The sequence below is a fragment of the Nocardia sp. NBC_01009 genome (genome assembly GCF_045208035.1).
Classification (GTDB): domain Bacteria; phylum Actinomycetota; class Actinomycetes; order Mycobacteriales; family Mycobacteriaceae; genus Nocardia.
In genome coordinates this window covers 1,947,075-2,062,417 of sequence record NZ_CP108695.1, presented here as the reverse complement: position 1 = coordinate 2,062,417, position 115,343 = coordinate 1,947,075, and the positions used below count along the sequence as shown (strand labels likewise).

Genomic DNA, 115,343 nt, shown 5'->3' with positions numbered 1-115,343 from the left:
GAGCGACGTCAGCGCATGCATTCACCGCGCATTGCGCTGCGGCCATGCGCCCGGAGGCGTACGCTGATCGGCGCCCGGTTTCCTACAGCGGTATGGAAGGTGGAGCCATGTCGACGACCGAACATAGCTGGAGCAAACCGGCGGCTATGGCCATACCGGCCGAAGGCTATTTCGAGCTGGAGCGGGGCCGATATGGCCCAACCTATCCACGCACGCCCGCCGCCTATGGTTTCTCGATCATCGCGAAGGTGAAGCCGGGCCGAGAAGAGGCCGTTCGCGCACATGGCAAGCAGATCGAGGAGGCGGTCGCAGGTAGTCCGGATGTGCTGGCACCACTGCGGCTGCATTATCTGCGATGGGTGCTGTTCGATGTCGGCTTCGGATTATATTTCCAATACCAAGGCATCTTCGACACCGATTTCGACAAATACACCGAGGATGCGGTGACGCTCTTCTCCCAGACCGGCATCACCACCGTTTTCACCAACCTCGAAGGATTCCCCGAAGACTGGAAGGAAAATCCGGACGCATTCGTCAAATTCGTCCGAGAACACCAATTTCCGAGTTTCCTCGAATACGGAGAATACCCCTACGTCACCGCTGACGAAATCAAAAAGGCGCTGCGACTCAAGGCGGCGTTCTCCGACATGCTCGACCAGATGCAGTGACCACTACGTCGGCGCTCGAATTCGACGATATCCAACACATCCTGCTGACGCGCACCCCGGCGATGACAGGCCGCTACGAGTTCCTGTCCTTCGACGATCCCGCCGGGGGCCGGGCCTGGTTGGCCGAGCTGCTGGACCGGGTCGACTCGGCGGCAGACGCACGCGCCTCGATGGACAGCTCCCAGCGTTGGATCACCCTGGCCTTCACCTGGCGAGGGCTGCGTGCGCTCGGGGTGTCGGAGGAATCGCTCGCCACTTTTCCCGACGAGTTCCGCGAAGGCATGGCCGCCCGCGCCGACATCCTGGGCGACACGGGCGCCAATCACCCGGACAACTGGGAGGGCGGGCTGGCCGGTGACGACCTGCACGCCATCGCGATCTTGTTCGCCCGCAGCGATGCTGAGCACCAACGGTGCACCGCCGAGCACAACAAGCTCGTCGCCCGCTGTCCGGGTGTGCGGGTGTTGTCGTTCTTGGATTTGAACGCGACGCCGCCGTTCGACCACGCCCATGACCATTTCGGGTTCCGGGACCGGTTGTCCCAACCGGTGATCGAGGGATCCGGTGAAGAACCGACTCCGGGCTCGGGTGCAGCGCTGAAACCCGGTGAATTCATCCTGGGCTACCCCGATGAGGAGGGGCCGGTTCACGGGCTGCCGCAACCGGAAGTATTGTCCCGCAACGGCAGCTACATGGCCTACCGGCGGCTGCAAGAACACGTCGGTGCGTTTCGGGATCATCTGCGTGCGCATGCCGACACCCCGGATGAGCAGGAACTGCTCGCTGCGAAGTTCATGGGCCGCTGGCGAAGCGGCGCCCCGTTGGTGTTGGCACCCGACCGGGACGATCCACAGCTGGGTGCAGATCCCATGCGGAACAATGACTTCAACTACAAAGAGATGGACCCACACGGCTACGCGGTACCGCTCGGTTCGCACGCGCGGCGACTCAATCCACGCGACACCGCGGTGAATATGAACCGCCGCAGGATGATTCGCCGCGGAGCCACCTACGGGCCTGCGTTACCCGAGGGCGCACCCGATGACGGGGTGGACCGAGGCATTGCCGCATTCATCATCTGCGCCAGCCTGGTTCGTCAGTTCGAGTTCGCCCAAAACGTCTGGATCAACGACAAGACATTCCACGAACTCGGTAATGAGCACGACCCCATCTGCGGCGCCCAGGACGGCACCTTGGAGTTCACCATTCCCAAACGGCCTATCCGCACAGTAATCGAGGGGCTGCCCGCCTTCACCACACTCAGGGGCGGTGCGTACTTCTTCCTGCCCGGTATCGGCGCCCTGCGCTACCTGGCCGCCCTCGACAGTCGAGAGGTGAAATCATGAACACCCGTCCGGGGGCACGCACCTATAACCAGGACCACATCCCCCGCCCGCACAATGGGCGCAGACGGATCAGCATCTACTGGACGTGGAGCTACCCGTGGGAGGCCCAACGCGATCCCGCCGAAATGTACAACCGTTTTTCCACGATGACCGAGGTCCGCAACGCACTGTGGCCGGGCTACGAGACCCCCGAATACGACGCAGCGCACTTCCTGCAAGGCATCGCAGGCACACTCGAGCTCTTCCACCGCTCGACGCTCGCGTTTCAACGGCTGGCCGGTGCGGCGACCGGCCACCCCGTGGCGGTGTTCCAGCGCATCGACCAGGCCGGCTACACCTTGCCGATCGACGAACGAATCCTCGACGACACCGACACACTGATGATATTCGGGCTCGATCACCTCCTCTCCGAACAGGAAGCCGCGCCCGAAGAGGTCGCCGCGATCCGCGAATGGCTGCAGCGCGAAGGCACCTGCCTGTTATTGGCACCGCACCACGACGTCGGCTTCACCGACGACTACGTCCAGCGACAAACCGAATACCAGCATCACGGCGACCCGCTGGTGCCCCGTCAGCAGCGATTCGGCCAATACACGCGCTCGCTGATGAAGGCGCTCGAGGTGCCGGTGCACAACAAGTGGGGCCTACGCCCCGCGGTCGTCGACGGCACCGCCGAGATCGCCCCCCTCACCGGGTTCCGCGATCTGGACACGCCCCAATTGCTCCACAACGTCACCACATTCAACTTCCACCCTCACTTGCCGCACTACGAGCTCACGATGCCCGAAAGCGACTCGCTACGAGTCCTGGGACGCCAGCGCGTCGACCCCACTCGGCCCCATCCCTTCACCGCCGCCGGGAACGCGGAATTCAACGCGCTGATCTGGATGCCACCCACCGGCCCGCGTGCAGGCGACATCGTGCTCCTCGACTCCACCAACTTCACCACACTGTTCGGCGGCACCGACAGCCTCGAAAACCTGTGGCACAACCTCGCCACCATGAAATGACCGCAAGCATTCAGCCGTGCCGTACATAGTGTGCCGATCCATCTCGGAAAAGTCGCAGACCCCAAAAACCTTCACCTCCCATTCGCGGACCCGCACCCGGCCGATCATGTCCGGGTTGCGCCGAGCCGGTGCAATCGCCGCACGGTCGCACCGGCACTCGGTACTCCCGCTCGAACCTTGGATTTCGGAGGTTTCTTAGCGATATCTCGACGGCCGCACCCGCTATCCGGGGCCTACGCTCGAAATATCGGAAAGGGGCAGTGATGAATAGCCAACGCATGGTGCTGCTCGCCGCCGAATCGGGAGATCTCCCCAACTACAGCACAAGCGCGGTCATGATCGGCACCACGATCCTGCTGATGATCATCGTCGTGCTCGCCGCGTACGTAATCCACAGTGGACGGCGAGGCTGACACACGGCGACTAGGTGAGCATTGCTCCCCAACGAGAGCAATGCTCTTCAATTGATCGTCATATGTCAAGAGCAGTGCCCACAGAGGCGATCGGCACCGATATTTGTGGAACATTGATCCTGTTCAGACGACGAAGCCGGATCAGTCGATTAGCCGATCAGTCGAGGACCTTCGCCGAGTGACATAGCACCTGCACCCGGAAGCTACGACCGCCGAACACCAGCTCAGCCCGGGTCAGTAGCGAAGACTCTCCGGTGGTGCGGTGTGGCGAACGCTGATCCAGACCACCGTAGGGACTGCCGAGTACGAACATCGCCCGCCGGACTCGGCCAACCGAACTACGGTCGCCGGGCTGCCGTCGACTTGGCCTTCAACTTGGCCTTCGACTTCGACCAGCGAGCCGCACACACGACGAAGCCCGGCATAGTCGGTTCAAACCGTCGCGCCGGTCTTTGCGGTTCAGCGCCTCGGACGCTCGAACTCGCCGTCGACCACACCGGCCGCGAAGGCTTCCCGCTCGCCGGGCATGCCGAATAGCGCCGGGCTGGACGCCTGTAAACCCCATGCCCCCACAGTGTTTCACCGCTCCCCCACGAACCGGACGTGCACCTCAGCGTGTTCGTGCCCAGTCTGCGACTCGACTGCGCCGCGTGCCCGATCGCGAGCCTGATCGTATCCAGGAGCATCAGCGCGAGCACTACTCCAACGCCGTCACCGTAGCGCTCGGCGACACAGCGGGGCTTCAGCGACTCCCGAACGAGCGGCTACACCTCGAACGCAATAATCAAAGCGCGAGCACCGCCGGACTCGTATCATCAAACAGCGCAAAGTATTTGGCTGCATCCAGTATCGAAAACTCTAGGAAATTCCCAACCGGCACCTCAGGTCCGACGATGCGAACCGGGGTCGATCAGACCTGGCCGTCTCCGGCCGGAAACCATGACCGAAATCAAGATACCCAGTGCCCTATGTTCCACTGCGGCAGCATCACTGGTCACTCGAGGACCCGGCGAGTGCGCGCAATGGGATGCAGCTTTCACTTCGCACCGATCTGGCCGTCCAATACCACGCCGTGCTGGGCGGCGGGTTCGCAGACTGCGAGCCTGCTGGTTCCTCGACGACCGGCTACGAGTGTGCTCGGGGCATCGAACGCCGCATCCAGGGCAGTCGACTGTTCGAACGATCCGTACGAGTCGGTCCTCGATGGACCGAATACCGCGCCGACGAACTCGACTTTGCCGCGGTCTGCCCGATCGGGCTGGATGCCGGCGGGTAGAGCGCAAGCGCGGCGGTCGTACGCGCAGGGAGAGGGAGGAGTGTCCGCGAGAGCCATGTGGTCCATCAGAGCCTCGACTCACAATTCGGGCGGATTCGGGTGCGGCACATATGGACGGTGGGCCGGTGGGCGCATTGACAGGCGGCGGTCACAACCGGCGAGCACCCGCCAGCGGCATCGACGAGACCGGCGACGTGATCACTCCGGTGCCGTAGGTCGATGCGTGGATGACTTCGCCGTCACCGGCGTAGAGGGCAGAGTGGTTGCCGCCGTAGTACGACACCAGATCGCCCGGCTGCAGGTCGTCCAGCGACACCGGCGTACCGGCGGCGAGCTGCCCGTAGCTGGTGCGCGGCACATCCACGCCGGCCTGCCCGTAGGACCACTGCACCAGACCCGAGCAGTCGAAGGCGCCGGGGCCGACCGCGCCGTAGGAGTAGGCGGAGCCGAGCTTGGTCCGGGCGGCGTCGACGGCGACCTCGCCGGTGGTTTTCGGCGGCTTCACCACAGCGGGAGCGGTCTGCGCCGGAGGAGCCATTCCGAGAAGGCCGGTAAGGAATGGGACGTCGATTCGAGGAAAGCCGTTGGGGAATAGGAGTTCCATTCCCGGAATGGACGCAGGCACCGGAATCGTCGCAGGCACCGGAATGGTCGCAGGCGCCGGAAGCTGCGCGCCCGGAACAGCCAAGGGCGCCGAAAGCTCGAACGCTGGGGCACCGGCGGGTGTCGCAAGCTCAATTCCCGGAGCGGCGGCGAGTGCAGCAAGCTCGATTTCAGAAAATGCGGCGGGGGCAAGAAACTCTATTCCGGCAAAATCGGATCCGATCGGAGCTTCCGATTCCGGCAATATGGCGTTATGCCGGAAACCGGCTCCGGCAGTATCGGAGCCCATCGGGGCTTCCAATTTCTGCAGTATGGCGTTATGCCGGACGTCGATTCCGACAATATCCGCGAGGGTCGAAATATCGTCGGGAACCTCGAACGTTCCCACACTTGGAATCGTCAGCGGCTGAGCCGATGCCTGAGCGGAATTCAGCAACGTTGCAAGGAAAGCGATAACCCCCGCAGCAAGCGCCAAGAAAACAACGCGCCGCAGGGAGCGAAGATATCGGACGTCTGTCGTTGATGCCATGATACGGTCCTCCGATTTTCATATCGACTGCCGATGGTGGGCCTTACGACGCCGTATTCCATGGCGTGCAGGACTTCACCAAGACCTCGAACTGATTCGAATACCATCACGGTGATCTGTTAATCCAGCGGATCCGATCCGAGCGTCTACCTTTCGGCACACTATGCATCACGTAAAGTGCGACACACTTGAATTTCGATAACGAAACAATAACTAATTCCGAAGGTCGCAGCGCACTAATTCGAAGTCCATATGTCGCACAGCATTTTCCCCCGTTACACAGAGTGCCCCGCAGCGGAAATCCATTCCGCTGCGGGGCACCATCGACGGTAGATCTCAGGCGGTGATCTGCTCCTCGATCTGTTCCGCGATCGTGCGGAGCTTCGCCGCGAATTCGCGCGCCGCGACCGGATCACCACTCGAGCCCTTGACGACTCGCCGGGTCAGCGCGACGAGCCGCGATTCCATCGCGGTGAAGATGTCCGCCGCCCGGTCGTGCGAGTCATACGGCAATTCACCACGCAGCCACGCCTGGAGTCGCTCGACCACCACGGCTTCGTCGTAACGCTCGGGAAGGAGCGCGACCGCTTCCCGGAGCTTGCCCGCAGTGACCTTCACATCGGCGCCACCAGCGACCGTGGTGTAAATGGTGATCGCCGCGTCTTCGCCGTATTCGGCAGCCACCGGCAGCAATTCGCGGACCTGGCCCTCGTTGATGGTCGGCGCCAGTGGGTGCAGCCGGGCCGCAAGTGGCCAAGCTCGAATGAGCTTGTGGGCGTAGGACCGCTGCATATCCCAGCGCTGTTCCACGTACTCGTCGAATGTTTCGTGATCGTCGCGGTACAGCCGCCCGTCGCGCACAATCTGCAGAGCTCGCCCGGCGGCCCAGAATGCGATGCGCAGCGTGTCGATCGACGACTCGCACAATGTCAGCTGCGACCGCTCCCGCTCGCTCAGCGGGCCATCACCGGCGACGGGTACCGGCATGGTCAGGACATTCAGACCCGGGGCCTGCTCCGGGGCCCGCTCCGGGGCCGGCTCCGGGGGCGCGTCGGAAGCGGCGCCCACCGAGGCGACGGTCTCGATAGCACCCCGACGCCGCCATTCGGCGTCGCGCAGCGGCGAAACCGGTGGAGTGTGCTCAGCACCGTCGGCCAGCGGATTGAGGCCGCCTATCGAACCCTTCCTACGTTGGGGAGGCATCAGGCCGGCACCTCCACTGCGACCCGATATGAGCTCACCAGCTCGTCGCCCACCTGCCGATACTCTCCCAAATCTTCGATCGGGTTCTCGGCGCCTTCGCCGACCTCACCGTCGGCTGCCTCTCGATACCATTTCCAAGAGCTCAAATAGGTTTGGAATACGTCGTATCCAGCGCTCTCCAGATTCCCCCGTTGCGTCCGGTATTCGGTCGAGACATTCACGCCATTCTTCATCGTCACCGGAACCTTGGTCATCAGGACTCGCACCCGAATCTCCCGACTGCTTTCGGACGCCGCCTCCTCGGCAGCCCTATATGTACTCGGCACTCGTTTGACTTCAGAGGGGCTCACACTTGTCAGCAGCAAGAGCTCATCGCTTGCCGGGATAGCGGCTTTGAAGATCTCGGCCGACTCACCCCCGGCATCCACGATGATGACATCGAAATTCGAGGCATTGTCGGTAATGCAATCGTTGACGTGCCTGGACGGGAAGGCGATCAACTCGAACGGGACCTCGATTTCCCCCCTGATCAGCCGTCGATGCCACGAGTACCCGGTTTGACTGAGCGGGTCGGCATCGATTACCAGCACCCGCAGTCCGTGAATCGAAGCGAAGTAACTTGCCAAGAAAAACGCTGATGTCGTCTTGCCGACACCGCCCTTGAGATTCCCCAGCGTAATAACCAGAGGTTCGGGCAGATCGAGTGCCGCAACAGAATTCGTCATGGACGGTCCTCCGAGGGTGAGGAGTAAATTACTGTGCGGGGCAAGTTTCGCACAGCGTCAGCGAATTACAGCTGATTGCGGCGTCCTATTTCCCGGGCGTGGCGCAATCCGAATGTGTCCAATTGGACACACTGCGTCCGACGGACACAATTACTCGCCACCCCACAGACGCCTGCCCCGATGACGGCTACGGGTCCCAGGGGTCGAGTCCGCCGTGGGGTTCCAGGTGGTCGAGGTTGGAGACTCTCCTGACCGACGCCATCAGCCGGGCACGGTTGAGATCGGAGGGTTGGGCGTAGTACTGCTGCGCCGCCTCCTGATGCAGCGTCGCCACCTTGTGCCCGATTGCCCAGCGGGTGTCACGGCCGACCTTGTTCCATTCGTCGGGCGTGATCGCAGCGCGCAGCGCTTTGTCCGAATCCCAATGTTGTTCAACGGTTCTGACAAATTTCGTGTCGATCACAGCGCCGGGCGCCGGCTCGTTGGCGTGCCTGGCGAAGCTGTCGGCCGACACCAAAGCTTGGGCGGCAAAGGACATGTGCGCCTCGTCGCCGACATGATTCTGCACCGCTCGCGCGGCGGCGACGGCCTTTTGCAGGGGCGCGAACCCGTAGGGGTTCTGCGACATACTCGATTTCTGGGTGCTCGATGCGCGCATCGCGTTGGTGACCATGCTGTGACTCGCTCCAGCAGACAGCAGCGCAGCAGGCACCTGGCTGCCGGAAATCTTGGCGTCCTCCAGGCTCTTCAATGCTTTGGCGACCGCCAACTCGTTCTTGATGCCCCCCGACTTGGTGGATCCTGCGACTATCGACTTCCAGTTGTCCCGAGCCAACTGGTTCCAGGTGTGCGACTCCTGACGTTTGGGCGCGACGTTGATGCTGGTGCGGTCAACCGCTTTACGCCCGCGCGCGAGGGGGTTCAATGGACCCGCCACGCCGCCCGCGAGCCACGCGGTGATCGGCGAACTGTTGATGGTGTTGAGGGCGGAGAGGCCGGCTACCGTTCCACCCTTCGCGCGCCCACTGCTGCTTCCCATGCCGAGGGCAGTGCCGCCGCTGCCGCCGCTGCCGCCGCCGGATCTGGTCTGGCCGTTTTGTATCGCCAGGGCAAATCGGTTGGCGATCCACTCATTGCCGCCGTCGAGGCTGCGGCTGAGTCGCTTCAACTGGGAAATGGCGACGATCTCGGCCACGCCCGCGATGACGATCACCGCCATGACCTGGCCCTGCGCCTGCCGGAACAGGTTGCCGAGAAACAGGACATACACACCGAGGAAGACAGTAAAAGCGGTCATCCTGGCCGCCGCGACAAAACTGTCCACGATATTGCGGACCAGGAACGTCTGAGTCGGCCCGTAGACGAAACCACCTGCGGCGAAGCCGAATATCGACATGAACCCGTGGTAGAGCGCATCCAGCGCGGCCTTGACCACTTTGATCGACAGGTACACCGCGAAAATCAACAGGATCCCGGCGCAGACCAACAGCATCAGTCCGGTGCCGACCTGGCCCATGGTCGGGTTGTCGGCCTTGGCATAAGCCGCGGAATCCCCGCATGCCTTCATGCCGTTCTTGATCCGCTCGTCGTCGCCGGAAATGACACCGGCCGACCACGCCGAACGACACGACGGCCGCTCGTCGACCACGTGCCCGAAATTCCACACCTGTAGCGGGCGCCGAGCAAAGTTATCTGCCAGATCCCCCTGCATCGTGGTCACCAGGTGCGTCGGGTTCGGATGATTGTCACCGTTCAGACCCGCAGCAACAGAGATCCCCACATCACGTCCCTGCGCGAGCAACCCGTCGGAGGACAGCACATCCCCGAGCGGATCAGCGAGGAACACCGGGCCGATGATCGCGACGCCGATCATCGTGACAACCTGCATAGTGGCCTTGGCCGGATTGCCACGGACAATGAACCACGCGACGAAAAATGCGCCGACCGTCGCCGCTGTCACCAACATCAACGGTGTCGCGATCTGGCCGGTCAACGCATCGGCGACGCCGTGCAACGCCGACCCGAACATATTCAGCCATCGAAAACTCAACGCGAACCCGATCACCCAGATCGCCGTCGTCACGATGGCCATGTAGCCGATGAACTCCAGGCCGAGAATGGCCCACAGAATCGTGGCACCCGCGTTCAACGGGCCACCATGGTTGGTACTGAACTGGTAGCCGGCCAACGGAACACCGGACGAGTCACGGATTTTCATCCAGCTCAGTCCGTCGATCTCGGAGACCCCCGGCGACGCGCTCGCCGCCTCGTACTGTGCGGTGGCCACGGCGCCCACGGCGGCCGGAAATACAATAAACACACAAAACATCAGCCCGAACCACGCCAACCTTCGCCGCCAAACTCCGCGATCGTAGGTAAATAGCAAGCGCCGAAGTCCGGCAAGCGCACGGCGAAAAATGTCGTTGAGAGATCGTGTCTGCTGTCCGACTCCCGAGCGAGGCACAGGTAAACCCTAAACCGGGGTCCACGATTGTAATAGGCAATGTTGCAAGACATTCATGTGAACAAACGGTGATGCTCGGAGAGCATCGCGGTAAAGTCGCTGGTGGTGCCGCGTGGGCTGGGTCACATCGATGAAATCGCCTCTGCTGCTGGATGTTCCGTTGCAGCAATGGGCGTCGCATCGCTGGTACGAAATCGCCGGCGCACCAGCGTCATCGAGGGGGCGGCCGTTGAGGTTCCGACAGCCGAGAGGGCCGGGCCCGGTTGCCGTCGACGTTGCTCCGATGGCGGATTATGGTGCGGGCGTTGATGAATGGAGCTGACGCCGGCTGGCCGGCCGCGCCGGGGCATCGAAGACGCGGAGACCACCCGCGCGTTGGAACTCGCGAGGTGCCCATAATTGGTATCAATAAGATTCGGCGCCAGAAATAGCCTATTTGCCAGTGCAATCCAGTAATGTCCGAAACCGTTCCCGCGCCACCCTTCCCACGCAGGAATAGTCGATCATTATCGAGCCCATCAGAACCGATACACACGACATCGAAATGGCCGTGGAATTCGGCAATATGAAAGGCACGGTCGTGCGAATCAATCCATGCCAAGGCTTCATCGACGTGAAAGACATCATGACTGCCGAGCTCGGGAAGACGTGCGATGTTGTCGGCGGCCGCTACGAGGGAATCCTCGACGATCGACTCGATCCACCATCTGCCTGACACCGGCGGTGGCGGCAGCATCCATCTCTCGACCAACCCCGGGGGACCCTGCACCAGGCCACCCGGGGTTTACGCCTATCGGTCCGGACCATGCCGACACCGTCTCGGCTGCCGGACGACACGCCGTCGGACCAGCAGACGGAAGTGTATTGCGGCACAACATCATCACCGGCGATCGTGGCTCCCATCGGTGGGAATTGGGAGCTCCCGAGCCAGGGCAGCCGTCACACTTTCCCACCGGCCGGGGCTTGCCCGAATACGGCGTTCAGCATCGCCGCGCCGGCCAGTGCACCGCCGACCCACATCGTGGCGGTGATGCCGATGCCATCGGCAGCGAGCCCGCCGACCAGCGCACCCACGGCGATTGCTGCGTTGAAAACGCTGCTGAGCAAGGCGGATACGCCTTCGCGGAAACCAGGGGCAGAGGCGACGACCCAGGTGAGGCTGCTGACGGAGACCCCACCGTAGGTCAGGCCCCACACCACCATCAGCAGTCCGGCAACCAGCATCGATCCACCCAGGGCCGGGAGCACGATCACGGTGATCGCCAGCACCGTGCTGATCGCGACGAGTGTCGCTCTCGGCGCGCGCACCACGTAGCTGCCCGCGACGAAATTGCCTACGACACCGGCGATTCCATATACCAGCAGCAGGCCGATTATCCCGGAGCGTGCTCCCGAGACCTCCTCCAGCACCGGGCGGACATAGGTGTATGCCGCGAAATGGCCCGTCACGAGGAACGTGACGATGAGCAGACCGGTCCGCACCCGCGGGTTCCCGGCCAGCCGGAGCACTCCGCCCAGCGAAACAACCCGATCCGCGGGCAGACGCGGCAGTAGCACCGCCGCCGCCACCAGTACCAACAGCGCCAGGCCGGCGGCGGCCGCGAACGCCATCCGCCAGCCTGCGAGCGCCCCGATGAAGGCGCCTGCCGGGATGCCGAGCACCGACGCCACCGCGACGCCGCTGAACACCAGGGAGGTCGCCGATCCCGCAGACTCGGGTGGAACAAGGCGAACGGCCACCGCCGCCGCCATCGCCCACACGCCGCCCATCCCGATGCCGACGAGCACCCGCGCGAGGACCAGCACTCCGAAATTCGGGGACCACGCGGCCCTCAGATTGCCCAGCACCAACACCGCCAACAAACCACAGAACACCCACCGCCGGTCGAACCGCCCGAGCCCGGAGGTCAGCAGCGGCGCGGACACGGCCGCGACTACTCCCGTCACCGTCAGCGAGAGCCCAGCGGTACCCTCGCTGACCTGCAATACGTCGCTCATCGGAGTGAGCAGCCCGACCGGAAGCATCTCCGAGGTGACGACCGTGAAGGTCGCCGCGGCCACCGCCACGACGCCCAGCCGTCCGCGCGGCGTCGAGTCCTGTTCTGCGGGTGACTCGCTGGCGGATTCATCGACCTGTGTCATGTCTTTCACTCAAGAGATCGACCGCGAAGGAAACAATGGCGAAGTCCTCGTAGTTCTATGAGCTGGGCTCATCGACCGTCGTCAGCGGTGGAGCCCGGTACTGCGGCGGCGAGAGGAATTCGGATGGGCAGCCTGGAAGTGCGCGAGATGGAGGCGTTTCTCGCGCTGGCCGAGGAACTCCACTTCGGCCGCGCAGGCGAGCGGCTCTACCTGTCGCAGAGTCGGGTGAGCCAGCTGTTGCGCACACTGGAGCAGCGGGTCGGTGCGCGGCTTGTCGAACGCAGCAGCCGCCGAGTTCGGCTGACACCGCTAGGCGAGGACTTTCTCGCCGAACTGCGCCCCGCGTATTCCGCGCTCCAGGCAACAGTAGACGGGGCCCGCGCCGCCGCCCGCGGTGTGCAAGGACTGTTGCGCATCGGTTTTCAGGGCTCCTCGAGCAATGAGCTGATGGCTGCGATCGAACTGTTCCACCGCAGGCATCCCGACTGCTCCACCGAATTGGTGGAGATTTCGCTGTCGGACCCCTTCGGCCCGGTGTATCGCAACGAGGTCGACACGGCCCTGGTTCTCATGCCGATGCAAGAGCCGGATCTTGTTCTTGCACAGGTATTTCCGGCACAACCGCAGACCCTTGCGGTCGCGAGCAGGCATCCGTTCGCGACACGGACAAGCCTCTCGGCCGAAGAGCTCACCGAGTGCCCGCTGATCGGTCCGCGCGGTCCGGCGCCGCACTACTGGCGCAGCGCCATCGCGCTGGAGCTCACCCCGACCGGTCGCGCCATTCCCACCGGACCCGCTGTCGGCACGCTGGAAGAGGGACTCGCCCTAGTGGCGGCGGGCCGCGGCGCGATGCTGCTGTGCCAGGCTGCCGCCGAGGAACACCGCCGCAGATCCGTCACGTTCGTGCCCGTCAGCGGGCTGGAAGATTCACGCCTAGGCCTCGTCTGGCATCGCAACCACGAGACGGCCAGGGTGCGCGCCTTCGGACAGGCCGTCGCCGCGGTGGGGTGAGTCAGCGCGTCAGATCGGATGCGATACCGGCACCGGACGCGCCCTCCAACACGATCTCGACGACTGTCTCGAACACCGCGGCGAAGCACGCTTCTGTCGAATCGAACAGTGCTCAGCAGGTGCGCCGCGAGATCGTGGCACGGGCCATCAGATCGGCGACCGTGCCCGGGTGAAGGCCGTGTTCGGCGACGGCGTCGAGCCTGACAACCCGACGCGAAGTGCCCCGACCCCGATGGGTTCGGGGTTGGGGCACTCGACTTTTCAGGCCGGCGTGTTGGCCGGGTCGGCGACGGTCGGGGTGCGGTTTTCGCGGCGGGCGCGGCGGGCGTCTTCGAAGAACTCGCGGGAGAACATGGCCGAGAGAACGGCGACGCCCGCGCGGTGGACGCGGAATTCGCTGCGCGCGCTGGTGCCGGTGAGGCGAATGACACGGCCTGCGGCGTCCTTCGGGCGGGCGAAGTCCTTGACCCGGCCGCGGCCGGTCCACTGCACACCGGTCTGGTCGATGACGGCGTCGTCGGGGACCAGCAGCTTGACCATCGCGTGGTCGAGGTCGGCATGCACCTCAATATCGCCGGTGATCTGCGGGGAGCGCAGGTCGATGACGAGGCTGCCGTAGCGGGCGGCGACCTCGAAGGTGTTGGCATCGGTCCAGTTGCCGAGCCGCTTGGCAGTCTCGTGATCGACGTGGATTCGCGTGGCGCCTGCGGTGGGCTTGGTGGTCATTTCGGTGTCCTTTCGAGCGGCTTCGCTGATGAACTAATAGTGACATAAGAACTAGTTTCTTGGCAACTAGTTTCTAGGAATCTAGTTGTCCGAGTACCACTAGAATGGGTGTCATGACGGCATCGATGCAGTTCAAACGGTCTCCACTGGCGATGGCGCTACTGGGCATCCTGCATCTGGAGCCGATGCACCCCTACGCCATCCAGCGACGGATCAAGGAGTGGGGCAAGGACAAGGTGGTCAACGTCAGCCAGCGCGCCGCGCTCTACAAGACGATCGGCAGATTGCAGGACGCCGGACTGGTCACCGTTCGCGAGACCGGACGCGACCAGCAGTACCCCGAGCGAACCGTCTACGCGATCACCGAAGCGGGGCGCGCGGCCTGTGCCGCCTGGCTGGCCGACATGATCGGCGACCCACGCAACGAATATCCCGAATTCCCTGCGGCACTGTCATTTCTGATGCTGCTCGGCCCGGACGGCGCCCGCATCGAACTGGAACGACGCGCAAAATCCCTGCGCGCCAAGCTCGCCGAGATGACGGCCGACGCCGAACAAGCCGCCGCCATGGCACTGCCACGCGTGGTGATGCTGGAGGACGAATACCTGCGCGCCGTCACCGAGGCCGAATCACGCTGGATCGAAGGTGTTATCGCCGACCTGACCGCGGGCACTCTCACATGGTCCTGGGAATCGCTCGCCCCGCATCACGACACCCATCCGGAAACGCCTTAGCACCATCCACTTTCGCAGCAATACTGCCGCCAACGACGCCAGCTCGATCAGACCCGCGAAGCCACCGGCTCGGTACCTGGGAGAACGCGGCTTCGTCGGGTTGGACAGAACAGTCGGAAGCGCAACCAGCCCAACGGATTCCGTACCCGGCCCGCTCAGCATCGACGCCGCAACATTGTCGCCGGTCGGCTCTTGCGGCAAATCGGACAAAAGATCGCACCGGACGCGCGGTGACCGACCACCATGGATCCCGTGGTAGGACAATTTGTTCCGGTTCCGGACTGGGCAGCATGGGAAAACCAGGACTGTGGAGTCGCGATCGCGGACGTCAGCGGTGACGGCACGTCGGATGTCGTCGTTCTCATGGTGGACGACCCGCAAGGACAGAACATCGGGCGCTACCGGGTCGGCACCGGGTTCGCGACCGATGGGTCGGTGCAGGGCTGGGGGCCGTGGCAGGAGGTGCCCGACTGGTTCGGCTGGGAGAACCAGGGCGCCGGAGTCGCCGTCGCGGATCTGAACGGCAACGGCCGAGCCGATCTGGTGGTGTTCGTGGTCGACAATCCGCCGGGCCAGAATCAGGGGTACTACCGCATCGGGCGCGACCTGGCCGCCGACGGTACGGTGACCGGCGGCTGGACACCGTGGCTCGCGGTGAAGGACTGGTACGGCTGGGAGAACCAGGGCGCCGACATCTGCCTCACCAGCATCGACGGGCAGCCGACACTCGTGGTGCTGACAGTCGACAATCCGCCCGGCCAGAATGCTGGGCAGTTCCGGCTGGCCAAGGGGCTGACCGTGGATGGCGCAGTGGACGAGTGGACGCCATGGGTCGCGGTGCCCGATTGGTATGGCTGGGAAAATCAGGGCGCCGGTGTCGCGGCCGTGGACCTGGACGGTGACGGCAGGCCGGAGTTGATCGTCTTCGCGGTGGACAACCCCGACGGCGTCAACGCGGGCCGCTACACCGTCGGCTGGGGCCTGGACGGCACCGGGCATGCCATCGACGGATGGAGCGGCTGGGCGGCGGTGCCGCAGTGGGGACTGTACGAAAACCAAGGTGCGGCAATCACTGTGCTGCATGCCGAGGATGCGGCGCCGGAGTTGGTGGTTTTCACCATCGATGCGCCGCCCGGCATCAATACGGGCCTGCTGCGGGTCCTCGAACTCGACACCGATCTGCGGCATGCCGCGCATCTGGGGGTGTGGCGGATCCTCGATTTCGACACCGAGGTCAACCCGGTGCACGCCGCGCTCCTGCACACCGGAGACGTGCTGTTCTTCGCCGGTTCCGGCAACGACCCGGATCGCCACAACGCGCACGAATTCCGCACGCGCGTCTGGCATTACCCCAACCCCGGCCTGAGCGCGCCGGACACCCCGATCGATCTGTTCTGCGTCGGGCAGGCATTCCTACCGGACGGCAGACTGCTCGCGGCAGGCGGCACCGAGCGATACGACCCGTTCTACGGACTGCCGGACGCGCTCATCTTCGATCCCATCGCACTGACCTGGACCGCGGCGCCGGACATGGGCTTCGGGCGTTGGTACCCCACGCTCGCGCCGCTGCCGAATGGCGATGTGCTCGCGGTCTCGGGCCTCGGCGCCGACAACTTCCTTTCGGTGGTTCCGGAACTCTTCGACCACACCACCGAAACCTGGTCCCCACTGCCGACACCCGGCCCGATCCCGATGTACGGCCATCTGCAGCTGCTCGCCGACGGCAGGTTCTTCTATAGCGGCGGCCAGTACGGCGCGAACAACGGTATGCGCCCGTCGATCTGGGATCCGACGACCGGCGCCACGGTCGAGGTGCCGGGGCTCGCCGACCCCGGTTCCCGCAATCAGGCCGCAAGCGTGCTGCTGCCGCCCGCCCAACTCCAACAGGTGATGATCCTCGGCGGCGGCGGGTTCGATATGCACAGTCCGGCACCGGCTTTGGCGGACACCAGGGTCGTCGACTGCACCGCTGCGACACCCGCCTATCAGCCCGCACCACCGATGGATCACGCCAGAATGCATCTCAGCGCGGTGCTCCTGCCGGACCGGACGGTGCTGGCGACCGGCGGCTCCGGTATGGAGGAAATGGCGCACGACGCGCCGCCGCATGCCGAGATCTTCGATCCCGCGATGGGCGCTTGGATGCACACCGGGCCATCACGGGTGCCCCGGCTCTACCACTCGATCGCGCTGCTCACCCCGGACGGCAAGGTGGTCACCGCGGGCTCGAACCCAGCCCGCAAGACCGAAGAACTTCGGATCGAAATCTTCTGGCCGCCCTATCTCTTCCGCGGACTGCGGCCGCAGCTCGAACTAGCCACCGCCGCAGCGAGTTACGGCGCGACAGTCGCCGCAACGACCACAGCCGATATTCGCGAAGCCGCCCTCATGCGTCCCAGCGCATGCACCCATTCCTGCGACAATGAGCAACGCCTCGTCGACCTCGAATTCATCACCACCGCAACGGGTTCGGTCACGTTCACCCTGCCGACCAACCCAGCGCTCGCACCGCCGGGTTGGTATCTGCTCAGCGTCGTGGACCAGCAGGGCATCCCCTCCTCCGGACAGTGGCTGCACCTGAGCTGACCACCGCTGCGATGCCGACCTTGTGATCGGCCACGATCAGCTCTCGCCCGGACAGTGGCCTGACGCTGATACGGCCCTCCCCTGCTCGGTTGGCACCCTGCGCCGGCTCCGTGGCCGTAAGGTACCGGCCATGGTTCCCACCGAGAATTCCGAGCTGGTGCAGTCGGTCGTGGAGTCGTATCTGCTCGACGGACCACGCCGCTACAGCAGGAACGAGGTTGCCGCGCAGGCCGGGGCGTCGACGCGGCTCACCGGGCGGCTGTGGGGGGCGCTCGGCTTTCCTGCTGTCGCCGACGACGCCGTCGACTACACCGACGCCGATGTCGCCGCGGTCCGTAATTTCCGCGCGCTGAATGTACTGTCCGCGGCCGACGCCAGGCAGCAGGCCGCGACGGTGCGCACCCTCGGCCAGGGCGTGGCCCGGCTCGCGGAATGGCAGGTCGACCTGGTGCTCGCGGAGATCAACGCCCGCATTGCCGAGGCCGAGCCGGGCGCCGACCAGGCCGATACGGTCCGCACCGCCACCGAAGCGGCGATTTCGACGCTCGAACATCTCAACGTTTACGCCTGGCGCCGCCACCTCGCTGCCGCGCTCGCCCGGTCACTCGACCCGGGGACAACGGCGGGTGAATCCGTCCGCGAGTTGGCGGTCGGCTTCGCCGATATGGTCGGCTATACCCGGCTGACCAGGCATCTGCACCCCGATGAACTCGCGATGCTGCTCGAAGCGTTCGAATCGACCACGACCGCGGCGATCACCGAGAACGGCGGCTGGGTGATCAAGAACGTCGGCGACGAGGTCATGTTCGCCGCTGAGGATCCGGCCGATGCCGCACGGATCGCACTGGCGATCCAGGAAAGCACCATGATGGTCGGCGGTACCCCCGAGCTGCGCGTCGCCGTCGCCTACGGGCCCGTCCTACAGCGCTTCGGCGACCTGTACGGCTCCGTGGTGAACATCGCATCCCGCCTCACCGGCGTCGCCCGCCCCGGCACCGTGCTCGTCGACGACGAAGCCGCCACTGCCCTGGCCGACAACCCCCAGTTCGACATCCGTAATCTCCGCAGTGTCCGCGTCCGCGGCTTCAACCGGTTGCGCCCGCACACCCTGCGCCGCAACGGCAAGAACAGGTAACCAACCACAACCTCGCCGCAGCCGGGCACCACTCGTCGCCGGGCGTGGAAATGCGGCCCCTAAGCTCGTCGGGTGGATGTGGACTGGGCGCAGGTGCGGCGGCAGTGTGTCGTGTTCGAGGACGCGGCGGTGGTGGCGTTGAACAAGCCCGCCGGGATTTCCGTGACCGGGGAACGTCACGACAGCGATCTCGTCGAGGCCGCCGCGGCGGCGGGCGAGACGCTGTATCCGGTGCATCGGATCGATAAAGTGACCTCCGGGTTGGTGTTGCTCGCCAAAGAGCTCGGCGCGCACGGACAGTTGACCAGGCAGTTCAACAAACAGACCGCAGAGAAGGCGTATCTGGCCATCGTCGAGTCGACGGGGCTGCCCGACCGCGGGATCATCGAGCTGCCGCTGAGCGTCGGACGGAAGAACCGGGTCCGCATCGCAGCGCCGCGCGAGAGCATCCGCACCGCGGCGGATCGCTGGTTCGTCGACCCGGCAGACCTGTTGGACACCAAGAACTATCCGTCGATCACCCGGTTCCTGACAGTTCACCGCGACGAGGACCACACCGTGCTCGCACTGCGCCCGATTACCGGCCGCCGCCACCAGATCCGCGTGCACCTGGCCTGGATCGGGCATCCGATCGTCGGCGACCCATTGTTCGACAAGTCCGGCCGCCACGAGCGCACGCACCTGCACTCATGGCAGCTCGGCTTGGCCGCACCGTGGCGCACTCCCCCGGAGCTCGCGCTGACGGCGACGCCGGGCCCGGATTTCTGGCTGCCCGTGCGCGCCGAGCAGCACGACGCCGAGGCGATCCTCGACCGAGCCGACCAACTGCTGCGCGACAGGTAGTTCCGCGGCGCGACCAGAGCCGGGGTCTGCGCAGTCGCAGCACTGACTTAGATGCCTCAGCTGCAACCGCTGCGCAACAAGCGATTTCACGGCATTCGTCGAGCCCGGCGACACTGACATAATTTTCAGCTCAGCCGACAAACGTGGCACAACAAGCGATTCCACAGCAGTCGTCGACCCGGCAACCGAGCGGACCCAGCGACACTGACATCGGATCCCAGCACCGACAAACGGCGCGCGACGGGCGATACCAGCGCAGTAGCCGCGAACCGATTCAGTGCGGCCAGTTCGGCGAACGGCCGAGGATGGCGACGATTTCGTCGAGGGTGGAGTCACCGGACCAGGCGATTTCCGGGGCGAAGGCCGCGCCGGGAGCTAAGCGGGCTTTGCCGTCGGGGACGGCTTCTGCGACGACGAGTGCCGCGGCCAGCAGGCGGTCCTCGAAACTTACTGTCCGGCCGAGAGTTCGGGCGACATCCCAGGAGTGCACGACATAGTCGATGAAGTGGAAGCCGATGGCTTGGGCGCCGGAGAATTCGAAGGCCGTGGTGAATTCCGGCAGCGGGAACTTCCGTTCGGGCACACCGTCTTCGGCGAAGGCCGCGATGACGTGCTCCGCGGCCGCCCGGTAGCTCTCGGCGGGGTCCTCGCCGAGCCGGCGCGGCTTCCACAGCGCCGGATCGCCCTCGCCTCGCGAAGCGGCCGCGAAGCCGTAGTGCTGGGCGATCATGTGCGTCAGCAGGCCGTGCAGCGTCCAGTCGGCGCAGGGCGTCGGCTTGGTGAGATCGGCCGTGGTGACGTGCGATACCAGTTCTATGCTGGCCCGCACCGCCAGTGCGTCGAGCGCGACCAGATCGGCATCGGCGCCGATGGCATCCAGGGTGCGCTGTTCGGCGCGGTCGTCCGAATCGGTGGTCATGTCGTGATCCTCCTCCAATAATAAGCTCACGCATATCGTATGTATGCACTTACTATTTGTATAGCAGTATTTTCTATCTATGCCCGAAGCCAAGCGCCCAGATCTCGCCGCGATGATCGTGCCGCTCGGCCGCGCGCTCGCCGCGGCAGAGCTGCCCGTGCTCGAGCGCCACAACCTGACCATGTGGGGCTACGTGGTGCTGCTCGGACTCGGCGACGAACCCGTCTATACCCAATCCGCGCTGGCCAAGGCGATCCGTGCGGACAAAACCCGCATCATCGGCGTGCTCGACGAACTACAACAGCGCGGGCTCATCCACCGCGCACCCGATCCCGCCGACCGGCGCGCCCACCTGGTGTCGCTGACGGCCGCCGGCCGCAGCACCCGCGAACGCGCGCAACGCGAGATCCAAGAGCAGGAAGACCGACTGCTCGCCCAGCTGAGTCCAGCAGATCGGCGCGCGTTCCTGCGCGCCTTGCAGACGCTCGCCGCAGCGACCGCGCAGCAATGACGCGGCGCGGCCCGATCGCGACAGCAGGCGTGAGTGCCGACACAGACCGCCGATATGGTTTCGGCCGGTGGCGAGCCTCACGGCGACGCGTAATGCGCAGGTCATCTAGCCTGATGGCGTGCCGTCGACACGACGCGGGCACACTCTGACGCAACGGAGCGATCCCCCAGAGAAAGCGAACGCCGATGATCCTGGTGGCTCAGGTCAGCGATACCCATTTCGATCTCGGCGCCCGCAACGCCGAACGCGTCGAACGGGCGCTGGCGTTCCTCACCGACCTGCGACGCAAGCCCGACGCCATCCTGCTGACCGGCGACATCACCGATTCCGGCAAGCCCGATCAGTACGCCGAAGCGCGCGCGGCGCTGCGCGTCGATATCCCGGTGTACGCCATCCCGGGCAATCACGATGATCGCGCCGCCTTCCGCACCGAACTGCTCGGCGAACCGGCTTCGACCGCACCGATCAACCACGCGCACCGCGTCGGCGAATTGACCGTCGCGCTGCTGGATTCGACCATCCCCGGCCAGGCGGGTGGCCGCCTGAGCGACGAGACCTACGACTGGCTGCGTGGCGTGCTGGCCACGACTCCCGCCGACGCACCCGTGCTGCTCGCGCTGCATCACCCGCCCGCCCAGCTCTTCAGTCCTGTCGTCGATGACATCTCACTGACCGAGCCCGATCGCCTCGCCGAACTGGTCGCCGGCGACCAGCGCATCGTCGGCGTCGTCACCGGCCACGCCCACTCCGCGGTGGCGACGACCTTCGCCGGGCGACCGCTGCTCGTGGCCCCGAGCACTGCGTCCGTGCTCGGCGGCGAATGGGAACTCGACCTCCCCGACCACGTGATGGACTACGCTCCGGATCCCGCCCTCGCCCTGCACGTCATCGACGAAAACCACCGCATGACAACGCATTTCCGCAGCGTTCCGATGGGCGGCTGGATCGGAGTCCAACCGAACTGACCGCTATCGCCGCAGCGCGCGCTCGCGCCGGTAGGCGGCGGGGGTTGCACCGGTCCAGCGTTTGAACGCGAAAATGAAGGTCGAAGACTCGGCGTAACCGAGGCGGATGGCGACGTCACTCACCGAAAGCGGTGTGGCGGTGAGCATTTCCTCCGCGAGGGCGCGGCGCACCTCGTCGAGCAGGGCACGATAGCTGGTGCCTGCGGCGTCCAGGTGGCGACGCAGCGTGCGGGTGCTCACATTGAGATTGCGTGCGACGGTGTCGATTCCGGCCGGTGCGGCGAATCCGTCGGCACCGCCGGGCACCAGCAGCTCGCGCACCTCTGCCGCGATGCCGGTGCGGGCACGGCGGCGGTCGACCAGATCACGGCATTGTGCGAGACAAATCGCCCAGGTGTGCTCGTTCGCCTGCGGCAGTGGCTGTTCCAGCATCGCGGGCTCGATGGCGAACAGGTTGTGCATACGCCCGAACTCCGCTCGCACCCCCAAGACCTGCGTGAGCCGGTCGGCGTATGCCGGTTCGGCGAAACGGAATTCGGCGCGCACGAGCGGGGCAGGCGTGCCGAGCAGGTCGCTCATGACCTGATGCATGGCGGTCACGTCGCGTTCCACCAGGAACTGGCGCACGTCGGCGGGGATCGACTCGTCGTGCACCCAGGCGACGAATTCGCCTGCCCGCCATTGCGCGACGGGCAGGCAGAAGGTGAAACTCAGCTCGAGATAGCGCAGCGCGAACAGGATCGCCTCGCCGAGAGTGGGGCTGCTGACGCAGGCGAAGCCGAAGATCCCGAAGGTGGTGATCCGGTAGCGGCGGCCGACCTCGACGCCGAGGGCGGGACGGTCGGCCAGCTCGCGCACCAGGTTGCGCACCACGGCGAGCTCGATGTGCGCGTCGATCTGCGCGTCCGGGTCCCGCAGCGTCGCCTCGGTCAGCCCGGTGCCCGCGAGCATCCGCGTCGTGGACACGCCCTGCTCACCCGCATAGCCGACCATGAGCACCACGCTGGCGATCCCACGCGGGAAGTTCCAGTCGCGGATTCCCGGATCCTGCACCCGTTCCACAGGAGCCATTATGGCCGAAAATCTCGATCCCCGATGCCGGGCGGTCCTAGAGTGGTAGGGAAAGCACTGCTGTGAGGGGTGTCACATGGACGCGGACAATCGGCCGTCGGTCATCATCATCGGATCCGGCTTCGGCGGCATCGGGATGGCCATAGAACTGCGCCGTAACGGTTTCGACGACATCACCATCCTGGAGCGGGCCGCCGACATCGGCGGCGTCTGGCGGGAGAACACCTATCCCGGCGCCGCCTGTGACGTGCCGTCGCCGCTGTATTCGTTCTCCTACGAGCCCAAGCCGGACTGGCCGCAGCGCTACTCCGGCCGGGCCGCCATCCACGACTACCTGCGCGGTGTCGCCGACCGGCACCACCTGCTCGAGCGCATCCACTTCGGCGCCGAGGTGACCGACGCCGAGTTCGACGACAGCACGGGCCGCTGGACAGTGCGGACCACCGACGGGATCGCGAGAACCGCCGATGTGCTGATCCCCGCCGTCGGTCAGCTCTCACGCCCCGCCATGCCCGATATCCCCGGCATCGACACCTTCGCAGGCCAGGCCTTCCACTCCGCCGAATGGGACCACAGCGTCGAACTCGCCGGGAAACAGGTGGCCTGCATCGGCACCGGTGCCAGCGCCATCCAATACATCCCGGAGATCCAGCCGTCGGTCGCCCACCTCACGCTGTTCCAGCGCACGCCGGCCTGGGTGCTGCCCAAGTTCGACACCGACTACAAGCCGATCCAGCACAAACTATTCGCACGGGTGCCCGGCGCACTGCTGGCCGAACGATTCGGGTGGTGGGCCATCGCCGAATTCGTGGCGCTCGGACTCGTCGAGTTCCCGCGGATCGCCGGGCTGGTCGGCGGCATCGCGACACGGCATCTGGAAGAGCAGATCGCCGATCCGGAACTGCGCGCCAAGCTCAGCCCGGACTATCCGATCGGCTGTAAGCGCGGGCTGTTCTCCAACGACTATTTCCCCGCGCTGACCCAGCCGAACGTGCAGGTGGAGACCGCGGCGATCACCGAGATCACCCCCGACGGCCTGCGCACCGCCGACGGCAAGGCACACCGAGCGGATGTGATCATCTACGGGACCGGCTTCAAGGGCACCGAATTCCTGTGGCCCATCAGCATCTACGGCCGCGCGGGCCGCAAACTCTCCGATGCCTGGCAGGGCGGCGCGCACGCCTACTACGGCATCACGGTGCCGGATTTCCCGAATCTGTTCCTCGTCTACGGGCCGAACACCAATCTCGGCGTCGGCTCGATCATCTACATGATCGAATCCCAGGCCCGCTACATCCGCAAAGCGATCGAACTGCTCGCCACCAGCCCCGGCCACTACCTCGAGGTACGCGCCGAGCCGGAACAGCAGTTCAACACCGCCCTGCAACAGCGCCTGGCCAAAACCCCGTGGAACTTCTGCTCCAGCTGGTACCGCAATGCATCGGGTCGCATCACCAACAACTGGCCGGGCACCCAGATCAGCTACCGCCGCAAACTCCGCAGGGTGAACGCCGCCGACTACACCCTGACTCCTGCTGCCTGACCCCGCGGTCGCAGGGCAGCCATGTGCTGGCGCCGCCCCCGGCCCGCACCACAACGGGGCCCTATCGAGGCGACGGGCGACCCCCATCCTCGGCGGGCCCGAGCACGGCGAGGTTCGAACGGGCAGACTTGTTGCGTGAATGATCTGCCCTCGGCCGTAGGCCCCATCGAGCGCGGACCGCTGCGCCCGATCGAATTGGCCACCGGTGCGGTGCTGGGCGGTGTCACGGTAGGGCTGGTCACGATCGGATCGGTGATCCCGTTCGCCGCCGGACTACAACTGGTCGCCGCAGTGCCGCTCGGCCTGCTGGCCTACCGCTATCGCCTGCGTGCCCTGCTTACCGCCACCATCGCCGCGGCACTGGTCACCTTCGTCGCCGCGGGCATCGCGCCGGCCATCGGCCTGGTGAGCTCCGCCACTCTCGCGGGCATTATCGGCACGGTCAAGCGACGTGGCGGCGGGCTGTTCGCGGTGCTCGGACTCGCGGTGCTCGCCGGGCTGGCGTGGGCCGCCTTCGCCGTCGGAAACCTGCTGATTTTCTCCCGGTCCCGCAACCTGCTGTTCGACAGCATCCGCAATCTCGCCCACGGCTTCGAGAACCTCGCGGCGCGGCAGCCACAGCTGGAGCCGCTCGGCCGGCTGGCCGCCGACCTCACCGATTCCGTGATCGCATCGTGGTGGGTCTGGTTCGCCGCGGCGGTGACCGTCGGGATCGTGCTGAGCGCGGTGTTCTCCTGGTTCGTCCTCGGCTCGGTATTGGACCGGCTTGCCGATCTGCCCGGCCGCGATCGGCTCGATGCGCCGCCCGACGACCGCCCCATCGCACCGCTGCCGGTGACACTGCGCGATGTCACCTTCCGCTACCCGGGGGCGGCGGTGGACGCCTTGCACGGCATCGACCTCACCGTCTCCATCGATGAGTTCGTGGCGATCGTGGGCCACAACGGCTCCGGCAAATCGACGCTGACCCGGTTGCTTGCCGGCCACCCACCGACTTCGGGCACCGTGCTCCGTCCGGGATCCGCAGGTCTGGGCCACCTCGGCGGGACCGCGCTGGTGCTGCAGCGGCCCGAGAGCCAGACCCTCGGCGTACTCGTGGCCGACGACGTGGTGTGGGGCCTGTCCGAGGAGCTGGCCGCCGCGGTCGACATCGACGCGCTGCTGCGCGAGGTCGGCCTCGACGGCATGGGCGACAAGGAGACCGCCACCCTCTCCGGCGGCCAGCAGCAGCGGCTCGCGGTCGCCGCGGCGCTGGCGCGACGTCCGGCGCTGCTCATCGCCGACGAGGCCACCTCGATGATCGATCCCGAAGGCCGTCGGGACCTGGTCACGCTGCTGGCCGGACTGCCGAAACGACACCACATGGCGGTGGTGCTGGTGACCCACCACGAAGCCGATGCCGCGGCCGCCGATCGGGTGGTGCACCTATCGAGCGGGCGCACGGTCGAACACTTGCCCGCCTGGCCACTGCCGGTTCGTGACGCGCGCCGCAGACCCATGGGCGAGCCGGTGCTCGAGCTACGCGATGTCCGGCACACCTACAACCGTGGAACACCTTGGGAGACACCGGCATTGCACTCGGTGGACCTCTCGGTCCGGCGCGGTGAAGCGCTGCTGATCGTCGGCGGCAATGGATCGGGCAAATCCACCCTCGCCTGGATCATGGCCGGACTGATCGAACCGAGCTCGGGCTGCTGCGAACTCGCGGGCAAGCCGATCGCCAAACGAATCGGCCGAGTCGCGCTGGCGTTCCAACATTCTCGGTTGCAGATGCAGAAGCAGACGGTCGGCGCGGAGATCGCCGACTGGGGCGGGCGGGCCACCGGCTCCGGCGCGGTCGGGCGCGCCTTGGATGCCGTCGGCCTGGATCGGCGGCTGGCCGCGCGATCTATCGAGGAACTCAGCGGTGGGCAGGCGAAGCGGGTGGTGCTCGCGGCCATCGTGGCCAGCCACCCGCAGGTCGTCGTACTCGACGAACCGCTCGCAGGCCTGGACCCCGAGGGTCGCGCCGATGTCGTCGAGCTCCTTGCCCGCCTGCGCGATTCCGGTCTCACCCTGATCGTCATCTCGCACGACGTCAACGATCTGGCCGGCGTGTGCGACCGGACCGTGCACTTACAGTCTGGACGCATCCTCGGGGCCGCGCCGGTGCCCAACCTCGCGAATGTGTCCGAGATATCCGCACAACACCTCGATCCACGTGCCGCGACAGCGTGGCGCCTCGAGCACGGAGGGCGATGATGAGCGCAGTCCTCTTCCGCGAAGTCCCGGTGTCCAGCCCGGTGCACAGCCTCTGGGCGGGCACCAAAATGATTGCGGCGTTTCTGATCAGCCTGCTGCTGATGTTCCAGCCGTCGTGGCCGGTGCTCGGCGTTGTCGTGGTATTTCTGCTGCTGATCGGCGTGATCGCCCGGCTGCCACTCGGCACGCTGCCGCGACTGCCCTGGTGGTTCTGGGCGTTGCTCGGCGGCGGCGCGCTGATGAATATCCCGGTCGGCGGCGCGGCCGTGCTGCGCTATACGCAGATCGCGACGTTCGGTCTGGTCCTGCTCGCCGCCTCGCTCATGATCGCCTGGACCACACCGCTCGGCGATGTCGCCCCCGCCCTCGCCAGGATGGGGGCGCCACTGCGCAGACTTCGGTTGCCCGTGGATGAATGGGCCGTTGTCGTAGCCCTCACGCTGCGCGGTCTGCCGCTGCTCATGGACGAGATGCGGGTCCTACGCGCGGCCCGCAAGCTGCGGCCGAAGGATGGCATGTTGCAACGTGCTGCCGATAATCCGCTGATCGACATCCTCACCGCCGCGATGGCCGTGTCCACCCGCCGCGCAGGCGAATTGGGTGAGGCGATCACGGCCCGCGGCGGCACCGGCCAACTCACCGCGCACCCCAGCGCTCCCGGTCGCCGCGATGCGATGGCGTTGGCCATCGTCGTCGCCGTCTGCGCCGGCGCGATCGGGCTCGATCTGCTGCTCTGACTCGCCGCCGTGGATGCCCGTCCACACCAGCGGACGGGCATCGTCGCCAGGCGGCACTGCTGGTCGCGACCAATGCGTGGCAGATGTCGGATTCGCCCGCGGCAGGGCGATACTGGCCGGTGTGACCGACAGCGACGACGACGTTCCGGCCTGGCAGCGCAGGACAGCGGGTGAGTCACGGATTGCGGCCACCGCAGCGGTGCTGGCGATCGTGGTGTTGCAAGTGCTGCTGCCGAATCAGTTCATGCCGGAGCCCGCTTGGCTGTTGCCCGCGCTGGAGGTGGTGGTGCTCGGGTTCCTCGTGGTGGCGAATCCGGTGCGGATCGACCGCGAGGAGACCTGGCTGCGGTGGGGCGGGCTGGCTCTCATCGTGCTGTTAGCGCTGGCCACTGCGTGGTCGGCGGATCGGCTGGTGGTCGGGCTGATCGATAGGACGCTCAGCGATGACCCGGCGAAATTGCTCGGCTCCGGCGGCGCCATCTGGTTGACCAATGTGGTCGTGTTCGGGTTGGGCTACTGGGAGTTCGACCGCGGTGGCCCCGCCGCGCGAGCGCACGCGCGCAAGACGCTGCCGGACTTCCTGTTCGTGCAGATGCAGAACCCGGAACTGGCCGAGCCCGAATGGGAGCCGCAATTCGTGGACTACCTGTACCTGGCGTTCACCAACGCGACCGCCTTCAGCCCGACCGATGTGATGCCCATGTCACGATGGGCGAAGACGATGATGCTGGCGCAGTCGGCGATATCACTTGTCCTGGCGGCGCTGGTGATCGCGCGCGCGATCAATGTGCTGAACTGACCACAGTCGGCCACGCCTGGCCGTATAGCTAAGCGCTATAGCGGGTTTCGTAACCTGAAACAGAAACGATTACCCCTCAAATCGTGGTCCAAACACCCGTCCGCGCGGTACGGTGACCTTCGCAGTACCTGTTCTCTGGATCACATCAAGTCTCTGCACACACGTTCGGGGGAAGGAATTTCGGCGTGTGTGGTGTTGGGTAGGGCTTGAAACCTGATGAAGATTGGAACACCCCAATGATTCTCCGCAAGATCACCGCGGCCGCAGTCCCGATCGTCGCCGCGGTGGCGGTCGGCGCGGGCACCTCCCATGCGCAACCGGCGCCCGCACCCGGAATCGGGTACGAGACAAAGCTGGTCGGCGGCAAGGTCGTCACCACGCTGACCGGCGGGGTGTTCGAGGTGGCCGGCAATTCAGTCGACATCAAGGACCCGACGGGCAACACGGTGCTCACGCTGCCGCTGTCGTTGCGCCAGGACGGACTCGAGTTCCCGCTGCCGCACGCGGTGCACAACGCGGGCCGGGTGCTCGAGCTGACCCCGGTCAAGGACTACGCGCAGGCCCACCCGACGCCGCTGACCGCAATCGCCTCGCCCGACGAGAACCAGCAAGCACAGGATACGTTCCTGTCGCAGTTCGGAATCGCCACGGCGATAGGCGGTTTCATCGGCACGGTGATCGGCGCCCTGGTCGGACTGACCGGTATCGTCGGTGGTCCGACCGTAGTTGCCAGCGTCGTCGCGGGCGCCGCGATCGGTGGTGTCATCGGCACCATCGTGGTGGGCGGACCCGCGCTGCTGATCGCGGGCATCGACCTGGTCAGCACCCTGGCCGCCCCGCCGGGAACCACGAAGTTCGCGACCCCGACGGTACCGGTTCGCTAGGTCGACAAGTCTTGATACAGGCGTGCATCGAACTCATTCGAGTTCGGTGCGCGGCCTGATCGTTGCCGCCATCGTCCTTTGGCTCCGATGACTTACAGGTCTGGGACGCGTCGACGTCGGAGAACCAGAGGAATCTCGGGCGCTGTCGGGTTCGGTTGCTCGAAGCAGAGCGCGACAAGCGTCCGCGGCCCGGGACTGTCTGATCTTCGGCGGATCTGATCTCATCCGCCGTGGCAGCCGGGGGCGACCGGCACGCCTGCGAACCGGTCGGCGAGATAGCCCATCGCACCAACGGCCTCACCGGCGGCGGTCGGGTTATGGCTCGGCAGCAGCGAATACACGAAGCTGATGTCGGCGCCCTGCGCACAGTATCGGTCGAGTAGTTCGGTGAAGCCCGCGACGGGGATCACGTCGTCGGTCGTGCTGTGGTAGAGGTATGTGGGCGCCTGCGGCGCGCCCGCACCGAGCTCCTGCGGATCGGTGGCCGCCCGGAAGCTCGGGTGCGACAGCAGATTCGGCTCGATCGTGTAATCGTCGACCCGAGCATTGAGGTATTTGACGACCAGGTCCAAACCGCAGGCTGTCGCGTCCTCGGCCAGCATCCTGCGACCCCGGTCATTGAGCATCTCTACGATGCCTGCATCCGGGTTGTTCTGCGCGACCGCGAGCACGACCAACATCGTAAGACCGGCCTGGACAGTGCCGTCCACACCTTGCGCGATGGCGGGCCAGTTCGCGGGCACACCACCGGAGGTAATGCCCGCGAAACGGACGTCGGGTGCATAGTCCGGTTGCAGCTGCGCCGCCCACAGCGTGGCGAACGCGCCACCCGAGTAGCCCCAAGCCCCAAGCGGACTCGTCGGCCCGATCCCGCCCGGCGCGAGGGCGCGGGCAGCGCGAATGCCGTCGAGCACGCCGCGCCCCGAGTTCACCCCGTCCAGGAATCGGGACTGCGGGCCCTCGTAGTCGCTGGTCACCACCGCCCAGCCGCGGAGAAGCGCCGCGGCCATGAACGGGGTGTCGATCCAGGTGCTGATGCCGCCGATCTCCCATCCGCCGCGCAGGGCGTAGGACGGCGCGCACTGGCTGCCGAGGCCGTCTTCGGCGATCTGGTAGGACAGCAGCGGCCTTTCGCCCGGCCCGAACCAGGGCAGGTTCGGCACCATCACGGTGGCAATCCCCGGCACCGGGCGGTCGCTCGCGTCATTGGTCCGGTACTGCACCTGCCACGCCGAAACCGGGAGGGGCAGACCGTAGAGCGGGATCTGCCGCGAGCGCGTGATCGCACCGTCCGGATAGTCGGCCAGGTCGGCGGGCGCGGCGTAGAACGGATCGGCGTCCGGTCGCGGCACATACGCTCCTGCGGCGGGCGCCATCATCACCGAGGCCGAGATCACCATCGCAACAGCAGCGAGAACCCAGGCCGGTGCTGCGGCACGCCACCTTCCACGGAGGATTTTCATCGGGCCTCCAATGTTCCGGACACGGCGCGACACAGTCGCGCCGGGTGCGTCGGCGCCGACTCTGCTCTGCCTCGGGACACCCACGGTACTGCCGAATATCAGACCCGGCAACGGTCACTCGCGGGCAAGCCCACCGCCGCACTCGTCCTGGTCATCCATGGTTACAGTGGGTTCGAAAGTGCCCACCGCACAATCGAATAGCAAGCGCAACCGAATCGCCGCCGGAACGGGTCCGGACGGTGTTCGGAGTATCGAGGATGGAGTTGAGCTGACCTTGCGACACGGCAACGGACTGGACATACCCGAAGAACTCGCCGACGTGTGTGCCCCGCACCGCATGGCCGTCATCGTCTACGACATGCAGGTCGGTGTGCTCAGCCAACTACCGGACAGCGAGGAGATCATCGAGCGGGTCGCGCGCGTAGTCGAGGCGGCCCGCCGCGGCGGCTATCCCGTGATCTTCCTGCGGCATTTCTTCCTGCCGCGCAGGCTGAGCGGAACGTTCGCGCTGCGGATGGCGATGAGCTGGCAGCAGGCGGATTCGGTCGACGACGTGAAGTTCATCCTCCAGCGCGACACCCCGGCCTTCGAACTGGTCCCCGAGCTCCGGCCGACCGCCGACGAGGTGGTGTTCGACAAGACATCGATGTCGGCGTTCGAGGGCACGCCCCTGGCCGCGGTGCTGCGCGACCTCGGCATCGGTGCGTACGCCATCGTCGGGGTTGCGCTGGAGATCGGCATCGCGCCGACGGTCACCCACTCGACCGATCTCGGCTTCGTGCCGATTGTCATCAGCGACGCCTGCGGCGGCCGCGACAAGGAAGCAATGACCCGGGCCTACGACGAATTCGAGTTCCAGGGCCACGCCATGGTGACCGACACCGCGACCATTCTTCCGCTGCTCGCCGGCGAGCCCGCCTGAACTTCGCCTGCGAGGCATTCGTCGACCGGGGAACCGAATGTCCCCGGTCGACTACCGCAATCCGGCGCGCTCAGCCCTCCTTGCGCACTGCCTTCTTGGCAGCTTCCTGAGCGCTGTCGACCTGACCCGCGAACTTGCCGTCGGTCTTCTTGTCGACCAGATCGCCCGCCTTCTCGATGACCGTATCCACCTTGTCGGCGTTCTTCTGGGCCAGGTCCATCGCCTTGTTCGCCAGGTTCTTGAAATCCACAGGGCACTCCTTGTTCGCGAGCCGACACAGTGTCGAGCCGATACATCAGCGAATCAACCGTACCCAAGCGCCACTTACGTTTCGTCGACCAGCGCGAGACCGCAGGCGAACGGGCGCAACGAAGTCGAGTATCTCGAGCCCAGCGCAACGGCCATCCGCGCGGTCGGCGGGATCAGTCCAAGAGTCCCAGCCAGGCCGGGTGCCAGAGTCGGCCGGTTTCGGTCCAGTTCATGAAGCGCACGGTTCCGGTCAGTTCGGGAGTCACCCAGACTGCTTCCTTGCGTTCCTCGGTGGTCAGGTCGTTGTCGAACGGGCTGGTTTTGCGCGCCAATTTCGATAGGCGGGTGGCCAACTCCTTCATGTCGGGCTCGTTGAAGCCGGTGCCGACCCGGCCCACGTAGTACAGCCTGCCCTCGTGCGGGATGCCGACCAGCAGTGATTTGAAATCCCGCGCCGCGCTGCGCCGCCAGCCGCCGATCACCACCTGCTGGGTGCGCCAGTTGCGCTCTTTCACCCAGGAGTGCCCGCGCTTGCCGGGCAGGTAGACCGAGTCCTTGCGCTTGGCGACCACACCTTCCAACCGCTGCTGCCTGCTGTAGTGCAGCGCGTCGGCGCCCGAACCGTCCAACCGCGGCGGCACCAGCATCGAGGGCGCCTGCGCGGCGAGCTCCTCCAGCACCCGCCGACGATCCGAATACCGTTTGCGCACAAGAGAAGTACCGTCGAGGTACAGCACGTCGAAGGCGACGAAGGCGGCCCGCGCGGCATCGGCCTGCAGCAGACCGAGATTGGCGACGCCGTGGTCGTCGAACACCACGGCCTCACCGTCGAGCACGACGTTGTGGCCCGCCAGTTCCGTGGCCAGCGTGCGCATCCCCGAGTATCGACTGGTCACCACATTGCCCGCACGGCTGCGCAAGGTGAGTGTGCCGGACTCGATTTCGGCGATCAGCCGGAAGCCGTCCCACTTGGTCTCGAAGCACCAGTCGGCGGCATCGAGGTCGGCGACCTCGCCGTGGGTTGCCAGCATCGGCTCGAGACCACGCGGAAACGGCGCGGGGCCGCGCGGCCGCGGCGGCGGGGTGAGCGCCTGGGCACCTCCGTTCGGCCTGTCACGTTCGGTGTCATCGGCTGGTGGTGACTGCTCGCGCATCAGATGCATCAGCCACTGATTACCGTTGGTCCGGATCAGGGCGTAGCGCCCCTGCAACCGAGTGCCGTGGAACGTGACGATCACCTCGTCGTCGTGCCATTTCTCGGTCTCGTAGGTGCCCGAATCCCAGATCGTCATTTCGCCGGCACCGTACTGGCCCTTCGGGATCGCACCGTGGAAGTCCAGGTATTCCAGCGGATGGTCCTCGGTGTGCACGGCGAGCCGATTCTGCTCCGACGAGGTCGGCGGGCCCTTCGGCACGGCCCACGACACCAGCACTCCGTCGCGTTCGAGCCGGACGTCCCAATGCAGCCGCCGCGCATGATGTTCCTGAACGACGAACCGATCACCGGTACCCGAAGTCGACACAGCGGCAGGCACCGGCTCGGGTGTCCGCGCCGGATCGCGCATCGACCGGTATTTCGTCAGCGCGTCGGTGTTCGACAGCGGTGGATCGAGCCCGGCGAGCAGATCGCCGTCGTCCTGCCAGCGCGCAAGCACCTCGTCGAAACGCAAGTGCCGCAGCTTTTTCCGATTCTCGATCTCCGACCAACTGCGCGGCGCCGCCGCGTTGGGATGGGCCCGGCCGCGTAGCGAGTACGGCGCGATCGTGGTCTTGGCGGGGTTGTTCTGGCTCCAGTCCAAGAAGACCTTGCCGGTGCGCACCGCTTTCGCCATGGTCGCGGTCACCAGATCCGGGTGCAGCTGTTGGAGATTCGTGGCCACCTGTTTGGCCACCGTGGATGCGCCGCCAGGACTCAACTCGCGGTCCAGTGGCACATAGATGTGAATTCCCTTGCTACCACTGGTAACCGGGAACGCGTGTAGCCCGATGCCCTCGACCATGTCACGCACCGCGAGCGCGACCTTTGCGCATTCGGCCAGGCCCGCACCCGGCCCCGGGTCGAGGTCGAACACCAGCCTGGTTGCGGGACCGATCTCGTCGCCGTCGAAACGCCATTGCGGCACATGGACTTCCAGCGCGGCCTGCTGCCCTAGCCAGGCCAGGCCCGCCTCGGAATCGATCACCGGATAAACCACGCGGCGATCGGAATGCTCGACGGTGTGCCGCTCCAGCCACGACGGAGCGTGTGCGGCAAGGTTTTTCTCGAAGAACGACGGCTCGTCGACGCCGTTGGGCCAGCGTTTCCTGGTCACAGGGCGGCCGGCAATATGCGGAAGCATGGCCGGGGCGATCGCCGAATAATAGGCGATGACCTCGCCTTTTGTTGTTCCGGTCGCGGGATACAGCACCTTGTCGAGGTTGCTCAATTCAACCTCGATGCCCGGCAGGCCCGAGCTGCCACCGAAACTACGGCGGGTCACCATAGCCGAATTTTACTGGCGGGGACCGACACGAACAGGCCCCCGCCGCACATCAAGCCTGCGGACCGGGCTGCTCCGGCGGGACCACCTTCTTGGCGGCCTCCTTGCCCTTCTCGATCTTGTCCGAGTACTTGCCCTTGGTCTTCTCGTCGATGAAGTCACCGGCCTTGTCGACCGCTTCGTTGATCTTGCCGGCGTTCTTGGCCGCCGCGTCCTTACCCTTGCCGACCAGGCCCTTCAGACTGTCCACGAGACTCATGCCATCGTTCCTTCCTGTTGCCTAAGGGAAACTGTTGGACGTAGTCCACCCGCAGCCCGCGCATGGCCGGAGCGAAGGCGGAGGTACGCCTAACAGACACTGTTGGACGTAGTCCACCCGCAGCCCGCGCATGGCCGGAGCGAAGGCGGAGGTACGCCTAACAGAGGTGTTCAACCCACATCTTCCCACCACGCATCCCGTGCCGGGAGGCCATCGGGATGCACGCGCTCCCCCGGCATCGGCACCGCGATCGAGGTGCCCACCGCCCGCGCCGCCTCGGCCATCCTGCGCACCGGCTCCGACCATCCGTGGAAGGCCAGATTGAAGGTCGCCCAGTGAATGGGCACCAGCATGCCGTGGCCCGGGTCGTCGACGCACAGATCGGCGTGGGCGCGCACCGCTTCCTCCGGGTTCATGTGCACATCGGGCCAGCGTTCGTCATAGGCGCCGATCGGCAGCAACGTCAGATCGAACGGACCGAGCGCCGCACCGGCCTCGGCAAAGGCCTTGGTATAGCCGGTGTCTCCGCCGAAATACACCCGACGGGTCGGACCGACGAGGGACCAGGAGGCCCACAGCGTGGTGTTGCGCACCAGACCCCGGCCGGAGAAATGCCGAGCCTCCGTACAGGTGATCACCAGGTCGGTACCGTCCCGCTCGCGACCGAGTGCCGCCAGCGAAATCGAACCGCCCCAATCCAATTCGATGATCCGATGCTCTGGAACACCCCAGTGCCGCAGGTGCGCGCCGATGCCGATGGGTACCAGGAACGGCGCCGCCTGACCGAGCACGAGCTGCCGGACGGTGGCCTTGTCCAGATGGTCGTAGTGATCGTGGGAGATGATCACCGCGTCCACCGGCGGCAGCTCCGACAACGGCGTCGGGACCGGATGCATCCGCGTCGGGCCGACTACCGCCGACGGCGAAACCCGTTCGCTCCATACGGGATCGGTGAGAATCCGGTACCCGTCCACCTCGACGAGCGCAGAAGCGTGCCCGTACCAGGTGACCGCGAGATCGGCGGCCGCCAACGGCACCTCGGGGGTCTCCAGCGGAATCACCCCGCGCGGACGACCAGCATTGCGCCGGGTCAACGCCGAATACAGCAGCGAAAGCGCCGAGCCCGCGACGATCTGGCTACTGGCCTCGGTGTTGTGGAACTGGCGATTGCGGTAGCTCGCGGCACCGGAGGCGTATGGCTGAATGGCCGACATCGAAGCGCCGATCGCGGAGGGGATATCCCACACCGCGCGCGCCACCCATGCGACGCCCAGCACGCCCGCAGCGGCGCCGATGATCGTCTTCAGGTTCATGTCATCGCCCCACGAACTTCGCGGCGCGCTTCTCTTGTCTGGCCAAGCGGCCCTCTCGGGCATCCGCGCTGTTCCACGCGGCATGCAGCGCCGCACGCTGCAGCTGGTTCTCCGGATCGCGGGTGCCGTCGTCGTTGAATACCAGTTTCATGTGGCGCAGCGACAGGGGCGCAAGTCCGGCGATCGACTTCGCCCACGCCTGCGCGTCGGCAAGCGTGCCGAGCTTGTTGGCAAAGCCGAAGGCGTAGGCGTCGGCGGCCGAGATCGGTTCCGCACCCAGCAAGACGGTGCGGGCGGGACCGCCGCCGATCAGCGACGCCAGCCGCCGGACGGTCCAGCGGTCGACCGTGATGCCGAGCTTGGCCGCGGGAATCGCGATGTAGGCATCGGGCTCGAGCACTCGAAGGTCGGAGGCCAAGGCGATCTGCACGCCCGCGCCGAGCGCACCGCCGTTGATCGCGGAGATCACCGGCACCGGAACCGACTCGATGGTGTGCAGCATGTCGAGCAGGCCACTGAGGAACTCGTCGGAGTAGACGCCGGACAGATCCGCGCCCGCGCTGAAGATCGGGCCCCGCCCGGTCAGCACGATCACTCGCGCATCCTGGGCCGCCGTGCGCACCGCTTCGCTCAGCTGTGTCACTAATTCGTTGTTGAGCGCGTTGCGACGCTCCTCACGCTGCAATTCGATGGTGACTACGTCGCCATCGCGGCTGACACCGAGCATTGCGTCCTCCCCAACTGACCGGTTCGAGTGGTTACAGTCAACTCTGCCACAGTCGACGGCACCGACCGGTCAGGCACTAGGAGAAGAGATACGATCGGCGGCTGTGCCGACTGATTTCGACATCCTGGTGATCGGTGCCGGTCAGGCCGGGCTGTCGGCCGGCTACCACTTGCAGCGCCTCGGATTGCGTGCGGAACGCGACTTCCTGATCGTGGACCACGCACCGGGTCCCGGCGGTGCCTGGCAGTTTCGCTGGCCGTCGCTGACGCTGACCACGGTGAACCGGGTACACGATCTGCCCGGTATGTCGTTCGCCGAGACATTGCCAGAGGGATCCGAGTCCGCGCCCGCGGCCACCGCGGTGCCGCGCTATTACGAGCTGTACGAAAAACGGTTCGACCTCAGAGTTCGACGACAGGTGTCGGTCAAGGTCGTCTGTGATCGCCGCGCTGACGGCGATCCGGAGGGCGCTCGAATTCTCAACGTCGAGACCGACTCCGCCGGGACGATCCGGGTGCGTGGGCTGATCAACGGCACCGGAACCTGGGAACATCCGTTCATCCCGCGGTACCCGGGTACGGAGACCTTCGCGGGACGGCAACTGCATACCCGCGACTACCGCACTGCCGACGAATTCACCGGCAAGCATGTCGTCGTGGTCGGCGGCGGTGTCTCGGCCGTACAGCTGCTCGACGAGATCTCCCAGGTCACGACGACCACCTGGGTCACCAGGTCCGAACCGTTATTCCGGGATACCTTCGCCGAGGAAGACGGCCGCACCGCCGTCGCCGTGGTCGAGGACCGCGTGCGGCGGGGACTGCCACCAGGTTCAGTGGTCTCGGTGACGGGACTTCGTCTCGACGACCGGCTGCGGGCCGCGCAGGCCAGGGGTGCGCTGGACCGGCATCCGATATTCCGCAGCATCGAACCGGACGGCGTGCGCTGGGCCGACGGTTCGTTCCAGCACGCGGATGTCATCCTCTGGGCCACCGGATTCCGCAGCGCCCTCGACCACCTCGCGCCACTGCGCCTGCGCGGCCCCGGCGGTGGCATCACTATGACCGGCCGCCTCGCCACCCAGGTCGCGAACGACCCGCGCATTCACCTCATCGGCTACGGCCCGTCAGCGAGCACCATCGGCGCGAACCGAGCGGGTCGCGCCGCCGCGGTGGAGCTCAGCAAGTATCTGGCTATACCAAGCCGGCCGTGAACATCGCCGGGTCGGGGCCGATCCGTGCGCCCTTGTCCAAGGCGTTGATCGCATCCATCTGCTCGGGGGTGAGTTCGAAACCGAAAACGTCGAAGTTGCCGGCGATGCGCGCGGGGGTGACGGACTTCGGGATGACGATGATGCCCAGCTGTAAGTGCCAGCGGATGATCACCTGTGCGGGAGTGCGGTCCACCTCGTTGGCAATGGAGACGATGGTGTGGTCGTCGAGCAGGGTGCCCTGGCCGAGCGGGCTCCACGCCTCGGTGGCGATGGCGTTGTTGTCGTGGAAGGCGCGCAGCTCGCGCTGAGCCAGCCTCGGATGCAACTCGATCTGGTTGACCACCGGGATCTCGCCGGTCTCGCCGATGAGCCGCTCGAGATCGGGGAGGGTGAAGTTCGAGACGCCGATCGACCGGATTCGGCCCTGCGACTTCAATGCCTTGAAGGCGCGGAAGGTGTCGATGTAGCGATCGGCCTGCGCGACCGGCCAGTGGATCAGAAAGAGGTCGAGATATTCCAGGCCGAGTCGCTGCATGCTCGCGTCGAAGGCGCGCAGCGTGGAGTCGTAGCCCTGCTCGGAGTTCCACAGCTTCGTTGTCACGTAGACCTCGTCGCGCGGCAGCCCGAACTCACGGATGGCCCGGCCCGTGCCCTCCTCGTTGCCGTAGATGGCGGCGGTGTCGATGCTGCGGTAGCCGACCTCCAATGCAGCCGTGACCACCGGCAAAACATCATCGGGTGGCACTTGGAATACACCGAAGCCGAGCTGCGGGATTACGTTCCCGTCGTTCAGCACAATCGAGGGGATGGCGCATGTCTCGCTTCTGAAGGTCACCTATCGACGGTAGAAGTGCTACCGCGAGTCGTCAACGACACCACTTGGCGTGTTGGCTCACAATTCGCTGGTGGGGCCTAGATTTACTTCCGGCGATTCGGCTCGGATCGACCTGTCACCGCCCGGGAGACCCAGTCTGCGGTAGCGGTTGTGACGCGCTGCGCGAAGCTCCGCGAGCGGTCGGTCCCGCAGCTCGGTGAGCTCCGCCGCGATGGCGGCGACCATGCGACGGGCGAAATCGACCGGCTCGTCGGCCGCGTCCGGGAGCTCCGGCACGATGCGGTCCACGATGCCGTCCGCGCACAGGTCGGCGGCGCGGATGCGTTGCGCATCGGCCAGCTCCGGCGCATGGTCGATGTCGCGGTAGACGATCGCGCTCGCGCCCTCCGGTGGCAGCGGCGCCAGCCAGCCGTGCGTGGCGGCGAGCACCCGGTCCGCAGGCAGCAGCGCCAGCGCTCCGCCGCCGGTGCCCTGACCGAGCAGCACCGAAATGGTGGGGGTGTCCAGGGTCACCAAATCGGCTATGCAGCGGGCGATTTCGGGAGCGAGTCCGCGCTCTTCCGCCTCCTTCGACAACGCCGCGCCGACCGTGTCGATCACCAGCACCAGCGGCAGCCGCAACTCTTGGGCAAGTGCCATGCTGCGCCTGGCCTCCCGGAGTGCGGCCGGGCCCATGGTGTGCTCGCCCTGCTGGCCCGAGCGGTCGTGCCCGAACACCACGCAGGGCCTGCCTCGAAACCTGGCCAGCGCATGCACGATGGTGCGATCGGATTCGCCCTGACCGGTGCCGCTGAGCGGAACCCGTTGCGTCACATGACGTAAAAGGTCGCGCAGGCCGGGCCGACCCGGGCGGCGCGAGATGGTCACCGACTCCCAAGCCGAGCCTTCGGAGGCTCGGCTCGCGAGATCCGCGCCCTCGAGATCCCCACCATCGTGGTGCCTGGGCGCGGCCCAACCTGGTTCCGCCGCAACAGGATCCGGCACACCGCTGAGTACACTCAAGGCGCGATGCGCGATGCGGCGGAACACCGGCACCGAGACAACGCCGTCGATGACACCACTGTGATAGAGGTTCTCGGCGGTTTGTACACCCTCGGGAAAGTCCTTGCCGTACAACGCTTTGTAGACCCGAGGGCCGAGAAACCCGATCAACGCGCCGGGTTCGGCAAAGGTCATATGCCCCAGCGAACCCCACGAAGCGAACACCCCACCCATGGTCGGATCGCGCAGATACACCAGATAGGGATGGCCCGCGGCCTTATGGGTGGCGACGGCGCCTGCGATCTTCACCATCTGCACGAAGGCAACCGTGCCCTCCTGCATTCTGGTGCCGCCGGACGTCGGCGAAGCAAGCAGCGGCAGGCCGGACGCGGTGGCACGCTCGACCGCCGAGACTATCCGCTCGGCGGCGGCCACCCCGACGGAGCCCGCCAGAAATCCGAACTCACAAGCGATTACGGCCACGCTGCGGCCACGCAAAAGCCCCTCGCCGGTGAGCACCGACTCATCGGTGCCCGCCGCAACCGCGGCCTTACGCAGATCCTCGTGATACCGCCGGGTGGCGGCCACCGCGACGGGTGGCCGATCCCAACTGACAAATGAGTCCGGGTCGAGCAGTTGCCCGAGCAGGTCGCGCGCCGAAATCCTCACCGAGGGAGAATAACTACCCGGTCTTGATTCGACGCGCGCCGCGCGAGCAACTCAGTAGCCCTGCATCACCTTGCGCAGGGCGTACTCGGTCAACGAGACCAGCGCATGCTTGGCGGGCTCACGCCGCCGCGCATCGATCGACAGAATCGGCACATCCGCAGGCACCGCGAGCGCCTGACGGATGTCTTCGATCGGGTAGCGCGGTGCGTCGTCGAACTCGTTGAGCGCAACCAGGAACGGTAGGTTGCGCGCTTCGAAGTAGTCGACGGCCGCGAAGCTGTCCTCGAGCCTGCGGGTGTCGACCAGCACCACGGCGCCGATGGCGCCGCGGATCAGGTCGTCCCACATGAACCAGAACCGATACTGGCCCGGCGTACCGAACAGGTACAGGACCAGATCGTCGGCAAGGCTGATCCGACCGAAGTCCATGGCCACCGTGGTGGTGGACTTCATCGGAACACCTGTCAGGTTGTCGATTCCGGTGCTGGCATTGGTCACCAACGCCTCGGTGCGCAGCGGAACAATCTCCGAAACAGCACCGACCAACGTGGTCTTGCCGACACCGAAGCCGCCGGCGACGACGATCTTCGCCGAGGTTGGCTTGCTGGTTCGGGTATCGACCTGTGCCGTCGAATCAAATACGCCGGAGTCCACTGAGAACCCTTTCGATCAGCTCGCGACGTTCATCGTCGCTGGAATCGTCTTTCAAAGTCGCCGAAACTCGGACGTGCCCGGCCTCGATGAGGTCGGCCACCAGCACCCTGGCCACCCCGATCGGGATACCCAAACGCGCCGCTACCTCGGCAACGGACGGCGATTCTCTGCACAACTCCACGATGGACGTCTCGATGTTGGTCAGTTCGAACTGCCGCTCCAGGGCGACCGGATGCGAGGCGACGAGGGCTTCCAATGCCAACTCGACTGCGGGCCTGGTGCGGCCCGCAGTCAATGAGTATGGGCGTACGAGGCTCGGCTCGGCGCTCCCCATGCGGTGATCGTCTATGTCCATCCCACCATCAGGAACCCATCGTGACGCGTGGCGTGGCCTGCACTGTCTGGCCAACACGCTCGACCAACAAGGCCATCTCGTATCCGACCTGACCGATGTCGCAGGACGTGTTGGTCAGCACCGCAAGGTAAGAGCCGTCGCCGACTGCCATGAGTAGCAGGTAGCCGTGCTCCATCTCGACCACCGACTGCAAAACGGTGCCGCCCTCGAACAGGTTCGAGACGCCGACCGAGAGGCTGGCGAGTCCCGCCGTGACAGCCGAGAGCTGTTCGGCGCGATCGACGGGCAGCTGGGCGCTCGCGGCCATGAGTAGGCCGTCAGCCGAGACCAGGACGGCATGAGCTACGCCAGGAACCTCGTTGGCGAAGTTCGAAACCAGCCAATCCAGCTGACGATTCGTACCACCTAGATCGGGGTTCATCGGTCTCCTTTATCTCCGGTTAGGTTCGTTGCCTTCATTGCGCGGCCATCCCGGACGCCCTGCTGGTGACGACTCAAGCTGGACCTGATCGTTTCTGGATCGCGACGTGCCGCCCGATCCGCGACGCCGCTTACGGCGCCGGGGACCAGCCTTCCGCCCGGATTGCGTTGGGGCAACCCGGCGGCTGTCTTTGTTTCGGCCTGGGCTTCGCTCGCTGCGCGAGCCGCCTGCCATCCTTCGTCGCCCGGCGATTCGAAGGACGCGGCCACCTGGGACCGGTCCGGGTTCGGATCCGTCAGCCACGCCGACATCATTTCGGCGAAGATCGGGCTGTCCATGGGTGAGTTGGTTTCCGCCGCAGGCTGCAGCCTGGTCTGGAAGAACGACGCGGCCTTGCCCGTATCGGCCTTGAAGCTGTGGCGGCCGGGGTCGCGGCCTGCCAACGGCGCTCCGGAATCGGAGAGCGCGGGCTGTTCGCCGCTCGGTGGCTGCGGGTTGCCGCGCTCGCGCCGCGGCAGACCGAGGCCGGATGTCGATTCTCGTTGTGGCAGACCACCGGTGTTCGCGTCACGCTGCGGCAGACCGGGCGGCACCTGCGAGCCGGGCTGACGCTGCGGTAGATCGCCCAGCGCGTCCCGCTGCGGCAAGTTCGTCGCCGCAGGCTGACGCTGCGGCAAACCGCCAGTGTTCGAATCACGCTGCGGCAAACCACCCGTGTTCGAATCACGCTGCGGCAGACCACCCGCGCTCGGCTCACGCTGCGGCAAACCACCAGTGCCCGAATCACGCTGCGGCAAACCACCCAGACCCGAATCACGCTGCGGCAAACCACCAGTGCTCGGCTCACGCTGCGGCAAACCACCAGTGCCCGAATCACGCTGCGGCAAACCACCCAGACCCGAATCACGCTGCGGCAAACCACCCGTGTTCGAATCACGCTGCGGGAGGCCACTCGCCCCGGACTCCCGTTGCGGCAGACCGTTGGCACCGGGTTCCCGCTGCGGCAGACCGTTCAGGCCCGACGAACGTTGCGGCAGACCACCCGAAGCGGGATCGCGCGGCGGCAGACCGTTCGGACCGGAATCACGCTGCGGCAAACCACCCGAAGCAGGGTCGCGGGGTGACAGACCGTTCAGACCCGACTGACGCTGCGGCAGACCGCCCGTGCCCGAGTCACGCTGCGGCAGACCACCCGCGCTCGGCTCACGCTGCGGCAAACCACCGGTGCCCGAGTCACGCTGCGGCAGACCACCCGCGCTCGGCTCACGCTGCGGCAAACCACCGGTGCCCGAGTCACGCTGCGGCAGACCACCGGAACTCGGCTCACGCTGCGGCAAACCACCCGTGTTCGACTCACGCTGGGGCAGACCACTCGCACCTGGTTCGCGCGGCGGCACACCGTTCAGACCCGACTGACGCTGCGGCAGGCCAGTCGTGGTGCCCGGCTGACGCTGCGGCAAACCTCCGCTTGCGGAAGACCGTGGCACACCATTGGCGCCCGGCTGCCGCAGTGGCAGCTCACCGGAGTTCGCATCACGCGGCGGCAGACCCGTCACGATCGGTTCGCCGCCATCCGGCTGACGCGGCGGCGGACCACCCGGCGACACGCTGCGCTTGGGCAAGCTCGCCGCGGCGAGCTTGCCGCGCTGCGGACCGCTCGGCGCCTGTCCGGTTGTGGGGCGCAGAGACGGACCGCCCTGAGTCGAATTGGGGCTCAGGCCAGCGGACATCGTCGATCCAGGCGACCGCTGCGGCAAGCCACCGCCTGCCGCGACCGGACCACCGTCTGCGGGGGCCGGGCTGCTGACCGGAATCGGGCCGCTCACCCCGGGATCGACGGTGACCATCACATTGCCCCCAGGAGTCCTGGTAATTCCCCGCATCTGCATCGATGACGAACTCGCCTGCCGTTGTGGAGCACCGGCCGACACCTGGGGCGCGGCCTGCGTCGGCAGTGCGGATTGCTGTCCCTGTCCGATGACGATCAGGCCGACCGGCACATGCACGGTCACGGTGACACCCGGGTCGCGCGCGGTATCGAAGGTCGGCCGCAATCGGACCGTGAGTCCGTGCCGCTCGGCCAACCTGCCGACCACGAAAAGACCCATGTGCCGTGCGGTGTCGGGGCCCGGCTCGGCGGTTTGCTCCAGCCTGCGGTTGATATCGGCCATCTCCGAGGGCGGCATACCGATACCCCGGTCGGCCACTTCGATGAGCATGCCCTGGTCATGGGCCTGCGCGAAGGTGAATTTCACGTCTGTTTCGGGCGGTGAAGCACGCAGCGCATTATCGAGCAACTCGGCGAACAGGTGCGCCATATCCGAGGCAGCGGGTTCTTTCAGCGAACCGCGCGGTGTCGCACCGAGCTTGACGCGTTCGTAGTCCTCGACCTCGGAGATCGCGGCGCGCAGCACGTCGGCGATCTCGACCGGAGCGGACTTGGCGCGGCGCTGCTTGGTACCGGCAAGAATCAGCAGGTTGTCACCGTTACGACGCATACGAGCGGCAAGGTGGTCCAGCCGGAAGAGGTTCTCCAGCAGTCGCGGATCCTTCTCGTCGTACTCCATCGCCTCGATCAGCGTGAGCTGATGGTCGACGAGCGACTTGGACCGGCGCGCCAGGGTCTCGAACATGTCGTTGACCTGAGAACGCATCTGCGCCTGATCGCTGGCCAGACGCAGTGCCTGTCCATGGATGTCGTCGACGGCGCGGGCCAGCTGACCGATCTCCTCGGTGCTGCGCACCGGCATCGGCTCCAGCGGCACGTCCTCCGGGGAAGCGCCGTTTCGCAGCTGGGCGACCTCGTGTGGCAGATCGCTCTCGGCCACCCGCAGCGCAGCGAGGCGCAGCCGGTGCAGCGGCACGATCATCGAGCGCGCCACGAAGACGGCGAGCAGCAGCGCGGCGAGGATAGTGGCGATGACGACCGCGGTGTAGGTCCACGCGTCGGTGTTGGCCGTCGACACCAGCTCATTCATCGAGGAGTCGATGTCCTTGGTCGCCTTGCCGACGACGCGCTCGTAGACATCGAGGCTGGCGGTGAGCGAGTTCTTCAGGTCACCGACCGGGAGCTGACCGGATTGCGACTGCGGGGTGCTCAGCAGCCCGATTCGGGTATCGATGCCGGCCCGAACGTCGGCGATCGAGGTATCACCGTCGGCGAACCGGTGCGCGAGGACATTGAGCAGCGAGCGCTCGGTGTTCGCCGCGGTGAGGAAGGCCTGCACGCCGACCTGCGCATTGCGCAGGATTTCGGGGAACGCGGCGATCTCACCGACGAGCGAGGCGCGGGTGTTGAGCGAGTCGACAAGACGTAGCTTCGCCGTATCGATGGCGGGGTCGCTGACCTGGCCGACCGTGGACTCGACGATGCGCACGCTGTCGTTGCGGACCCGGTCGATCATCGCGATGATCTCGGTGCCCGACTGGGTTGAGGTGGCCTTACCCTGCGCACGAACGGCTTTTGCCTGGGTGAGCATGTTGTCCAGCGACGCGCGAGCGCCCGACACACCGTTCAGCTGGGGGCCAACTGCTTCCGCATTGCCGATGGCGGCATCGAGGTCGGCGAGGTTCTTGTCCGACACGATCGACGGTGCACCGGGGAACAGCGCGATCATCTGCGAGGCGGCGGTCGTCGCCGTCTGCGCACTGAGCGCGGTTACGGCCGGGATGGCGCCGATGTTCTCGGCGGCACCGGCGAGCCGGTTCGCCTCGGCGAACTCGGAAGCAATCCTGGACACGCCGAGGCCGACCGCGACTGCGAGCGGCACGGCCAAAACCGCCGTAACCTTCCAACGCAGGTCCCAGTTGCCGAGCGCCCAGCGTTTGCTGCCGGACCTAGCGGCGTCACGCATCTCCCACTCACTTTCCAAACTGGCCCCAACCACGCGCCATCAGCGAACCTCCACACTCGCATGCTGGCTCGACGGGCAGAGCTGGCCGAGGAACTGCGGCTGGCCGAGAAATTGCGTCTACGACTGCCCAAATAAGTGACATCAGATTCTAACGGATCAATAACTTCTTGGTTGACTCCGAGTAGGGCTACGAGCCTTGACCAGCCTGTTCCAGGCATAACCAGAGGTCGCGGCACCCACCCGGGCGTCGCGTGAAGTCTGCCACAATCGTCCTGATCTATCGAGGCGGGCATCGAGGCGAGGCTAGGGAGTCACCGGGTTGAACGCGAAGCACGAGTACCGACCGGTCTATCAGACCAGCTTGGTCGATCCGGCCGAGTTCTGGAGCAGTGCGGCGGAGGCGATCGACTGGGAGGTCGCGCCAACCCAGATCGTCGACACCGTGGCCCGCCCTGTGACCAGATGGTTCCCTGATGCTCGCCTGAATACCTCCTTCAACGCCCTCGATCGACATGTGCACGGAGACACCGCAATCGAGGAAGGCAGGGCCAACCAGCCCGCCCTAATATACGACTCCGCTATGACGGGCGCCAGAGGCGTTTTCACCTATGCCGAACTCCTCGAAGAGGTTTCCCGCTTTGCCGGCGCGATGGTCCGGCTCGGTGTCACCAAGGGCGACCGCGTCATCATCTACCTGCCGATGATCCCCGAAGCGGTCATCGCGATGCTCGCCTGCGCCCGTATCGGTGCGGTGCATTCCGTAGTCTTCGGCGGCTTCGCGGCGCCCGAGCTCGCGGCACGCATCGATGACGCGGCGCCTGTGTTGATCATCACTGCTTCCGGCGGTCTGGAGCCGGGCCGCCGGATCGACTACCCGCCGATCGTCTTGCACGCGTTGGATCTTGCCGAGACCAGCGCGCCGCGCAATGTCATCGTGAAGCAGCGCGCGCAGTTCCCGACGATCCATTTCCCCGCGCCCCAGCCCGCGACCGAATCACTACCCAGCTCCGCCCAGACCGTCGCCGCGCAGTGGCTGGATTGGGACGACGCGGTGCGCGATGCACCGCTCGCCGATCCGGTGCCGGTGGACGCCACCGATCCGCTCTACATCCTGTACACCTCGGGCACCACCGGTAAGCCGAAGGGCGTGGTCCGGGACAACGGCGGACATGCGGTTGCCCTGGCCTGGTCCATGCGCAATATCTACGACGTCGGGCCGGGACAGGTGATGTGGGCCGCCTCCGACGTCGGCTGGGTCGTCGGGCACTCCTACATCGTGTACGCGCCATTGCTGGTCGGCGCGACAACCCTCCTATACGAAGGCAAGCCGGTCGGCACCCCGGACGCGGGCGCCTACTGGCGCGTGGTGGCCGAACATCAGGTCCGCGTGCTGTTCACCGCGCCGACCGCGCTGCGCGCCATTCGCAAGGCCGATGCCGACGCCTCGCTGGCGCGCGGCCACGACCTGTCCTCGCTGCGCGCGCTGTTCTGCGCGGGCGAGCGGCTGGATCCGGCGACCTACGAATGGGCCACCGAGACCCTGCTCGCCGACCGGCCCGACTGCCCGGTCGTCGACCACTGGTGGCAGACCGAGACGGGCTGGCCGATCTGCGCGAACCTACTCGGCCTGCAACAGCTTCCGATCAAGGCAGGCTCGGCGTCGGTGCCGGTGCCCGGATTCCGGCTGCGCGTCCTCGACGCCGAGGGTAATCCGGTCGCACCCGGTACCGAGGGCAATATTGTCATCGGCCTACCCATGCCGCCAGGCACCCTCACCGGCCTGTGGCGCGATGAAACCCGCTTCGTCCGGTCCTATATGTCGGCCTTCCCTGGGCACTATCTCACCGGCGACTCCGGATATTTCGACGACGACGGCTACCTCTTCGTCCTCGGCCGCAGCGACGATGTCATCAATATGGCCGGGCACCGACTATCGGCGGGCAGCATCGAGGCCGCCATCGCGGGTCATTCGGCGATCGCCGAATGCGCGGTGATCGGATTGCCCGACGAACTCAAGGGCCAGCGGCCGATCGCGTATGTGGTGCTCAAGTCCGGCGTCGAGATCGACCCGGCGCAGTTGCGCGACGAACTGATCGAGCGGGTGCGCGAGCAGATCGGCGCCATCGCCACCCTGCACGATGCCGTGGTGGTTTCCGCGCTGCCCAAGACCAGGTCGGGCAAGATCCTGCGCAAGACGATCCGGCAGATCACCGCGGGCGACGCCTATGAGATCCCCTCGACCATCGAGGACTCCTCGGTGCTCGCCGCTCTGGAGCAGCAGATCGCCACTGCCCAACCGCCGTCGGCAGATACCGGCACGCCACTCGCGCCGAACGCGGATCCGGTTGTGCCGTCATAGATTTGCGTTCACCCGGCGTTAACATCCCTCAGAGGTTTCTCAGGGATAGCTCACCGATGTGCCAGCCCATGGCAATAGCCTCGAGACAGCGTCGAGACCACCGCTGACGTACCCCTCGAAGATCTGGAGCCACACTATGAAGGCCTTGCGCAGTCGACCCGCCTACACCGCATTCGCCGCGGGCGGACTCGCCACCGTCGCGATGTTCCTCGCGCCGACCATCGCCTCCGCCGACGCCATGACCGATATGGCCGCGCCGCTGCTGACCTCCGATTGCTCCTTCGCCCAGGTCGACGCTGCCCTGCATGCCAAGGCCCCGCAGCTGGCCTCGATTCTCGACTCGAACCCGAGCCAGAAGGCCGAGCTGCAGCGCAAGTTCGATCAGCCGGTCGAGCAGCGCCGCGCGGAATTCCAGCGCATCATCGACGAGAACCCGAGTGCGGCGCAGGACGCGCAGAACGATCCGCGCGCCTCCGGTCTGAGCGCAACGATCCGCACGGTCGCCGACTCCTGCCACAACTACTAGCCGGCACTCGCGGTTCGCCTTTTCGGATCCCGACAGGCTGCTCTCGTAAGTACATGGGTAACTCACCGGGCACGCCCCGAAACTCCGGCGGCACCCAACGCAGGACCTGACCACAAAACGTCGCAGCACCTGCTGGAATGGCCTGAATACCCGGAGAGGCGGAAGCGCACAATGAACGACGTGACGAGCGAGCGTACGACCCCGACCGTCCTTGTTGTCGACGACGACGAGGACGTGCTCGCCTCGGTCGAGCGCGGGCTGCGGCTGTCCGGCTTCCAGGTGCTTGTCGCCAGGGACGGCGCCGCAGCGCTGCGCAGCGTCGCCGAGCACGCACCGGACGCGATCGTGCTGGACATGAACATGCCGGTGCTGGACGGCGCCGGGGTGGTGACTGCACTGCGGGCCCTCGGCAACGAGGTGCCCATCTGCGTGCTGAGTGCGCGCGCCTCGGTCGACGACCGGATCTCGGGGCTGGAATCCGGCGCCGATGACTACCTGGTCAAGCCGTTCGTGCTCGCAGAGTTGGTGGCACGGATCCGGGCGCTGCTGCGCCGTCGCGCGGACGTGACCGCAACGGCCACGCCCGGTGCGGTCACGGTCGGGCCGCTGGAGGTGGACATCGCCGGGTATCGCGCCCTGCTGCACGGGAACGAAATCGAGCTCACCAAAAGGGAATTCGAGCTGTTGTCCACGCTCGCGCGGAATGCGGGCGTGGTGCTCAGCCGCGAGCGATTGCTGGAGTTGGTGTGGGGCTACGACTTCGCGGCCGACACCAATGTGGTCGACGTCTTCGTCGGCTATCTGCGACGCAAGCTCGAGGTAGGCGACACACCCCGGCTGCTGCACACGATCCGCGGTGTCGGGTTCGTGCTGCGAGCGCCCAAATGAACTCGAGCACAAGGTGACCGACTCTTCGCCCGCAGCGCCGGAGACCTCGTGGTCGCCGATTGCACCGCCTGCGCCGACGAAAAGGCGTCGCCGCCGGTCATTTTCGCTGCGCACCAGGGTCGCCGGGGCCGCGGCGGCGGGCGCAGTAATCATTGTGTCCATACTGAGCCTCATCAGCGTGCGCGCGATCGAACGCAACAATGTGGCACAGATAGATCAGCAGATCACCATCGTCTCGCGCATCGTCCTGCTCAAGCCCGAGCTGGCCGCCGGGTTCGTCACTATTTCCGGGCTGGACACCAACCTGGCGGTCACCGTCCGCGACAACGGCGTCGTCACAGCCAGTGGCCCGACCCAATTACCTGATCTGACACCAGGTTTCCACACTGCCACCGTGAACGGCATCCGCTATCGGATGCTCACCACCACCGAGAACCAACCGCCGGGCCGCACGGTCGCACTCGGCATCCCCGCCGCCGAAGCGGCCCGGGCAACCGCCGAGCAAAAGCGCTGGGTCCTTGCGGGCGCGTTGCTTGCCATCGCCGCCGCCGCCGCGCTCGGCTGGTTGCTCGCCGGACGCGCGGTACGACCGATCACCGACCTCACCCGCCAGGTCGGCGCCCGCAGCGGCAGGCCGGATCCCGATAATCCGCAATCACCGGTCGATGGCTCGGGTGTGCGTGAAGCAGAGGAGCTCGCCGAGGCGGTGAACACCATGCTGCACCGCGTGGACCAGGCGCAGGACGAAACCGCCGCCGCGCTGGAGACGGCACGTGATTTCGCCGCCGTGTCCGCCCACGAACTGCGTACCCCCCTCACCGCGATGCGTACCGATCTCGAGGTGCTGCGCACCCTCGACCTCGATGAAGCCCAGCGCACCGAGATCCTCACCGACCTTGCGCGCAGCCAAGGCCGGGTGGAAACCACCCTTGCCGCGCTCGAGCGCCTGGCCACCGGCGATCTCACCAACGAACGCGACCACATCGCCACCGATGTCGGCGACCTGTGCGACCAGGCCGCACACGACGCCATGCGGCATTTCCCCGGACTGACCGTGCGCATCGACACCGACGCCGAACTGGTGACCCTCGGCCTGCCCGCCGGGCTGCGCCTCGCGGTCGACAACGCGCTGAAGAACTCGGTGACACACGGCGGCGCCACCGAGGCGCTGGTGTCCGCGCATCGCGCACCCGACGGGCACATCGTGATCTCCGTTGACGACAATGGCAGCGGCATCCCGCTGGACGAGCGCGCCGCGGTGTTCGACCGTTTCTTCCGAGGAAGCCAAGCCAGCAAAGGCGGATCCGGACTCGGCCTCGCCCTGGTCGCCCAGCAAGCCCAATTACACGGCGGGCAAACCTATTTCGACAACGGCACGCTCGGCGGCATCCGCCTGGTCCTGCACCTGCCCAACCGCACCGCGCACTGAGCCGTTCCGATCACCGTCGCACCGGCACCTGCTGTGCGATTTCCAAATGACCAGTCGTGTGCGGCGCGGCGCACAATACGATTGTGTGATATGCCGCACACCGAATGCCAGGGGTGCGACAAGCGTTGTTCGAGTGAGTCATTGGCGCTGGACCGGTTGTCCTTACCGAATCCTCAGAGAAGTGCTATCCGTTGCGCCAATCGGCCGTCATAGCGTCTGCTGGTGTGATCGGAAAACGCGCCCGCTGGGCACTCCTCGCCGTCGGGATTGTCGCTGCGGGCGCGATCGGGGGCACCATCACGGCCTGCTCGCGCTCCGCTGCCGCACCGACCGGTATCGCCTTGGTCAACGCCGACACCGGGCCGACCGGCGCGCGCGTCGTGCAGGCGCTGGAGCAGGCGGGCGGCTACGAATGGACCGCAGCCAAGCCCGGGGAAGCGGATCTCGACGACTACGCCGCAGTGATCACACTGCCCGCCGATCTCACCGCGGCAATAGGCACGCTGGCCGGCGACCAACCCCAGCGCGCCAAGGTGACCGTGGCGACGCATAAAGATGCGGACTCGCAGTTGGTGAACGGCGCGGTGAACGAGGTGACGCATCGGATCGGTGCGGCGGGCGTCGATGCCGCACTGTCGGCCGTCGCCCAAGCACGCACCCAGCTCTCATCGGTGCAATTGACCACCCAGCTGCTCAATGCCGGGGTGAATGCGGCAGCCTCGGGTGCCGACCAGTTCAGCTCGGGGGCCGATCAGCTACTCGGCTTCCTGAGCTTCGCCAAAGAAGGCTCCGCACAATTGACTTCGGCGATCGCCATGCTGAATTCAACGGTCGACGGTGCGGCGGCGCAAGCAGATCAGCTTGCCTCGGCATTGGGTTCGACTGGGCTCACCATCGCCCAAGTCGAGCAAACCGCGAACACCGTGAGCGGCGGCCTCGATCAGGTCCTCCCACTCCTGCGCGCGCTGCCCTTCGCGGGCGATCCCCGACTTGCCGACATCATCGGGAAACTCGAAGCCCTGCGCAGCGTTTCGAGCCAGGCAGGATCTCAGTTGACCGGTCTCGGCAGCCTGGTAGGCGGCGCGGTGGACCCGAACACGGATCTGGGCACCCTGCTGCGCACCGTCGTCGCCCGATTGCAAAGCGCGAGCGCCCAATTGAACGAAGGCGCGAAACTGGCCGAGGGCCTCCCACAGCTCGCCGACCAGGGCGGCGCCCAATTGACCAGCGCCATCAGCCAAATGACCGCAGGCGTCACCGGCCTCCAGCAGATCGTCACCAACCTCGGCACCCAAACCGACAAGGCCATGGCCGCCCTCCCCCAGCGCAGCACCAGCCAGCAGGCCGCGCTCGCACTCGCACTCACCGATCCAGTCGAAATCGTCCACGAGTAACCCAGGATCCTCGACAGATCTTCGGCCCGGAATCAGTATGTTCACCGCGGCCGCCAGGCGGCCGCCACCGACGTCGTGCGCAGACTCTTTCCCCGCCCAACCTGGCGACGCAGGGTCGAATCTCCGAGGCGCTACGAGCGGGGTACGGCGGGCACGCACAACCGGCTCCGGCGAACTACCGCACCTTCGGTATCTCGACAGCAAGCGCAGGTCACACTACGAGGATGAGTGTTGTGGTGGCGATCGCCAGAATCGCAAGAACCTGTGCTGCTGCCGCGGCCAGCAGAAGATGAGCCTTGAGGGTTGTGCCTGCCCGGAGCGACGCGATCGTCTGTAGGTTGCAGAATGCCGTGATGTACCGGGCGTCCACTTCGCTGTCTGTCCAATGGTCGGCCAGCATCGATCGCATCGAACCGGTGGATGTCACCCGGTACCGCCAGCTGACTCCGGCGAGAACAGCGAGGACGGCAGACCCGAGCAGGGCGAGCATCGCCACACACAAGGCGACGAGTGCTCCGCCGGTCAGCGTGAAGTCCTTGCCCTTGATTACGGCGACTACTGCCAGCACGATAGTGACGAGCCCGGTCGCGCTCGTGACGGCTACCGCCGCACGGGTGTTGAGGACGTCGCGGCGGGAGTACTCGCGATCGAGCTGGTCATGGATGAAATCCGCCCACCCTGTGCCCTGCTCGGACACCGCCACTGCCTGCTACCTGGTCCTGAACAGTCTGTTGATGATTCGCTTCAAGACACCCGGGTTACCGGACGGCGGCGAACCATATGGCTGTTGGACCTGCTGCTGCGCCGCAGGCCCGTACGCGTTCTGGAACGTTATCCACCCCGTCGGGGGCGGACCACCCTCCTGCTGAGACTCAGCCGACTGCTCCTCGCTCGGGTCATATGGACCGCTCATCAGTTGATCGTCGCAATATTCGGTACACCGCACACGGTATTGCCAGCAACAATCTCGCAACGCAGTGATCTGCCGCGTCGGACTCGCCCGTAGCGGCGCTTATCGGTGGAGTACCCCGTACCCGCCCTCGTCGTCGTGGATCTGCACATGGTGGTGTGCTGTGTGCCGTGCCCTGTCACCTGTGCGCGATGCTGGGCTGCCATGTGAGGAAGGGAGTTGAACCCTCGCACTGCCCATCGTGCACCAGGAGGTGAGCCGAATACCCGTCGGCTCAGCGGGTTGCGCACGCCTCCGCGACAACTACCTGCTCCACCTCGCTGCGTCAGTCCAACAGCTCGACCTCCCAGTTGGCGCGCTGAATTCGCACGTCGAGTTCGCGAAGCTCCTTGGCAAGCTCATCGGCCTGCCCACGCAGCTCAGCAACAGGCAAGGCGGACAACATCTTCAGCTCGGACCGCAACTGACGCGCATAACCCGGCTGCCCCTTGCCCGAAGCCGCATCCGCCGCAGCGGTGACCACGGAATGCCGCAGCCGCAACGCATCCCGCCGCGCCAGCGCATCCGTCACCGTGCCGTCCGAGTCGATCCGCGCGGCGGCATTGGTGCGATTGATGCGCCGGATCAATGTTTCGTACTCACCGAGCACCTCGCCGACCTCGGCAAGCAGCCCCGCCGCATCCTCGGCAGGCTCCTCCCCCTCCTGATAGCGGGCGCTGCTCACGATGCGAGCGCGCAGCTGCTCGATCCGCCGCGCCGAATCCGCCCGCAACGACAATGCCTCTGCCAGCTTCACGACCCCTCCCTTCGATGTCGACCGCAAAGTGTGAAATATAGATCCCACTCCAGAACGAGTCACGCCAATTTCGTTGCGTGCGAAACAGGCCCAGCTCGAGGGGACCCCGAGCTGGGCCGGTTTGATGGTCGAACTCGCCAGAGCGTGCCGAGCAGAGGTGGCTATGGGCGATCGAACTTGCCGTCTTGGACACCGGCAGTGAAGGCAGACCATTCGCCGGGCGTGAAGACCAACGCAGCACCCGTCGGATTCTTGGAGTCCTGCACGCCAACCAGGCCCGCATCGAGGAACGCGACCTCCACACACTGACCATTGGACTCGCTGCGGCTGCTCTTGAACCACTCCGCCCCGGACAGGTCAATCCTCACGGCAAACCTCCTCGCGATCCACCTCAGCAAGTCCTTGCTCGGCACAGTCAACGCTACTCGCTTGACGGCCTCGAACACCTCACAAAACCCGCGCACCTGCTCCAAAGGGTCCTTGAAATCCGATTACCTGACAATTCGACATGCGCATGAAATAGGCCCGGCCCGAAGAAGATTCGGGGCCGGGCCTAGTCATCAGTCACACGGAGCGTAGTTACGGGGCGAACTCGCCGTCTTGCACGCCAGCAGCGAAAGCAGTCCACTCGCTGGGAGTGAAAACCAACGCGGGGCCGGCTGGGTTCTTGCTGTCACGCACTCCAATCAAGCCGCCATCGAGAAACGCGACCTCCACGCAGTCTTTGCTACCCGAGCTGCGCGTGCTCTTGCGCCACACCGCGCCAGAAAGGTCAACGTCGTATTTGTCGGTCACGCGACATACTCCCTTGCTACCTGTCGAATCAGGTTCCTACTTGCGGTTTCATCCAGCGATGCTTGCCGGACGGCCTCATGTGCCTCATGGTAGCGCTCAACATCGTCGTGCTTCTCCAAGTACATGTCCCCTGTGAAGCTCTCCAGATAGACGACGGACGGTTCTATCGGCTTGCCCGCATTGCGGGTACCGAAGTCAACAATGGTGAACGGGCCGAGCGGATCACCCAGCGGGATACCAGCCGCGAACGGAAGAACCCGGAGGGTGACGTTCGACAAGGTGGACGCATCCGCCAAGCGACGCAGCTGTGCGGCCATGGTCTTCGGACCGCCGACCAGCCGACGCAATGCGCATTCGAGGAGAACCACGTCCAGATGTGCTGGCTGACTCTTTCGGGTGATCAGCCCTTGCCGCTTCAGTTTCAGCTGTACACGCTGGTCTATCTCGGCATCGGTGTCATCGGGGTTGTTACTACGTGCAAGTACGCGAGCGTAGTCCGGAGTTTGCAGCAATCCCAGCACTACATCGGGAACGTACGAGGTCAGTCGGTACGCGGCGGCTTCCAGTCCCATGTAGACATCGAAGTTCGCGGGTATGAGATTTCCGTATTCATGCCACCAGGACTTGACGGCCGCCTGCTGCGCCAGTCCCATCAGGGCGGCCGTTTGAGTTTCGTCCGCACTGTAGATGCTGCACAGCTCTCGAACATCAAGCAGCCGAATCCTTTCCGCCTGCCCAGTCTCGAGCCGCTGCAAGGTGCTCGAGCCGCGTTCGATTCGTCGCGCCGCCTCCGGGATCGTCATCCCGGTTTGCGTCCTGAGATCGCGTAGGTATCGCCCGAGTTGCCGGCGCGGCAGAGTGCTCCCCGTTTCTTGCATGTCGTGTGCCCCCATCCTGGTTTTCGAATGCCCAGTTCATTGCATGAACCATCGCATGTCGAAGGGTTCGATCCTGCCGTTTTGGTCCAACTGCTGTGGGAAAACCAAAACTACGCAAGGCAGGCGGTTCACCGTGGTGTTCTGGGTTCGCGCTCCGAACGAACGGTCTTACCCCACCGGAAGTTTCGAGGCGCGCGCACTCACCCACCACCGAGGTCCTGGAGGTCGGCAGATGCCGAGCCAAGAGCTTCCCCAGCGAGAACCGTTCACCGGTCCACCAACCACCTACACAGGCGCACCAGCCGAGGTGCTCGAGCACTTCGCCGCCGCCATACGTCAATGGGCAGCCACGCCCACACCACCTCGGTGCCAGAGTATGCGTCCCTCCGGCACCGGACGCACCACTCACAGGGGGCGATGATGCGCCGAGATCGCTTGCGTACCACCGAATCAGCGGACGGCCGGAAGGTTGTCACCTGGCGGCTGGTCGGACACGATTGTCGGATTCTGCGTATCCAGAATCGGGCCGACGCCTCGGCGGCTTACCGGTGGCCGGGTGGCGAATCGCTGCCCCTCGCCGGGCCCGGCTTGGTGTTGTTCGATGAGTCGGCCGCCCCGGATCTCGCGACAGTCCGTGACGCATTCCCCGGTCACCACGACCTGTGGGACGCGCTGCGCGATGCCTATTGGGTGGCTCTGCTGAACATCGCTGATCTTCCCGCGTCGGCAACAGAAACCTAGGCCGATGTCCGAGACGGATTCGACACGGCGCGACATCGCCCCCTCGGTACAAGCGCTGCTCACGATCTTCCACGAAGACACGGCCCTGAAACTCGAACTGGCCCCGGCGGATAGCAAGCCGACCCTCTATCGGTCGGATGGTTCGTCTTGCGCTGTAGACGAATACGGATGGCCCGCGAACTCCGGCGAACCGGCCGAAGACGAATTGGCAGACCTCGAGCCGACCGCACCGGCCCTCGACCAACCGCCGCCGCAACGACCCAGCGGCAGTCCTCCCGAGTCAGCAACTCGGTGAGTGGCACATGGCTGCGGCGAACGTCCAGTAGCGCTCGCGGGGGTGTGCCCACTCGTTGCCTAGCGGTCGAGATTCGGTGCGAAACGACTGCGGCCCGTGTCCACCGAAGTGGAACACGGGCCGCAGTAAGGGTTTTCGCTCAGTTGGCGTTGAGCAGGTCGATCACGAAGACCAGCGTCTTGCCCGAGAGCTTGTGGCCCGCACCAGCCGGGCCGTAGGCCAGCTCCGGCGGGATGGTGAGTTGGCGACGGCCGCCGACCTTCATGCCGGGGATGCCGTCCTGCCAGCCCTGGATCAGGCCGCGCAGCGGGAAGGTGATGGACTCGCCGCGGTTCCAGGACGAGTCGAACTCCTCGCCGGATTCGAATTCGACGCCGACGTAGTGCACCTCGACGTTGCCGCCGGGCACAGCTTCGGTGCCCTCGCCCTCGATGATGTCCTTGACAACCAGCTCGGTGGGCGCGGGGCCCGCCTGGAACTCGATCTCCGGCTTGGTCATTCAGCTATCCCCTTCGATAGGTGGTGGGTGGGAAAATGTGATCAGCGGTTCGTGATCTCGTGGTAATCGCGGGCACCGTAACCGGTGTAGATCTGACGCGGGCGCCCGATCTTCAGTGGCTCGCTGTGCATTTCGCGCCAGTGCGCGATCCAGCCCGGCAGCCGGCCCATGGCGAACAGCACCGTGAACATCCGGGTCGGGAAGCCCATGGCCTTGTAGATGACGCCGGTGTAGAAGTCGACGTTCGGGTACAGCTGGCGCGAGATGAAGTACTCGTCGGTCAGCGCGGCCTCTTCGAGCGCCTTCGCGATGTCGAACAGTTCGTCGTCGCCGTTGAGCTTGCTCAGGATCGAGTCGGCGTGCTTCTTGGCGATCGAGGCGCGTGGGTCATAGTTGCGGTAGACGCGGTGTCCGAAGCCCATGAGCTTCACGCCGTCTTCCTTGTTCTTGACCTTGCGGATGAACTCCTTGACGTCGCCGCCCTGCTCCTTGATGCCGTCGAGCATCTCCAGCACGGCCTGGTTGGCGCCGCCGTGCAGCGGGCCCCACAGCGCGTTGATGCCACCGGACACCGAGGTGAACAGGTTCGCGTCGGACGAGCCGACCAGACGCACGGTCGAGGTGGAGCAGTTCTGCTCGTGGTCGGCGTGCAGGATCAGCAGCATGTCGAGCGCGGCGGCGATCTCGGGGTCGACCTCGTAGGGCTCGGCCGGGAAGCCGAAGGTCATGCGCAGGAAGTTCTCGACCAGGGACAGCGAGTTGTCCGGGTAGAGAAACGGCTGACCGACCGACTTCTTGTACGAGTAGGCCGCGATGGTCGGCAACTTCGCCAGTAGTCGAATGGTGGATAGCTCGACCTGCTCCGGATCGCGCGGGTCCAGCGAATCCTGGTAGTAGGCCGACAGCGCGTTCACCGCGGAGGACAGCACCGGCATCGGGTGCGCGTTGCGCGGGAAGCCGTCGAAGAACCGCTTGAGGTCCTCGTGCAGCAGGGTGTGACGGCGGATGCGATCGGTGAAATCGTCCAGCTGTGCCTGCGTCGGCAGCTCGCCGTAGATCAGCAGGTAGCTGACCTCGATGAAGGTCGAGGTGCCCGCGAGCTGTTCGATCGGGTAGCCGCGGTAGCGCAGGATGCCCGCTTCGCCGTCGATGTAGGTGATCGCCGACTTGGTCGGCGCGGTGTTCATGAAACCGGGGTCGTAGGTGACGTATCCCGTGCTCGCCAGCATTTTGCCGAGGTCGATGCCGTCATTGCCTTCTTTGGCTTCGGCAACGGTCATGGCATATTCGCCACCGGGGTAGCTCAACACCGGCTTGGCGTCGTTGATGTGGTCTTTTTCGGGCACAGAAGGATCCCTCTCAGGCTAGGACCGTCGGCATCGGGGTGCGTCGGCACGGCGGTGCTCTCACCTAGACGCTAGTCGTTGCTCGCACTGCCCGAGAACGAGGGTGCCCACCGGGCGAGCTCACAAACGTGATCTCCACGCGTGAGGTTTCGACACCCGTACCGATGAGTAGGTCGGGCGCACCCGCGCTGCGCGCAGCGTTCACTCGTTGCGCTCACTCACCGCAGGTACCGGCTCGGAGTGCGACCTGCTCACGGAAAAGCGAACGAAGGCAGGGAAGGCGAGCGCGGCGAGCACTACGCCGACGACGACCAGCACGCCACCACCCGCCGCTGCCACGGCGGTACCCAGGCTCGCCGCAGCAAAACCGTGGGCAACATCACCGATACGCGGACCGCCCGCGACGATGACGATGAACACGCCCTGCAACCTGCCGCGCATCTCGTCGGTGGCCACGGTTTGCAGCATCGTCACCCGCAGCGCGGCGGAGATCATGTCGACCGCACCACCGAAGGCCGAGCAGCCCAGCGCGATCCACAGGCCGAGCCCGAGACCGAGGCCGTGCCCGGTAAAGCCGACGGCCAGACCGAACCCGACCATCGCGAGTCCCCACAGTGCGATGCAGATCACTACCGCGAGGCCCTGCCGCCGGATGCGCGGGATCCAGCCGGAGAAGACGCCGCCCAGCACCGCGCCGACCGACATCGACGCGAACAGCAAGCCGAGCGCGACACCGCCGGTCGCCGGGTCGCCGAAAGTCTCCTGCGCGATCTGCGGGAACAGTGCCCGCGGCATGCCGAACACCATCGCGATCACATCCACCGCGAACGAGGCGAGCAGGATGCGCTGCGTCGCCAGATAGGCGAAACCGTCCAGGACCGTGCGGAATCCAGCCTTGGTCGCGGTACCGGTCGGCGGGAACGCGGGCAGCTTCCACACCGCCCACACCGTGGCGAGCAGAGCGACCGCATCGATCAGATACAGCGTGGACAGCCCGACCACCGGGATCAGCGCGCCCGCGAGGACCGGCCCCGCGATGGCGCCGACCTGCTGGACGGTCATGCTCAGCGAATTGGCCGCGGCGAGCTGTTCCGGCGGCAACAGCCGGGGAATGGTCGCGCTGCGAGTCGGCTGGTTCACCGCAAAAAAGGCCTGCTGCATGGCGAAAAGGCCGAGTACCACCCACACGTTGTCCAGTCCGGCGGCGGCCTGACCCCAGAAGGCCAGCGCTGTCACTCCGGTGCCCGCATTGGTGATGAGCAGCAGCTTGCGCCGATCCATCACGTCGGCCAGCGCGCCGCCCCACAGGCCGAACACGATCAACGGCACCAGGCCGAACAGCCCGGCCAGACCGACATAGCCCGAGCTACCGGTGATCTGATAGATCTGCTGCGGTACAGCAACCACCGCCAACTGCGCCCCGATGACGGTGACGACGTTGGTCGACCACAGTCGCCGATAGTCCGGATAGCGCAGCGGGGTCGTGTCGGCAAGCAGCTTCACCGGCGAGAGCGTATCGAGTCGAACCCGGCCGGCTCGACGCGATATTCATCACTTGTTCACGGTTGCAGGCGCTGCACCTTCATCCCGTCGCTGTCGATGCGGACCCGGATCCGGTTGTGCAGCCTGCTGCGCCTGCCCTGCCAGAACTCCACCTCATCGGGCCGCAGCAGATAGCCGCCCCAGTGCGGCGGCACCGGAATGTCGTCGACCTCCGCGAAGCGAGCGGTGGTCTCGGCGAGAATCCGATCGAGCTCGGCCCGCGATCCGATCGGCCGCGACTGCTGGGAGGCCCACGCACCGAGCTGGGAGTCACGCGGTCGGGAGCGCCAGTAGACGGCGGTTGTCTCGGCGGGCACCAATTCGACCGTGCCGCGCACGTGCACTTGCCTGCCGAGCGCAGGCCAGACGAAGGTGGCGGCCGCGAACGGGTCGGCGGCGAGCTGGGCGCCCTTGGCCGAGTCGTAGTTCGTATAGAAGGTCACGCCGTCGGGCGACAGCCCCTTGCACAGCACTGTTCGCGCGACCGGCCGCGGACCGGCATCGGTCAATGCCACGGTGGCGAGCACCATCGCATTGGGTTCGGCGATGCCAACGGCGGTGGCCTGTTCGATCCAGTGGCGCAGCAGCGGTTCCCACCCGCCCGCCAACCAGGTTTCGTCCAGATCGGTGTCTTCACCACTGCCGAACGGGATGCCGCCGTACTCGACACGCATCGCCGCCAGGTCGCTGGCTGCCCGCAGCACGGCCGGATCCGTCGATATTCGCGCCACCGCGGCAGCCGTGGTTGCGAGGTTTTCGGCCGTTTCCTGGCCGGCAGATGAATTGTCCAGGTCACGCATGGGCCAGACGTTACTCCGCGGTAGCAAGGAGCTAAGGTTTTCGTGATCGGCATGTGCTGGGTGAAACACATCCCTTTCTCCCCGCGAGCATGCGACCCGATGTGCAAGGAGAGTCACAACATGACTACCAGCCCTGCGGTTCCCGGTGGGCAGGCCACCGTACCGAGCGACTTCGTCAGCGGCCTCGAGGGTGTCGTGGCATTCACCACCGATATCGCCGAGCCGGACAAGGACGGCGGCGCGCTGCGCTACCGCGGTGTCGACATCGAGGACCTGGTACTCGGACGGGTGACCTTCGGGGACGTGTGGGCACTACTTGTCGACGGCGAGTTCGGCCGCAGCCTGCCGCCCGCGGAGCCGTTCCCGCTGCCGGTGCACACCGGCGATGTGCGCGTCGACGTGCAGGCCGGCCTCGCGATGCTGGCCCCGATCTGGGGCTACGAGCCGCTGCTCGACATCGACGACGAGACCGCGCGCGAGAACCTGGCCCGCGCCTCGGTGATGGCGCTGTCCTACGTGGCGCAGTCCGCACGCGGCATCTACCAGCCCGCGGTACCGCAGCGGAAGATCGACGAATGCAACACCGTCACCGAGCGGTTCATGACTCGCTGGAAGGGTGACCCGGACCCGAAGCACACCGAGGCCATCGACGCCTACTGGGTTTCGGCTGCCGAGCACGGCATGAACGCCTCCACCTTCACCGCGCGCGTGATCGCCTCCACCGGAGCCGATGTCGCCGCGTCGCTGTCCGGCGCGATCGGCGCGATGTCGGGCCCGCTGCACGGCGGTGCGCCCGCGCGCGTGCTTCCGATGATCGAGGCGGTCGAAAAGACCGGTGACGCACGCACTCTGGTCAAGGGCATCTTGGACCGCAAGGAAAAACTGATGGGCTTCGGCCACCGGGTCTACCGGGCCGAGGACCCGCGCGCCCGCGTGCTGCGCGCCACCGCCAAGCGTCTTGCCGCCCCGCGCTACGAGGTGGCCGCCGCGTTGGAGCAGGCCGCGCTCGCCGAGCTGCGTGAGCGTCGCCCGGACCGCGCCATCGAGACCAACGTCGAGTTCTGGGCCGCGGTCATCCTCGACTTCGCCGAGGTGCCCGCGCACATGATGCCCGCCATGTTCACCTGTGGTCGTACTGCGGGCTGGTGTGCGCACATTCTCGAGCAGAAGCAGCTCGGCAAGCTGGTCCGCCCGGCCGCCATCTACACCGGCCCCGCGCCGCGCCGCCCCGAGGACGTCGCGGGTTGGGCCACGGTCTCGCACTCCTGATTCGCCTCACGCCTGCTTCCGATTCGAGCGCGGTTGCACCACGCATAGTTCGACTGCCCGGTTCGACTGCTCGGTTCCACCAGGAGTAAACCCGCGAGCCGGACGTTGCGGCGGATCTGTTGCCTGCCACGAGGTTCGGCTCGCGTCGCACCCCGGCGAGACGCGCGTCGAAAGAGGGCTGACGGGGATGTCGGATCGTGGAATGTCGCGGCGGCGGATGTTCGGCATCGGTGTTGCAGCGGTGACGAGTGTGGCCGCCGGATATAGCGCGGACAACGCTAATACGCCCACCGCGCAATCGAATACCACCACAACAACCACCGGTGGGAATGCCGCGGGTGCACCGGTCGAACCGGTGACCGCGGCACTCCAGGCCCCGCCCGCTGTCACGCCCGCCGTGGTCGCGGCCAGGCATGCAGGCACCCCGCCCCAACTGTGGGGGCGTGGAAATGCGTGGTATCACAGGCAGTTTCGCGCTAACCGGCAAGCAGATCGTTGACCTTCGATGCGTGCGGCGGGGGCCGCCGCGCCCGGCGCGATTTCACTGGCCCATATGCACCGACCGAAGTCCGGCACCGCCGCGGGCATGAGTGCCGCGCTGCCTGCCCTGCGGTCGGCCGGCTTCACCTTAGTGCGCCTCTGACTCCTCGCACGGTTCACACAACGATCCGTCCAAACGTGGGAACTGCAGGCATCCAGCCAGTAAGGTACCGATGCTGACGGACTATGTCCGGCGGTACTGATTGGCGGATCGCGGCTGCTCACCGGACATTTCGCCGAATGGCGATGCGACCGGATCAGTACGATCCGAGCGGAAGGCGGTATGAGGGTGGCGCAGACGGTGATCGCGCACACTCGGTTGCGGAACCTCGAGCAGTGGCGCGTTCGCTGGAAAGTCACCGCGGCCGTTGCCGTTCCGCTCGCCGCGGCCATGCTGCTCGGCGGCCTCCGGTTGACGGTGTTCTTCAACGACTACTCCAGCTACACCGATGCGGCCGACCGCATCTCCGACATTCCCGCCATCACCGCACTCGAGTCGGCGGCCTCGACCGTCGCCGGTGGGCAGGTCTACGGCACCACCACCGACCAGGACTTGGTCGAACTGTCCACCGCGATCACCGAGGCCACTGTGCGTGCTGGGCGCGAGGGGATCGATCCGACGGTTGCCACGGCGTTGCGGGAGATGACCGCCACCAGCGAGGTCATCCGCGCAGGCGGCAAGGGCGGCGGCGGCGATCCGCTCAAAGCGGTGGGCTTGAACAATATGATCGCCCGTGAGACGGTCGGCACCGTCGACCGGCTGCTCACGCCGATTCAGATCCCCTCGGTCGTCATGGGGAAGGTCCAGCTGTTCGATCTGCTGCTCGGCAAGCTGGAGGGCTTCAACTTCCTGATGGTCGCGATGTCGGCGATGCAGGATCCTTCGAAGGTCAACGACTTCAATGCCGTGGCAGGCTCCTTCCGCACGTTGACCGACACCGTCGAACGCGACTTGCCCTCCGCCAAACCCGAACTCGACCGGGTGGTGCGCGCCAACAACGTCATCCTGAAGGCCGCGATCGACGAGGCCATCGAGACAGGCAAGGTGGAGCTGCCCGACCTACGCGATCTGGCGCTCGGATCCCGCGACGTGTACACCAAGCTCGCGAGCGATACCGTCGAGCGCATCTTCGCCGACGTCGACCATGTTGTCGACGCCTCCCGAACCGCGGCGATCAAGGCCTCCGTCGTGGTGCTCGGCACGCTGATCGCGGCGCTGCTGTTCGGTCTGCTCGTCGCCCGATCACTGCTGCTGCCGCTGCGCCGGCTACGCGCCGGCGCGGCCAAGCTCGCCGATCGCGACCTGCCCGACGAGGTCGAGCGCATCAGCCTCGGCGCCCAACTCGAGCACATCAGGGTCAATCCGGTGCCGGTGCACACCGGCGAGGAAATCGGCGAGATCGCCCGCACGGTCGACCGACTACACGCGCAGGCGCTCAAACTCGCTGCCCAGCAACAACAGTTGCGCGACCAGGTCAACGACATGTTCGAAACCATGGCCCGGCGCAACCAGACCCTGGTCGATCGCCAGCTGAGCATGATCGACGCGCTGGAGTTCGAGGAGAAGGATCCCGAGCGGCTCGACCAGCTGTTCCGGCTCGATCACCTGGCCGCCCGCATGCGACGCAACAGCGCCAACTTGCTGGTGCTCGCAGGCACCAAATCGCGACACGACCGGTCCGGGCCGGTGGAGGTACGCGATATTCTGCGCGCCGCAGGCTCCGAGGTCGAGGACTATCAGCGGGTGAAAACCGGTGCAACACCCGACGGTTGGGTGACGGGCACCGCGGCCACCGATCTGGTGCACCTGATCGCCGAGTTGCTGGAGAACGCGCTGCGCGCATCGCCGCCGGACAGCGAAGTGACCTTCGCCTACAGCAGGACCTCCGAGGGCGGCCTGCTGGTCGAGGTCATCGACGCGGGCATCGGCATCGTGCCTGGCGAACTCGACGAGATCAACCGCAGGCTGGCGACCTTGGCAACGGCCACGCTGGCGACGACCAGGCAAATGGGTCTGTTCGTGGTCGGCAGACTTGCCGAACGTCACGGCATCACGGTGCGGCTGCGCCGTACCCAGGACCGCGCACTCAATCCCGGCATCACCGCGAGCCTGCACATCCCCGCGCCCCTGATCGCGGTGCCGCCGCAGGAGCGTGACACTCCGGCGGGCGGAGCGCAGGTCATCCAGGTCCACCGGGACACGCTGCACACCGGCCGCACCCCGGTGCCGCCGGTCGTCGACAAGCCGCTGCCGAACAAGCCGAAGAGCCTGCTCACCGGTCCTGCCGGACTCCCGAGACCGCAGGCAAGCGGCATCGGCCAGCAACCGCTCACCCCCCGCCCCGCTCCGGAACCACCCGCCGCGGCACCGCAGGCGGCACCGATAATCACCAGTTACGGTCTGCCCAAACGAGTCCCGGGCGCCAACCGCAGGGGCGCACGCAACCAGGCAGCAAGCCTGCGCGCCGCCGCGCTGTCACAGGCGGAACCGCGCACGGCAACACCGACCACCACGGCACCGACCAGACCACCGGTCCCCACACCGACCACGGCGCACGCGACACCGATCTCAGCGACGTCGACCACCGCGTCACTGACCTCAGGCATGTCGGCCACAGCGACACCGGGCACAGCGGCATCGGGCACAGGGACACCGACCTTCGCGGCATCGGGCACAGCGACTCCGAACACGCCACTGCCCAACACGACCGCGCCGAACAACGCGAACATGGACACCCAGCAATACCGGGTCTCCCAGACCGCGTCGTTCTTCCGAGCCGCACCGGTGAAACCAGGATCGAACGCCGAGAAGGCAGCAGGCCCGACCCCGCTACCCGTGGAAAAAGCCGGATCGCTGCCCGACAAGACGGCAAGCCCGACCCCGCCACTCGCGAACACAGCCGCACCGCAACCCGACAAGACCACAGGTCCGACCCCGCCACCGGCGAACACAGCCGCACCGCAACCCGACAGAACCGCAGGCCCGACCCCGCCACCTCGCGGGAAAGCCGTACCGCAGTTGGACATGGCGGCAGGTCGGAACCTCGCACCGCAGGGGAAGTTCACCCCTGCCACGGACGCTGCCGCAACACCGATCTCGTCTGCACTCGCGAAGGCCGCCGACCAAGCAGCAGCATCGGCAACCGCGTCACCTGCGAGCACACCGTCGGCAACCACACTGCCCCCGAGCACAACGTCGGACACCACACCACCCACGAGCACAGCGTCGAACACCACACCACCCACGAGCACAGCGTCGAACACCACACCACCCACGAGCACAGCGTCGAACACCACACCACCCACGAGCACAGCGTCGAACACCACACCACCCACGAGCACAGCGTCGAACACCACACCACCCACGAGCACAGCGTCGAACACCACACCACCCACGAGCACAGCGTCGAACACCACACCACCCACGAGCACAGCGTCGAACACCACACCACCCACGAGCACAGCGTCGAACGCCACACCACCCACGAACGCAACCGCCGACGTGGCGGTCGAGGCTGCTGCGCCGTGGACGAGAACCGCGCCGCCTGCCCCTTGGCGATCGCCGGCGCCCACACCTGCCGCCCGCGACGCGGCAGCCTTTACCACCGCTTCCACTTCGGGAACCGCTCCCAACGCTGCGTCGACACCGAACGCTGCACCCCCCGTCGACACCACCCGCACTTCCGGCAATGCGGCAACCTATGCTGCCTCGCCAACGACGAAAAACGCACCGACCCCGAACTCTTCGCGACCTACGAACGCCACACCCCCGGCGGCCCCGATCGCATCGCCGAACACACCCCCCTCGGCGAATACAACCCACACGAATACCGCACCCAACGCCCACAAGGCACCGTTCACCACACCGGCCGCACTCACCCCGCTCAGGCCCCATCGGACACCGACGCCCCCTGCTTCACCCATCGGCACCCCATCCAGCGGCGATCAGGCGGCACCACCGACATTCGACGCAATCGCCGATCGCACAGCGACCGCCGTACCACCCGGGCATCCCGATGCGCGAGCCCAGCCACCGGCGCCCATGGCGCCGCAGGCCGGACCCGTGACGCGAGGTGCCGATCGAGCACGCACGCCTATTGCTTCGACACCAGCGAGCACCAGCGACGCCGAACCCGCACCGAACACAACCGCTTCCGCACGCCCGGCCACCGCACCGAACACCAGTTCTGCGATACCCATGGCCTCTGCCGCCCCAGCGAAACCCGCACCTGCCGCGCAAGAATCGGCGACACCGATTTTCGCGGGCATGATCTCGGCCTGGCTCGCCGATCCGGAGCCCGGCCAAGAGGAGGCGCCGGTGAGTTGGAACTCGGCGGCGGATGAGGGGTGGTCGGCCGCGCAGCGGGCCGCCGATCAGCCGGTCACGCTGCGCACCAGAGCCGGGCTGCCACTGCGGGAGCCGGGAAACCATCTGGTGCCGGGGGGTACGGAGCCGCCGCCGGCGGCTCAGGAACTCGACACCGACAGCCGTCCCGATCCCGCAGCGATACGGGACGGCCTCAAGAACTATGACCGTGGAGTACGCGACGGCCGGGCTACTCGTTCGTCGAAACCATTCGCAGCCGAGGACTTTCGATGACCGCACCCGAATCCGTAGCCCCCTCCTCCGGAACCCGCGCCGTCTCGGCGAAGATCGTGATCGCAGGCGAGTTCGGTGTCGGCAAGACCACGCTGGTAGGCGCGGTATCCGATATCGTGCCGTTGCGCACCGAGGCGGTGATCACCGATCTGAGCGCCGAGGTGGACGACACCTCGCCGGTTCCCGATAAACACACCACCACGGTGGCAATGGACTTCGGACGCATCAGCCTGGCCGACGACCTGGTGCTCTACCTGTTCGGCACGCCCGGCCAGCACCGCTTCTGGTTCATGTGGGACGACCTCAGCCTCGGTGCGATCGGCGCGATTGTGCTGGTCGACGCCCGCCGCGTGGACGAAAGCTTTGCGGCGGTCGACTACTTCGAGGAGCTCGGCCTGCCCTTCCTTGTCGCCGTCAACGAGTTCGACGACGGGCCGAAATTCCCCGAAGCGGCCATCCGTGATGCCCTGTCGGTGCCCGACCACGTCCCGGTCATGATGATCGACGCCCGCAACCGCGAGTCGGCGAAGAACGCACTCATCGCCGTCACCGGCTACGCCCTCAGCCGAGTCTCGCCCTCGGCCACCGCCTGACAAACGCAGCATCGCCCGAACGGGACATGATCGAGCGGCTCCTCGAGGTTTGCCGCAGCCATGTCCCGTTCGCGGGTGAGCCTGGACGCCGGGGTTGACACCCCAGATCGCCAACGTCATGAACAGGTCCGCGAACACCACCACGATGACTGCCGCGGTTCGCGGACCGCTTGGCCTCGGCCGGAGCGCAGTTAGTCCTCGCCGAGTGAGGCGAGCCAGTCGACAGCCACCGAGTCACCGCGGTCGACGGTGAAGAAGGCCACCTCGAGATGCTGGCCGAGATCGACGAGACCGATGGCCGCCAGCGGAACCGGCTGGACCAGGCGCACCCGCCACGGCTTCGGCTCGTCCCAGGCGTGCAGCTCGAGGTCGAGGCGAAGCACCGGGTCGTCGCGGCCGCCGTAGTCGGCAGCGACCGGTGCAGCGGCGAGCACGGTGGCGTCGGCGCGGCGGCCGTCGGACAGGATCTTCGAAATGCTCGCCCGCTCGGCCTCCGCGAGATCGGGCACGTACAACACCAGTCGGTCGCGGTCACCCGGATCGACCCGGCAGCACACGACGTCACCGGGCTGCATCCATTCCAGGTCGTCTTCGCGCATGCGCTGGCGCACCCGGGTCTCGTAGGGCATCTCCCCGTCGATGTGCACCCGAACCCAGAACACATGCCCCGGCTCGCTGCGCCGCGGCCGCACCCCCAAGATCGTTGCCGAGCCTTGGGCTCCCCGGATCAGCAACTCCCGCCGCTGCGCATCCGACATCGATCCGGCGCGTAGTCCGAAGTTGCGTGACCGTCGACTGCGCAGTCGCCACCCCGAGTTAGCCGACGCCATGTTCATGGGTGCCAACGTTAGCCGGAGTGTGGTCAGCAACACAGCAATACCACCGTCTACCCTGTGTGCCATGACCACTGCGTTCCCGACGATTCCCGACGATCTCAAGCCTGCCGACGGACGGTTCGGCTGTGGCCCCTCCAAGGTGCGACCGGAGCAGTTGCAGTCCCTGGTCGAGGTGGGCGCCTCGGTGTTCGGAACCAGTCACCGGCAGAAACCGGTCAAAGATGTGGTTGCGCGGGTGCGCAGCGGACTGCGTGAGCTGTTCGCGCTGCCCGACGGCTACGAGGTCGTGCTCGGCAACGGTGGCACCACCGCGTTCTGGGATGCGGCCGCATTCGGCCTGATCCGCGAGCGTTCGCTGCACCTGACCAACGGTGAGTTCAGCTCGAAGTTCGCCGCGGTGGCCAAGGGCAACCCCTTCATCGGCGATCCGATCGTGGTCTCGTCCGAGCCGGGCAGCGCGCCGGAGCCGGTGTCGGACCCGTCGGTCGACCTGATCGGCTGGGCCCACAACGAAACCTCCACCGGCGTCTCGATCCCCGTGCAGCGCCCGGCCGGTTCGGAGCACGCCCTCATCGCCATCGACGCCACCTCCGGCGCCGGCGGTCTGCCGGTGAACATCTCCGACTCCGACGTCTACTACTTCGCACCGCAGAAGTGCTTCGCCTCCGACGGCGGCCTGTGGGTCGCGCTGATGAGCCCCGCCGCACTGGCTCGCGTCGAGGAGATCAAGGCCTCGGGTCGCTGGACTCCCGAGTTCCTTTCGCTGCCGATCGCGATCGACAACAGCACCAAGGACCAGACCTACAACACCCCCGCCCTGGGCACCCTGCTGCTGTTCGCCAACCAGATCGAGTGGCTCAACGGCAACGGTGGCCTGGACTGGGCGGTCAAGCGGACCCTGGATTCGTCCTCGCGCCTGTACTCCTGGGCCGAGTCGAGCGAGTACGCCACGCCGTACGTCACCGACCCGGCACACCGTTCGCAGGTCGTCGGCACCATCGACTTCGCCGACTCGGTCGACGCGGCCGCCGTCGCGAAGGTGCTGCGCGCCAACGGAATCGTCGACACCGAGCCCTACCGCAAGCTCGGCCGCAACCAGCTGCGCGTCGGCATGTTCCCGGCAATCGACCCGGAAGACGTCAGCCAGTTGATCCGCAGCATCGACTACGTCGTAGAGAAGCTGGCCTAGCACCAACCATTGGGCGAGTCCGAACAACGGCGTTCGTGACCGCCCACACCCGTTTCGTAACCACGCACACCCAGTGGCCGAGCGTTCAGCACCCGGGGCGCATCCAACAAAGTCGCAGCAATCCCCACAGACGCGCCCCTCGGCACGATGACACCTTCCGAGTGCAGCGAGATCCAGCAAAAGAGTTCGCCCCGTCTCGCGCCCGAACACCCGAAGCGCCGACAACAAGGTCGCAAGATCCCCACAAACGCGCCCACTCGGCACGACGATGTCTTCCGAACACAGCAAGATCCAGCACCAAAGTTCGCAACCCCATCTCGCATCCGAACACCCGAAGCGCCGACAACAAGGTCGCAAGATCCCCACAAACGCGCCCACTCGGCACGACGATGTCTTCCGAACACAGCAAGATCCAGCACCAAAGTTCGCAACCCCATCTCGCATCCGAACACCCGAAGCGCTGACAACGAAGTCGCAAGATCCCCACAAACGCGCCCACTCGGCACGATGATGTCTTCCGAGCGAAGCGAGACCGAGCACTAGAGTTCGCGGCCCGTCTCGCTTCCGAGCCGTCGAAGCGCACGCGCCGCAGGCGCAAGTCTCGACGGCTCGGAAGCGAGACCAAGGGGGCCGCGAACACGCCGCGGCGCAGCCGCGGCCAAAAAACACAGACACGCCACGCCCGACACGCCATGCAAGCACGCGCGGCGAATCGAACAGAGCAGATTAGCGGGGCCCGGCCGGTTATTGCCCGATTTCCGTGCCGCGTGTCTTGCCTCGAGATCATCAGTAGTGCACTACTGTTTCGGAAAGTGGGCGGTGTCGCGAGTCGACGCGATAAGGAGGTAACGGTGCGTGAACTTCGAGTGATCGGGGTGACGCCCGACTCCACGCACATCGTGTGTATCGACACCGAGACCGGCACCAAGTACCGGCTGCCCGCCGACGACAAGCTTCGAGCCGCAGCCCGCGGAGACCTTGCCCGATTCGGCCAGATTGAGATCGAAATGGAAGCAACTATGCGTCCTCGCGATATTCAAGCTCGTATCCGGTCCGGAGCCTCCGTCGAACAGGTCACCGAAGAGTCCGGGATGCCGGCCAGTCGGGTCGAGCGGTTCGCCTACCCCGTGCTGCTGGAGCGCGCCCGCGCCGCCGAACTCGCGCAGAAGGCGCATCCGGTCCGCGCCGACGGCCCCGCAGTGGAAACCCTCATCGATATCGTCACCGCCGCGTTCACCGAGCGCGGGCACAATATCGAGGGCGTCGAATGGGATGCCTGGAAAGACGAGAAGGGCTTCTGGGTCGCCCAACTGCAGTGGCAGAACGGCCGTTCCGACATTACGGCGCACTGGCGCTACCAGCCGGATGCCCACGGCGGTTCGGTGTCACCCCTCGACGATCCCGCCTCTGATCTGATCGATCCCGATTTCGGTCGCGCGCTACGCGGGCTGGCCACGATTCTTCCGCCGCAGGCCGAGATCGAGGCGCCCGCCGCGCCCGAGGTCCCGGTGGAGACCAGGCCGGCCGAAACTCGCCCTGCCGAAGCCCGACCGGCTCGGGAAGCGGCCCCGACTGCGCGGACCGCGCCCCGGCAGAACCAGCCGATGCTGGACGAGTACTACGAGCAGCGTTCGGTCGTCGCGGGTAGCAGCAGCACCGCCATCCCGGCCGCCGCGAGCACCAACGCCATTCCGGCTGCGAGCAGTACTGCGCCTGCCGTAACGGCCGGAACCAACACGGCACCCGCCGCGGGTACTTCGACCACCGCAACCCCGGCACCGAGCGCGGGCACTGTTCCGTCCGAGCCCGCCGCGCCGAAGGCTCCGGCTGCTTCGAAGGTTCCTGCGGCCTCCACCGAGGAGACCGCCAAGCCCAACAACGGCAAGGCCGCGCCCGCGAAGTCCAATCGGACCAAACGCGGTAAGGCTCCGATGCCGTCCTGGGAGGACGTGCTGCTCGGCGTTCGTAGCTCCGGCCACTGAGTCGTCCGGTCGCGTAACCCTCTTCACGACCGCTCGGCACGGGCATTCGACGCGCCGCCGTGCACCCGGCGAAGCTGGTCTTGCCAGGCTGTTTTCGCGTACCCAGCAAAAGTGCCCAGTGAAACCGAGCTCCGCACTTCGCCACGCCGACAATCGTGCTCGAGTGCGGCACGATCGGCAGCCGGGATCCCGTGAGATCCGCCCGGCAAATGTTTGCCAGCAACGATACCGAGGTTGCTGGGACGTCTCGATCGCGGATTTCTTGGGCCGCTGGCGTGTTCGCAGGCGGAAGCTACATCGTTCGTGGTCAAGTACGGGTAGATTTTTCGGAGTGCCGTCGAGTGGTTTGTCGGCGTTGGGCGGTTCGAGGTGACAGCACGTTGTCGGAATCACCGAGAGTTGCTCGAAGTTCGCGGAGCTGTTTCGTGCAACCATCGGGAGGTGCCGGAAATGCTGTCCAAAGCTTCGTCCCTCTGGTACGTCGACGCACTCGATCCGTTGGCGGTACTCCGCGCGAACCACGATCCGGACCCGGATGCGGCACTCGCCCTGGCGAAGCAGCTGCACGCCGACCGAGATGTGTTGCCGATCATGGTCGGCACACTCGGTGGTTGCGCCGGTCCGGACGCCGACGAGGTGTACATCGGCTGCTATCCCGGTGTCACCGTGGTGTGTTCGACGCAGTCGGCGTTGGTGCATCCGACGGCGCTGCCCGAACTACTCGTCCGGCCGCTGGCTTCGGAGCACACCTATCTGATCGCGTTCGACGCCGCGCACGGCTGGGGCTCCTTCGCGCATTGGGAGCGTGGCGAATTCCGCCGCTCCTTCAGTTCGACACGGGTGAACATCCTCGAAGACGAGGGCCTGCCGCTGGTGTGGGAGCGCCCGTACTGGGCGGGTGATCATCCAGTGCAGTGGTATCCCGGCGATCTGCCCGACCCGCAGACCCTGCCGTTCGATCCACCCGACTTCGCCGACGCCGCCAATCACCAGTGGCTCGGATTCCACTACCGCGCGGCCGCGACCGACGGTGCGCTGCTGCCCGGCGATATCTCGGTCTGCGGCTTCACCCTGTACCCGAAGGGCCAAGCACCGGATCCGACCAGCCTGGCGCTCAGGGACGACGAGTCGGACATCGACGCGAAACGCAGACGCAGCCTTTTCAGTTGGCTGCGCGGGCGGGACCGCGTCTCCTGACCGGCAACGCCGCCATCCGATCGCAGTTCCGGTCGAGCCCGCATACGGACGAGCGTGGGCCGGGCCGCCGCGCCTTATGCGGCCAACCCGCCGAACAGCAGCGCCAGCCATCCGAGCAGCACGCCGGCCGCACCACCGGCGAGCACCCAGCGGGTCACCGGAACGAAGCGCCAGCGCCAGGCCGTCGGCGCGGCGCCGCCGGCCGCGACGAGGTTGACCAGCACCGCGAGTATCGGATGCACTTGCGCCAACGCATCACCGAACGCGTACACCGCGACCGCCGTCAGTAACCCCACCATGACGGCGACGGTGACCCCGGCGGCCCACGGCGTCGGGTCCTGGTAGGGCGGATAGGGCCGATACGCCCCGTTCGGCAGGTAGTTCACGACCATCCCTCGTTCACGATGTCCGCACCCGTTCATAGAACGCCATTGCCGCCGCGGTCGCGACGTTCAACGAATCGGTGCCCGGCGACATCGGAATTCTGGCGCGGATATCGGTGGCCTGCATGGCCGCCGCGGTCAACCCGGGTCCCTCCGCACCCAAAAGCAAAGCCACCCGCTCCCCCGTCATCGCCGTCGCCAGATTCACCGCAGCCGGATTCGGCGTCAGCGCGATGATCTGGAATCCCTTGTCTCGCAGCATATCCAGTCCACCGGGCCAGTGCGGAAGTTGTGCGAACGGCACCCGGAGGACATGGCCCATAGACACCCGCACGGCCCGCCGATACAGCGGATCGGCGCATCGGTCCCCGAACAGAATTGCCTCGGCCCCCAACCCCGCCGCGTTGCGGAACATCGATCCGAGGTTTTCGTGATCGTTGACGCCCTCCAGCACCGCCACCGTCCGCGCTCCGTCGAGCGCCTCGTCCACGGTCAGCTCGGCGGGACGTTGGGCCACGGCGAGCACTCCGCGATTGAGGTGGAACCCCACTACCTGCGCCATCACCTCGGCACTCGCGCGGTAATACGGTACGTCGACACCGTCGAGATCGGCCGCGAGCTCGTCGCGCCGCTTGTCCACCCCGAGCAACGCACTCGGCCGGAACCGCGAGCCGAGCATCCGTTGCACCACGACGACCCCCTCCGCGATGACCAGCCCCTTGCGCCCAGGCAGGTCGGGCCGCCGATCAGCGGACTTGAGGTCGCGAAAGTCATCGACCCGCGGATCGGCGGGGTCGTCGATATCGATCACTTCGGCCACCACACCATCCTGCCGGGCATGATCCGCAGCGCCTCAACCGGATCCACCGTCTTGCGGGCGCCGCGCCGAAATTTCCGAGACGAGCACTACCTGCAAAGTCGATACCTCAGGCTGTGGCCGCGTTGTCAGCAGCATGAACTGGGAGCGCGTGGTGGGTCTGCCCGTTGCCTGTCCCGCGACGGACTCGACCAACTTTGCCACGGGAACGACCGCGGAGACCGCGTCGTACAGAGTGATGACCCGCTGCATCTGATCCGCACCGTCCAACCCGTACGGGTTCCGCCGCCGTGCGACCGTCATGGTGAGCAACTGGACAATTGCCGTTGTGCTGATGCACATCGCTGATCGCGGCCATATTCCCCTGTCTTGTGCGGCAAGTCTGCGACAGTGGCTGGTTATGCGATGACCGCGACCCTTGCGATATTGCCGTCGATCAAGGTCACCGTTTGTTCCATGTCGTTCTCAGCGTCATCGACGGCTCGATATCCTGAAAGGAGTTATTGACCGCACTATCGAGGTGACCGTTGGCATAATCCATGACATTCCCACTTCCATTCATATCCCGGCTCCCGGGTACACAATCAAGTTAGGAAGAATCTCGCGCCGACACAATTGCATGCGACGTGTGGTCCGCCATTTTCGCAGCTAAATCGAATGATTCAAGTGTGCGGTGCGGACACCTTCATTCGCCCTCGAGCGCCGCGTGCCGCTCTCCGAGGCCAGCGGCTCGCCTGGTGATAATCGCGCCTCTTGGGAAGCGTCGGCGCATATCCTTGAAAAGCAGGCGGCGTGGTTCCCCCTCACATTCCGCATGAATGTGCAAATGGGGTTCTGTGGAGTTGCCGGAATTGCCGATGGCGCCGATCCGCTGCCCGGCCTCGACAAACTGTCCTGCCTGCACCGCGACACTGCCCCTCCTCAGATGGGCGACAATGATCAACTCCGTGCCGTTGTCGATGACGACCTCGTTTCCGCCTGCCCGTGGGAAATCACGGTCGCCGTCACGAGTGTCGTCCGCCGCCTGTTTCACCCACCCCGAACACGGCGCATAAACGTCCGCCCCGAACGCGTGGTAGTCCTCATCGCGCCGCGCCAACAGCCGCTTTCGGGAATTTCCCCATGCCGAGACGCCGATGATATCCAGGGCTGCCCGCTCGATTGGCACAGGCCAGTGGTGGTTCAACAACCGACCGTCACCCTCGATCACCAGCCAGCGCCCCGGCCCCAATGCTCCTGCCGCATGGGCACATCGATCGCTTTCCCGAGCGACACGAACTTCGCCGATATCGCCGCCACCACCAGCGCCGCCGCAATCCATGGTCCGGCTTGCCGGTATCCGCCGGTGACGTCGGGTATCCGCACGACGGCCACCATCGACACTATGAGCGCAAGGCACTCGACGTGCAGGCTGGGAAAGGGGGCCATCCTCAGGCTGGGCGCGAGAAACTCACGTGTGAGGACCAGCATGACAACGACTGTCAGAACACCGGCGATCCACTGACCGCCGGTGTCCGCCAACCAACTACGAGTCACCGCGCTCACCAATACAACAGCCCAGGCGATCTCGCCGAAAAGTGGTGCAAGCGAACGCATCACAAAATGCTACCAACCGCTTCCCGCGGCGCACCAGCAGCTGTGTCTTGCAGCCCGTGCTGCTCCGGTGCCGCTTTGGTGCGTGACCCCGTCGATCTTCACGTACACATCCCGATTGGTGATGAACGCCTGCGGGCCCGCCAGCGGCTTGTCCCCGAATGGCAGGTCGACGACCTTGCCGGGAACGAGCGATACTTGGAAACTCGGGGTAAGACCGATGCTGGGGCCGATAGTCGCGCCGATGGTGGGCATCGGGACAGTCGACTGAATGGTTATCTGAGGCACAATTCCGAGGTTGATGGAGCCGCCGAGGGTTATTCCGGTGATATCCATGGCGCACCCGAGGTGATATCCGGTCTCGAGCACGACGCCCTTCAGCGCAGATCCGGCGCCACTCACGCTACCGAACGCCTGATTCGTCACGAAGACTTCGCGGGTCGTTCCGATGGTATTGAGCGGCGCCACCCGATTGGCCCATTCATCGCGATGGCCGACGGTGAGTTTTCACCCATCCGGCATGACAATGCTCCGCTGTCGGTTCCACACCGGCCGGTGCCGGGCGAAATTCGGGTGCGAGCGGACGGGCATCCATGGGATGGTCCAGATATGACGCTGACACCCGGTATCACCATTCGATCGGCTACCGAGGGCGATGCGGCCGGGATCGAGCTAGTGGTCCAGACTGCCTTCGGGATACGCCCCGCCGAGGCGTTGCGGGAGCCGTATCGGCGGCTGTTTCCGCCGGAGAACGCGATTGTCGCGGTGGACGGCGACCGGGTGGTCGGGCATGTCGAGTCGACGGAGATAACGTTGACGGTGCCGGGCGAGCGGACCGTTTCGGCCTGCGGTATCGCGGGGGTTGCCGTGGCGCCCACGCATCGACGGCGTGGGATCCTGCGCGCGATGTACACCGAACAGCATCGACGGATCGAGGCGGCCGGGCTGCCGTTGACGATCTTCACCGCCAGCCAGGGCGGCATCTACGGACGGTTCGGATACGGGCCGGCGATCCGGGAAAACGCCGTGCACATCGATCGGCGCTTCGCCGAGTTCCTGCCCTCGGCACCGGATCCCGGCGGCGTGGAACTGGCGATACTCGCCGAGTCGACCGAACAGGTGCGGGCGATCTATGACAGGTGGCGCAGGCTGACCCCCGGCGCGCAGGTGCGTCCCGATGCACGCTGGGAGACCACCTTCCTCGATCCCGAGCGTTTTCGGAAAGGCGGCACCGACCTTTACGCGCTCCTGCACCAGGACGGATACGTGTTGTACCGATACCACCCCCGGGACCGCGTCAAAACCGCCAGTGTGGTGGAGATCCGGACGGTGACCACCGAAGCTCATGCCGCGCTGTGGCGGACGCTCTGCGGACTGGATCTGGTCACCAGGATCGAGGCCGAACTCACCGACAACGACCCGCTCCCCTACCTGCTGACCGATCCGAGACGGGTACGGACCGACAACCGTTACGACGGACTCTGGTTGCGGCTCATGGATGTACCGGCCGCGCTCGGCGCGCGCTCGTATCAGCACGACCTGGATGTCGTACTCGCAGTGACCGACCCGTTCCGGAACGCGGGCGGTGTCTTCGCGCTGCGGGTACGCGACGGTGTCGCCGACTGCACGCCGACCACCCGCACCGCCGATATCGAACTCGGTATCGACGTGCTCGGCAGCATGTATCTCGGTGCGTATCCGGCGCGGGTGTTCGCCGCCGCGAACCGGTTGCACGCCAAGGATTCCGGGCAGGTGCGCGCGCTCGAAGAAGCGTTCGGGGCCGAGCGCGACGCGGTTCTCGGTTGGTTCTTCTGACACCTCGTCCCGGCACCGCGGCACCGGTGTCGCCGACCATGGTCGCTGCGGCGCATCGACGCTGGTAGATGGGTCCACCGATCCCGCATCAGGGTCTGTCCCCGAGGCGATGTAGTCCCCAGGAGTGATGCCCGAATTGCCGGTCTGCTGGCATGCTGGAGCACATGAAGCCGATTCAGCTCGTCCTCAACGTGCTCTGGCTGGTGTTCGTCGGGTTCTGGATGGCACTGGGCTACATCCTCGCCGGCGTCATCTGCTGCATCCTGATCATCACGATCCCGTGGGGCATCGCGTCGTTCCGGATCGCGGCCTACGCGCTGTGGCCGTTCGGGCGGACCACCGTGGAGAAGCCGGGCGCGGGCACGGGCTCGCTACTCGGCAACATCATCTGGTTCATTGTGGCGGGCTGGTGGCTCGCGCTCGGCCACCTGCTCACCAGCATCCCGCTGTTCATCTCGATTATCGGAATCCCGTTCGGGTGGGCGAATCTCAAGCTGATCCCGCTGTCGCTGTTCCCACTCGGCCGCGAGATCGTCGACAGCGACCAGCCCTTCGGCGCGCGGTAGCTCCGGGAACGCCGGATACCAGGGCCCCGCTGTTCGGGGCTATTCGGACTCGGTGACGAGTTGCTTCATGATGCCGACGGCCCTGGTCAGCACCACCAACTGCTCGTCGGTCAGGGTGGAAAGCTGCTCGGTCATCCAGGCCTCACGGGCACTGGTCTCATCGGCGATCAACGCACGGCCCGCATCCGACAGCGAGACGATGATCTGCCTGCCGTCGGTCGGGTGCGGCTTGCGCTCGACCAACCTCAGGTCCGACAGTGAGGCGATCACCCGCGTCATCGACGGCGGCTGCACGCGCTCCTTGGCCGCGAGAGCGCCCGGCGTCATCGCGCCGTCCCGGTGCAGCGTGGCCAGCGCGGACAGCTGGGTCAGCGAAATTTGCGCGTCGGCACGCCGCCCCCGCAGATGTCGCGTCAAACGCACCACGGCAAGCGACAGCTCACCAGCGAGAGCTCGAACATCCGATGGCGTTGTCACAGTGGCAAACGATACGGGACCCGTTGGCTGCGGGACGACGGTTCCCGCAGCTACCCTGGGGCGGTGACGCAGAAAGTGCCCGAGATCCCGCAGCGGCTCACCGATCCACGGCCGGTACTCGCTGTTGGCAGCGCGCTGTGGCTGATCGCCGCGGTGGTGGTGTGGGCCGCTGGCGAGCGTTGGGAGTCGGCCCGCCCGGTGTGTCTCATGGGGCTGGCCGTCGGTCTGCTCGGGTACACGATCTTCGCGATCCAGCGCCGCGGCGCGCGGCGCGGCGACAAGGGCGCGCAAACCGGCCTCTAGCCTCAGACCACGTCGAATTCGTCGGTGGTGCCGGTGAACGGGTGCAGCGTGCCGTTCGGGCTCAGGCTGTCCGCGTAATGCTGGAGGCGGTACCGGCCCGGCGTCGCATCGGACGGGACATCCCAGGTGAAGCGGGCCACGGATACCGCAGAGCCGCGCTTGCTCCAGTGGAATCGCACTGCCCACTCGCCCTCGTTGGCGACGCGCACCCACTCGCCGGAGCTGTTGTGCCGCTGCACTTCCAGGAAGGTGTCGTTGCGGCGTGGATTGTGCTTCGGGTGGGCGGAAACGAATTCGGCTGCGACGCGGGTGCCGCGGGCCGCGCTCGCGGCGGGCTGGACCAGCACGTCACCGAAGGCGCGGCCGGGCGGTGTGGCGTCGGGTCCGGGTGCGGGCTGGAAATTCGGCTGCATGGCGGACACGTCGCGCGGGGCCGGACCGCGGGGAACCTGCTGACGGGCGACGAAAGCCGTTGCCAGCCGGGTGAATTCCTGTAGGTAGGCACTCGAGGTGTAGCGCCCGAACAGGGTTGACCCGCCCTCGTACTGCTGAGAGTCGTATTCCTCTGGGGTGGTGATGTATTCGTGGTAGGCATTCGCATAGCCCTGCATGAGCACCTGTTCCAGCGAGACACCGAGGGCCGCCGCCACCGCGCGGCGTATCCGCAGACCGGCGACGATGGTGAATTCTCCGCCGCCACCGGCCAGGTAGAGCTCACCGATGCGGACGATCTGGATCGGTACCACGCTCGGCACCCACGGCACCGGCGGCAGCAGACCGAGCGGGGCGACAATCGCCTTGGGCGCCTGGGCATCCGCGAGCCACGCCGGTGCCGGGACGTTGGGGTTGCCGAGCGCATCGATGAACGGGTTGCGCACACCCTCCGGAATGGGAATCCCCGGCAAGCCGGGGCCGTCCTCGGTACTGCCCGCGATGAGCGAAACGCCCGCGGCCGCGGGGGCGGTGTGACGCGGCAGACCATCCGGGGTGAAGCGACCGTCGACGGCGATGTCGGCGAGGTCGATATAACAGAGCATCGAGTCGACCGGTCCGGCCAACGACTTCGCTTCGGCGAGTGCGGCTTTCGCCGCGTGGTACTGCCGTTCGCCGAGGATGCGAGTGTTCTCGAACTCGTCCTCGGTGGGGCCGGAGCCGGGGCGCAGGTTCAGGTTCGGCGACATGTCACCCGCGTTGGTCTGGGCGAAGGCGGCGATGAAATCGGCAGCGTCGTCGAGGTATCGGACGCCGTGTTCGATGTGCTCGAACGAGTAGGACGCGTAGCCCTTGTTATCTGCGCTGATCAACCGGTTCTGGTTGGTCATCGAGGTGTTGTGAGTCGCGAACCAGGTGATGGCGCCGACCTGTCTGCCGCCCTTGACGATCGACAGCGCGGTGACCGCCGGATCGATGGCCTGCGGGAAATACTGTTTGTCCGCATCGGGGTTGCGGTCGAAGGCGACACGGGAGCGGTTGACGCTGGCGTCGTGCAGTTCGCTGCGGCCGAGCGTGAGCGATCCTGGACCGAGATCGGCGTGCGCGGCGGCGATCGCTTCCACGATGCCGTTCACTTCGGCGTCGTAGACCTGCTGCTGAAAACCGAGGATCGACAGGTTGTATGCGTAATCGTTGCTGGAGCCGCCGCAGGTCGCGTGCGAGTGCGTCGAGGTGAGCAACACGTTCTGCTCGGTGTAGAGCTCGCCGAAGCGTCGAGCGAGCTCGAGCATGACGCCGCGGTGCACGGACTGGAAGATCATGCCGTTCTCCGCGACCGCGAACACGATTCGCCGCTCGGCAGTCGCGATGACGAATGCGCGGGCGCGCGGGCGCAGGTGAATGCCCGCGGTCTGCTGCTCGAACTGCGAGTAGCCCATCATTCCGCATTCGGCGGCCGGACCCGTGATGTCGGAAATACCGATGCCGATGAGGTATCCGCCGGATTCCGGTGCGGCTGCGGCGGACGCACTCAATGCCGTAGTGACGCCGGGCACCGTGGCCACCGCTGCCGCGGTAGCCAGCGTGGCCGAACCCGCCACAGTTCGGGCCAAAACCGTCCTTCGTGACACGGGCATACGCGTCTCCCTTCGATCCCACTGTGCAGCGAACCACACAACTGGACGCTCGTCCAGTCGAGATTTTTTCGCCGCGCGAATTGACTGCACGCTTCGTGAACGCTTAACTCCCAGAGGTGTCCTCCCGATTGAGCGTCGAAGAACGAAGGGCCCACCTTATCGAGGCAGCCATCGGCCTTGCCGAGAAAAAAGGCGTGGCGGGCGTGACCACGCGCGATGTGGCTCAGGCGGCAGGTGTTTCGCTCGGTGTGGTGCATTACTGTTTCGAAAACAAGGACGCGCTGATGACCGAGCTGGTCAAAGCGTTGTCGATGGAATTACGCGATTCTGTCGACGCCAATGAAACAGTTTGGCAAGACGCCGGAAGTGGAAAAGAAGCGCTTCAGAAATTGGTGCGCGCCGGACTCGAACTGATGTGGCTGAACATTGAAGCCACACCGGAACGACAGCTACTCACTTACGAAACGACGACTTACGCACTTCGCGAAGGCGAGCAAACACCGGCGAAACTCGCGATTGCGCGCGAACAGTACGCATTCAACGACTCCACCGTCGCCGACCTCCTCGATCACGCGCGCGATGCGACCGGAAGCCGGTTCACGATGCCGGTGCACGACCTGAGCCGCTTCACCCTCAATGTGATCGACGGGATCGTGCTGCGCTGGCTGGTCGACAACGACAGCGAGAGCGTCCGCGGGCAGCTGGACCTGCTCAGTGAGATGGTTTCGAACTACGTGCAATAGGCGGGCTACCCGTAGCCCGCCGGACGGCAGCGGTTACCTCGGTCGTGGCGAGCTAGGTCCGACCGACGAACAATCAGTCCTGCGCCTGCGGCATGCGCACATGCGTGGTTGTGCCCTCCTGCCACCACGGAACGGCGACCGTGGCGGTTGCGGCGCCGTGCAGACGTATCCGAAGGTCGTCGTGAACAACCAGGTCACCGTGCTGCGGGGCAAGCGTGAAGAGTTGGCGCAGAACCACACCGAGCGGTTCGGCCGACCATGTTGTCCGCCGGCCGGTGCCGAGCACTTCGGCGGTGACGGCCTCGGAGACGAGCGGCAGATCGAGCAAGGTCGCCAAGGCGGGGGCCGTATCGGTATCGCCGACGACAAGGCGTTCCGGCGGCAGGGCAAGGCCGAACCACGGCTGGTCGAGCACGAAGGCTTCGCGGGGGTCGACCACCACGCCGGACAATGCGCGCACGCGATCGGGCAGATCGAGGTCGGCCAGGTCGAGACGGTCCGCCGCCACCGCGGCGGCCAATCGTGCGTGAGTCCGCGAAATAACCTCGGGCGCAGGGGTTTTTGTCGGATCGGCGAGTGCGGCCAGCAGGGCGGCGGCCAGATCCGGGGTGATGGCGTCGGGGTCGGCCAGGACTGCACGCAAGGCGTCGATGTCCTGACGGCCGAGGCCCGGAACGGCGAATTCGGTGAGCAGGCCGGCGAATTCGGTGTCAGCAGGATGACTCAGCAGTCCGAGCACCGTGCCGTCTACGCGGGCGTGCCTGCGCAGCCACCACGCGGTGTAACCGTCGGGATCGGTGAGCAGCCGTCGGGTGCGATCACCGGAAGCCAACTGCCGCAGCGCTTCCGGCCAGGCGGTCTCGGCCACCAGGTCCAGGTCGCGGACGGCGGCCAGTTCGGGCGGATCCTCCGGCAGGCCCGACCACCAGTGGTCCTCGTCGTCCAGATGATGATCCGGGCCGGTCGGATCCACCTCGACGACAATGCTGAAATCCCAGCCGACGCCGACAGCCCGCAGCGCCTGCACGCCGTAGCCCTCGACCAGATCCTCGGCCGCGGTGCCGAACGGCGAATCCTCGACCAACAGGTCGCGCAGCGGTGCGCCCGGCAGCAGCAGCTCATCGGCGGGCAGCAATTCCCCTGAGCTGTCCGGCAATTCGAGCAACCCCAGCCAGGACGGCAACGCGAGCGGATCAGCGGTGACCGCGAGCCGGAGCACCGCGTCCGCGGTATCCGGATCGCCGGGCTGATCCTCCAACTCGGCGCGCAGCTCCGGATCGCTCAGCAAATCCTCGGCGGTGGCAGTACGCGCCCCCAACCGAGCCAGCAACGGATGCGCCGCCTCCGGATGCACGAGCCGCGCCCAGTGCACCGGAATAGGGTCCGCGAGCCGATCGTCCAAAACCACTGTGCGCGGCCCGGTCACGAGCCGCCCATCGGCCAGCGGCACAGCAAGCGCCCCCAACTCCTCGGCGGCCAGCGGATCGACGACAAACGGCTCCAGCGCCGCATACAGCGAATACCACCACTGCGGCGACCGCTCCAAACCACCCGACAACTCCGCAAGCCGAGCCAGCCCCAGCCGATGCACATCCAGCACACCGAGCGCCTCACTGTGCGCGCGCCCGGACAACTCTGGAATCACCAACGGCCCGACCACATCATCGATCAGCCCGGCCAGCTCCGCGGTGAGCCCAGCGAACACGCTCGCCCGAGTCGGCACAGCCGTCCCCACCGCGGGCCCCGACAGTGCCCGGCCCCCCGCAAATCCCAGGCCCTCGGCAACGTCATGACCGCGCGCAGCAGCCGGGGCGACGGCAGCGCCGTCATCGAGCAGTCCCGCGCCCACTGGTGATGCCACGTCATCTCGGCGGCCGGCAGCCGAACCAGACGGGCGACTGGGGCTTGCCACACTCGCCGACACCCGGTCGGACGCCGCGTCATCCGACACTTCCCGACCCCACGGCGAATCCACGCCGGGACGGCCACCTGTCGCGGCACCAGCGCTCAGCGACGCAGCGGTCGGGGACGTGTCGTCGCCCGACTCCGATGCCACACCGGATTCTTGGTCGGCCGACGCAGCACCAGAGCGGGGCACAGCACTGTCGGCGGCAGACTCGAGTCGAGCGGCGGCGCTCTCCGGGAAAGGCTCGGCCCATAGCGAATCCACGTCACCGATGGCGGTCGAGGGCGCATCGGAGGGACTGGTTACCACCGGGAGCCAGGAGTGGGTCTGGAGTTCGCGGATCAGTGCTTCGCGGAGCAGAGCGTCGGGCTCGCTGCGTGCGAAGCCGGGTATCGGAACCAGGATGAGGCGGTCGCGGAGTGGGAGGGCGCTGGCGAAATCGCTGTAGCCCGTTGCCAGTTCGGCGAGATGGGCACCGGGGAGCAGACGGCGGCGGTCCGGCTGCATGGGGATGTCGGCGATCAGGAGGGCCGGTAGCGACAGCTCCTCGTCGGATCGGGTGGGGGCTCGCAGGACATCCGGGATGGTGGCCACCGGTCGGCCGTTGCGGACCGGAAGCAGCCAGCGGGCGCGCGGAGTCCGGTACTCCCACCAGACTTGTTCGCGGTCCTGGCCGGTGATGCGCAGCTCGCACAGGCCGGTCCGCTCCGGGTCGGTGGCGCCGAGATCCGTGGTCGTGGCGGTCAGCTCATCGTCACCGATTCGGATGCTGTGCAGGGCAGGCAGTTCCAGCAGTAGGTCGACGGCTTCGGCACGCATCCCGGCGAGCAGCGCATCGTGATCGATGTCCTCGCGCAGGCGCAGCACCACTTCGGTGTCGCCGTCGGTGGGGGCAGCGGTGCTCGGCCAGGCCAGACGCAGCACCGGTGGGGCGAAATCGCCGCCCGTGTCCGGCACGCCGATTGCATTGTCGTGCAGTGCGTTCCAGGTGTTCGCGCGCGAGAAATGCAGCGAGCCGGTGGTCGAGCGCACCTCGATGTCGTCGCTCACCGACAGCACCGCGGTGAAGCCGACGCCGAACCTGCCGACACTTGCGGCCGGATTTGCCTTCGCGGAGGCGCGCAACGCGGTGAGGGCATGCACACCGGAAATATCCAGTGGTGCACCGGTATTCGAGATGTACAGAGTGTGCCCGTCGAGCCGGACGACCAGTCGGCCCGGCACGCCCGCCTTCGCGGCGGCATCGGCGGCATTCTGCGCCAACTCGGTCAGCAGTCGATCCCGATACCCCGCCCGCACCAGATCCGCCTCGGTGGCGGCATCCTCCCGCAGCCGGGTCGGCGAATCACGCCACGCGGCGAGGACCGCAACACGCAGCGCCGAGGTGCCGAACGGATCGGACGCCGCGGCCGCCGCGCTCAGCTCCGTGCCGATGATTCGGGCTCCGGCCGATCGTCACCCGGCTCATCCGCGTCCCCGGCAGCCTCGACAGGCGCCACGCTCAGCGCCTGCTCCGCAGCCGAATCCGAAGCGGCGCCCGAAGCCGATGTGGCGCTGGAATCCGGCTCGGAGGCACTGTCGACAGCTTCGTCGATCGACGGGGCCACCTCACTCGCCTCGCCTCGAAGGCTCTGCACGCCCTCCGCACTCACCGAAATCGCAGCGCTCGACTCGTCGACGACGCTCCGCTCAGCAACAACATCGCCGATCCGGGCCGCACCAGCCTGCTCAGCCGTCCCGCCCGCCGCATCCACCGCAGCCGCGCCCGCCTCAGCCACCACATCGCTCGGAACGCTCGCCTCGGCCTCAGTCTCAGCAGTCGAATCGGCCGGAACGCTCACCGCAGTCCCAGCGTCGGACTCGGTCACCGTGGTCGGCTCGGCCGTACCAGCACCGGCCAGGTCGGCGCCCGATGCCGCCTCGGCAGTCGGCTCGACCTCGGCACCCATCGGAGCCACGGTCGAATCGACCGCCGTATCGGATTCAGCTGGGCGATCCGTCAGATCCACGCCCGACGCCGCCGCAACAGCCGACTCGGTTTCCGCACTCTCCCGAGCCTCGACATCCGACCCGGCCACGGCGTTCGACTCAGCCGCAACACCAGCGGCCGCACCCACAGTCGACTCGACCTCGACACCGGCCGAATCGATCACTGTGTCGGATTCAGCCACGGGGGCGGCGGTGATGGCGTCCGAGTCGACCTCGGTGGTCGCTGGCTCGGTGTCCGTCGCGTCGGCGGGCTGCGCCGCTTCCGATCCGGGCTTGCGTGTGGTTTCCGAGGTGATCACGTCGAACGCCGCGTCGTCGTAGGCCTCGTAGAGCGGGGAGCCGCCGCCGGTGGGGGCGACGGTGTCGGAGTGTGCGCCGCAGCCGTATTCGACGTGCACCACTCGGCCGTCGGCGCCCATCGCGTTGCCGCACACGCCGAAGGCGGCGCGCATGGCGCCCGCCAGTGGCAGGTAGAAGCCGCAGAGGCCACAGGTGGACGGCGCCGCCTTGGCCATCTCGGTGTCGGGGCCGAATTCGGCGTACCAGCGCTCGGCTGCTTCCTCCCGGCCTTCGAGGCTCAACACCTGGGTGCGGCCGAGGCCGATGTCGCGGGCGACCTCGTCGACCGCTGGGTCGCCGTTGGCAACGTACCCGGGCACCAGCCGAAGATCGTTTGGCAGCGGGGCGAGCAGGTCGCCGGGCGCCAGATCGCCGGGTCGAACCCGCTGCTCCCACGGCACGAAGTCGGGCGCGACCAATGCGTCCGGGCCGGGCAGCAAGGCCGACTCGCTGACCGTGGCGTAGGTCGCACCGGGCGCGGCCGCGACGACGACGGCCCACTGCCAGCCGCGGTAGCCGGGCAGGGTGGCTTCGAAGCGGTGCGTCGCCGCACTCGCGTCCTCCGCGGTCACCCCCAAATGCGCGCCGACCCCGGCGGGCTCCAACTCCACGAGCGCTCGACGGGCCACGTCGACGGCATCGGCCAGGATCGGCCACACGCCGGACTCCGAAACAGAAACTGCGCTCACGGCCTACATTTTGCCGTATGGAGCGCAATCGGCGTTCGTTGGCCGTCGCAGTACTGGTCAGCTTGCTCGCATCGACCGGCTGCGGCAGCGCAGACGACCAACCACAACGGATGAAAATCGAGGTCATCGGCACCCGTCCGCACGATCCGTCGGCGTTCACCCAGGGCCTCGACATCGACGGCAACGTGCTCTACGAAGGCACGGGCAAGCCGGGCGCGTCGAATATCCGGGCGACCGATCTGACCACCGGGGCCGAACTGGCGCGCGTCGATCTGCCCACGCCGTACTTCGGCGAGGGCGTGTCGCCGGCCGCGGGCACCCTCTGGCAGATCACCTGGAAGGACGGGATCGCCTTCGCCAGAGATCCGCGGACACTGGCCGAACGCAGCCGTGTGTCCTACGACGGCGAGGGCTGGGGCATCTGCACCCGCGCGAGCAGGCTGGTGATGAGCAACGGCACCGACACACTCACCTTTCGCGACCCGGTGACGTTCGCACCGACCGGCACTGTCACCCTCACCGGCCGTCGCAACGCACACCTGAACGAACTCGATTGCGCCGCCGACGGTTCGGTGTACGCCAACGACTACCCCACCGACACGATCCTGCGCATCGATCCCCAGACCGGCCGGGTACTCGCCGACATCGATGCCCGCGGCCTGCTCGCACCCACCGCCCGCGCCTACACCGACGTGCTCAACGGGATCGCCCACATCCCCGGCACCGACAGCTTCCTGCTCACCGGCAAGTACTGGCCGACCATGTTCGAGGTCCGATTTGTGCCCGCTTGAACACGGCGAGCTCCCAATCGTGTTGCCACGCAACCAATGGTTTCGTGAGTGCACGGGTAACTCGTCGGGTACGCCGGGAGCTCAGCCGAGCAGTGGGCTCCGGCCCGGCAACACACTTCCCAGACACCGGACGTCCGGCCTGAGACGCGACGAGACGGATGAGTCAGAATTGATGCGTGAATACTCCCCGCGATCCCTCCGGCCCTGACCATGGTCCGTGGGACGGCGAGGAGGCTCCGCCGATCGAACGGCACCCCGGTTTCGACCGATATCCGCCGCCCAACGAACCTTCGCCTCGACGGCCGCTACCGCCACTGGATCCCGAGCACGGCCGCCGCCAACCGCCAACCGCGGGGCGGCCGCCGGAAGTCGACACCCGACAACTACCCGAAACCCGGCCCGAACCGGCCGCCCCGGCGGCGTTCGACACCCGCCGCATGCCGGGTTCGCACGATCGATCCGCCCCCGACATGCGCAAACAGCCGCCGCATCGACCCGAACCCGGCGAGTACGCCGAGCCGGCGGATAGCACCGCAGCGACCGGGCCCGGCGCGCAACGCAGCCCCCGCAAGCTCACCGTCACCAGGGTTGCCGCGATGCGCGGCCAACAGCTGACCATGCGCGGTATCGCCTCCTTCCAGCGCGCGGCGAAAGCCGACGGCGCGGACAAGTCGGGCCTTACCGCGCTGACCTACGCCACGATGGCGAACTTCGCCCTGGACGCCGCTATCGCGGTTGCCCTTGCCAACACACTGTTCTTCGCAAGTGCTAGCGCGGAGAGCAAGTCGAAGGTCGCGCTGTATCTGCTGATCACCATCGCGCCGTTCGCGGTGATCGCACCGCTCATCGGACCGCTGCTCGACCGCCTGCAACGCGGCCGCAGGCTCGCGCTCGCCTCCTCGTTCGCGCTGCGCGCAGTGGTCACCGTGGTGCTGATCGTGGCCTTCGACACCTGGGCGCTCTATCCGCTCGCCCTGTGCATGATGGTCGGAAGCAAATCGTTCTCGGTGCTCAAGAGTGCGGTGACGCCACGCGTGCTGCCACCGGATATAGATCTGGTGCGCACCAACTCTCGGCTCACGGTATTCGGTCTGGTCGGTGGCACCATCGGCGCAGGCGCTATCGCCGCACTCGCCGCCGCGATTGCGAGCTCAACGGGCGCACTGATTTTCGCCACCGCGATCGCCGTCGCAGGCACCTATCTGAGCCTGCGCATCCCGCGCTGGGTCGAGGTTACCGAGGGCGAGGTCCCCGCGACTCTCAGTTACCACGCCAACACCGAAGTGCTCGATCCGACGAAGGAAGCCATCATCCCGCCGCGCAAGCGCAGGCAGCCACTCGGCCGATCGGTCGTCACCGGGCTCTGGGGCAACAGCGCCATCCGGGTGCTGACCGGGTTCCTCACCTTCTATGTTGCCTTCGTCGCCAAGGCGACCGAGCACGGTGGTGTCCAGCAGGCGGCCATGCTCGGTGTGGTCGGTGTCGCCGCGGCCATCGGCAATTTCACCGGCAACGCCACCGGCGCCCGCCTCAAACTCGGCAAGCCCTCCCTGATCGTGCTCGGCTGCACCGCGGCGTGCACCCTCATCGCGCTGTTCGCAGTGTTCGCGAACAATCTGCTCGGCGCGGCGCTTGCGACGCTCGTCGCGGCCGGTGCAAGCGCGCTGGCGAAGGTCTCGCTCGACGCCTCGATCCAGGACGACCTGCCGCCGGAGTCGATCGCCTCCGGCTTCGGCCGGTCGGAGACCGTGCTGCAACTCAGCTGGGTGGTCGGCGGCGCGGCCGGTGTGCTGTTGCCGACCGACTATTGGAAGGGTTTCGCGGTGGTGTCGGCGATACTCGTGGTCGGACTGGTCCAGACCTTCGTCAGCTTCCGAGGTCATTCCATGCTGCCAGGTCTCGGCGGCAACCGACCACAGCATGCCGAGCAGGAAATTCCACACGCTCGGCCGCATGCTCCCGAGACAGGCAGACAACGCGGGGGCGACACCCAGCGCATCCAACGAGGGATAGGAGATCCCATCTAGTGAGCGAGCGTAGCGAGCGAGCCACAAACACAGCAGCCCCGCTGACGACGGAGCCGAGCGTCAGCGAGGCGCAGTCGTGAGCGAGCGTAGCGAGCGAGCCACAAACACAGCAGCCCCGCTCACGACGGAGCCCTGCGTCGGCGAGGCGCAGTCGTGAGCAAGCCATCGACCCGCACCATCATCGCGCTCGGCGCAGCCGCCGGACTGGTGTTCCTCGTCGCCTTTGTCGGCGTCCTCGCGGTGCTGATACGCAACGCCCCCGAGCGCGAGCCGGAGATCACCGCCTACGCGCACGGCACCGCCATCACAGTGCGGCCCTACGGCTACTGCACACCGTTGATGCAGGACTGCCGAATCCTGCCGGAGCGCGGCGGCAACGCCGACGTGGGCTCGATCTTCTCCCGGCTGCCCTGCGGTGAGTCGACGCCGGATTGCCAGATCGGCAAGACGGTCCATTTGGAGGTGCCTGCGGGCTACCCGCTGCAGATGTCGCTGCCTAAGCAGATCGCGGACGCGCCGTGGATCGCCCGACTGGTCTATGCGCTGCCCAACGGCGACACGGTGGACCGTATCGTCAGCCGCAACGACTACCCCAAGGGTGCACTCAACCTGACCATCGACTCGAAGCCGGAGCCAGAGCTGCGCCTGATCGGCGTCGAGATGCAGCTGCCCATCCTCGCCAAAGACGAGACGGGCCAAGAGTTCTACCTCCCGCACGCCGCCTGGTCGATCAGCACGCTGTAGGAACCCCTCCGCGGGCCCCTCTGTGCCACCACCGGTTTCGCGAGGTGGCCGACTCGCCGGGCGCATTCGCGGCCCGGCGAGTCGGCACGCTCAGTGATCCAGCTCGCGCGCGACGGCGCGGACGACCTCGGAAATGCGTTGCGCGGTCTTGCGATCCGGGTACTTACCCTTGCGCAGGTCCGGCTGCACCTTGGCCTCGAGCAGGGTGATCATGTCCTCGACCATCCCGTGCAGTTCGTCCGGCGTGTGCTTGCGGACGGCAGGCTCCCGGTGTGCGCCACGCTCGCGCTCCTGGCCCTGACGGACCGACGGCGGTGCCTCGAGCACCTTGAGGCTCAGCGCCTGCGGCCCGCGACGGCCTGCGGCCATGCCGAATTCGACACGCTGGCCGGGCTTGAGCGATTCGATGCCCTCGGGCAGCGCTGAGGAACGCACGTAGACGTCCTCACCCTCGTCCTGGGAAAGGAAGCCGAAGCCCTTTTCGACGTCGTACCACTTAACCCTGCCGGTCGGCACTGCCATCACCCGTTCGTCATCGAAACTCGGCCCCCATCGGACCGAGCACACCCGTCTGCCCGGGACCCACCGCGCGAAACATCGCGAGAGAGGTCCTGTCAGTTTGCGAAAAGAACGCGCCCCACAGCATGCAGGACGCGATAGGCATCGAGTCTACCCCGGTGCCAATAACGCAAGCACATCAGTTTTACGGTCTTCGAGTGACGAACCCTTCCGCGCCACCGCCTCCGAGTGGGTCCGGGCGCCGCTCGAGCGATCGGCTGTTGTACCTCGCACTCGGCCTCTTCGCGATCGGATTGCTGGCGATTGTCGCGATTTTTCTGACGCCGATTCTCAGCGACGCCGAGCCGGGGCTCTGGCTATACCTGATCGCCATGCTCGCGCCGCTCGGATTCCTGGTCGGCGTGGGGTACGCCCTGTGGTCCGGTCGTCGCTCCCGCTGACGCAAACCCGGTTACCCGAGCCGATTGTTACCAAATCATTAGTGTGATCCTCGTCACATAACGAGGAGGTCACGGAGTGGTGACAGCCCTCTATCGGCCGGTTCGCACCACTTCTCAGCTGCGTGAAAGCTTCGGGGGCACACCGAGACCGCGCCGAGACCCCGCCGCACACGCCGGTTACCAAATAGTGATTTTTCGCGGCGATCGTCGTACCGTCTTACCCAGCCGGGACACCCGGCAACCACCGGCCCGCCGCACCAAGCCTCACCCCGCGGGTACCGGACCCCGACGGAAATAGGGGTGAGGGCGGACGGACGACCTCTCAGTCCGGACCACTTGCAGGTGCGTAGGAGAGGCAGAAGAACCCGATATGAGTGGACGCCATCGCAAGCCAACCTCCACCGGGCGGACTGTTGCCAAGGTCGCCGTCACCGGCGCCATCATCGGCACCGCGGGTGTAGCCCTTGCCGGCAACGCCGCTGCGGCGCCGGACACCGACTGGGATCGCCTCGCGCAGTGCGAGGCCGGCGGCAACTGGGGTATCAACACGGGCAACGGTTTCCAGGGCGGGCTGCAGTTCTCGCCGAGCACCTGGAACGCGCACGGAGGCGGCGAGTATGCCGCGACCGCCAACCAGGCCAGCCGCGAACAGCAGATCGTGGTCGCCGAGAAGGTCCTCGCCACCCAAGGTTGGGGCGCTTGGCCCTCCTGCTCGTCCAACCTCGGTCTGAGCAGCGCACCCAGCGTGCGCACCGCACCGAAGTCGCCGGACGCCGCGCCGCGCTGGCAGCCCGCCGAGCAGACCCCGCTCGAGGTGCAGCCGGCAGACAGCTCGCAGCAAGTCTTCTCCGCGGTCGACCGCGCCGTCGCCGTTGTTCAGGCGCAGGGCGTGCAGATCCCGCAGGAAGCCCTCGATTTCCTGAGTGGCGCCAAGGCGAGCAACATGAAGCTCGATCCGAACGTCATCAACTTCTTCGAAGCCAACAAGGGACTCCTCCCCTCCTGAGCTTCACCACAATCTCATTCACGAAAAAGGTCCCCGCATCAACGAAGATGCGGGGACCTTTTTCGTGTCCGCGGGCTTCCGCCCATGATCAGCGGTTGATCACCGTGTTCGGGTGCATGTACGGCAGCTGATCGGCCGGAACCGGAAACTCGGTGTCCTCACCGTACGGTGAGAGACCACCGGAACGAGCCGACGAGAGCTCGGTAACCGCATGGTCACCATCGGCCACCTTGGGCCAGCCATTGTCGACGTAGGGTTTCTTCGATTTGTTCACCACCGGCCCATGCTAACCCGCCGCCATACGCCCGAGGCCATACAGGTGGGGTGCCGAAATGCACACTCCTGCCCCGGCGAGCAACTGCGCTGCACCGTAGGCTGGACTCGATGACCGCGACCGACTCCTTGGCCGGATGGCTCGGTGCCCGCAGTGATGCCCAGCTCGTGGCCTTGCTCGAACTCCGGCCCGATCTGGCCGTGCCACTGCCCTCGTCGATGGCGGTGCTTGCCGCGCGCGCCGAACAACGTGCGTCGGTGCTGCGCGCCACCGACGATCTGACCACCCTCGAGTTCGCGATCGTGGAAACTCTTGCCGTACACGGCGTCACCCGCTCCGATCGGGCCGCCACCCCGCTATCGCGCGGCGCGCTGCACGTGCAGCTGAGCGAACGCGTGAGCGCGGCCGTACTCGATACCGCGCTGGAGCGATTGACCGACCGCGCGCTCGTCTGGACCGACGGCGAGGACCTGCACCTGGTGCCCGCGGCCGCCGAGGCGCTGCCGTGGCCCATCGGCAGCACCACCGAGATCCCGGATGCACTCACCGAGCCCGAGGTGGTTACCGCCCTCACGCAGATCGCACCCGCCGAACGGGCACTGCTGGACAAACTCGCCACCACCGGCCCGCGCGGGCGCAGCAGGGACGCGGCGCCCGGCACACCGCCGGACCGCCCGATCCAGCAGTTGCTGACGCGCAGACTGCTGCACTGGATCGACGAGGAGACGGTCGAACTGCCGGTCACCGTCGGCCAGGTGCTGCGGCGCGAACCAGTGACCCACCCGCATGCCCTCACCCCGCCGCAGCCGCGGCTGAGCAAACAGGCTCCTGCGGACGTCAACGCAGTCGCGGCGGGCGAAGTGGGAGAGTTGTTGCGGCACTGCGCAGACGTGCTGGAGGCGCTGGGCCAAGTACCGGCACCGGCATTGCGGGCGGGCGGGCTCGGGGTGCGGGAGTTGCGTCGCATCGCCAAACAGACCGGCGTGGACGAAGCTCGAGCCGGGTTGCTCGTCGAACTGCTCGCGGCGGCGAAGCTGGTCGAGAAGGGCCTACCGGATCCGCCACCGGAATTCGACTCCACCGATGACTTCTGGGCGCCGACCTCTGCCGCCGACGGCTGGCGCGAGGCCCCCCTCGCCCGACGCTGGGTCACCCTCGCGCTGGCCTGGCTCGACCTGGACCGGATGCCGTGGATGATCGGGATGCGCGACGCCAACGACAAGCCGCTCGCGGCGCTGGCGATCGAGCTGCGCACCCCCCACGCGCCCCGCGATCGGCGCGCGATGCTGAACCTGCTCGGCGAATATCCCTCCGGCACTGCACTGGATCCTGCTGACGTCGGCAGGATCATGGCATGGCGGCAACCGCGTTGGCGCAGGCACTTTCGCTCAGAGGCGGTCGAGAACACACTGCGGGAAGCGGCGGCGCTCGGCTTCGTCGGCCGTGGCGCGCTCGGCTCACCGGCCAGGGCGCTCCTGCACGGCGCACCGACGAGCGCGGCCGACGCCGAGGCCGCCATGGAGTCGGCATTGCCTGCCCCTGTCGATCACGTACTGGTGCAGGCCGATCTGACGGTCATCGCACCCGGCCCGCTGACAGCGGACCTCCAGCAGCAGATCGCGTTGGTCGCCGATGTCGAATCGGCGGGCGCGGCAACCGTGTACCGGATCGGCGAGACCTCGGTGCGGCGTGCGCTGGACGCCGGTATGACGGCGGCCGAACTGCACGCGCTGTTCACGATGCACTCACGCACGCCGATTCCGCAGGCGCTGACCTATCTGATCGACGATGTGGCCAGGCGGCACGGGCAGCTGCGGGCCGGGATGGCGCAGTCGTTCGTGCGCAGCGACGACCCAGCACTACTTGCGCAGGTCCTTGCCGCACCCGTGGCGACCGTACTCGCGCTGCGGGCGATCGCCCCTACCGTTGCCATTGCCCAGGCCCCGTTGGGCGAGCTGCTCGAGCAGCTACGCGCGGCCGGTTTTGCGCCCGCAGGTGAGGATTCTGCAGGCACCATCGTCGATCTGCGGCCGCGCGGCGCACGCATCATGATCCGGCCGAATGCGCGCCAGCCCTATCGGCCGACACCACCGAGCACCGAACAGCTGGCGCTGCTTGTTGCCGAACTGCGCGCGGGCGAGCGAGCCGCAAGCGCCCGCAATGGGCAGGCGGTGCGCCCCGACGGCACCCGAACCAGTACCGCCGCGACCCTTGCGCTGCTGCAATTGGCGGCGCGGGTGCGGCGGTCGGTCAATATCGGCTATGTCGATGCTTCGGGCATCGCGACCCAGCGCGTTGTCGAGCCGTTGAAAGTGGGCAACGGCCAGCTCGATGCGCTGGACCCGGTCACCGGCGCGGTCCGGCACTTCACTTTGCACCGGATCGCATCGGTCGCCCTACTGGAATGAGCGGTTCGGCGCTAGCTCAGGCCTTCGGCCTGCCGAGGCAGAAAGTCGTCTTGGGATCGGAGACAGTCAGGAATTTCTCCGACTCCGCGCCACAAAGCAGTTCGTCGACCTGCCCGTCGATCCGCTGGATCACCCGGAAAGCGGCCTCGGTGGACGCGCAATCCGCGAACTGGTATCCGGTGAGGTTGTTGTCGATGTAGCAGCTGCCCTGCTTGAAATTCGGCGCGAGGCACAGGAATGCGGTGGTGCCCCCGTTCAAGGTCTCCTCGTAGGAGGTGTAATCCTGCGAGCAATCGGTCTTCGTGTCGTAGGTCTGCACAATCTTGTACACGGCCTTCTCCGACGAGCAATCGACCGGCTCGGTCTTGGAGTCGACGGCCGAACCTTTGATGACATTGATGCAGTCACCGACTTTGGCTTTTGCCGTATCGGACTTGCTCGCGTCCTTGATTGCCGAACAACCGGTCACCGCGACCGCAACCGCGGCCACCGCCAGGAGGGTAAGCACGATTCGTGCCAGCAGCCTCGTTCCTGGGATCTTCACCTGAAACCTCTCTCACCGAACGCGTTCACGGCAGTCGTGAACGCGGAGAGGATACCCTCACGGTCGCCGGAACCGCATCTGCACTTCGGACGATCTTCGGTGTGCCCGGCCCGCGGGCAGAGGTGGTCAGTGCATGCCGAGGCCGTACATTCCCAACATCGAGTAGCCGAGGATGGAGGGCAGCAGGCGGCCGAGGAGCTGAATCCCAAAGAAGTTCACTATCAATGCCTTTCGCAGTTCGCCCACACGGTGGGCGGTCAAGCAATCCGAGCTCTGTGTCGCTCGAAGAGGCTGGATCGTTACGCTTGGAAAGTATGACCCTCGCGGAGGTTGCCGTCGACTTGTACGGACTCGCCCCAGGTGAGTTCGTGGCGGCCAGGGCCGATCGGGTGAAAGCCGCCAAGGACGCGGGCGATAAAGACCTCGCCGCGGCCATCGGCAAGCTACGCAGACCGACGGTCCCGGCGTGGACGGTGAACCTGCTGGCCCGCACGGTTCCGGCGGAGGTCGACGCGCTGCTGCAGCTGGGCGCCGCGCTGCGCACCGCGCAGCGGGAGTTGTCCGCTGACCAGCTGCGCAGCCTCACCGCACAGCGCCAGCAGGTCGTGCACGCCCTCGCCAAACGGGCGGGGGCACTGGCCGCCGAGCGCGGTCATCCGGTCGGTGTGGGGGTGCTGCGCGAGGTGGGTCAGACGCTGACCGCGGCACTCGCTGATGCCGATGTCGCCGACCAGGTCCGCACCGGAACCCTGGCCACCTCCGCGACCTACGAGGGTTTCGGCCCGGCAGGCCCGGCACTCGCCGCGGTCGCCGCCACCGCGGTGACACCCGAGCCCGCGGACACCGGATCCACGGACACCGCACGCCAGGAACTCGGCGAAGCGCTCGCAGCACTCGAATCAGCGCGCACAGCAAGGGATTCAGCGCAGTCGGCCAGTGATGAAGCAGCACATCGACTGGCCGAGAGCAAGTCTCGCCTCGTCGCGCTGCGCGAGGAACTAGCCCACGCCGAACAGCAGAAGCAGTTCGCCCGCACCGCGGACCGAGCCGCTCAAGATCAATTGCGTTCGGCGCAAAAGCAACTCGATCGTGTGGAACGCTGGGTGGACAGGGTCCGCGAGCGTATCGACACCGAATGACGCGCGGTCAGCCGCGTAGGGATCCCGGGAAGAGGTACTCGTCGGCAGGCATCGCCGCCTGGTCGAGCCAGGAGCCGAAGAACCCGGTCAGATCGGTCCTGGATTTCGACTGCACGAAAGTGCGGAAGTCCGACATGGACGCATTGCCGTAGGTATGGGCGACATTGAATTCCCGGACAGCGGCGAAGAATATGTCGTCGCCGAGCTGTTTACGCAGTGCGTGCAGGAACAGCGGGCCGCGGTAGTAGACGGAGGTGAATTCGTTTCCGACCCCAGGATTCGCCAACGGAATGTCCCAGAACTTCTGCACGTCACAGTATTTCTGGATAGTGTCGCGGTAATCGGCGTCGACGTCGGCGCCTTCCATTCGCTCCGGCCACAGATAATCGGCGGTGTAACTGGCGAAGCATTCGTTCAGGCAGATGTCGGACCATTGCCGCACCGATACCGAATCGCCCCACCACTGATGGGTGATTTCGTGCACGACGGTCTGCAGATCGGTCCATGGCGCGTAAATGGGCCTGGTCTGGGTTTCCAGCGAAAACCCCAGCTCGGTGTCGACATAGATGCCACCCGCCGCCTCGAACGGGTAGGGGCCGTACAGAGATTCGATGAAGTCCAGGATCTCGGGCAACCGCTGTTCGGTCGCCCTGCTGTCCTGCGCGTCCGGGGCGAAGGCACTGAGCAGCGGCGTGCCGTTGGCGCGACGCTGCTCGAGATAGGTGAAGCGATCGATGGCGACGGTGGTCAGATAGCCGAGCACCGGCTGGTGCGACTCCCAGGTGACCGTCCGGTTGGCGCCGGTGACCGCGTTCTGTGTCCGGACGCCGTTGGAGACGACGTCCCATTCCGCGGGGACGGTCGCGTGCAGCGCAAAGGTGGCTTTGTCCAGTGGTGTGTCGTTGAGCGGGTACCAGGTGGCCGCGGAATGCGGTTCACCTGCAACGAAGGCGCCGCCGCTCGGTGCGAGGGTCCAGCCCTCCGCTTCGACGTCCGCGGCGGGACCTGCGTAGTCGACCGTCACGGTGAACGGCAGGCCGGGCAGCAGCGGCAGCAGCGGTGTCACGGTCAGCTCGTGCTCGCCGTTGCGGTCGAAGGCGGCGGGCAGGTTGTTCACCGACACCATCCGCACATCGGGACCGTCGAAGTCGAGGTTGAACACCCGCAGCGGTTGGGTGGCGATCGCGTCGATCCGGGTTGTCGCGGTAAGTTGCCTGCTCGGCGGGTCGTAGTCGACGGTGACGTCGTAGTGGCGAGCGTCGTAGCCGCCATTGCCGTCCATCGGGTAGTACGGATCGCCGAGACCGGGTGCACCGGTCAGCGGATCCGCGTTCGCGGGCGCTGAGGCGACGGTGACGAGCACACCCGCCACCGCGGCACACAACATGCCGGACAACCTCATTCGACCACCACCCCTTTCCGCCACCCCTGTGTTCCGGCACCGGCATACCGACCTCGGTGGATGGTAGTCGGCTCAGTCGGCAGTGCCGGTCAGCGCAACCGACGCGCCGAGACCGAAGATCATCACGCCGCCCGCGCCGCCGACTGCCTCCAGCCGCCGCGGCGACCGCGCGAACCACGAGCGCGCCGAGGCCGCAAGCATGCCCCAGGCACTATCGGAGACCAGGGCGATGCCAAGGAAAATGGTGCCGAGGATCAGGAACTGCAACGGCATCGCGCCCGCCTCCGGGTCGGCGAACTGTGGGAGCACCGCCGAGAAGAAGACGATCGACTTCGGATTGGTCAACCCGACGAGCACACCCTGCCGGAAGACCTTGGTGTCGGACGACGCATCGACCCGCGCACCCAATGCCTCCCGCAACGCCTTGCGCTGCCGGAACGCCTGGACCCCGAGGTACATCAGATACAGCGCGCCGACGACCTTGACCACGGTGAGTGCAAGCGCGGAGGTCGCGACGAGGGCGCCGAGGCCGACGGCGACGAACAGCAACGCGACGAAAACCCCAGCCGCGTGCCCGAGCACCGAGACGAGGGCGGCCCTGCGGCCGAGCGCAAGTGCCCGACCGATCGTGAACAGGACGCCGGGCCCGGGAATGATGATGATCAGCAGAGATGCGGCACAGAACGCCAGCAGATTAGTTGTGGGCACCATCTTCCGAGTCTAGGCGTTCGCGCAACCCGAATTCCGGAACATCACAGGTCAACTCATGCGCCGAGATCGTCGGGCAATTGGTGCGGGTCGAGCAGCAGGCGCTTGGCCGGGGCGCGGCGCACCTTGTCGGCGAGCGCGAGATTGTCGGTGAGCAATCGCCATTCGACCTCACTGATCGCGGCGCGGGCCCGTTCGATGACCCCGCGGTCGCGAGTGCCCCACGCGATCGGCATCGCGCTGACCGACTGCCACCGCTCGCCGACCTGCCGTGGCGCGCGATCGGTGCGCACCGCAACCGACGGCACCCGTTCGCCCGCACGCTTCTCATGACCGGGCAGGTCACGAACCTTCCTGATCACCAGGGCATAGACCGGATCGGTCGCCCCCGATTTCGACACGTCGACCAGCGCGAGCAGTACCACCCCGCTGGGATGGGTCTCGGAGACCACCGCCGGGATGAGTTCCCCATCGGCGTAGAGCTTGTCGATGCCTGCCCTGCGCGGCGTCCACAGCGCCACCCAGAGTGCGGTCACGGCTCCGAGTACGAATGCGACGGCCAGCAGATAGGCCCACGGATGATTCAGCCAGATCAGGTAGGTGGTGGCCGTCGCGGCGATGATCGCGGCCGCGATGGCCATAATGCGCAGTCGACGGAGGTCGGCGAAGACCTCGTTGACCGCGTGGGCATGCCCGCGGTCGACCGCGAATTCGAAGCGTCGCACGTCCTCATTCCTAACACACGTTGCGGAGATTTCGCCTCCACTTAACCGATGGCCGGCCCCAGCAAGTCGTCGGCATCCGTAATGCGATAGGCGTACCCCTGTTCGGCGAGAAAACGCTGGCGATGCGCGGCGTATTCGGCGTCCAGCGTGTCACGCGCGACGACCGAATAGAAGTGGGCTTGGCCACCATCCTGTTTCGGTCGCAGCAGTCGGCCGAGCCGCTGGGCTTCTTCCTGACGTGAGCCGAACGTTCCCGAAACCTGCACCGCGACTGATGCTTCCGGCAGATCGATGGAGAAATTTGCGACCTTGCTCACCACGAGAACCGGGATGTCGCCGCGCCGGAATGCCTCGAAAAGCTCTTCGCGCTCTTTGGTTTTCGTCGACCCCTGGATCACCGGCGCATTCAATGCGACGCCCAATTCGTCGAGCTGATCCAAGTACGCGCCGATCACCAACGTCGGCGCGTCCTTGTGATTGGCCAGGATCGACTCGACCACAGCAATTTTCGTGCGAGCGGTCGAGCACAGCTTGTAGCGCTCCTCCGGCTCCGCGGTGGCATAGGACATCCGTTCGGCGTCGGTCAGCGTCACCCTGACCTCCACGCAGTCGGCCGGGGCGATCCAGCCCTGCGCTTCGATGTCCTTCCAGGGAGCGTCGTAGCGCTTCGGACCGATCAGCGAGAACACGTCGCCCTCACGACCGTCCTCGCGCACCAGGGTCGCGGTCAGGCCGAGCCGGCGGCGCGACTGCAGGTCGGCGGTCATCCGGAAGACCGGAGCGGGCAGCAGGTGCACCTCGTCGTAGATGACCAGGCCCCAATCGCGGCTGTCGAACAGCTCGAGATGCTTGTACTCGCCCTTGGTGCGGCGGGTGATCACCTGATAGGTCGCGATGGTGACCGGCCTGACCTCCTTGCGTTCACCGGAGTACTCGCCGATCTCGTCCTCGGTCAACGAGGTCCGCGCGAGCAGTTCCCTGCGCCATTGCCTGCCTGCCACGGTGTTGGTGACGAGGATCAGCGTTGTCGCCTTCGCTTTGGCCATCGCCGCAGCACCGACCATCGTCTTGCCCGCACCACAGGGCAGCACCACGACACCGGAGCCGCCGGCCCAGAAGGAATCGGCTGCCATCTCCTGGTAGTCGCGCAGGTGCCAGGCGCCGCCGGTGTAGTCCAGGTCGATCTGATGGGCCTCGCCGTCGACATAGCCGGCCAGATCCTCCGCGGGCCAGCCGATCTTCAGCAGCATCTGCTTGATCCGCCCGCGCTCCGACGGATGCACCACCACCGTGTCGTCGTCGAGGCGGGCGCCGAGCATCGGCGCGATCTTCTTGTGCCGCAGCACTTCCTCGAGCACCGCCCGATCCAGGCTGATCAGGACCAGCCCGTGTGCCGGGTGCTTCACCAATTGCAACCGCCCGTACCTGGCCATGGTGTCGACGATGTCCACCAGTAGCGGCTGCGGCACCGCATACCGCGAGAAACTCACGAGCGCGTCCACCACCTGCTCGGCGTCGTGCCCGGCGGCCCGCGCATTCCACAGCGCCAACGGTGTCACCCGATAGGTGTGCACATGCTCCGGCGCCCGCTCCAACTCCGCGAACGGCGCGATGGACTGCCGCGCCGCATCGGCCAACTCGTGGTCGACCTCCAGCAGCAGCGTCTTGTCACTCTGAACGATCAGCGGACCGTCGGTCACGGTGCCTCCTAGTTTGGCTCCGGACCATTCTCCCTGAACCCACCGACAGCCCAGCGGGCGGAACGGTCCGGGTCACATGTCCAGCGACATCGAACTGGACCGAGACGAGCGCCGGGTCCATCGGCGACGATCGGAACCATGATCGAGACGGCAGCGATGATCGGCGTGGCAGCGGCGGCGCTCGGCATGGTGCTCACTCCGGGCCCGAACATGATGTACCTGGTCTCGCGCACCGTCTCGCAGGGACGCCGGGCCGGATTGGTGTCGCTGAGCGGGGTGGCAGCCGGCTTCGCGGTGTATCTGGCGGCCGCGACCGCAGGCATCACCGCGGTGTTCGCGGTGGTCCCCGGGTTGTACCTGGCGGTGAAGGTGGCAGGCGCGGGCTATCTCTTGTGGTTGGCCTGGCAGGCGCTGCGCCCCGGCGGCACCTCGGTGTTCGCACCGATGGCACTGCCCGCCGATCCGACGCGGCGGCTGTTCGCCATGGGCATGGTCACCAATCTGCTCAACCCCAAGATCGCGATCATGTACATGGCGTTGATTCCGCAGTTCGTGGCGCCCGACCACGGGCAGGTGTGGCTGCAGAGTCTGTGCCTCGGCATGGTGCAGATCACGGTCGCGCTGGCGGTGAACTGCCTGATCGTGCTCGGTGCGGGCGGCATCTCGACCTTCCTGACCGGCAGGCCGCTGTGGCTGCGCGTACAGCGGTACCTGATGGGCTCGATGCTCGGCGCCATCGCGGTGCTGCTCGCGACCGACCGCGCACGGCCGACCCCGGCCTGAACGCGCCGGTGACCCCATCCGGCACCGGTAACCAGGGTGTCGCGGATCTCACAGCTCCCCCGTCGTGCAACTCTGCTCGAGCAGAGTGCACTCGGAAGGGAACGGATTCATGGGCGCCGAACTCGACATCATGGCGACACAGTTCGACTCGGCGGTCAATGCCGCACAACGGATCGGCGAGCTGCTCGGCGTGATCGCCTTCGCGACCTCCGGTGCGCTGCTCGCGGTGCGCAAGAACCTCGATATCTTCGGCATGGCGGTGCTGGCTTGCAGCACCGCGCTCGGTGGCGGTGTCATCCGCGACCTGCTCATAGGACGCACACCGCCCTCGGCATTCACCGACCTGACCTACCTCAGCGCATCCCTGCTGACCGCGCTCGTCCTGTTCTTCCGGCACCCGACCAGCCGGCTGACCCGCGGCCCGCTCGAGATCGCCGACGCGGTCGGGCTCGGCCTGTTCTGCGTCACCGGCACTGTCGTCGCCTACTCCCAAGGCACCGGCGCCCCGACCGCGGCGCTGCTCGGTATGGTCACCGCCATCGGGGGTGGCGTGATCAGGGACGTGCTCTGCGGGCAGGTGCCGAGCGTGCTGCGCCCGGACCAGGAGCTGTACGCGGTGCCTGCTCTTTTCGGCGCGGCGACCACAGCGGTGCTATTACATTTCGACGCCTACCGGGCCTGGACGGGTTTCCTCGCGGCACTGATCGCCATTGCGGTCCGGTTGCTCGCGCGCCGCTACCGGTGGCGCGCGCCGCTGGCCAGGCACACCATGCGCCCGGACGGAACATTGCGCTGACAGCCGTGCCTCAGCTCACGCGCACGCCTGCACGCAGCCGCCGGACACCCTCGTCCAGTATCTCGTCCCGTTTGCAGAAGGTGAAGCGCACCAGCCGATTCCATGCCTCGGTGTCATCGGCGAACACGCTGACCGGCACCGCGGCGACGCCGATCCGCTCCGGCAGCTCCCGGCAGAAGGCAAGCCCATCGGAGGCCCCCATCGGGGTGATGTCGGCGCAGACGAAGTAGCCGCCCGCACTGGCCTTCACCTCGAACCCGGTGTCCGCGAGCGCGGCCGAGAGCCGGAGGCGCTTGTCCGACAAAGTGTCTCGCAGACCGGCCACCCAGCCGAGTTCATTGTTCAAAGCGTGCGCGACAGCGGGCTGGAACGGACCACCGGCCACAAACGTCATGAACTGTTTGGCGGCGAGCACACCATCGATGAGATTCGCCGGACCGCACGCCCAGCCGGTCTTCCATCCGGTGACGCTGAAAGTCTTTGCCGCGCTGGACACCACGATGGTGCGCTCGGCCATCCCGGGCAGCGTGGCGATGCTGATGTGCTCGGCGCCGTCGTAGACGAGATGTTCGTACACTTCGTCGGTGAGCACCAGCAGGTCGTGCGCACAGGCGAGGTCGGCGATCGCCGTGAGATCGGCGCGGCCGAGAATGGTTCCGGTCGGGTTGTGTGGTGAATTCACCACCAGCATCCGGGTGGCGGGCGTGATGGCGGCGCGCAGGCTGTCCAGGTCGAGGGCGAAGCGGTCACCGTCGGGCACCAGCCGAGCCGTCCGCCGCGTCGCACCGGCCAAGGCCACCGCGGCTGCGTAGGAGTCGTAATAGGGCTCGATCAGCACGACTTCCTGGCCCGGCTCGACCAGGCCCAGCATCGAGGCGCTGATCGCCTCGGTCGCGCCGACGGTAACCAGCACCTGGGTGTCCGGGTCGTACTGGGTGCCGTAGCGGCGGGCGCGATCGTCGGCAACGGCGCGCCGCAGCACCGGCATGCCGCGCCCCGGCGGGTACTGATTGAGGCCGTCGGCGATGGCCCGCCGCGCGACCTCGAGCATCCCGGCCGGGCCGTCGGTATCGGGAAAGCCCTGGCCGAGATTGACCGCATCGTGGCGGATAGCGAGCTCGGTCATCTCGGCGAAGATCGTCGAGGCGAAGGGGCGCAAGCGGGCGACAGTGGCGGGACGCGTGGGCATATCCGGAGAGTAGCCCAGCGGTCGCTATTGTTGCCATTAGATAGCGAATGGCTATGTTTCACTCCCTATTTGGGCGCTCTACCTGCATGGTTGTGCGTTGTCCCGGCGGCGGCTAGCCTCGCCGTGTTCTACCTCACATCTCGCCGCACGGCGAATCTCGAAAGGGGCGATTATGGCCTCGTACCTCGACCTATTACTGCATCCGGCCGCGTCGGAGGTCGCCGGATCAGTGCTGGGTCTGCTTCGCAACATCGCGCATCTGCTGATCGGAGACTCATTCCTGGGCTTCTCGACACCCGACCTCGGGCTCGGATCATCGACCGGCAACGGCGGCCTCGGGTCATCCACCGGCAACTGGTTCAGCGGTTCGTCGACGGGAAACTGGTTCAACGGTTCGTCGACGCCGTAACCAGCGGGCGATAGAACAGGTGGCGCCAGGGCAGGCGATGAGGGCCAGACCTGGCGTCACTTCACCCGAGATGAACTCCCGACAGCTTGTCGGGATTGGCGATATCGTAAGCGCCCCAGACCAATCCGTCGCGAACCGTGAAGCCCATGATCCTGGTCCGATGGGTGCTGGGCCAATCTCCCGCCACCGACCACCGAACCACAAGACCCAGTTGCCCATTGACCACGGCGAATTCGAGATCGACCGACGGGGTGTCGGTCGAGCCGTCCAGCCCGTACTTGCGGGCAAGACCGAGTAGGAAGCGAGCGATCCGGTCAGCGCCGCCGACCACGTTGATCGCGGTCGCGGTGGTGCCGTTGGCATCGCCGATCATTGTCGAATCCGGATGCAGCGCAGCGGTAACCGCACTGATATCGCCGGAACTCAAGGCGGTCAGCAGCCGCTGCACCGCGGCGTCGTGTTCGTCGTCCGGCACTGCAGTCGGGGTGTGTGCCACGGCCTTGCGCGCACGCACGGCGAGCTGCCGCGCTGCGTCCACGGAGACCCCGAGGATGTCGGCGACCTCGTCGAACGGCACCGAAAGACCGTCGTGCAGAACGAATGCCACTCGCTGCGGCGGCGTCAGTGTGTCCAGCACGACCATGGCCGCGAAGCGGTATTCCTGCTTGCGAACCACCGCGTCCAGTGGGTCGGGTGTGCTGGATGGCGTGATAGCGGTCACCACCGGTTCCGGCAGCCATTGCCCCACATAGCTTTCCCTGCGCACCGCGGCACTGCGCAAGCGGTCCACACAGATTCGGCTCACCACCGTGGTCAGCCAGGCGCGTAGATCCTCGATCTCGGATTGGTGCGCACCCGCCAGCCGCAGGAAGCTCTCCTGCACGGCGTCCTCGGCATCGCCGACGCTGCCCGTCAGGCGGTACCCGACGGAAAGCAAATGTGTCCGATGCGATTCGAACAAGTCGGCGAGAAGAGCGGCAACCATCGGCCCGATTCTACGGTCTACACCACAGCCCGATTACCACGGCATGCGTCCGGTCATGCGAAATCCGGATGATTCCGCGCCTGCCCGCATGACACCATGCTCGGATGGAGGAACGCCTACTGTCCGACGAAACGGTGTGGTTGTCGCCGCCGACTGCGGCCGACACCGACACCATCGTCGAATGCTGCCAGGATCCGGCCATCGCCGCATGGGTGACGATTCCGGTGCCGTACCACCGGGAGCACGCCGAGCAGTTCCTCGACGAGTTCGTGACGCGGGGCTGGGCGGCGGACAACCCGACCTGGGCGCTGCGGCTGCAGGCCGACGGCCCGGTCATCGGCATGATCGCGCTGGGAGCGGTCGACGAGTCGGCGCGCGAGATCGGCTTCTGGCTCGTGCCCGAACACCGCGAACGCGGATTGATGTCGCGCGCGATCACGCTGGTGTGCAACTTCGGCTTCGACCCCGACGGCATGGCCCTTGCTCGTATCACCTGGCACGCCTTCGTCGGCAACCATGCCTCCGCGGCGGCGGTCCGCCGCAATGGTTTTCGCTATGAGGGCCTGGCCAGGCTCGGCGGCCTGCAGCGCGGTGTCCGCCGCGACAGCTGGCTTGCCGCCCGCCTCGCCACCGATCCACCGGGTTATGCGGACGGCTGGCCGCAGGGCGTCTGATCCGTCGATCGGCCGCAGGTCGATACGGCTTACCCGCGAATCGGGCCCACCCGCGGCCGCGACCTCCTAGATTGCAGTAATAGCGGCTGACGAACGGTTTCGATGGATCATCGAAACCATGCTGGTGCGCCCGGATGATCGCATCCTCGAAATCGGGCCGGGGTCGAGCGATTCGCTCGGTTATCTCGCCGAGCGACTGCGCGACGGGCGGGTCGTCGGCGTCGATCGCTCCCCGACCGCGATCGCCCGCGCCGCGAAACGACATGCCGTGCACATCGATTCAGGACGGGTCAGGCTGGTACAGGCCGGGCTCGAGCAACTGCACAAGAAGCAATTGCTCGACGAGATCGGCCGGACGCGGCGGGATTCGACATCATCTTCGCCGTCAATATGAACGTGTTCTGGACCAAGAGGCCGACGGCGGAACTCGCCCTCGTCCGCGACTGCCTCGCCGAGAACGGCAAGCTCTGCCTGTTCTATGGCTACGGCCGGCCGGACGCCGCCGTGTCGACCAGCCCGAAGCCGGCTCCTGGGCACCTCACCGACTACCTGACCGCGGCCGCCTTCGACATCGAGGTCGTGTCCACCGGAGATCTGCTCGGCATCATTGCCACACCGCGATAGCCGAACAGTCGCACCGGTTCTCGACCGTCGTCCATGCCGCGACCCACTGCCACAGCCGAGATCCACACTCGGCCCGGCTTTCACCGAGCTCCACCGCTGGTCCCGGCTCGCACGGAGCGAGTTGCTCCGGCTTTCACCGGGCCCGGGGTGGTATGAGCCGGGGCGTCGCAGCGTGCACCGAAGGCAGTGCGGCCTCAGCTATCCCGTCGCCGCGCGACCGCGTCGGCCAGGTGGTCGAGCTGACGGGCGGTGGTCTCCCAGTCCAGGCAGGCGTCGGTGATGGACTGGCCGTAGGTCAGCTCGTCGGCGTGGCCGAGGGTCAGGTCCTGGCGGCCTGCGACGAGGAAGCTCTCCAGCATCACACCGACAACGCCCGGCTCACCTGCGGCCAGTCGCGTCGCGATATCGGTGACCACATCGACCTGCTTGTTGTGGTCCTTGTTGCTGTTGCCGTGGCTGGCGTCCACCACGATCCGCTGCGGCAGCCCGGCCTTCTCCAGCCGGATGCACGATTCGGCGACCGAGGCGGCATCGTAGTTCGGGCCGGAACTGCCGCCACGCAGGATCACATGGCAGTCGGGGTTGCCGGAGGTGCGGATGAGTGCGGCACGGCCGTCGAGGTCGGTGCCGGGGAACACGTGGCTGGCGGCCGCGGCGCGCACGCCGTCGACGGCCACCTGCACATCGCCGTCGGTGCCGTTCTTGATGCCGACCGGCATGGACAGCGCGCTGCTGAGCTGGCGGTGCACCTGGCTGGCCGCGGTGCGCGCACCGATGGCGCCGTAGGACACCAGGTCCGAGATGTACTGCGGGGTGATCGGGTCGAGGAACTCGCACGCCACCGGCAGGCCGAGCGCGGTGATGTCTACGAGCAGCTTGCGGCCGAAACCGAGACCGGTGTTGACATCGAAGGAGCCGTCCAGGTGCGGATCGTTGATCAGCCCCTTCCAGCCGAGGGTGGTGCGCGGCTTCTCGAAGTACACCCGCATCACCACGTGCAGCCGATCGTCGAGTTCGGCGGCCTTGGCGGCGAGGCGGCGCGCGTAATCCAGCGCCGCGGCGGGATCGTGCACCGAACACGGACCGACGATCACCATCAGGCGATCGTCGTCGCCGTTGAGCACGTCGACGGTGGCCTTGCGGCCGGCACGCACGGTGTCGGCGAGCTGATCGGTGATCGGATGCACCCGACGCACCTCGGCCGGTGAGCGCAATGGGCTCACACTGAGGGTGCGTTGATCATCGAGATCGGAATGCCGCGCATCGACATCGGCAGCAGTAGTCATCGTTGTGGGTTCCTTTACGTCAGGCCGACTCACTGACGGAAACCCGTCGAGCCGGTCGTCATCCGGCTCGGGGTGGAAAGTTGGTCAGCGCAGGAGGTTGCCGCAGACCGACCCACCCGGGGCCGGCTCGCTAAACCAGAAATACACGCGCTGCACGTCGGCGACTGTACCAGGCAGGTACCAACCAGTGAACGCACGGTGCCGCGCGGTCGCGCCGAATGAGCCGAACGTCATGTTCGGCAGCTTGCTGCTACCGATCACGACGTTCGGCTCGGCGCTAGTGCCGAGATGCCGCTCACCCCCACTGGCCGGGCTCATAGCTGCCCGCGGGTGTGCGGGCGATGACGTTCATCCGGTTCCAGGCGTTGATCATCGCGATGGCGGCAATGAGCGCGGCGGTCTGGTCCTCGTCGTAGTGCTTGCGCACCTGGTTCCAGACCTCGTCGCTGACGCTGCGGCCGTCGCCGATGCGAGTGGCCTCCTCGGTGAACGCCAGCGCGGCCCGCTCCGCCTCGGTGAACACCGTCGACTCGTGCCATGCGGCAACGAGGTTGAGCCGCACGGAGGTTTCACCTGCATGTGCTGCATCCTTGGTGTGCATGTCGGTGCAGTAACCACAGCCATTGATCTGGCTGGCCCGAATCTTGACCAGCTCGTAGGTGGCGGCAGGCAGCGCGGAATCACCGATGACCTTGCCCGCCATGGTGAGTCGCTTGGTGAAGCTGGCGGCGACCGGGTTGGCGTAGAGATTCATCCGAGCGTCCATGAGATGACTTCCTTTTCTATTCGATGGCTTCACAGTGAGGACGACACAGCGAAACGATGTGTGACACCGGCTCGAATATGAGCTGGACCACTCGACTCTGCCGTCGTCGACTATGTGCCGGAGCCGGGGCGAGCCGCACCACCCGGCCGCCGATGGTGAGCGCTCCGACTTGCTTGGAAGGCCTTGGTACCGGAGAACGTTCGACGCTGTGCACGACTGACCCAGACCGATACATTCGCTGCGCGGCCCGCAGGCGCAGCGCACTGCCCGGCGCGTCGAACGACCCGCCCCTGCGGCGTGTCAAAACACTATCTTGGCTGGTGAGAGCCGGAAACTAGTACCGTTCTGCCATGGACACGCTCATCTTCGGCGGTTTGCTGGCGGCCATGGTCGCCCTGTTCCAGCAGCGCTCCCGACGGGTCGTGGTCGGTGCGTGGTGGGTGCTGCTACTCGCGGCGGTACTGCTGCTCGCGCATCACATCACCAGCAGTCTCGGACTCGGATTGAGCTACTGATGACGACGATCCGGCCATCGACCACGAGAACGGCCCTCGGCCAGATCCAATACTGGCTCGCGGTAATTTTCGTGATCGGCTGGACCGGCGTCATCTGCGGCGGGCTCGCGTTCCAGTTCGGTGCGTGGGAGTACCCGTGCCCGCTGTGCATCGTGCAGCGCATGTTCATGGCGCTTGCTGCCTTGGGCGCCGCGTCCATTGTGCGCGAGGGCATGAACGGGACGATCGAGGCCCACGATTACACCATGGGCTGGGGTCTGGCCCTAGTCGGTTGTGTCGCAGGCGGTTTCGCGTCTTGGTGGCAGACAATGCTACACATCCTGCCCGGTGATCCCGGCTACGGCGACCCGGTGCTCGGTCTGCACCTGTACGTCTGGGCGTGGATCCTGTTCGTTGCCGCGATCGCGACTATCGGTGTCGTGCTGTCGTTTTCGCACGAAACCGCCGCACCGGCCATCCCGGCCACACCGCACCGCATGGTCGGGCGCATCGCGCTGTGGTTCCTCGCCATCGTGCTGGCGATCAATCTGGTCGCGGTGTTCCTGCTCGAGGGATTCCACTGGTTCCTGCCGGACGAACCGAACCGCTACCAGCTCTTCTACGACCTGCACATCCTGAGCTGAGCCTCGCCCCCGAACGGATTCGGCCGGACGTCCCGTATGCAGGGACATCCGGCCGCCGTTTACTTCCCGAAGCCGTAGGCTACTTGCCGAAGTTGTAGGTGACGCCGGTCAGTTTCTCCGACAGCTCCCACAGCCCACGCGCTACTTCGGCATCCTTCGACGCCGCGCTGGAGCTGGAGCGGGCCGGGTAGCCGCGCAGGCCGAGCCAGCCGTCCGGCCCGTAGAACGCGCCCGGCTCGATCTTCTCGGTGGCCGCGAAAAGCTCTGGCAGCGCGCCCATCTCGGCGCTCTGCGCCAGCAGCCGGTTACCGTAGGCCATGATCGTGTCCTGAACCGATTCGGTGTGCGATTGCAGCTCGGTCGCGGCATAGCCGGGGTGCGCGGCAACCGAGATCTTCGGCGAGCCCGCTGCGGTCAGCCTGCGGTGCAGCTCATTGGCGAACATCAGGTTGGCCAGCTTCGCCTGGCCGTATGCGGGCCAGCGCTGGTACTTGCGGCGCTCCCAGTTCAGATCATCCAGATCGATCTTGCCGGTGCGGTGCGCACCGCTGGATACCGTGACCACTCGATCGGAAATCTTGTCCAGGAGTAGACCGGTCAGCGCGAAGTGGCCGAGATGGTTTGTGCCGACCTGCATTTCGAAACCGTCGGCGGTCCGGCCGAGCGGCACCGCCATCACACCGGCGTTATTGATCAGCACGTCGGCCTTGTCCACCGAATCGGCGAACTCCCGCACCGAGGCCAGGTCGGCGAGGTCGAGCTTGCGTACCTGCGCACGCGCTCCGATCCCGCTCGCGACCCGCTCCCCCTTGGCCACATTGCGACAGGCCAGCACTACCTCGGCCCCCGCACCGGCCAACGCTCGCGCCGTCACGGCGCCGAGCCCGCTGTTCGCACCGGTGACGATGAACGTCCGGCCACTCTGATCGGGAATGTTCAATGTGTCCCAGCCACCCATGTGGGCGAGTCTAGTCCGGTATGAGGGTGAATTCGGCGTGCGCACGGCCCCGCGCGCCCACGTTGCTGTCGCTGCCGTTACTCGACCACCGCCGTTCGACGAATCGACACGGGAGGGCGATTGCCGAGCCACTAATATAGGGTTGCCTAACCTATATTCAGAGACCCGATCCGGCAGTGCGCATCTGCTGTGCTCCCACCTGTGAGGCCGACCGTGACTTCGACACCCACCGCTAGCGACCGCTTGCACCTCGCTCGGAACGGCACCGCCGGCGACGGCTACGTGCCCTTCCCCGCGGCCGACGCCGACGCATTCCGTGCGGCGGGCTACTGGACCGGTCGCCCACTCGATGATCTGCTGCGTGCCACGGCGCGACAGCATCCGGATCGCACCGCACTGCTCGAAGGCGACGGCGGGCGCAGCTACGCGCAACTCGATGCCGATGCCGACCGCATGGCGCACGGGCTGATCGCGCTGGGGATTGCGCCGGGCGATCGAGTCGTCGTGCAGTTGCCGAACGTGCCGGAGTTCGCGACCGTGCTGTTCGGGCTGCTCCGTGCGGGGATCATCCCGGTGCTCACATTGCCCGCGCACCGCCGCGCCGAGATCGAACACCTGGCCCGCCTTTCCGGTGCGGTCGCCTATCTCATCGCCGACCGCCTCGGCGACTTCGACTACCGGGACCTCGCAGCGACCGTCCAGCAGTCCGTCCCGACTGTGCGGCACGTGCTGGTGCTGGGCGATCCGGGAACCTTTACCGACCTGAATTCTGTTCCACGCAACGGTGATTCGCTGCCGACCATCGATCCGAGCGATATCGCGCTGATGCTGGTCTCCGGGGGGACGACGGGCCTGCCGAAGCTGATCGCCCGCACCCACGACGACTATGTCTACAACGCCACCGCGAGCGCCGAGGTGTGCGAACTGACCGAGGCGGACGTCTACCTCGCGACACTGCCCGCGGCACACAATTTCCCGTTGGCCTGCCCCGGCATCCTCGGCACCATCGGGGTGGGCGGCGCGATCGCCTTCCTCACCGATCCGAGTCCGGAAAATGCCTTCGCCGTGATCGAAAGGCACCGGGTCACGGTCACGGCCGTGGTTCCGCCGCTGGCCCAGTTGTGGTGCGCGGCAACCGAATGGGAGGAGGCCGATCTCGGATCGCTGCGGCTGCTCCAGGTCGGCGGCGCCCGGCTGGCCGAGGTGAATGCCCGCGACGTCGAGCCCGCGCTCGGGGTGCGGTTGCAACAGGTGTTCGGCATGGCCGAGGGCCTGCTCAACTACACCCGTCTCGACGATTCCGCCGACACCGTATGCACCACCCAGGGTCGCCCGCTCTCCGCTGCCGACGAGGTCCGCGTGGTGGATGCCGACGGCAACGATGTCGCTCCCGGCGCCGAAGGCGAGCTGCTCACCAAGGGCCCCTACACCATTCGCGGCTACTACCGCGCCCCCGAGCACAATGCCCGCGCTTTCACCCCCGACGGCTACTACCGCAGCGGAGATCTGGTCCGGCGCCTCCCCACCGGCCACCTGATCGTCTCCGGCCGTATCAAGGACGTCATCAACCGCGGCGGTGAGAACATCTCCTGCGACGAGCTGGAAGAACACCTGCTCGCCCACCCCGCCGTTCGGCACGCCGCTGCGGTCGGCCGGCCCGACGCCGCCCTCGGCGAAAAGGTCTGCGCCGTACTGGTGGTCGACGCCGCCATGCCAACCCTGGCCGAGGTCAAGACCTTCCTCACCGACCGCGGTCTAGCCACCTACAAACTCCCCGACCTCCTGCGGCAGGCCGACTCCCTGCCCCTCACCGCTGTCGGCAAGATCGACAAGAAGGCCCTGCGCGCCGAAGCCTGACGGCGAACGCAAGAGGCCCGGCCGACTTTCCGACGGCCGGGCCTTTCGCAGCGGATCCGGCTGCTAGGCCTTCACCACATACGGGGCGATACTGCCCAGCTTTTCGCAGGTCTCCTCGAACTCGCGCTCGGGCAGCGACTGGCCGACGACGCCGGCGCCCGCACGCAGCCACGCGCCCTCGGTGTTCTGGTAGACCGCCCGCAGGACCAGCGTGGCCTCCATGGCACCGGTCGGGGAAATCGTCACCACCGCACCGGAATACAGTCCGCGGGGTGCGCCGTCGAGGCGGAATACGGAGTCGACGCCCTCGCGCTTCGGGATACCGGACGCGGTGACCGAGGGGAACAGCACCTCGAGCGCATCCCAGCTGGAGCGGTCGGCGGCGAGCCTGCCGCGCACCGTGGAGGCGAGGTGCTGGACGCTGCCGCGCTCGCGCACCGCCATGAAGTCCGAGACCGCGGGCGTCCCGGGGTCGGCGACGGAGGTGATCTCACCGAATGAGGTCTGCACCGAAATAGCGTGCTCGACAATTTCTTTCGGGTCGGTAATCAGATCGGCCCTGGCCGCCATGTCGGCACCGTGGCCGCGCCCGAAGGCGCGGGTGCCGGCCAGCGGTTCGGTGGTGACCACCCGATCCTGGTCCACCGAAGCGACCAGTTCCGGACTGAAGCCCGCCGCCTCGAGTCCGCCGAGCCGCAACAGAAACGAGCGCGCCGGGGTGTTGTTGGCGCGACCGAGCCGGTAGGTGGCGGGCACGTCGACCACGAAAGGCAACTCGACCTTCCTGGACAGAATGACCTTCTGGTAGCGGCCAGAACGGATTTCGCGGACCGCTTCGGCGACCCGATCGCGGTATCCGGTCGGATCGGGGCGGACGTCCGTCGGATGCGCCTGCGGCAGTTCGCTCTCCTGCGAGACCGCGATGAGATCGTGGATATCGCAGGTCTCGGCCGGGGTGGCACCCGAGATGCGCACACCGAATTCGCCGATCGCCACTTCGATGCGCGGAATCATCAGGTGCGCCAAGGACGTCCGCGGATGCAGATGCGCGGTGGCCTCCAGCGCCCACGCGCAGAATTCGAATCCGATCCAGCCGTATGCCTGGCGGCTGCCGAGCGGCAGCGCGCCCAGCGCGCGGTCGATGACGCTCGCGGGGCTGCCGTCCCACACACTGGTGGTGGTCTGTCCCTCCCACACCACGCGCAGCTCGTGCGCGTCCAGTTCCACACTGCCGAGCGGATCGGCCGCGAAGACCCATTCACCCGGGCGCTCGTACATGACGTACTCGCCGAACCGATCGGCGGCAGCCAGCCAGGACATCGCTGCCGCCGGATCGGTCACGTACTCCAGGCGCAAACGTTCCGTGGTCGACAACGATCCTCCAAAGGTAATGCTGACCTAACTTTGAGAAGTAAGGTTAGCATTACCTGGCTAGGCCGGAAGTGTGCCGACAGCCACAGCAACCGCCGCCCGTTCGACACTCAACAGACTCTCCGCACTGTGCTCGGCGTGATACGCCGCACCGCCCCCACGCAGCCCGAACAACCGCTTGCTGTAGACCAACCACGCCACCGCCGCGATATTGAGCACCAGCGCACCGATCCGCAACGCGGTGATCTTCTCGGTCAGCTCGTAGATCTCCAAGGGCAGGAACAGACTCGTCGCGACGACCGCGAAGTACTCACCCCAGCGTTTGACCAGCCACAACCCGACCGCCTCCAGCATCTGTAAACCCGCATACGCGAGGATGCCGAACCCGATCCACAGCAAGGTCGTGTGCGACAGGTCGAACGCCTCGCCGGCCAGCCGCACGAGCTTGGATCGGTCGATGTCCCAGCCGATCTGATCGGCGAACGGCCGCAACAGCGGCAGATCCTGATCGAATGCCGCCCGCATGGTCTCGCGGGAGGAGCGGAATTTGAAGACGACCACCGCGACCGCCACCAGGAGCAGACCACGCAGCAACCGCTCGATCGCCAGCGCACGCATCAGCCAGCGGTCCCGCAGCAATCTGCCGCGCGGCACCTCCGGCGCGTGATCGGCAGGCCCCGAGCCGACCGGGTCGCCAGGCACGAAGGTGCCACACCGCAGGCACCGCCAGGCCTCCCCGGCGACCGTATCGACGCGCAGCCGATCCCGTAGTTCGGGCTCGTCCGGCGCGTAGGTGTAGTGGCCGTGCCAACCGCATGTGCGCAACGCCCAGTCCATGCGCGCAGCCTAATGGGCACACCGGACGCGGTCGGACCGAAGCCACGCGCGGACCGGCAAAGGTCAGGACGCCGCCCAATGGGCCCGACAGCCGAAACACGGCGAACTCGCGAGCCGGAGTTCCTGCGCGGAATGCCGTGGCGGGCTTGAATAGGGGGATCGTCAGTTGCGGAGGGATCTGGTCATGATTGATCACCGCGGGGACTCACCCGCGCAGGCTCAGCGAGCAACGACACCCGGATCGGTGGTGGCCCTCGTCGACGCGAGCTCCAGAGTCGAACGCGAGCTCGTCGGCGCCTGGCTCACCGACGACGGCATCGCCAAGGAATTCGGCGTGCACGCACCCGTCACCCAATTGGACTTGGACGCGGATGCCATCGCCACCCGGCTGGCAGGCCGCAGCGACGATCCACTCGTCGTCCCCGTGCGGGTGCTGTGGCTGCCCCCCGAACGCGACGGGGTCCGCCGTGTCACCTTCGCCGACATGGCGCTGCTGAGCAATCCGCGCAAGCCGCACTGGCTTGCCCAGCGCAGATTGATCGGCAAGTCGCCGGACCGCCACGTCGTGCTCACCGGGCAGCCCGCGCTGCTCAGCGAGTTGCGCGCCAACAACCCCGAGGCCACCGCGATGTTCATCGCGGGCTCCGCAGAGCCGTTCGCCCGCGCCATTGTGC

General features: G+C 66.4%; 108 protein-coding genes (1 of these 108 only partly in view). 54 read left to right on the top strand and 54 right to left on the bottom strand.

All coding sequences use genetic code 11. The features are described from left to right. Positions 1-107 precede the first annotated feature (107 nt). The 5 genes from OHA42_RS09135 (at position 108) to OHA42_RS09115 (ending at position 4,713) form a co-directional block, all read left to right on the top strand. Complete coding sequence (locus OHA42_RS09135; protein ID WP_406236152.1) at positions 108-668, top strand: hypothetical protein; 561 nt, start codon at positions 108-110, stop codon at positions 666-668. 62 nt (positions 669-730) lie between these two features. After that, positions 731-2,014: a Dyp-type peroxidase gene (locus tag OHA42_RS09130; RefSeq protein WP_406239239.1), complete on the top strand. Its 1,284-nt coding sequence runs from the start codon at positions 731-733 to the stop codon at positions 2,012-2,014. Continuing rightward, entirely contained in the window at positions 2,011-3,024 is a 1,014-nt protein-coding gene (locus OHA42_RS09125; protein WP_406236150.1) for a hypothetical protein, read from the top strand. Before OHA42_RS09130 ends, OHA42_RS09125 begins: the two co-directional genes overlap by 4 nt. 263 nt (positions 3,025-3,287) lie before the next feature. Further along, entirely contained in the window at positions 3,288-3,437 is a 150-nt protein-coding gene (locus OHA42_RS09120) for a hypothetical protein (protein WP_406236148.1), read from the top strand. A gap of 961 nt (positions 3,438-4,398) precedes the next feature. After that, complete coding sequence (locus tag OHA42_RS09115) at positions 4,399-4,713, top strand: hypothetical protein (RefSeq protein ID WP_406236146.1); 315 nt, start codon at positions 4,399-4,401, stop codon at positions 4,711-4,713. Positions 4,714-4,861: 148 nt separating this feature from the next. Here OHA42_RS09115 and OHA42_RS09110 read toward each other — a convergent pair whose 3' ends face one another. The 4 genes from OHA42_RS09110 to OHA42_RS09095 all read right to left on the bottom strand — a co-directional run bounded on the left by OHA42_RS09110 (position 4,862) and on the right by OHA42_RS09095 (position 10,060). Further along, positions 4,862-5,452 (bottom strand): C40 family peptidase, encoded by a 591-nt coding sequence (locus OHA42_RS09110; protein WP_406239237.1) that lies wholly within the window; start codon positions 5,450-5,452, stop codon positions 4,862-4,864. Positions 5,453-6,181: 729 nt separating this feature from the next. Continuing rightward, a complete protein-coding gene (locus OHA42_RS09105; protein ID WP_406236144.1) occupies positions 6,182-7,048 on the bottom strand; it encodes a hypothetical protein in 867 nt (288 codons plus the stop codon). Continuing rightward, positions 7,048-7,773: a ParA family protein gene (locus OHA42_RS09100; protein ID WP_406236142.1), complete on the bottom strand. Its 726-nt coding sequence runs from the start codon at positions 7,771-7,773 to the stop codon at positions 7,048-7,050. Before OHA42_RS09100 ends, OHA42_RS09105 begins: the two co-directional genes overlap by 1 nt. Before the next feature lie 187 nt (positions 7,774-7,960). Then, positions 7,961-10,060, bottom strand: a complete 2,100-nt coding sequence (locus OHA42_RS09095; protein ID WP_406236140.1) for a hypothetical protein — start codon at positions 10,058-10,060, stop codon at positions 7,961-7,963. A 721-nt stretch (positions 10,061-10,781) separates the two neighbouring features. Here OHA42_RS09095 and OHA42_RS09090 point away from each other — a divergent pair. Further along, entirely contained in the window at positions 10,782-10,952 is a 171-nt protein-coding gene (locus OHA42_RS09090; RefSeq protein ID WP_406236138.1) for a hypothetical protein, read from the top strand. Positions 10,953-11,176: 224 nt separating this feature from the next. Here OHA42_RS09090 and OHA42_RS09085 read toward each other — a convergent pair whose 3' ends face one another. Further along, positions 11,177-12,379: an MFS transporter gene (locus OHA42_RS09085; protein WP_406236136.1), complete on the bottom strand. Its 1,203-nt coding sequence runs from the start codon at positions 12,377-12,379 to the stop codon at positions 11,177-11,179. A gap of 123 nt (positions 12,380-12,502) precedes the next feature. Here OHA42_RS09085 and OHA42_RS09080 point away from each other — a divergent pair, with 123 nt between their 5' ends. Next, entirely contained in the window at positions 12,503-13,390 is an 888-nt protein-coding gene (locus tag OHA42_RS09080; RefSeq protein ID WP_406236134.1) for a LysR family transcriptional regulator, read from the top strand. A 261-nt stretch (positions 13,391-13,651) separates the two neighbouring features. Here the strand turns inward: OHA42_RS09080 and OHA42_RS09075 are convergent, their stop codons facing one another. Beyond that, positions 13,652-14,116, bottom strand: a complete 465-nt coding sequence (locus OHA42_RS09075) for a hypothetical protein (RefSeq protein ID WP_406236132.1) — start codon at positions 14,114-14,116, stop codon at positions 13,652-13,654. A 113-nt stretch (positions 14,117-14,229) separates the two neighbouring features. Between OHA42_RS09075 and OHA42_RS09070 the strand changes: the two genes are divergently transcribed. The 4 genes from OHA42_RS09070 to OHA42_RS09055 all read left to right on the top strand — a co-directional run bounded on the left by OHA42_RS09070 (position 14,230) and on the right by OHA42_RS09055 (position 19,414). Next, positions 14,230-14,850 carry a PadR family transcriptional regulator gene (locus OHA42_RS09070; protein WP_406236130.1) on the top strand — a complete coding sequence of 207 codons (621 nt, stop codon included), beginning with the start codon at positions 14,230-14,232 and terminating at the stop codon, positions 14,848-14,850. Positions 14,851-15,102: 252 nt separating this feature from the next. Next, entirely contained in the window at positions 15,103-17,436 is a 2,334-nt protein-coding gene (locus tag OHA42_RS09065) for a galactose oxidase-like domain-containing protein (protein WP_406236128.1), read from the top strand. Positions 17,437-17,566: 130 nt separating this feature from the next. Continuing rightward, the gene (locus tag OHA42_RS09060) at positions 17,567-18,571 is read left to right on the top strand and encodes an adenylate/guanylate cyclase domain-containing protein (RefSeq protein ID WP_406236127.1); all 1,005 of its coding nucleotides are present in this window, start codon (positions 17,567-17,569) and stop codon (positions 18,569-18,571) included. Positions 18,572-18,643: 72 nt separating this feature from the next. Continuing rightward, the gene (locus OHA42_RS09055) at positions 18,644-19,414 is read left to right on the top strand and encodes an RluA family pseudouridine synthase (RefSeq protein WP_406236124.1); all 771 of its coding nucleotides are present in this window, start codon (positions 18,644-18,646) and stop codon (positions 19,412-19,414) included. Positions 19,415-19,688: 274 nt separating this feature from the next. Here the strand turns inward: OHA42_RS09055 and OHA42_RS09050 are convergent, their stop codons facing one another. Beyond that, complete coding sequence (locus OHA42_RS09050; RefSeq protein WP_406239236.1) at positions 19,689-20,285, bottom strand: TIGR03086 family metal-binding protein; 597 nt, start codon at positions 20,283-20,285, stop codon at positions 19,689-19,691. A gap of 127 nt (positions 20,286-20,412) precedes the next feature. Between OHA42_RS09050 and OHA42_RS09045 the strand changes: the two genes are divergently transcribed. Further along, on the top strand, positions 20,413-20,844 hold the full coding sequence (locus OHA42_RS09045; protein WP_406236122.1) for a MarR family winged helix-turn-helix transcriptional regulator: 432 nt from the start codon (positions 20,413-20,415) through the stop codon (positions 20,842-20,844). Between the two features lie 185 nt (positions 20,845-21,029). Further along, entirely contained in the window at positions 21,030-21,809 is a 780-nt protein-coding gene (locus tag OHA42_RS09040; RefSeq protein WP_406236120.1) for a metallophosphoesterase, read from the top strand. A gap of 3 nt (positions 21,810-21,812) precedes the next feature. Here OHA42_RS09040 and OHA42_RS09035 read toward each other — a convergent pair whose 3' ends face one another. Beyond that, positions 21,813-22,880, bottom strand: a complete 1,068-nt coding sequence (locus OHA42_RS09035) for an AraC family transcriptional regulator (RefSeq protein ID WP_406236118.1) — start codon at positions 22,878-22,880, stop codon at positions 21,813-21,815. A 76-nt stretch (positions 22,881-22,956) separates the two neighbouring features. Between OHA42_RS09035 and OHA42_RS09030 the strand changes: the two genes are divergently transcribed. From OHA42_RS09030 to OHA42_RS09010, 5 genes are all read left to right on the top strand, one after another. Beyond that, positions 22,957-24,423, top strand: a complete 1,467-nt coding sequence (locus OHA42_RS09030) for a flavin-containing monooxygenase (protein ID WP_406236116.1) — start codon at positions 22,957-22,959, stop codon at positions 24,421-24,423. 135 nt (positions 24,424-24,558) lie between these two features. After that, the gene (locus tag OHA42_RS09025; protein ID WP_406236114.1) at positions 24,559-26,664 is read left to right on the top strand and encodes a DUF2232 domain-containing protein; all 2,106 of its coding nucleotides are present in this window, start codon (positions 24,559-24,561) and stop codon (positions 26,662-26,664) included. After that, positions 26,664-27,401 (top strand): energy-coupling factor transporter transmembrane component T family protein, encoded by a 738-nt coding sequence (locus tag OHA42_RS09020; protein ID WP_406239234.1) that lies wholly within the window; start codon positions 26,664-26,666, stop codon positions 27,399-27,401. The genes OHA42_RS09025 and OHA42_RS09020 overlap by 1 nt, the downstream gene beginning before the upstream one ends. A gap of 121 nt (positions 27,402-27,522) precedes the next feature. After that, a complete protein-coding gene (locus OHA42_RS09015) occupies positions 27,523-28,200 on the top strand; it encodes a hypothetical protein (protein WP_406236112.1) in 678 nt (225 codons plus the stop codon). A 236-nt stretch (positions 28,201-28,436) separates the two neighbouring features. Continuing rightward, positions 28,437-29,084, top strand: a complete 648-nt coding sequence (locus tag OHA42_RS09010) for an ammonium transporter (RefSeq protein WP_406236110.1) — start codon at positions 28,437-28,439, stop codon at positions 29,082-29,084. Positions 29,085-29,305: 221 nt separating this feature from the next. On the opposite strand, the gene OHA42_RS09005 is transcribed toward OHA42_RS09010, so the two are convergent. Beyond that, entirely contained in the window at positions 29,306-30,547 is a 1,242-nt protein-coding gene (locus OHA42_RS09005) for a lipase family protein (protein ID WP_406236108.1), read from the bottom strand. Between the two features lie 178 nt (positions 30,548-30,725). Here OHA42_RS09005 and OHA42_RS09000 point away from each other — a divergent pair, with 178 nt between their 5' ends. Continuing rightward, positions 30,726-31,469, top strand: coding sequence for a cysteine hydrolase family protein (locus tag OHA42_RS09000; protein ID WP_406236106.1), 744 nt, complete (start codon positions 30,726-30,728; stop codon positions 31,467-31,469). A gap of 70 nt (positions 31,470-31,539) precedes the next feature. Here OHA42_RS09000 and OHA42_RS08995 read toward each other — a convergent pair whose 3' ends face one another. From OHA42_RS08995 to OHA42_RS08975, 5 genes are all read right to left on the bottom strand, one after another. Continuing rightward, positions 31,540-31,719 (bottom strand): antitoxin, encoded by a 180-nt coding sequence (locus tag OHA42_RS08995; protein WP_378676621.1) that lies wholly within the window; start codon positions 31,717-31,719, stop codon positions 31,540-31,542. 172 nt (positions 31,720-31,891) lie between these two features. Further along, positions 31,892-34,201, bottom strand: a complete 2,310-nt coding sequence (locus OHA42_RS08990; RefSeq protein WP_406236103.1) for an ATP-dependent DNA ligase — start codon at positions 34,199-34,201, stop codon at positions 31,892-31,894. A gap of 49 nt (positions 34,202-34,250) precedes the next feature. Beyond that, positions 34,251-34,457, bottom strand: a complete 207-nt coding sequence (locus OHA42_RS08985; RefSeq protein ID WP_328409008.1) for an antitoxin — start codon at positions 34,455-34,457, stop codon at positions 34,251-34,253. A gap of 170 nt (positions 34,458-34,627) precedes the next feature. Beyond that, positions 34,628-35,770, bottom strand: coding sequence for an MBL fold metallo-hydrolase (locus tag OHA42_RS08980; RefSeq protein WP_406236101.1), 1,143 nt, complete (start codon positions 35,768-35,770; stop codon positions 34,628-34,630). A gap of 1 nt (position 35,771) precedes the next feature. Next, on the bottom strand, positions 35,772-36,497 hold the full coding sequence (locus tag OHA42_RS08975; protein ID WP_406236099.1) for an enoyl-CoA hydratase: 726 nt from the start codon (positions 36,495-36,497) through the stop codon (positions 35,772-35,774). Positions 36,498-36,600: 103 nt separating this feature from the next. Between OHA42_RS08975 and OHA42_RS08970 the strand changes: the two genes are divergently transcribed. Continuing rightward, positions 36,601-37,707 carry an NAD(P)-binding domain-containing protein gene (locus OHA42_RS08970; RefSeq protein ID WP_406236097.1) on the top strand — a complete coding sequence of 369 codons (1,107 nt, stop codon included), beginning with the start codon at positions 36,601-36,603 and terminating at the stop codon, positions 37,705-37,707. Here the strand turns inward: OHA42_RS08970 and OHA42_RS08965 are convergent. From OHA42_RS08965 to OHA42_RS08940, 6 genes are read right to left on the bottom strand one after another with little or no spacing between them, the layout of a single operon-like run. Next, entirely contained in the window at positions 37,688-38,542 is an 855-nt protein-coding gene (locus tag OHA42_RS08965; protein ID WP_406236095.1) for an aldo/keto reductase, read from the bottom strand. The genes OHA42_RS08970 and OHA42_RS08965 overlap by 20 nt on opposite strands. A gap of 57 nt (positions 38,543-38,599) precedes the next feature. Further along, entirely contained in the window at positions 38,600-40,192 is a 1,593-nt protein-coding gene (locus OHA42_RS08960; RefSeq protein ID WP_406236093.1) for a carboxyl transferase domain-containing protein, read from the bottom strand. A gap of 51 nt (positions 40,193-40,243) precedes the next feature. Beyond that, positions 40,244-40,846, bottom strand: coding sequence for an ATP/GTP-binding protein (locus OHA42_RS08955; protein WP_328408996.1), 603 nt, complete (start codon positions 40,844-40,846; stop codon positions 40,244-40,246). Then, on the bottom strand, positions 40,827-41,201 hold the full coding sequence (locus OHA42_RS08950) for a DUF742 domain-containing protein (RefSeq protein WP_040686485.1): 375 nt from the start codon (positions 41,199-41,201) through the stop codon (positions 40,827-40,829). The genes OHA42_RS08955 and OHA42_RS08950 overlap by 20 nt, the downstream gene beginning before the upstream one ends. Positions 41,202-41,208: 7 nt before the next feature. Further along, on the bottom strand, positions 41,209-41,622 hold the full coding sequence (locus tag OHA42_RS08945) for a roadblock/LC7 domain-containing protein (protein WP_011207200.1): 414 nt from the start codon (positions 41,620-41,622) through the stop codon (positions 41,209-41,211). Further along, entirely contained in the window at positions 41,619-45,476 is a 3,858-nt protein-coding gene (locus tag OHA42_RS08940; RefSeq protein WP_406236090.1) for an ATP-binding protein, read from the bottom strand. Before OHA42_RS08940 ends, OHA42_RS08945 begins: the two co-directional genes overlap by 4 nt. Before the next feature lie 319 nt (positions 45,477-45,795). On the opposite strand from OHA42_RS08940, the gene OHA42_RS08935 reads away from it, so the two are divergent. The 5 genes from OHA42_RS08935 to OHA42_RS08915 all read left to right on the top strand — a co-directional run bounded on the left by OHA42_RS08935 (position 45,796) and on the right by OHA42_RS08915 (position 52,072). Next, on the top strand, positions 45,796-47,835 hold the full coding sequence (locus OHA42_RS08935) for an AMP-binding protein (RefSeq protein WP_406236088.1): 2,040 nt from the start codon (positions 45,796-45,798) through the stop codon (positions 47,833-47,835). A 136-nt stretch (positions 47,836-47,971) separates the two neighbouring features. Continuing rightward, positions 47,972-48,361, top strand: a complete 390-nt coding sequence (locus OHA42_RS08930; protein ID WP_406236086.1) for a hemophore-related protein — start codon at positions 47,972-47,974, stop codon at positions 48,359-48,361. Positions 48,362-48,532: 171 nt separating this feature from the next. Continuing rightward, complete coding sequence (locus tag OHA42_RS08925) at positions 48,533-49,249, top strand: response regulator transcription factor (protein ID WP_406236084.1); 717 nt, start codon at positions 48,533-48,535, stop codon at positions 49,247-49,249. A 58-nt stretch (positions 49,250-49,307) separates the two neighbouring features. Next, positions 49,308-50,678, top strand: coding sequence for a sensor histidine kinase (locus OHA42_RS08920; RefSeq protein ID WP_406239232.1), 1,371 nt, complete (start codon positions 49,308-49,310; stop codon positions 50,676-50,678). A 224-nt stretch (positions 50,679-50,902) separates the two neighbouring features. Continuing rightward, complete coding sequence (locus tag OHA42_RS08915) at positions 50,903-52,072, top strand: hypothetical protein (protein WP_406236082.1); 1,170 nt, start codon at positions 50,903-50,905, stop codon at positions 52,070-52,072. 211 nt (positions 52,073-52,283) lie between these two features. Here OHA42_RS08915 and OHA42_RS08910 read toward each other — a convergent pair whose 3' ends face one another. From OHA42_RS08910 to OHA42_RS08890, 5 genes are all read right to left on the bottom strand, one after another. Continuing rightward, positions 52,284-52,775, bottom strand: coding sequence for a hypothetical protein (locus OHA42_RS08910; protein ID WP_406236080.1), 492 nt, complete (start codon positions 52,773-52,775; stop codon positions 52,284-52,286). Positions 52,776-53,307: 532 nt separating this feature from the next. After that, the gene (locus OHA42_RS08905; RefSeq protein ID WP_406236078.1) at positions 53,308-53,778 is read right to left on the bottom strand and encodes a DIP1984 family protein; all 471 of its coding nucleotides are present in this window, start codon (positions 53,776-53,778) and stop codon (positions 53,308-53,310) included. Between the two features lie 161 nt (positions 53,779-53,939). Continuing rightward, entirely contained in the window at positions 53,940-54,146 is a 207-nt protein-coding gene (locus OHA42_RS08900) for a DUF397 domain-containing protein (RefSeq protein WP_406236077.1), read from the bottom strand. A 211-nt stretch (positions 54,147-54,357) separates the two neighbouring features. Then, positions 54,358-54,573, bottom strand: coding sequence for a DUF397 domain-containing protein (locus OHA42_RS08895; protein ID WP_406236075.1), 216 nt, complete (start codon positions 54,571-54,573; stop codon positions 54,358-54,360). Beyond that, positions 54,570-55,376 (bottom strand): helix-turn-helix domain-containing protein, encoded by an 807-nt coding sequence (locus tag OHA42_RS08890; protein ID WP_406236074.1) that lies wholly within the window; start codon positions 55,374-55,376, stop codon positions 54,570-54,572. Before OHA42_RS08890 ends, OHA42_RS08895 begins: the two co-directional genes overlap by 4 nt. Positions 55,377-55,886: 510 nt before the next feature. Between OHA42_RS08890 and OHA42_RS08885 the strand changes: the two genes are divergently transcribed. Both OHA42_RS08885 and OHA42_RS08880 read left to right on the top strand, forming a co-directional pair. After that, positions 55,887-56,192 carry a hypothetical protein gene (locus OHA42_RS08885; protein ID WP_406236072.1) on the top strand — a complete coding sequence of 102 codons (306 nt, stop codon included), beginning with the start codon at positions 55,887-55,889 and terminating at the stop codon, positions 56,190-56,192. Between the two features lie 4 nt (positions 56,193-56,196). Then, positions 56,197-56,487, top strand: a complete 291-nt coding sequence (locus OHA42_RS08880; protein WP_406236070.1) for a hypothetical protein — start codon at positions 56,197-56,199, stop codon at positions 56,485-56,487. A 139-nt stretch (positions 56,488-56,626) separates the two neighbouring features. On the opposite strand, the gene OHA42_RS08875 is transcribed toward OHA42_RS08880, so the two are convergent. The 4 genes from OHA42_RS08875 to pdxH form a co-directional block, all read right to left on the bottom strand. Further along, positions 56,627-56,986 (bottom strand): FKBP-type peptidyl-prolyl cis-trans isomerase, encoded by a 360-nt coding sequence (locus OHA42_RS08875; protein WP_379059133.1) that lies wholly within the window; start codon positions 56,984-56,986, stop codon positions 56,627-56,629. A gap of 41 nt (positions 56,987-57,027) precedes the next feature. Continuing rightward, positions 57,028-58,266: a citrate synthase gene (locus OHA42_RS08870; RefSeq protein ID WP_406239230.1), complete on the bottom strand. Its 1,239-nt coding sequence runs from the start codon at positions 58,264-58,266 to the stop codon at positions 57,028-57,030. A 267-nt stretch (positions 58,267-58,533) separates the two neighbouring features. Continuing rightward, complete coding sequence (locus OHA42_RS08865) at positions 58,534-59,835, bottom strand: MFS transporter (protein ID WP_406236067.1); 1,302 nt, start codon at positions 59,833-59,835, stop codon at positions 58,534-58,536. A gap of 56 nt (positions 59,836-59,891) precedes the next feature. Beyond that, a complete protein-coding gene (gene pdxH / locus OHA42_RS08860; protein ID WP_406236065.1) occupies positions 59,892-60,674 on the bottom strand; it encodes a pyridoxamine 5'-phosphate oxidase in 783 nt (260 codons plus the stop codon). 120 nt (positions 60,675-60,794) lie between these two features. On the opposite strand from pdxH, the gene OHA42_RS08855 reads away from it, so the two are divergent. From OHA42_RS08855 to OHA42_RS08845, 3 genes are all read left to right on the top strand, one after another. After that, entirely contained in the window at positions 60,795-61,943 is a 1,149-nt protein-coding gene (locus OHA42_RS08855; RefSeq protein WP_406236063.1) for a citrate synthase 2, read from the top strand. Positions 61,944-62,766: 823 nt separating this feature from the next. Next, the gene (locus OHA42_RS08850) at positions 62,767-67,083 is read left to right on the top strand and encodes an ATP-binding protein (protein ID WP_406236061.1); all 4,317 of its coding nucleotides are present in this window, start codon (positions 62,767-62,769) and stop codon (positions 67,081-67,083) included. Continuing rightward, positions 67,080-67,676: an ATP/GTP-binding protein gene (locus OHA42_RS08845; protein WP_379059144.1), complete on the top strand. Its 597-nt coding sequence runs from the start codon at positions 67,080-67,082 to the stop codon at positions 67,674-67,676. The genes OHA42_RS08850 and OHA42_RS08845 overlap by 4 nt, the downstream gene beginning before the upstream one ends. A 191-nt stretch (positions 67,677-67,867) precedes the next feature. Here the strand turns inward: OHA42_RS08845 and OHA42_RS08840 are convergent, their stop codons facing one another. Further along, the gene (locus tag OHA42_RS08840; protein WP_406236058.1) at positions 67,868-68,512 is read right to left on the bottom strand and encodes a hypothetical protein; all 645 of its coding nucleotides are present in this window, start codon (positions 68,510-68,512) and stop codon (positions 67,868-67,870) included. Between the two features lie 64 nt (positions 68,513-68,576). Here OHA42_RS08840 and serC point away from each other — a divergent pair, with 64 nt between their 5' ends. The 3 genes from serC (at position 68,577) to OHA42_RS08825 (ending at position 72,880) form a co-directional block, all read left to right on the top strand. After that, entirely contained in the window at positions 68,577-69,701 is a 1,125-nt protein-coding gene (serC, locus tag OHA42_RS08835) for a phosphoserine transaminase (protein WP_406236056.1), read from the top strand. A gap of 851 nt (positions 69,702-70,552) precedes the next feature. Further along, positions 70,553-71,683 carry a septation protein SepH gene (gene sepH, locus OHA42_RS08830; protein ID WP_406236054.1) on the top strand — a complete coding sequence of 377 codons (1,131 nt, stop codon included), beginning with the start codon at positions 70,553-70,555 and terminating at the stop codon, positions 71,681-71,683. A 450-nt stretch (positions 71,684-72,133) separates the two neighbouring features. Next, positions 72,134-72,880 carry a DUF6928 family protein gene (locus OHA42_RS08825; protein ID WP_406236052.1) on the top strand — a complete coding sequence of 249 codons (747 nt, stop codon included), beginning with the start codon at positions 72,134-72,136 and terminating at the stop codon, positions 72,878-72,880. A 74-nt stretch (positions 72,881-72,954) separates the two neighbouring features. Here OHA42_RS08825 and OHA42_RS08820 read toward each other — a convergent pair whose 3' ends face one another. From OHA42_RS08820 to OHA42_RS08795, 6 genes are all read right to left on the bottom strand, one after another. Next, on the bottom strand, positions 72,955-73,266 hold the full coding sequence (locus OHA42_RS08820; RefSeq protein ID WP_406236050.1) for a DUF2537 domain-containing protein: 312 nt from the start codon (positions 73,264-73,266) through the stop codon (positions 72,955-72,957). Positions 73,267-73,279: 13 nt separating this feature from the next. Then, on the bottom strand, positions 73,280-74,083 hold the full coding sequence (locus OHA42_RS08815; protein WP_406236048.1) for a TrmH family RNA methyltransferase: 804 nt from the start codon (positions 74,081-74,083) through the stop codon (positions 73,280-73,282). Between the two features lie 33 nt (positions 74,084-74,116). Further along, the gene (locus OHA42_RS08810; protein ID WP_406236046.1) at positions 74,117-74,383 is read right to left on the bottom strand and encodes a hypothetical protein; all 267 of its coding nucleotides are present in this window, start codon (positions 74,381-74,383) and stop codon (positions 74,117-74,119) included. Positions 74,384-74,765: 382 nt separating this feature from the next. Beyond that, the gene (locus tag OHA42_RS08805) at positions 74,766-75,290 is read right to left on the bottom strand and encodes a M23 family metallopeptidase (RefSeq protein ID WP_406236044.1); all 525 of its coding nucleotides are present in this window, start codon (positions 75,288-75,290) and stop codon (positions 74,766-74,768) included. Beyond that, positions 75,287-75,676: a hypothetical protein gene (locus OHA42_RS08800; RefSeq protein WP_406236042.1), complete on the bottom strand. Its 390-nt coding sequence runs from the start codon at positions 75,674-75,676 to the stop codon at positions 75,287-75,289. Before OHA42_RS08800 ends, OHA42_RS08805 begins: the two co-directional genes overlap by 4 nt. 9 nt (positions 75,677-75,685) lie before the next feature. Further along, on the bottom strand, positions 75,686-76,141 hold the full coding sequence (locus tag OHA42_RS08795; RefSeq protein WP_406236040.1) for an MspA family porin: 456 nt from the start codon (positions 76,139-76,141) through the stop codon (positions 75,686-75,688). A gap of 141 nt (positions 76,142-76,282) precedes the next feature. Here OHA42_RS08795 and OHA42_RS08790 point away from each other — a divergent pair, with 141 nt between their 5' ends. Together OHA42_RS08790 and OHA42_RS08785 are read left to right on the top strand one after the other, a co-directional pair. Further along, on the top strand, positions 76,283-77,488 hold the full coding sequence (locus OHA42_RS08790; protein ID WP_406236038.1) for a GNAT family N-acetyltransferase: 1,206 nt from the start codon (positions 76,283-76,285) through the stop codon (positions 77,486-77,488). Between the two features lie 164 nt (positions 77,489-77,652). After that, a complete protein-coding gene (locus OHA42_RS08785) occupies positions 77,653-78,054 on the top strand; it encodes a YccF domain-containing protein (protein ID WP_328408914.1) in 402 nt (133 codons plus the stop codon). A gap of 39 nt (positions 78,055-78,093) precedes the next feature. On the opposite strand, the gene OHA42_RS08780 is transcribed toward OHA42_RS08785, so the two are convergent. Continuing rightward, positions 78,094-78,531 (bottom strand): MarR family winged helix-turn-helix transcriptional regulator, encoded by a 438-nt coding sequence (locus OHA42_RS08780; protein WP_406236036.1) that lies wholly within the window; start codon positions 78,529-78,531, stop codon positions 78,094-78,096. 63 nt (positions 78,532-78,594) lie between these two features. On the opposite strand from OHA42_RS08780, the gene OHA42_RS08775 reads away from it, so the two are divergent. Then, positions 78,595-78,834 carry a DUF2530 domain-containing protein gene (locus tag OHA42_RS08775; RefSeq protein ID WP_406236034.1) on the top strand — a complete coding sequence of 80 codons (240 nt, stop codon included), beginning with the start codon at positions 78,595-78,597 and terminating at the stop codon, positions 78,832-78,834. Between the two features lie 2 nt (positions 78,835-78,836). Here OHA42_RS08775 and OHA42_RS08770 read toward each other — a convergent pair whose 3' ends face one another. Beyond that, entirely contained in the window at positions 78,837-80,903 is a 2,067-nt protein-coding gene (locus OHA42_RS08770; protein WP_406236032.1) for a neutral/alkaline ceramidase, read from the bottom strand. Between the two features lie 128 nt (positions 80,904-81,031). On the opposite strand from OHA42_RS08770, the gene OHA42_RS08765 reads away from it, so the two are divergent. Next, positions 81,032-81,646 (top strand): TetR/AcrR family transcriptional regulator, encoded by a 615-nt coding sequence (locus tag OHA42_RS08765; protein ID WP_406236030.1) that lies wholly within the window; start codon positions 81,032-81,034, stop codon positions 81,644-81,646. Between the two features lie 73 nt (positions 81,647-81,719). On the opposite strand, the gene OHA42_RS08760 is transcribed toward OHA42_RS08765, so the two are convergent. Further along, positions 81,720-84,974: a sacsin N-terminal ATP-binding-like domain-containing protein gene (locus OHA42_RS08760; protein ID WP_406239228.1), complete on the bottom strand. Its 3,255-nt coding sequence runs from the start codon at positions 84,972-84,974 to the stop codon at positions 81,720-81,722. Beyond that, positions 84,971-86,569, bottom strand: a complete 1,599-nt coding sequence (locus OHA42_RS08755; protein WP_406236028.1) for a DUF3027 domain-containing protein — start codon at positions 86,567-86,569, stop codon at positions 84,971-84,973. Before OHA42_RS08755 ends, OHA42_RS08760 begins: the two co-directional genes overlap by 4 nt. A gap of 17 nt (positions 86,570-86,586) precedes the next feature. On the opposite strand from OHA42_RS08755, the gene OHA42_RS08750 reads away from it, so the two are divergent. The 3 genes from OHA42_RS08750 to OHA42_RS08740 all read left to right on the top strand — a co-directional run bounded on the left by OHA42_RS08750 (position 86,587) and on the right by OHA42_RS08740 (position 90,131). After that, positions 86,587-87,360 (top strand): glutaminyl-peptide cyclotransferase, encoded by a 774-nt coding sequence (locus OHA42_RS08750; RefSeq protein WP_406236026.1) that lies wholly within the window; start codon positions 86,587-86,589, stop codon positions 87,358-87,360. Between the two features lie 176 nt (positions 87,361-87,536). After that, entirely contained in the window at positions 87,537-89,387 is a 1,851-nt protein-coding gene (locus OHA42_RS08745) for an MFS transporter (RefSeq protein WP_406236025.1), read from the top strand. A gap of 153 nt (positions 89,388-89,540) precedes the next feature. Next, a complete protein-coding gene (locus OHA42_RS08740) occupies positions 89,541-90,131 on the top strand; it encodes a DUF2771 domain-containing protein (protein ID WP_406236023.1) in 591 nt (196 codons plus the stop codon). Positions 90,132-90,221: 90 nt separating this feature from the next. On the opposite strand, the gene OHA42_RS08735 is transcribed toward OHA42_RS08740, so the two are convergent. Further along, a complete protein-coding gene (locus OHA42_RS08735; RefSeq protein ID WP_328412716.1) occupies positions 90,222-90,647 on the bottom strand; it encodes a cold-shock protein in 426 nt (141 codons plus the stop codon). A 200-nt stretch (positions 90,648-90,847) separates the two neighbouring features. Between OHA42_RS08735 and OHA42_RS08730 the strand changes: the two genes are divergently transcribed. Continuing rightward, on the top strand, positions 90,848-91,090 hold the full coding sequence (locus tag OHA42_RS08730) for a hypothetical protein (protein WP_328408899.1): 243 nt from the start codon (positions 90,848-90,850) through the stop codon (positions 91,088-91,090). Between the two features lie 370 nt (positions 91,091-91,460). Continuing rightward, positions 91,461-92,096, top strand: coding sequence for a transglycosylase family protein (locus tag OHA42_RS08725; protein WP_406236021.1), 636 nt, complete (start codon positions 91,461-91,463; stop codon positions 92,094-92,096). A gap of 88 nt (positions 92,097-92,184) precedes the next feature. Here the strand turns inward: OHA42_RS08725 and OHA42_RS08720 are convergent, their stop codons facing one another. Beyond that, positions 92,185-92,373, bottom strand: a complete 189-nt coding sequence (locus OHA42_RS08720; RefSeq protein WP_328408896.1) for a hypothetical protein — start codon at positions 92,371-92,373, stop codon at positions 92,185-92,187. Positions 92,374-92,480: 107 nt separating this feature from the next. Here OHA42_RS08720 and OHA42_RS08715 point away from each other — a divergent pair, with 107 nt between their 5' ends. Beyond that, complete coding sequence (locus tag OHA42_RS08715) at positions 92,481-94,778, top strand: helicase-associated domain-containing protein (RefSeq protein WP_406236019.1); 2,298 nt, start codon at positions 92,481-92,483, stop codon at positions 94,776-94,778. Between the two features lie 16 nt (positions 94,779-94,794). Here the strand turns inward: OHA42_RS08715 and OHA42_RS08710 are convergent, their stop codons facing one another. After that, a complete protein-coding gene (locus OHA42_RS08710) occupies positions 94,795-95,322 on the bottom strand; it encodes a hypothetical protein (RefSeq protein WP_406236017.1) in 528 nt (175 codons plus the stop codon). A gap of 314 nt (positions 95,323-95,636) precedes the next feature. Between OHA42_RS08710 and OHA42_RS08705 the strand changes: the two genes are divergently transcribed. Next, entirely contained in the window at positions 95,637-96,461 is an 825-nt protein-coding gene (locus OHA42_RS08705) for a hypothetical protein (protein ID WP_406236015.1), read from the top strand. Between the two features lie 7 nt (positions 96,462-96,468). Here OHA42_RS08705 and OHA42_RS08700 read toward each other — a convergent pair whose 3' ends face one another. The 4 genes from OHA42_RS08700 to OHA42_RS08685 all read right to left on the bottom strand — a co-directional run bounded on the left by OHA42_RS08700 (position 96,469) and on the right by OHA42_RS08685 (position 100,996). Further along, positions 96,469-97,863, bottom strand: a complete 1,395-nt coding sequence (locus OHA42_RS08700; RefSeq protein ID WP_406236013.1) for a M1 family metallopeptidase — start codon at positions 97,861-97,863, stop codon at positions 96,469-96,471. A 72-nt stretch (positions 97,864-97,935) separates the two neighbouring features. Then, complete coding sequence (locus OHA42_RS08695) at positions 97,936-98,574, bottom strand: LysE family translocator (RefSeq protein ID WP_406236011.1); 639 nt, start codon at positions 98,572-98,574, stop codon at positions 97,936-97,938. Between the two features lie 53 nt (positions 98,575-98,627). Next, positions 98,628-99,296, bottom strand: a complete 669-nt coding sequence (locus OHA42_RS08690; RefSeq protein ID WP_406236009.1) for a DUF3239 domain-containing protein — start codon at positions 99,294-99,296, stop codon at positions 98,628-98,630. A 41-nt stretch (positions 99,297-99,337) separates the two neighbouring features. Continuing rightward, on the bottom strand, positions 99,338-100,996 hold the full coding sequence (locus tag OHA42_RS08685; protein WP_406236007.1) for a DNA repair helicase XPB: 1,659 nt from the start codon (positions 100,994-100,996) through the stop codon (positions 99,338-99,340). 138 nt (positions 100,997-101,134) lie between these two features. Here OHA42_RS08685 and OHA42_RS08680 point away from each other — a divergent pair, with 138 nt between their 5' ends. Together OHA42_RS08680 and OHA42_RS08675 are read left to right on the top strand one after the other, a co-directional pair. Further along, a complete protein-coding gene (locus OHA42_RS08680) occupies positions 101,135-101,779 on the top strand; it encodes a LysE family translocator (RefSeq protein ID WP_406236006.1) in 645 nt (214 codons plus the stop codon). 109 nt (positions 101,780-101,888) lie between these two features. After that, positions 101,889-102,575: a trimeric intracellular cation channel family protein gene (locus OHA42_RS08675; RefSeq protein ID WP_328408879.1), complete on the top strand. Its 687-nt coding sequence runs from the start codon at positions 101,889-101,891 to the stop codon at positions 102,573-102,575. 10 nt (positions 102,576-102,585) lie between these two features. On the opposite strand, the gene OHA42_RS08670 is transcribed toward OHA42_RS08675, so the two are convergent. Then, entirely contained in the window at positions 102,586-103,764 is a 1,179-nt protein-coding gene (locus OHA42_RS08670; RefSeq protein ID WP_328408877.1) for a pyridoxal phosphate-dependent aminotransferase, read from the bottom strand. Positions 103,765-103,936: 172 nt separating this feature from the next. On the opposite strand from OHA42_RS08670, the gene OHA42_RS08665 reads away from it, so the two are divergent. Next, positions 103,937-104,173: a hypothetical protein gene (locus tag OHA42_RS08665; RefSeq protein ID WP_406236003.1), complete on the top strand. Its 237-nt coding sequence runs from the start codon at positions 103,937-103,939 to the stop codon at positions 104,171-104,173. A 61-nt stretch (positions 104,174-104,234) separates the two neighbouring features. Here OHA42_RS08665 and OHA42_RS08660 read toward each other — a convergent pair whose 3' ends face one another. Next, positions 104,235-105,158, bottom strand: a complete 924-nt coding sequence (locus OHA42_RS08660; protein WP_406236001.1) for a sigma-70 family RNA polymerase sigma factor — start codon at positions 105,156-105,158, stop codon at positions 104,235-104,237. Positions 105,159-105,262: 104 nt separating this feature from the next. Here OHA42_RS08660 and OHA42_RS08655 point away from each other — a divergent pair, with 104 nt between their 5' ends. The 3 genes from OHA42_RS08655 (at position 105,263) to OHA42_RS08645 (ending at position 106,456) form a co-directional block, all read left to right on the top strand. Continuing rightward, complete coding sequence (locus OHA42_RS08655; RefSeq protein WP_406235999.1) at positions 105,263-105,832, top strand: GNAT family N-acetyltransferase; 570 nt, start codon at positions 105,263-105,265, stop codon at positions 105,830-105,832. A gap of 118 nt (positions 105,833-105,950) precedes the next feature. Further along, positions 105,951-106,226, top strand: a complete 276-nt coding sequence (locus tag OHA42_RS08650; RefSeq protein WP_406235997.1) for a class I SAM-dependent methyltransferase — start codon at positions 105,951-105,953, stop codon at positions 106,224-106,226. Beyond that, complete coding sequence (locus OHA42_RS08645; protein ID WP_406235995.1) at positions 106,223-106,456, top strand: hypothetical protein; 234 nt, start codon at positions 106,223-106,225, stop codon at positions 106,454-106,456. The genes OHA42_RS08650 and OHA42_RS08645 overlap by 4 nt, the downstream gene beginning before the upstream one ends. 194 nt (positions 106,457-106,650) lie before the next feature. Here the strand turns inward: OHA42_RS08645 and OHA42_RS08640 are convergent, their stop codons facing one another. Together OHA42_RS08640 and OHA42_RS08635 are read right to left on the bottom strand one after the other, a co-directional pair. Beyond that, complete coding sequence (locus OHA42_RS08640; RefSeq protein ID WP_406235993.1) at positions 106,651-107,742, bottom strand: 3-deoxy-7-phosphoheptulonate synthase; 1,092 nt, start codon at positions 107,740-107,742, stop codon at positions 106,651-106,653. Between the two features lie 295 nt (positions 107,743-108,037). Beyond that, on the bottom strand, positions 108,038-108,508 hold the full coding sequence (locus OHA42_RS08635) for a carboxymuconolactone decarboxylase family protein (RefSeq protein ID WP_406235991.1): 471 nt from the start codon (positions 108,506-108,508) through the stop codon (positions 108,038-108,040). A gap of 350 nt (positions 108,509-108,858) precedes the next feature. Here OHA42_RS08635 and OHA42_RS08630 point away from each other — a divergent pair, with 350 nt between their 5' ends. Both OHA42_RS08630 and OHA42_RS08625 read left to right on the top strand, forming a co-directional pair. Next, positions 108,859-109,023, top strand: coding sequence for a DUF5993 family protein (locus tag OHA42_RS08630; protein WP_406235989.1), 165 nt, complete (start codon positions 108,859-108,861; stop codon positions 109,021-109,023). Further along, positions 109,023-109,646: a disulfide bond formation protein B gene (locus OHA42_RS08625; protein ID WP_406235987.1), complete on the top strand. Its 624-nt coding sequence runs from the start codon at positions 109,023-109,025 to the stop codon at positions 109,644-109,646. Before OHA42_RS08630 ends, OHA42_RS08625 begins: the two co-directional genes overlap by 1 nt. A 79-nt stretch (positions 109,647-109,725) precedes the next feature. Here OHA42_RS08625 and OHA42_RS08620 read toward each other — a convergent pair whose 3' ends face one another. Then, positions 109,726-110,604 (bottom strand): oxidoreductase, encoded by an 879-nt coding sequence (locus OHA42_RS08620; protein ID WP_406235985.1) that lies wholly within the window; start codon positions 110,602-110,604, stop codon positions 109,726-109,728. A 213-nt stretch (positions 110,605-110,817) separates the two neighbouring features. Here OHA42_RS08620 and OHA42_RS08615 point away from each other — a divergent pair, with 213 nt between their 5' ends. Continuing rightward, positions 110,818-112,461: a (2,3-dihydroxybenzoyl)adenylate synthase gene (locus tag OHA42_RS08615; protein ID WP_406235983.1), complete on the top strand. Its 1,644-nt coding sequence runs from the start codon at positions 110,818-110,820 to the stop codon at positions 112,459-112,461. A gap of 63 nt (positions 112,462-112,524) precedes the next feature. Here OHA42_RS08615 and nbtS read toward each other — a convergent pair whose 3' ends face one another. Both nbtS and OHA42_RS08605 read right to left on the bottom strand, forming a co-directional pair. After that, positions 112,525-113,835 (bottom strand): nocobactin biosynthesis salicylate synthase NbtS, encoded by a 1,311-nt coding sequence (gene nbtS, locus OHA42_RS08610; protein ID WP_406235981.1) that lies wholly within the window; start codon positions 113,833-113,835, stop codon positions 112,525-112,527. A 57-nt stretch (positions 113,836-113,892) separates the two neighbouring features. Then, complete coding sequence (locus tag OHA42_RS08605; protein WP_406235979.1) at positions 113,893-114,669, bottom strand: DUF2127 domain-containing protein; 777 nt, start codon at positions 114,667-114,669, stop codon at positions 113,893-113,895. A gap of 184 nt (positions 114,670-114,853) precedes the next feature. Between OHA42_RS08605 and OHA42_RS08600 the strand changes: the two genes are divergently transcribed. Further along, positions 114,854-115,343, top strand: partial view of a glycerol-3-phosphate 1-O-acyltransferase gene (locus OHA42_RS08600; protein WP_406235977.1) — the 5' portion only. 1,970 nt of this gene lie beyond the right edge of the window; only the first 490 of its 2,460 coding nucleotides appear in the window; its start codon is at positions 114,854-114,856; the stop codon falls past the right edge of the window.

Excerpts from the sequence above, each read along its gene's own strand:
- OHA42_RS09135 (WP_406236152.1), top strand. The coding sequence starts at position 108 with ATGTCGACGACCGAACATAGCTGGAGCAAACCGGCGGCTATGGCCATA.
- OHA42_RS09130 (WP_406239239.1), top strand. The coding sequence starts at position 731 with ATGACAGGCCGCTACGAGTTCCTGTCCTTCGACGATCCCGCCGGGGGC.
- OHA42_RS09125 (WP_406236150.1), top strand. The coding sequence starts at position 2,011 with ATGAACACCCGTCCGGGGGCACGCACCTATAACCAGGACCACATCCCC.
- OHA42_RS09120 (WP_406236148.1), top strand. The coding sequence starts at position 3,288 with ATGAATAGCCAACGCATGGTGCTGCTCGCCGCCGAATCGGGAGATCTC.
- OHA42_RS09105 (WP_406236144.1), bottom strand. The coding sequence starts at position 7,048 with ATGCCTCCCCAACGTAGGAAGGGTTCGATAGGCGGCCTCAATCCGCTG.
- OHA42_RS09100 (WP_406236142.1), bottom strand. The coding sequence starts at position 7,773 with ATGACGAATTCTGTTGCGGCACTCGATCTGCCCGAACCTCTGGTTATT.
- OHA42_RS09090 (WP_406236138.1), top strand. The coding sequence starts at position 10,782 with ATGGCCGTGGAATTCGGCAATATGAAAGGCACGGTCGTGCGAATCAAT.
- OHA42_RS09085 (WP_406236136.1), bottom strand. The coding sequence starts at position 12,379 with ATGACACAGGTCGATGAATCCGCCAGCGAGTCACCCGCAGAACAGGAC.
- OHA42_RS09080 (WP_406236134.1), top strand. The coding sequence starts at position 12,503 with ATGGGCAGCCTGGAAGTGCGCGAGATGGAGGCGTTTCTCGCGCTGGCC.
- OHA42_RS09075 (WP_406236132.1), bottom strand. The coding sequence starts at position 14,116 with ATGACCACCAAGCCCACCGCAGGCGCCACGCGAATCCACGTCGATCAC.
- OHA42_RS09070 (WP_406236130.1), top strand. The coding sequence starts at position 14,230 with ATGACGGCATCGATGCAGTTCAAACGGTCTCCACTGGCGATGGCGCTA.
- OHA42_RS09060 (WP_406236127.1), top strand. The coding sequence starts at position 17,567 with ATGGTTCCCACCGAGAATTCCGAGCTGGTGCAGTCGGTCGTGGAGTCG.
- OHA42_RS09045 (WP_406236122.1), top strand. The coding sequence starts at position 20,413 with ATGCCCGAAGCCAAGCGCCCAGATCTCGCCGCGATGATCGTGCCGCTC.
- OHA42_RS09040 (WP_406236120.1), top strand. The coding sequence starts at position 21,030 with ATGATCCTGGTGGCTCAGGTCAGCGATACCCATTTCGATCTCGGCGCC.
- OHA42_RS09035 (WP_406236118.1), bottom strand. The coding sequence starts at position 22,880 with ATGGCTCCTGTGGAACGGGTGCAGGATCCGGGAATCCGCGACTGGAAC.
- OHA42_RS09030 (WP_406236116.1), top strand. The coding sequence starts at position 22,957 with ATGGACGCGGACAATCGGCCGTCGGTCATCATCATCGGATCCGGCTTC.
- OHA42_RS09020 (WP_406239234.1), top strand. The coding sequence starts at position 26,664 with ATGAGCGCAGTCCTCTTCCGCGAAGTCCCGGTGTCCAGCCCGGTGCAC.
- OHA42_RS09010 (WP_406236110.1), top strand. The coding sequence starts at position 28,437 with ATGATTCTCCGCAAGATCACCGCGGCCGCAGTCCCGATCGTCGCCGCG.
- OHA42_RS09005 (WP_406236108.1), bottom strand. The coding sequence starts at position 30,547 with ATGAAAATCCTCCGTGGAAGGTGGCGTGCCGCAGCACCGGCCTGGGTT.
- OHA42_RS08990 (WP_406236103.1), bottom strand. The coding sequence starts at position 34,201 with ATGGTGACCCGCCGTAGTTTCGGTGGCAGCTCGGGCCTGCCGGGCATC.
- OHA42_RS08985 (WP_328409008.1), bottom strand. The coding sequence starts at position 34,457 with ATGAGTCTCGTGGACAGTCTGAAGGGCCTGGTCGGCAAGGGTAAGGAC.
- OHA42_RS08980 (WP_406236101.1), bottom strand. The coding sequence starts at position 35,770 with ATGAACCTGAAGACGATCATCGGCGCCGCTGCGGGCGTGCTGGGCGTC.
- OHA42_RS08975 (WP_406236099.1), bottom strand. The coding sequence starts at position 36,497 with ATGCTCGGTGTCAGCCGCGATGGCGACGTAGTCACCATCGAATTGCAG.
- OHA42_RS08950 (WP_040686485.1), bottom strand. The coding sequence starts at position 41,201 with ATGGACATAGACGATCACCGCATGGGGAGCGCCGAGCCGAGCCTCGTA.
- OHA42_RS08945 (WP_011207200.1), bottom strand. The coding sequence starts at position 41,622 with ATGAACCCCGATCTAGGTGGTACGAATCGTCAGCTGGATTGGCTGGTT.
- OHA42_RS08940 (WP_406236090.1), bottom strand. The coding sequence starts at position 45,476 with ATGCGTGACGCCGCTAGGTCCGGCAGCAAACGCTGGGCGCTCGGCAAC.
- OHA42_RS08930 (WP_406236086.1), top strand. The coding sequence starts at position 47,972 with ATGAAGGCCTTGCGCAGTCGACCCGCCTACACCGCATTCGCCGCGGGC.
- OHA42_RS08925 (WP_406236084.1), top strand. The coding sequence starts at position 48,533 with ATGAACGACGTGACGAGCGAGCGTACGACCCCGACCGTCCTTGTTGTC.
- OHA42_RS08890 (WP_406236074.1), bottom strand. The coding sequence starts at position 55,376 with ATGACGATCCCGGAGGCGGCGCGACGAATCGAACGCGGCTCGAGCACC.
- OHA42_RS08880 (WP_406236070.1), top strand. The coding sequence starts at position 56,197 with ATGTCCGAGACGGATTCGACACGGCGCGACATCGCCCCCTCGGTACAA.
- OHA42_RS08875 (WP_379059133.1), bottom strand. The coding sequence starts at position 56,986 with ATGACCAAGCCGGAGATCGAGTTCCAGGCGGGCCCCGCGCCCACCGAG.
- OHA42_RS08870 (WP_406239230.1), bottom strand. The coding sequence starts at position 58,266 with ATGACCGTTGCCGAAGCCAAAGAAGGCAATGACGGCATCGACCTCGGC.
- pdxH (WP_406236065.1), bottom strand. The coding sequence starts at position 60,674 with ATGCGTGACCTGGACAATTCATCTGCCGGCCAGGAAACGGCCGAAAAC.
- OHA42_RS08855 (WP_406236063.1), top strand. The coding sequence starts at position 60,795 with ATGACTACCAGCCCTGCGGTTCCCGGTGGGCAGGCCACCGTACCGAGC.
- OHA42_RS08850 (WP_406236061.1), top strand. The coding sequence starts at position 62,767 with ATGAGGGTGGCGCAGACGGTGATCGCGCACACTCGGTTGCGGAACCTC.
- OHA42_RS08845 (WP_379059144.1), top strand. The coding sequence starts at position 67,080 with ATGACCGCACCCGAATCCGTAGCCCCCTCCTCCGGAACCCGCGCCGTC.
- OHA42_RS08840 (WP_406236058.1), bottom strand. The coding sequence starts at position 68,512 with ATGAACATGGCGTCGGCTAACTCGGGGTGGCGACTGCGCAGTCGACGG.
- serC (WP_406236056.1), top strand. The coding sequence starts at position 68,577 with ATGACCACTGCGTTCCCGACGATTCCCGACGATCTCAAGCCTGCCGAC.
- OHA42_RS08825 (WP_406236052.1), top strand. The coding sequence starts at position 72,134 with ATGCTGTCCAAAGCTTCGTCCCTCTGGTACGTCGACGCACTCGATCCG.
- OHA42_RS08810 (WP_406236046.1), bottom strand. The coding sequence starts at position 74,383 with ATGACGGTCGCACGGCGGCGGAACCCGTACGGGTTGGACGGTGCGGAT.
- OHA42_RS08800 (WP_406236042.1), bottom strand. The coding sequence starts at position 75,676 with ATGCGTTCGCTTGCACCACTTTTCGGCGAGATCGCCTGGGCTGTTGTA.
- OHA42_RS08790 (WP_406236038.1), top strand. The coding sequence starts at position 76,283 with ATGACGCTGACACCCGGTATCACCATTCGATCGGCTACCGAGGGCGAT.
- OHA42_RS08785 (WP_328408914.1), top strand. The coding sequence starts at position 77,653 with ATGAAGCCGATTCAGCTCGTCCTCAACGTGCTCTGGCTGGTGTTCGTC.
- OHA42_RS08770 (WP_406236032.1), bottom strand. The coding sequence starts at position 80,903 with ATGCCCGTGTCACGAAGGACGGTTTTGGCCCGAACTGTGGCGGGTTCG.
- OHA42_RS08750 (WP_406236026.1), top strand. The coding sequence starts at position 86,587 with ATGGAGCGCAATCGGCGTTCGTTGGCCGTCGCAGTACTGGTCAGCTTG.
- OHA42_RS08725 (WP_406236021.1), top strand. The coding sequence starts at position 91,461 with ATGAGTGGACGCCATCGCAAGCCAACCTCCACCGGGCGGACTGTTGCC.
- OHA42_RS08715 (WP_406236019.1), top strand. The coding sequence starts at position 92,481 with ATGACCGCGACCGACTCCTTGGCCGGATGGCTCGGTGCCCGCAGTGAT.
- OHA42_RS08705 (WP_406236015.1), top strand. The coding sequence starts at position 95,637 with ATGACCCTCGCGGAGGTTGCCGTCGACTTGTACGGACTCGCCCCAGGT.
- OHA42_RS08700 (WP_406236013.1), bottom strand. The coding sequence starts at position 97,863 with ATGAGGTTGTCCGGCATGTTGTGTGCCGCGGTGGCGGGTGTGCTCGTC.
- OHA42_RS08695 (WP_406236011.1), bottom strand. The coding sequence starts at position 98,574 with ATGGTGCCCACAACTAATCTGCTGGCGTTCTGTGCCGCATCTCTGCTG.
- OHA42_RS08680 (WP_406236006.1), top strand. The coding sequence starts at position 101,135 with ATGATCGAGACGGCAGCGATGATCGGCGTGGCAGCGGCGGCGCTCGGC.
- OHA42_RS08675 (WP_328408879.1), top strand. The coding sequence starts at position 101,889 with ATGGGCGCCGAACTCGACATCATGGCGACACAGTTCGACTCGGCGGTC.
- OHA42_RS08670 (WP_328408877.1), bottom strand. The coding sequence starts at position 103,764 with ATGCCCACGCGTCCCGCCACTGTCGCCCGCTTGCGCCCCTTCGCCTCG.
- OHA42_RS08665 (WP_406236003.1), top strand. The coding sequence starts at position 103,937 with ATGGCCTCGTACCTCGACCTATTACTGCATCCGGCCGCGTCGGAGGTC.
- OHA42_RS08660 (WP_406236001.1), bottom strand. The coding sequence starts at position 105,158 with ATGGTTGCCGCTCTTCTCGCCGACTTGTTCGAATCGCATCGGACACAT.
- OHA42_RS08655 (WP_406235999.1), top strand. The coding sequence starts at position 105,263 with ATGGAGGAACGCCTACTGTCCGACGAAACGGTGTGGTTGTCGCCGCCG.
- OHA42_RS08650 (WP_406235997.1), top strand. The coding sequence starts at position 105,951 with ATGCTGGTGCGCCCGGATGATCGCATCCTCGAAATCGGGCCGGGGTCG.
- OHA42_RS08645 (WP_406235995.1), top strand. The coding sequence starts at position 106,223 with ATGAACGTGTTCTGGACCAAGAGGCCGACGGCGGAACTCGCCCTCGTC.
- OHA42_RS08640 (WP_406235993.1), bottom strand. The coding sequence starts at position 107,742 with ATGACTACTGCTGCCGATGTCGATGCGCGGCATTCCGATCTCGATGAT.
- OHA42_RS08635 (WP_406235991.1), bottom strand. The coding sequence starts at position 108,508 with ATGGACGCTCGGATGAATCTCTACGCCAACCCGGTCGCCGCCAGCTTC.
- OHA42_RS08630 (WP_406235989.1), top strand. The coding sequence starts at position 108,859 with ATGGACACGCTCATCTTCGGCGGTTTGCTGGCGGCCATGGTCGCCCTG.
- OHA42_RS08625 (WP_406235987.1), top strand. The coding sequence starts at position 109,023 with ATGACGACGATCCGGCCATCGACCACGAGAACGGCCCTCGGCCAGATC.
- OHA42_RS08620 (WP_406235985.1), bottom strand. The coding sequence starts at position 110,604 with ATGGGTGGCTGGGACACATTGAACATTCCCGATCAGAGTGGCCGGACG.
- OHA42_RS08605 (WP_406235979.1), bottom strand. The coding sequence starts at position 114,669 with ATGGACTGGGCGTTGCGCACATGCGGTTGGCACGGCCACTACACCTAC.